The sequence below is a fragment of the Fibrobacter sp. UWB10 genome (assembly GCF_900182935.1).
Lineage (GTDB): Bacteria > Fibrobacterota > Fibrobacteria > Fibrobacterales > Fibrobacteraceae > Fibrobacter > Fibrobacter succinogenes_O.
This window is the reverse complement of the sequence record NZ_FXUE01000007.1, coordinates 1-115,343: the sequence shown is the minus strand read 5'-3', so window position 1 is coordinate 115,343 and position 115,343 is coordinate 1. Positions and strand designations below refer to the sequence as shown.

The 115,343-nt window shown below is 49.2% G+C and carries 97 protein-coding genes and 1 rRNA gene (1 of these 98 running past the window's edge); 53 read left to right on the top strand and 45 right to left on the bottom strand.

Features of this window, described 5'->3' with window-relative positions; translation table 11 throughout:
* Positions 1-2,563, top strand: the 3' portion of a protein-coding gene (gene secA / locus QOL41_RS13780; protein ID WP_283430225.1) for a preprotein translocase subunit SecA. It extends 404 nt beyond the left edge of the window; the window shows 2,563 of its 2,967 coding nt (coding positions 405-2,967); the start codon falls outside the window, past its left edge; it ends in the stop codon at positions 2,561-2,563.
* A 358-nt stretch (positions 2,564-2,921) separates the two neighbouring features.
* On the opposite strand, the gene QOL41_RS13775 is transcribed toward secA, so the two are convergent.
* A complete protein-coding gene (locus QOL41_RS13775; RefSeq protein ID WP_283430224.1) occupies positions 2,922-3,944 on the bottom strand; it encodes a hypothetical protein in 1,023 nt (340 codons plus the stop codon).
* Positions 3,945-4,040: 96 nt separating this feature from the next.
* On the opposite strand from QOL41_RS13775, the gene tmk reads away from it, so the two are divergent.
* Together tmk and rsmA are read left to right on the top strand one after the other, a co-directional pair.
* Positions 4,041-4,670, top strand: coding sequence for a dTMP kinase (tmk, locus tag QOL41_RS13770; RefSeq protein ID WP_283430223.1), 630 nt, complete (start codon positions 4,041-4,043; stop codon positions 4,668-4,670).
* 70 nt (positions 4,671-4,740) lie between these two features.
* On the top strand, positions 4,741-5,529 hold the full coding sequence (rsmA, locus tag QOL41_RS13765; protein WP_283430222.1) for a 16S rRNA (adenine(1518)-N(6)/adenine(1519)-N(6))-dimethyltransferase RsmA: 789 nt from the start codon (positions 4,741-4,743) through the stop codon (positions 5,527-5,529).
* On the opposite strand, the gene QOL41_RS13760 is transcribed toward rsmA, so the two are convergent.
* Positions 5,530-5,664, bottom strand: coding sequence for a hypothetical protein (locus QOL41_RS13760; RefSeq protein ID WP_283430221.1), 135 nt, complete (start codon positions 5,662-5,664; stop codon positions 5,530-5,532). It abuts the gene before it with no gap.
* Positions 5,665-5,680: 16 nt separating this feature from the next.
* Positions 5,681-6,640, bottom strand: coding sequence for a hypothetical protein (locus tag QOL41_RS13755; protein WP_283430220.1), 960 nt, complete (start codon positions 6,638-6,640; stop codon positions 5,681-5,683).
* Between the two features lie 236 nt (positions 6,641-6,876).
* Between QOL41_RS13755 and QOL41_RS13750 the strand changes: the two genes are divergently transcribed.
* A complete protein-coding gene (locus QOL41_RS13750) occupies positions 6,877-8,397 on the top strand; it encodes a T9SS type A sorting domain-containing protein (RefSeq protein WP_283430219.1) in 1,521 nt (506 codons plus the stop codon).
* A gap of 49 nt (positions 8,398-8,446) precedes the next feature.
* On the opposite strand, the gene QOL41_RS13745 is transcribed toward QOL41_RS13750, so the two are convergent.
* A complete protein-coding gene (locus QOL41_RS13745) occupies positions 8,447-8,857 on the bottom strand; it encodes a (deoxy)nucleoside triphosphate pyrophosphohydrolase (RefSeq protein WP_283430218.1) in 411 nt (136 codons plus the stop codon).
* A gap of 12 nt (positions 8,858-8,869) precedes the next feature.
* On the bottom strand, positions 8,870-9,862 hold the full coding sequence (locus QOL41_RS13740; RefSeq protein WP_283430217.1) for a hypothetical protein: 993 nt from the start codon (positions 9,860-9,862) through the stop codon (positions 8,870-8,872).
* Between the two features lie 85 nt (positions 9,863-9,947).
* Between QOL41_RS13740 and QOL41_RS13735 the strand changes: the two genes are divergently transcribed.
* The gene (locus QOL41_RS13735; RefSeq protein WP_173654524.1) at positions 9,948-10,958 is read left to right on the top strand and encodes a hypothetical protein; all 1,011 of its coding nucleotides are present in this window, start codon (positions 9,948-9,950) and stop codon (positions 10,956-10,958) included.
* Between the two features lie 15 nt (positions 10,959-10,973).
* The gene (locus QOL41_RS13730; RefSeq protein WP_283430216.1) at positions 10,974-12,362 is read left to right on the top strand and encodes a sodium:solute symporter family protein; all 1,389 of its coding nucleotides are present in this window, start codon (positions 10,974-10,976) and stop codon (positions 12,360-12,362) included.
* On the opposite strand, the gene QOL41_RS13725 is transcribed toward QOL41_RS13730, so the two are convergent.
* The gene (locus QOL41_RS13725) at positions 12,359-12,937 is read right to left on the bottom strand and encodes a M48 family metalloprotease (protein WP_283430215.1); all 579 of its coding nucleotides are present in this window, start codon (positions 12,935-12,937) and stop codon (positions 12,359-12,361) included. The two genes, QOL41_RS13730 and QOL41_RS13725, sit on opposite strands and share 4 nt — an antisense overlap.
* Positions 12,938-12,942: 5 nt before the next feature.
* Entirely contained in the window at positions 12,943-14,820 is a 1,878-nt protein-coding gene (locus QOL41_RS13720) for a DUF4954 family protein (RefSeq protein WP_283430214.1), read from the bottom strand.
* Positions 14,821-14,848: 28 nt separating this feature from the next.
* Here QOL41_RS13720 and QOL41_RS13715 point away from each other — a divergent pair, with 28 nt between their 5' ends.
* Together QOL41_RS13715 and QOL41_RS13710 are read left to right on the top strand one after the other, a co-directional pair.
* The gene (locus QOL41_RS13715; RefSeq protein ID WP_283430213.1) at positions 14,849-15,301 is read left to right on the top strand and encodes a hypothetical protein; all 453 of its coding nucleotides are present in this window, start codon (positions 14,849-14,851) and stop codon (positions 15,299-15,301) included.
* 2 nt (positions 15,302-15,303) lie between these two features.
* Positions 15,304-16,500, top strand: coding sequence for a glycosyltransferase (locus QOL41_RS13710; RefSeq protein ID WP_283430212.1), 1,197 nt, complete (start codon positions 15,304-15,306; stop codon positions 16,498-16,500).
* 40 nt (positions 16,501-16,540) lie between these two features.
* Here QOL41_RS13710 and QOL41_RS13705 read toward each other — a convergent pair whose 3' ends face one another.
* From QOL41_RS13705 to QOL41_RS13695, 3 genes are all read right to left on the bottom strand, one after another.
* Positions 16,541-16,780, bottom strand: a complete 240-nt coding sequence (locus QOL41_RS13705) for a hypothetical protein (RefSeq protein ID WP_283430211.1) — start codon at positions 16,778-16,780, stop codon at positions 16,541-16,543.
* A 15-nt stretch (positions 16,781-16,795) separates the two neighbouring features.
* Positions 16,796-17,734: a PD-(D/E)XK nuclease family transposase gene (locus tag QOL41_RS13700; RefSeq protein ID WP_283430210.1), complete on the bottom strand. Its 939-nt coding sequence runs from the start codon at positions 17,732-17,734 to the stop codon at positions 16,796-16,798.
* Between the two features lie 262 nt (positions 17,735-17,996).
* Complete coding sequence (locus tag QOL41_RS13695; protein ID WP_283430209.1) at positions 17,997-19,250, bottom strand: metallophosphoesterase; 1,254 nt, start codon at positions 19,248-19,250, stop codon at positions 17,997-17,999.
* 50 nt (positions 19,251-19,300) lie between these two features.
* On the opposite strand from QOL41_RS13695, the gene QOL41_RS13690 reads away from it, so the two are divergent.
* The gene (locus tag QOL41_RS13690) at positions 19,301-19,615 is read left to right on the top strand and encodes a nucleotidyltransferase domain-containing protein (protein ID WP_163438485.1); all 315 of its coding nucleotides are present in this window, start codon (positions 19,301-19,303) and stop codon (positions 19,613-19,615) included.
* A gap of 1 nt (position 19,616) precedes the next feature.
* Positions 19,617-21,410, top strand: coding sequence for a penicillin-binding protein activator (locus QOL41_RS13685; RefSeq protein WP_283430208.1), 1,794 nt, complete (start codon positions 19,617-19,619; stop codon positions 21,408-21,410).
* Between the two features lie 113 nt (positions 21,411-21,523).
* Here QOL41_RS13685 and QOL41_RS13680 read toward each other — a convergent pair whose 3' ends face one another.
* Complete coding sequence (locus tag QOL41_RS13680) at positions 21,524-21,742, bottom strand: hypothetical protein (protein ID WP_173654533.1); 219 nt, start codon at positions 21,740-21,742, stop codon at positions 21,524-21,526.
* Between the two features lie 447 nt (positions 21,743-22,189).
* Here QOL41_RS13680 and QOL41_RS13675 point away from each other — a divergent pair, with 447 nt between their 5' ends.
* Both QOL41_RS13675 and QOL41_RS13670 read left to right on the top strand, forming a co-directional pair.
* Positions 22,190-23,134 carry a tetratricopeptide repeat protein gene (locus QOL41_RS13675; RefSeq protein ID WP_283430207.1) on the top strand — a complete coding sequence of 315 codons (945 nt, stop codon included), beginning with the start codon at positions 22,190-22,192 and terminating at the stop codon, positions 23,132-23,134.
* Between the two features lie 133 nt (positions 23,135-23,267).
* Positions 23,268-23,966 (top strand): NYN domain-containing protein, encoded by a 699-nt coding sequence (locus tag QOL41_RS13670; protein ID WP_173654534.1) that lies wholly within the window; start codon positions 23,268-23,270, stop codon positions 23,964-23,966.
* Positions 23,967-24,201: 235 nt separating this feature from the next.
* Here QOL41_RS13670 and QOL41_RS13665 read toward each other — a convergent pair whose 3' ends face one another.
* Complete coding sequence (locus tag QOL41_RS13665) at positions 24,202-25,092, bottom strand: hypothetical protein (protein WP_283430206.1); 891 nt, start codon at positions 25,090-25,092, stop codon at positions 24,202-24,204.
* Positions 25,093-25,212: 120 nt separating this feature from the next.
* Here QOL41_RS13665 and QOL41_RS13660 point away from each other — a divergent pair, with 120 nt between their 5' ends.
* The 6 genes from QOL41_RS13660 to QOL41_RS13635 all read left to right on the top strand — a co-directional run bounded on the left by QOL41_RS13660 (position 25,213) and on the right by QOL41_RS13635 (position 32,735).
* Positions 25,213-26,394 (top strand): ABC transporter substrate-binding protein, encoded by a 1,182-nt coding sequence (locus tag QOL41_RS13660; protein ID WP_283430205.1) that lies wholly within the window; start codon positions 25,213-25,215, stop codon positions 26,392-26,394.
* Positions 26,395-26,397: 3 nt separating this feature from the next.
* Complete coding sequence (locus QOL41_RS13655) at positions 26,398-27,195, top strand: cyclic nucleotide-binding domain-containing protein (protein WP_173654537.1); 798 nt, start codon at positions 26,398-26,400, stop codon at positions 27,193-27,195.
* A 40-nt stretch (positions 27,196-27,235) separates the two neighbouring features.
* Positions 27,236-28,261, top strand: coding sequence for a phosphoribosylformylglycinamidine cyclo-ligase (purM, locus tag QOL41_RS13650; RefSeq protein WP_163438478.1), 1,026 nt, complete (start codon positions 27,236-27,238; stop codon positions 28,259-28,261).
* Positions 28,262-28,521: 260 nt separating this feature from the next.
* Entirely contained in the window at positions 28,522-30,147 is a 1,626-nt protein-coding gene (locus tag QOL41_RS13645; protein ID WP_283430204.1) for a glycosyl hydrolase family 5, read from the top strand.
* A gap of 23 nt (positions 30,148-30,170) precedes the next feature.
* Positions 30,171-31,598: a glycosyl hydrolase family 5 gene (locus QOL41_RS13640; RefSeq protein ID WP_283430203.1), complete on the top strand. Its 1,428-nt coding sequence runs from the start codon at positions 30,171-30,173 to the stop codon at positions 31,596-31,598.
* Between the two features lie 192 nt (positions 31,599-31,790).
* Positions 31,791-32,735 carry a PorV/PorQ family protein gene (locus tag QOL41_RS13635; protein WP_283430202.1) on the top strand — a complete coding sequence of 315 codons (945 nt, stop codon included), beginning with the start codon at positions 31,791-31,793 and terminating at the stop codon, positions 32,733-32,735.
* Positions 32,736-32,751: 16 nt separating this feature from the next.
* Here the strand turns inward: QOL41_RS13635 and QOL41_RS13630 are convergent, their stop codons facing one another.
* Positions 32,752-33,651: a sigma 54-interacting transcriptional regulator gene (locus tag QOL41_RS13630; protein ID WP_283430201.1), complete on the bottom strand. Its 900-nt coding sequence runs from the start codon at positions 33,649-33,651 to the stop codon at positions 32,752-32,754.
* A gap of 157 nt (positions 33,652-33,808) precedes the next feature.
* On the opposite strand from QOL41_RS13630, the gene QOL41_RS13625 reads away from it, so the two are divergent.
* The 7 genes from QOL41_RS13625 (at position 33,809) to QOL41_RS13595 (ending at position 41,715) form a co-directional block, all read left to right on the top strand.
* On the top strand, positions 33,809-34,168 hold the full coding sequence (locus QOL41_RS13625; protein ID WP_283430200.1) for a hypothetical protein: 360 nt from the start codon (positions 33,809-33,811) through the stop codon (positions 34,166-34,168).
* The gene (locus QOL41_RS13620; protein ID WP_088628924.1) at positions 34,146-35,468 is read left to right on the top strand and encodes an aspartate kinase; all 1,323 of its coding nucleotides are present in this window, start codon (positions 34,146-34,148) and stop codon (positions 35,466-35,468) included. The genes QOL41_RS13625 and QOL41_RS13620 overlap by 23 nt, the downstream gene beginning before the upstream one ends.
* Before the next feature lie 126 nt (positions 35,469-35,594).
* Positions 35,595-37,670 (top strand): FISUMP domain-containing protein, encoded by a 2,076-nt coding sequence (locus QOL41_RS13615; RefSeq protein WP_283430199.1) that lies wholly within the window; start codon positions 35,595-35,597, stop codon positions 37,668-37,670.
* Between the two features lie 129 nt (positions 37,671-37,799).
* Complete coding sequence (locus tag QOL41_RS13610) at positions 37,800-39,623, top strand: hypothetical protein (protein ID WP_283430198.1); 1,824 nt, start codon at positions 37,800-37,802, stop codon at positions 39,621-39,623.
* 60 nt (positions 39,624-39,683) lie between these two features.
* The gene (locus QOL41_RS13605) at positions 39,684-40,307 is read left to right on the top strand and encodes a hypothetical protein (protein WP_283430197.1); all 624 of its coding nucleotides are present in this window, start codon (positions 39,684-39,686) and stop codon (positions 40,305-40,307) included.
* Positions 40,304-41,104, top strand: a complete 801-nt coding sequence (locus QOL41_RS13600) for an FISUMP domain-containing protein (protein WP_283430196.1) — start codon at positions 40,304-40,306, stop codon at positions 41,102-41,104. Before QOL41_RS13605 ends, QOL41_RS13600 begins: the two co-directional genes overlap by 4 nt.
* A 56-nt stretch (positions 41,105-41,160) precedes the next feature.
* Positions 41,161-41,715, top strand: a complete 555-nt coding sequence (locus QOL41_RS13595) for a fibrobacter succinogenes major paralogous domain-containing protein (RefSeq protein ID WP_283430195.1) — start codon at positions 41,161-41,163, stop codon at positions 41,713-41,715.
* 12 nt (positions 41,716-41,727) lie between these two features.
* Here the strand turns inward: QOL41_RS13595 and QOL41_RS13590 are convergent, their stop codons facing one another.
* Positions 41,728-42,444: an NYN domain-containing protein gene (locus QOL41_RS13590; protein ID WP_173654236.1), complete on the bottom strand. Its 717-nt coding sequence runs from the start codon at positions 42,442-42,444 to the stop codon at positions 41,728-41,730.
* Between the two features lie 66 nt (positions 42,445-42,510).
* Here QOL41_RS13590 and QOL41_RS13585 point away from each other — a divergent pair, with 66 nt between their 5' ends.
* Entirely contained in the window at positions 42,511-45,948 is a 3,438-nt protein-coding gene (locus QOL41_RS13585) for an AAA domain-containing protein (protein WP_283430194.1), read from the top strand.
* Positions 45,941-46,936: a hypothetical protein gene (locus tag QOL41_RS13580; RefSeq protein WP_283430193.1), complete on the top strand. Its 996-nt coding sequence runs from the start codon at positions 45,941-45,943 to the stop codon at positions 46,934-46,936. Before QOL41_RS13585 ends, QOL41_RS13580 begins: the two co-directional genes overlap by 8 nt.
* 42 nt (positions 46,937-46,978) lie before the next feature.
* Here the strand turns inward: QOL41_RS13580 and QOL41_RS13575 are convergent, their stop codons facing one another.
* Together QOL41_RS13575 and QOL41_RS13570 are read right to left on the bottom strand one after the other, a co-directional pair.
* Positions 46,979-47,677: a hypothetical protein gene (locus tag QOL41_RS13575; protein ID WP_283430192.1), complete on the bottom strand. Its 699-nt coding sequence runs from the start codon at positions 47,675-47,677 to the stop codon at positions 46,979-46,981.
* Between the two features lie 16 nt (positions 47,678-47,693).
* Positions 47,694-48,131: a hypothetical protein gene (locus QOL41_RS13570; protein ID WP_283430191.1), complete on the bottom strand. Its 438-nt coding sequence runs from the start codon at positions 48,129-48,131 to the stop codon at positions 47,694-47,696.
* Positions 48,132-48,431: 300 nt separating this feature from the next.
* Between QOL41_RS13570 and QOL41_RS13565 the strand changes: the two genes are divergently transcribed.
* The 6 genes from QOL41_RS13565 (at position 48,432) to QOL41_RS13540 (ending at position 53,073) form a co-directional block, all read left to right on the top strand.
* The gene (locus tag QOL41_RS13565) at positions 48,432-51,020 is read left to right on the top strand and encodes a DEAD/DEAH box helicase family protein (RefSeq protein WP_283430190.1); all 2,589 of its coding nucleotides are present in this window, start codon (positions 48,432-48,434) and stop codon (positions 51,018-51,020) included.
* A gap of 18 nt (positions 51,021-51,038) precedes the next feature.
* The gene (locus tag QOL41_RS13560; protein WP_173654230.1) at positions 51,039-51,716 is read left to right on the top strand and encodes a hypothetical protein; all 678 of its coding nucleotides are present in this window, start codon (positions 51,039-51,041) and stop codon (positions 51,714-51,716) included.
* A gap of 20 nt (positions 51,717-51,736) precedes the next feature.
* A complete protein-coding gene (locus tag QOL41_RS13555; RefSeq protein WP_173654229.1) occupies positions 51,737-51,886 on the top strand; it encodes a hypothetical protein in 150 nt (49 codons plus the stop codon).
* A gap of 120 nt (positions 51,887-52,006) precedes the next feature.
* Positions 52,007-52,324: a hypothetical protein gene (locus tag QOL41_RS13550; protein WP_283430189.1), complete on the top strand. Its 318-nt coding sequence runs from the start codon at positions 52,007-52,009 to the stop codon at positions 52,322-52,324.
* A 26-nt stretch (positions 52,325-52,350) separates the two neighbouring features.
* Positions 52,351-52,698, top strand: a complete 348-nt coding sequence (locus QOL41_RS13545) for a hypothetical protein (protein WP_173654227.1) — start codon at positions 52,351-52,353, stop codon at positions 52,696-52,698.
* A 108-nt stretch (positions 52,699-52,806) separates the two neighbouring features.
* Positions 52,807-53,073, top strand: a complete 267-nt coding sequence (locus QOL41_RS13540) for a hypothetical protein (RefSeq protein ID WP_173654226.1) — start codon at positions 52,807-52,809, stop codon at positions 53,071-53,073.
* On the opposite strand, the gene QOL41_RS13535 is transcribed toward QOL41_RS13540, so the two are convergent.
* From QOL41_RS13535 to QOL41_RS13505, 7 genes are all read right to left on the bottom strand, one after another.
* A complete protein-coding gene (locus QOL41_RS13535) occupies positions 53,070-53,519 on the bottom strand; it encodes a hypothetical protein (RefSeq protein ID WP_283430188.1) in 450 nt (149 codons plus the stop codon). The two genes, QOL41_RS13540 and QOL41_RS13535, sit on opposite strands and share 4 nt — an antisense overlap.
* Positions 53,492-53,830: a hypothetical protein gene (locus QOL41_RS13530; protein WP_283430187.1), complete on the bottom strand. Its 339-nt coding sequence runs from the start codon at positions 53,828-53,830 to the stop codon at positions 53,492-53,494. The genes QOL41_RS13535 and QOL41_RS13530 overlap by 28 nt, the downstream gene beginning before the upstream one ends.
* A gap of 18 nt (positions 53,831-53,848) precedes the next feature.
* A complete protein-coding gene (locus QOL41_RS13525) occupies positions 53,849-54,691 on the bottom strand; it encodes a DUF4434 domain-containing protein (protein ID WP_349362411.1) in 843 nt (280 codons plus the stop codon).
* The gene (locus tag QOL41_RS13520) at positions 54,574-54,975 is read right to left on the bottom strand and encodes a hypothetical protein (protein ID WP_283430185.1); all 402 of its coding nucleotides are present in this window, start codon (positions 54,973-54,975) and stop codon (positions 54,574-54,576) included. Before QOL41_RS13520 ends, QOL41_RS13525 begins: the two co-directional genes overlap by 118 nt.
* A 68-nt stretch (positions 54,976-55,043) precedes the next feature.
* Positions 55,044-56,792 (bottom strand): 1-deoxy-D-xylulose-5-phosphate synthase, encoded by a 1,749-nt coding sequence (locus QOL41_RS13515; protein ID WP_349362409.1) that lies wholly within the window; start codon positions 56,790-56,792, stop codon positions 55,044-55,046.
* A 126-nt stretch (positions 56,793-56,918) separates the two neighbouring features.
* Positions 56,919-57,725: a hypothetical protein gene (locus QOL41_RS13510; RefSeq protein WP_283430183.1), complete on the bottom strand. Its 807-nt coding sequence runs from the start codon at positions 57,723-57,725 to the stop codon at positions 56,919-56,921.
* Between the two features lie 120 nt (positions 57,726-57,845).
* Entirely contained in the window at positions 57,846-59,216 is a 1,371-nt protein-coding gene (locus tag QOL41_RS13505) for an anaerobic C4-dicarboxylate transporter (RefSeq protein WP_283430182.1), read from the bottom strand.
* A gap of 130 nt (positions 59,217-59,346) precedes the next feature.
* On the opposite strand from QOL41_RS13505, the gene rbr reads away from it, so the two are divergent.
* The 3 genes from rbr to QOL41_RS13490 all read left to right on the top strand — a co-directional run bounded on the left by rbr (position 59,347) and on the right by QOL41_RS13490 (position 61,141).
* On the top strand, positions 59,347-59,886 hold the full coding sequence (gene rbr, locus QOL41_RS13500; RefSeq protein ID WP_283430181.1) for a rubrerythrin: 540 nt from the start codon (positions 59,347-59,349) through the stop codon (positions 59,884-59,886).
* 335 nt (positions 59,887-60,221) lie between these two features.
* Entirely contained in the window at positions 60,222-60,644 is a 423-nt protein-coding gene (locus QOL41_RS13495) for a hypothetical protein (RefSeq protein WP_283430180.1), read from the top strand.
* Positions 60,641-61,141, top strand: a complete 501-nt coding sequence (locus tag QOL41_RS13490; protein ID WP_283430179.1) for a helix-turn-helix domain-containing protein — start codon at positions 60,641-60,643, stop codon at positions 61,139-61,141. Before QOL41_RS13495 ends, QOL41_RS13490 begins: the two co-directional genes overlap by 4 nt.
* On the opposite strand, the gene QOL41_RS13485 is transcribed toward QOL41_RS13490, so the two are convergent.
* Both QOL41_RS13485 and QOL41_RS13480 read right to left on the bottom strand, forming a co-directional pair.
* Positions 61,138-61,890 (bottom strand): FISUMP domain-containing protein, encoded by a 753-nt coding sequence (locus tag QOL41_RS13485; RefSeq protein WP_283430178.1) that lies wholly within the window; start codon positions 61,888-61,890, stop codon positions 61,138-61,140. The two genes, QOL41_RS13490 and QOL41_RS13485, sit on opposite strands and share 4 nt — an antisense overlap.
* 88 nt (positions 61,891-61,978) lie before the next feature.
* Positions 61,979-63,613 carry an endo-1,4-beta-xylanase gene (locus tag QOL41_RS13480; RefSeq protein ID WP_283430177.1) on the bottom strand — a complete coding sequence of 545 codons (1,635 nt, stop codon included), beginning with the start codon at positions 63,611-63,613 and terminating at the stop codon, positions 61,979-61,981.
* 170 nt (positions 63,614-63,783) lie between these two features.
* Here QOL41_RS13480 and QOL41_RS13475 point away from each other — a divergent pair, with 170 nt between their 5' ends.
* Positions 63,784-65,172, top strand: a complete 1,389-nt coding sequence (locus QOL41_RS13475; RefSeq protein WP_283430176.1) for an FISUMP domain-containing protein — start codon at positions 63,784-63,786, stop codon at positions 65,170-65,172.
* 12 nt (positions 65,173-65,184) lie between these two features.
* The gene (locus tag QOL41_RS13470; protein WP_283430175.1) at positions 65,185-66,723 is read left to right on the top strand and encodes a phosphomannomutase; all 1,539 of its coding nucleotides are present in this window, start codon (positions 65,185-65,187) and stop codon (positions 66,721-66,723) included.
* 1 nt (position 66,724) lies between these two features.
* Here QOL41_RS13470 and murJ read toward each other — a convergent pair whose 3' ends face one another.
* Positions 66,725-68,317 carry a murein biosynthesis integral membrane protein MurJ gene (gene murJ, locus QOL41_RS13465; RefSeq protein ID WP_283430174.1) on the bottom strand — a complete coding sequence of 531 codons (1,593 nt, stop codon included), beginning with the start codon at positions 68,315-68,317 and terminating at the stop codon, positions 66,725-66,727.
* A gap of 73 nt (positions 68,318-68,390) precedes the next feature.
* Here murJ and QOL41_RS13460 point away from each other — a divergent pair, with 73 nt between their 5' ends.
* Positions 68,391-69,389 carry a hypothetical protein gene (locus QOL41_RS13460; RefSeq protein WP_283430173.1) on the top strand — a complete coding sequence of 333 codons (999 nt, stop codon included), beginning with the start codon at positions 68,391-68,393 and terminating at the stop codon, positions 69,387-69,389.
* Positions 69,390-69,440: 51 nt separating this feature from the next.
* Here QOL41_RS13460 and QOL41_RS13455 read toward each other — a convergent pair whose 3' ends face one another.
* From QOL41_RS13455 to QOL41_RS13445, 3 genes are all read right to left on the bottom strand, one after another.
* Positions 69,441-70,511, bottom strand: a complete 1,071-nt coding sequence (locus QOL41_RS13455) for a hypothetical protein (protein ID WP_283430172.1) — start codon at positions 70,509-70,511, stop codon at positions 69,441-69,443.
* A 2-nt stretch (positions 70,512-70,513) separates the two neighbouring features.
* Positions 70,514-70,837 carry a DUF3392 family protein gene (locus tag QOL41_RS13450; RefSeq protein ID WP_173654214.1) on the bottom strand — a complete coding sequence of 108 codons (324 nt, stop codon included), beginning with the start codon at positions 70,835-70,837 and terminating at the stop codon, positions 70,514-70,516.
* Positions 70,838-71,079: 242 nt separating this feature from the next.
* Positions 71,080-72,234, bottom strand: coding sequence for an SGNH/GDSL hydrolase family protein (locus QOL41_RS13445; RefSeq protein ID WP_283430171.1), 1,155 nt, complete (start codon positions 72,232-72,234; stop codon positions 71,080-71,082).
* An 81-nt stretch (positions 72,235-72,315) separates the two neighbouring features.
* Between QOL41_RS13445 and QOL41_RS13440 the strand changes: the two genes are divergently transcribed.
* Positions 72,316-73,215 carry a hypothetical protein gene (locus tag QOL41_RS13440; RefSeq protein ID WP_283430170.1) on the top strand — a complete coding sequence of 300 codons (900 nt, stop codon included), beginning with the start codon at positions 72,316-72,318 and terminating at the stop codon, positions 73,213-73,215.
* 114 nt (positions 73,216-73,329) lie between these two features.
* Here the strand turns inward: QOL41_RS13440 and ahcY are convergent, their stop codons facing one another.
* From ahcY to QOL41_RS13420, 4 genes are all read right to left on the bottom strand, one after another.
* The gene (gene ahcY / locus QOL41_RS13435; RefSeq protein ID WP_163439132.1) at positions 73,330-74,790 is read right to left on the bottom strand and encodes an adenosylhomocysteinase; all 1,461 of its coding nucleotides are present in this window, start codon (positions 74,788-74,790) and stop codon (positions 73,330-73,332) included.
* A 71-nt stretch (positions 74,791-74,861) separates the two neighbouring features.
* Positions 74,862-76,598, bottom strand: coding sequence for a DUF4153 domain-containing protein (locus tag QOL41_RS13430; RefSeq protein WP_283430169.1), 1,737 nt, complete (start codon positions 76,596-76,598; stop codon positions 74,862-74,864).
* Positions 76,599-76,692: 94 nt separating this feature from the next.
* Positions 76,693-76,989 (bottom strand): STAS domain-containing protein, encoded by a 297-nt coding sequence (locus QOL41_RS13425; protein ID WP_173654210.1) that lies wholly within the window; start codon positions 76,987-76,989, stop codon positions 76,693-76,695.
* Between the two features lie 45 nt (positions 76,990-77,034).
* Positions 77,035-79,491, bottom strand: coding sequence for a SpoIIE family protein phosphatase (locus tag QOL41_RS13420; protein ID WP_283430168.1), 2,457 nt, complete (start codon positions 79,489-79,491; stop codon positions 77,035-77,037).
* A gap of 257 nt (positions 79,492-79,748) precedes the next feature.
* On the opposite strand from QOL41_RS13420, the gene QOL41_RS13415 reads away from it, so the two are divergent.
* Positions 79,749-81,284 carry an Rne/Rng family ribonuclease gene (locus QOL41_RS13415; RefSeq protein ID WP_283430167.1) on the top strand — a complete coding sequence of 512 codons (1,536 nt, stop codon included), beginning with the start codon at positions 79,749-79,751 and terminating at the stop codon, positions 81,282-81,284.
* A 93-nt stretch (positions 81,285-81,377) separates the two neighbouring features.
* Entirely contained in the window at positions 81,378-83,945 is a 2,568-nt protein-coding gene (locus QOL41_RS13410; protein WP_283430166.1) for a hypothetical protein, read from the top strand.
* Between the two features lie 267 nt (positions 83,946-84,212).
* On the opposite strand, the gene pta is transcribed toward QOL41_RS13410, so the two are convergent.
* Positions 84,213-85,601, bottom strand: coding sequence for a phosphate acetyltransferase (pta, locus tag QOL41_RS13405; RefSeq protein ID WP_283430165.1), 1,389 nt, complete (start codon positions 85,599-85,601; stop codon positions 84,213-84,215).
* Positions 85,602-85,831: 230 nt separating this feature from the next.
* On the opposite strand from pta, the gene QOL41_RS13400 reads away from it, so the two are divergent.
* The 6 genes from QOL41_RS13400 to QOL41_RS13375 all read left to right on the top strand — a co-directional run bounded on the left by QOL41_RS13400 (position 85,832) and on the right by QOL41_RS13375 (position 100,221).
* A complete protein-coding gene (locus QOL41_RS13400) occupies positions 85,832-89,716 on the top strand; it encodes a fibro-slime domain-containing protein (protein WP_283430164.1) in 3,885 nt (1,294 codons plus the stop codon).
* A gap of 230 nt (positions 89,717-89,946) precedes the next feature.
* Positions 89,947-93,720: a fibro-slime domain-containing protein gene (locus QOL41_RS13395; protein WP_283430163.1), complete on the top strand. Its 3,774-nt coding sequence runs from the start codon at positions 89,947-89,949 to the stop codon at positions 93,718-93,720.
* Positions 93,721-93,907: 187 nt separating this feature from the next.
* A complete protein-coding gene (locus tag QOL41_RS13390) occupies positions 93,908-97,804 on the top strand; it encodes an InlB B-repeat-containing protein (protein ID WP_283430162.1) in 3,897 nt (1,298 codons plus the stop codon).
* A 151-nt stretch (positions 97,805-97,955) separates the two neighbouring features.
* Entirely contained in the window at positions 97,956-98,108 is a 153-nt protein-coding gene (locus QOL41_RS13385; protein WP_173654203.1) for a hypothetical protein, read from the top strand.
* Between the two features lie 575 nt (positions 98,109-98,683).
* A complete protein-coding gene (locus QOL41_RS13380) occupies positions 98,684-100,063 on the top strand; it encodes a hypothetical protein (protein WP_283430161.1) in 1,380 nt (459 codons plus the stop codon).
* Between the two features lie 17 nt (positions 100,064-100,080).
* A complete protein-coding gene (locus QOL41_RS13375; protein WP_283430160.1) occupies positions 100,081-100,221 on the top strand; it encodes a hypothetical protein in 141 nt (46 codons plus the stop codon).
* Between the two features lie 90 nt (positions 100,222-100,311).
* Here the strand turns inward: QOL41_RS13375 and QOL41_RS13370 are convergent, their stop codons facing one another.
* The 8 genes from QOL41_RS13370 to QOL41_RS13335 all read right to left on the bottom strand — a co-directional run bounded on the left by QOL41_RS13370 (position 100,312) and on the right by QOL41_RS13335 (position 108,305).
* Positions 100,312-101,070 (bottom strand): hypothetical protein, encoded by a 759-nt coding sequence (locus tag QOL41_RS13370; protein WP_283430159.1) that lies wholly within the window; start codon positions 101,068-101,070, stop codon positions 100,312-100,314.
* A gap of 18 nt (positions 101,071-101,088) precedes the next feature.
* A complete protein-coding gene (locus QOL41_RS13365) occupies positions 101,089-101,232 on the bottom strand; it encodes a hypothetical protein (RefSeq protein WP_163439142.1) in 144 nt (47 codons plus the stop codon).
* Between the two features lie 31 nt (positions 101,233-101,263).
* A complete protein-coding gene (locus QOL41_RS13360) occupies positions 101,264-102,598 on the bottom strand; it encodes an ATP-dependent 6-phosphofructokinase (protein ID WP_283430158.1) in 1,335 nt (444 codons plus the stop codon).
* A 182-nt stretch (positions 102,599-102,780) separates the two neighbouring features.
* Positions 102,781-104,580 (bottom strand): sensor histidine kinase, encoded by a 1,800-nt coding sequence (locus QOL41_RS13355; RefSeq protein ID WP_283430157.1) that lies wholly within the window; start codon positions 104,578-104,580, stop codon positions 102,781-102,783.
* 65 nt (positions 104,581-104,645) lie between these two features.
* The gene (locus QOL41_RS13350) at positions 104,646-105,371 is read right to left on the bottom strand and encodes a response regulator transcription factor (RefSeq protein ID WP_088629015.1); all 726 of its coding nucleotides are present in this window, start codon (positions 105,369-105,371) and stop codon (positions 104,646-104,648) included.
* A 25-nt stretch (positions 105,372-105,396) separates the two neighbouring features.
* Complete coding sequence (locus QOL41_RS13345; protein WP_173654198.1) at positions 105,397-106,197, bottom strand: hypothetical protein; 801 nt, start codon at positions 106,195-106,197, stop codon at positions 105,397-105,399.
* Between the two features lie 82 nt (positions 106,198-106,279).
* Entirely contained in the window at positions 106,280-107,677 is a 1,398-nt protein-coding gene (locus QOL41_RS13340) for a COG3014 family protein (RefSeq protein ID WP_283430156.1), read from the bottom strand.
* 91 nt (positions 107,678-107,768) lie between these two features.
* Positions 107,769-108,305: a PEGA domain-containing protein gene (locus QOL41_RS13335; protein ID WP_283430155.1), complete on the bottom strand. Its 537-nt coding sequence runs from the start codon at positions 108,303-108,305 to the stop codon at positions 107,769-107,771.
* Between the two features lie 120 nt (positions 108,306-108,425).
* Here QOL41_RS13335 and QOL41_RS13330 point away from each other — a divergent pair, with 120 nt between their 5' ends.
* Positions 108,426-110,117, top strand: coding sequence for an ABC-ATPase domain-containing protein (locus QOL41_RS13330; RefSeq protein WP_283430154.1), 1,692 nt, complete (start codon positions 108,426-108,428; stop codon positions 110,115-110,117).
* Between the two features lie 6 nt (positions 110,118-110,123).
* On the opposite strand, the gene QOL41_RS13325 is transcribed toward QOL41_RS13330, so the two are convergent.
* Together QOL41_RS13325 and QOL41_RS13320 are read right to left on the bottom strand one after the other, a co-directional pair.
* Positions 110,124-111,416: a hypothetical protein gene (locus tag QOL41_RS13325; protein ID WP_173654837.1), complete on the bottom strand. Its 1,293-nt coding sequence runs from the start codon at positions 111,414-111,416 to the stop codon at positions 110,124-110,126.
* Positions 111,409-112,242, bottom strand: a complete 834-nt coding sequence (locus tag QOL41_RS13320; RefSeq protein WP_173654838.1) for a TIGR02147 family protein — start codon at positions 112,240-112,242, stop codon at positions 111,409-111,411. The genes QOL41_RS13325 and QOL41_RS13320 overlap by 8 nt, the downstream gene beginning before the upstream one ends.
* 203 nt (positions 112,243-112,445) lie before the next feature.
* Between QOL41_RS13320 and QOL41_RS13315 the strand changes: the two genes are divergently transcribed.
* From QOL41_RS13315 to QOL41_RS13305, 3 genes are read left to right on the top strand one after another with little or no spacing between them, the layout of a single operon-like run.
* Complete coding sequence (locus QOL41_RS13315) at positions 112,446-113,003, top strand: flavin reductase family protein (RefSeq protein ID WP_283430153.1); 558 nt, start codon at positions 112,446-112,448, stop codon at positions 113,001-113,003.
* Positions 113,004-113,030: 27 nt separating this feature from the next.
* Positions 113,031-113,666 (top strand): hypothetical protein, encoded by a 636-nt coding sequence (locus QOL41_RS13310; RefSeq protein WP_283430152.1) that lies wholly within the window; start codon positions 113,031-113,033, stop codon positions 113,664-113,666.
* A gap of 15 nt (positions 113,667-113,681) precedes the next feature.
* Positions 113,682-114,521 (top strand): MBL fold metallo-hydrolase, encoded by an 840-nt coding sequence (locus tag QOL41_RS13305; protein WP_283430151.1) that lies wholly within the window; start codon positions 113,682-113,684, stop codon positions 114,519-114,521.
* 35 nt (positions 114,522-114,556) lie between these two features.
* Here the strand turns inward: QOL41_RS13305 and QOL41_RS13300 are convergent, their stop codons facing one another.
* Positions 114,557-114,901, bottom strand: coding sequence for a hypothetical protein (locus tag QOL41_RS13300; RefSeq protein WP_283430150.1), 345 nt, complete (start codon positions 114,899-114,901; stop codon positions 114,557-114,559).
* A gap of 351 nt (positions 114,902-115,252) precedes the next feature.
* Between QOL41_RS13300 and QOL41_RS13295 the strand changes: the two genes are divergently transcribed.
* Positions 115,253-115,343: ribosomal RNA gene (locus QOL41_RS13295) — 16S ribosomal RNA — on the top strand; the annotation flags it as partial.

Here is a 115,343-nt window from a genome sequence, read left to right as displayed (position 1 = left end):
TTACCCCGAATCGGTGAAGCCGTTCCGCATGATGCCTTTCGACGTGCAGATGATCGGTGGCTTGGTGCTCCATGAAGGTGCTATCGCTGAAATGGCAACTGGTGAAGGTAAGACGCTTGCCGCCGCCCTCCCGGTTTACTTGAACGGTCTTTCTGGCCACGGTGTGCATGTGGTGACTGTGAACGACTACCTCGCTGGCCGTGACGCCAAGCAGATGGGTATGGTCTATAAGTTCTTGGGACTCACGGTGGGCCTGATTGTGAACGGCCTTTCTCCCGAAGAACGCCGCGTGAGCTACAACAGCGACGTGACCTATGGTACCAACAACGAATTCGGCTTTGACTACCTGCGCGACAACATGGCTGTGGAACCCAACCAGCTGGTGCAGCGCGAACTGAACTTCTGTATTGTTGACGAAGTCGACTCCATTTTGATTGACGAAGCTCGTACGCCGCTTATTATTAGTGGTCCGGCCGAAGACGCTACCGAAAAGTACGCCAAGGCAAACGAAATCGCCAAGCAGCTCATTAAGAACAAGGACTTCTCGGTCGACGAAAAGGACAAGAACATCCAGCTGACTGAAAAGGGCGTGAACCACATTCAGGAACTCATGCACATTACGAACCTGTACGGCGAACATGCCGACTGGGTGCATTTCTTGGATAACGCTCTGAAGGCCTGGTACCTTTACGAAAAGGACGTGGACTACATCGTCCGCGATACCGAAATCATCATCGTCGACGAAAACACGGGCCGTCTTATGGAAGGCCGCCGCTACAGCAACGGTATGCACCAGGCTATCGAAGCCAAGGAAGGCGTGCAGATCCGTCGCGAAAACCAGACGCTTGCAACGATTACGTTCCAGAACTACTTCCGCATGTACAAGAAGCTTTCGGGTATGACGGGTACCGCCGAAACCGAAGCAACGGAATTCATCAAGATTTACAACATGAATACTTGGGTGATTCCGACCAACAAGCCCTGCATTCGTAAGGACCTGCAGGACATGGTGTACAAGTCTGAAGATGCCAAGTGGCGCGCCATTGTGGCTGAAATCAAGGAACGTCACGAAAAGGGCCAGCCGCTCCTCGTTGGTACGGCATCCATTGAAAAGTCCGAACATTTGCATGGCCTCCTTGAAAAGGAAGGCATTCCGCACGAAGTTTTGAACGCTAAGAACCATGGCCGCGAAGCTGAAATCATTCAGTATGCCGGTCATAAGGACAAGGTGACGATTGCAACCAACATGGCTGGTCGTGGTACCGACATTGCCCTTGGCCCGGGAGTTACCGAGCTTGGCGGTTTGCATGTGCTTGGCACCGAACGTCATGAATCTCGCCGTATCGACAACCAGCTGCGTGGTCGTTCCGGCCGTCAGGGCGACCCGGGTTCTAGCCAATATTTCCTCTCCCTCGATGATAACTTGATGCGTATCTTCGGTGGCGACAGCGTCAAGAACTTGATGACCCGTTTTGGCGTGGGCGAAGACGAAGTGATTACCCACCCGATCGTGTCCCGCTCGATTCGTGGTGCCCAGCGCCGCGTGGAAGGCCAGAGCTTCGATATCCGTAAGCACTTGCTCGACTACGATAACGTGATGAATGAACAGCGTAAGGTGATTTACGGCCTGCGCCGCCGCATTCTGAACGGCGAAGACATCAGTGAAGAAATCATGAACCGTATCGAAGATGCCTGCGACATTAAGGTGTCAGCCTACATTCCGGCCAAGACTTACGCCGAAGCCTGGAACTTGGAAGGCCTGCACATTGACTTGCAGCGTAGCCTCGGTATGGAATACAGCCTCACGCTCGAAGAAGCCATGAGCAAGACGCCGGAACAGGTGCTCGATGAAATCATCGCACTCTGCAAGGCCCGCTACGACAAGCTCACGAAGATTATTCCGGAAACTGACTTCCGCCAGATTGAACGCCGCTTCTTGTTGATGACCATTGACCAGGTGTGGAAGGAACACTTGTACGCCATGGACCAGCTGAAGGATTCTATCCGTTTCCACGGATACGCTCAGAAGGACCCGCTGATGGTCTACAAGAACGAAGGCTTCAAGATGTTCGAAGGCTGCATGGAAAAGATTGCAACGCTCACTGCGCTCCGCATTCTGAACATCCGCATTACGCTCCCGAACGGTGTGACTGTTTCTCCGGACCAGTTGCAGCTTAAGAGCCAGGAACAGATTGACGCTGAACGCAAGGCCGCTGAAGAAGCTCAGGCCGCTGCCGCTCAGAACGCCGCAGAATCTGCCGAAGTTCCGGCTGAAGAAAGCGCCGCTGAACCTGCCGAACAGATGAGTGCCGAAGGCGCGAAGCCCGCAGGCCTCGCAGGCCAAGCCGCTACCTCTGAAACGAATGCAATTTCCGAGGAACAGCAGGCTAAGCCGATGCCGCAGTCCGCACTGCCGGGTACTCGCCCGGGTGTGAATCCGGCCATGCTCGCCGCCGCTCGTCGCCGCGCTCAACAGCAGGCTCCGAAGCTCGGCCGCAATGACCTTTGCTGGTGCGGTTCTGGCCTCAAGTACAAGAAGTGCCACGGCAAGGACGCCGAATAATCGCCATTAATCGCGACTAAAAGTTGCCGTAAAAGCGACCGCGTTTAAAAGCAAATAAATCCCGATGTCATACGGCATCGGGACATTTTTTCAGTAAGAAAAAAACAAGAAGTATTTTAATACCTGGGGTGTTGTGATGTTGACAACATCCCCTGCGCCAAGTTATATTTAGTGCCGTTGTGTATAGCAGTAGCTATACGGGGGTGTTTATGTTTTCATGTGAAGTCGATTGCTCGACGATAATCATGTTCGCGGAACTAGCTGGGGCTGTAGTTCTTGAACTTCTGATACTTTTTTATCTAGATCGCGCCATTAAATCTGACGACAATCATTAAAAGCTGTCTTTATTTTTCAGCGATTAGGCTTGCGCAATGAAGTCCAGATAAAGCTTCTGGGCCTTAGCATCGTACATTACCACGTCGTAGAGTTCGCCGTCTTTGCCGGTACGCGATTCCACGAAGAGTCCGCTCATGGAGCCCTTTTCGGTGGGCAGGAATGCGCTGCGGCCTTCGGGCGATGTCTTGAATTCAAGGTAGCCCTGTTCCACGTACCAGTCGCGAATGACTTTGTAGTAGATGCGTTCCATGTTGTCGCTTACAAGTGCGTTCAGGCGGCGTGCGATTTCACTGACGGGCACCGGAGTGTCTTCGGAGGGATATTCGCCCAATTGTTCAGCGGTCAGGTGGAATTTTTCCTTCTGTACGCGCTTCGGGGCGTATTCCTGGTCGTCGTTCAGAGAATCCTGAGCCTGGTTTGCCTTGCGGGCGGCATAGCGTTCGTTTGCGATAGCGACACACTTTTGAATGTTGTCCAAAATGAACTGCTGTGCCTGTTGCCAGCACTGCGTATAAATGTTGTGGTGGCCGCGCAAATCCGATTCGCCCTTTTCGAATCCGTAAGATTCACCCTTTGCGGTGGGTAGGTTTGCTTCGGTGCCGTTTTCGGTAGATTGCCTTTCGAGAATACCTTCTTGCACCAGGAAGTTTGCCACGTCGGCATACAGCAGGTGGTTCATGTTCTTGGGCAAGAGTTCGTTCACGTTGCGCACCACGCGAGAAATAGAAACCGGGTAATCGAAGAAACGGTAACCCTTCAGGGTTTCGGCGTCGATGGCCAAATCTTGCATGACGGGCTTTGCTTTTTTAACCGGGCGCTTTTCGAATTTTTCGCCCTGGAATTTTTCGTTCGGCATGGGAGCCACTTGGTCGTGGTTCAGCTGCTGCTGCAAAAGCGATGCGACGTAAGCCAGGCACTTGCTGATACGTTCCTGCTTGCAGGAGTCACCTTCGGGCAGAATTTCGTCTGTCAGGGGGTTGATTCCGCAAGAAAGCTTGCGCAAGTACATTTCGGCACGTTCAATAATCGCATTTTCAGAAGGCATAAAAACTCCATTAGTTGCAAAAGGCGATGTAAAGATAGTATTTTCTTGGCGCCTCATAAATTTTTTCTACTTTTTTAAAGTACTTGTAAATTGATTATGAAGACAGCGAAGCATTTTTTTAGTTTGGAAGGTATCGACGGGTCGGGTAAAACGACTCAGATCGATATGCTGATTGACGCCCTCACTAAAGAGGGATATTCTGTAGTGAAGTTGCGTGAGCCGGGTGGCGCAAAGATTTCGGAACGCGTGCGCGAGATTTTGCTGGACACGAGTTTCAAGGGAATCATGAGCGACAAAACCGAACTCTTGTTGTACAATGCAGCCCGCGCGCAGGTGATTGCCGAAATTATCCAGCCCGCACTTGATGCCGGCAAGATTGTGATTGCTGACAGATTCGCCTGGAGTACTTTTGCTTACCAGGGTTATGCCCGCGGCTTGGGTGCTGACCTTGTGCAACGCCTGACAGAAATCACTTGCGACGGTTGCTTTCCGGAACTGACTGTGGTGCTTGATATTGATGTACAGCGGGGACGCGCGCGCACCGCGAAGCGGGGCGAGGCTCCCGATCGACTCGAGAGCGAGAAGGCCGAATTTTTCGAGAGGGTGCGCAAGGGGTACCTTGCCGCGGCCCGTGACTACAGCGACTGCGTTGCCGCCATTGATGCCGACCGTACGCCTGATGAAGTTTTCGCTGACTTGTACAAGCTTGTAAAAGCGAGACTCTAGAAAAACTTTAAAGCATAACTTAAATGGCCTGCAATTGAATTGCGGGCTTTTTATTTCTATCTTTGGCGGTATGGATAGAGCAAGACGCCGTAAATTTGGTCAGAACTTTTTGGATGTACCGACCGCCCAAATGATTGCGGGCGATTTGCCGGCGAATGCGGGCGACTGGGTGCTTGAAATCGGCCCTGGGCACGGCGCCCTTACTGAACACTTGCTTGAACGCGCCGTGGAACTCACTGCCGTCGAAATCGACGAGCAGTGCGTGGAATTTTTGCAACAAAAATTCCAGGGCCGCGAAAACTTCCATATCGAAAACATTGACTTTTTGAAGTTTGACTTGCAGGCGTTTCTGGATGCCCATGAAAAGCCCTGGGTTACGGGTAACTTGCCGTACAACGTATCGACTGCGATTATCGCGGGCCTTATGCCCAAATTACACTTGACCAAGGGCTTTATGGGAATGGTGCAGCTCGAAGTCGCCGAGCGCATTTGCGCAAGCCCCTGCAGCAGCAATTACGGCAGCCTCTCTGTTCTGGTGTCCGCTTACGCCGACACGCAGATTCTGCGCAAGATTGGGCCCGAGCATTTTACCCCGCGCCCCAATGTGGACAGCGCTACCATGCTCTTGACGCCCAAGGCAGACGCGCTCCAGGCTCCCGAAGGCTTTTTTGACTTTGTACGCGCCGCCTTCACCCAAAAGCGCAAAACCCTTGCCAATTCGTTCGGCCGCGCCTATGACAAAAAGAAAATCCAGGAAGCTATCGAGCTCCTGGATTATCCGACAACCGTTCGTGCCGAAGAACTTTCGCCTGCACAGTTCCTTGAATTCTACAAGGTGATTGTGGGCGAGCAGGCTTAATTAGCCGAGTTCATCGCAATAGTCACCATCATCGCATGTATCAGAGGGTTCTTCGCCGCTTCCGCTGAGCAGAGCCACTTGATGGTCAAAATCGACGATTTCCATTTTCGGTGCTGTATATTCTTTCTTTTCCATAATCAACCCCTAATAATTACTTCTGAACCTTGGTGTTGCCAATGAACATGCCCTTGTTTTGGGGCTTGCTGTTCAGCTTGCGACCCTTAAGGTCATACCAGCCGTTCACCTTTACGATTTCGCCGGTAGCCATGTTCCAGCGGGCCGTACGCGTGGTGCCTTCTTCTTCGTCGACAAGCGTGACGTCGATGGTTTCGGGCAGTTCGACAATGGATTCAACAGACTTGGCGAGAGGAGTATTGCCTATGTACTTGAGGTAAGCGCGCATCGGCGGGAGGTAGGCGCCTGCACCTATGCGGGTGAAATGACCTGCATCTACCTTGTTCTTGTCCTTGGCGGCGTAACCGTAAACGATTCCCAAATCGGCATTGTCCTTTTCCCAACGGATAAATTTGTAGGTGCCTTCGAGAGCCCAGTCATTGTGGCCAGTCTTGGGGTTGTATACTTCGAGATGTTGCTGAGCTGCAGTGTGTTGGGTGATTGCTTGCAGATTGCTTGCGGTAAATTCAATTTCCTTGATATCCTGGCATGCTTTATTTTTGGTATCGGTAACCATGAGCATGGGCTTGTGCATGTCGCCCTGGCCTTTCATATTCTTTGCGGTGGCATTCCAATTGCCTTCGTCATCGGTGGAGAATTGTACCACTTCGTACAACTGTATGCAAGAATTTTTCGGCGAGTAGTTCATTGGGAGCGAAATGGTCGAATTCGCGGCCAGCTTTGTGCTGCGTTCCACTACAAGGTTAAATTCGCCCTTGTGAGTAAATTCGTCAATGCAATTCTTGGATTCTTCTGCAATTTCGACGCTAGCGTTTTCGTCGTTGATCGATTCCAGATACATGGTGTTGTTGGATTTGTAGTAAGCTCCGCCCGGGAACTTGCAAGTCACATCTTCGTTCGGTCTTTCTGCCCAAGCCGTTGAAACGAAGCACGACAAAACTGCAACAGTGGCGGCAGTAAGAACTTTCTTGTTCATGATTCCTCCAAAAAAATTTGGCGGACGGCAATATAGAAATCAGGTGCTTATTTCAATATTTTTTTTATGTTACTTGTAAAATATGAAAAATGGATAAAATGCGGAGCGTAAACTTATTTTTATAGACAATTCATCCATAATCAGGGCGCTCTGTGGCGAGATTCTTGCCCGCTTATAGTTTATATTCCATCATGGAGTGGTGTGTTGTAAAGGGGCATTTTGAAAAAGGAGTCATCATGCTTATCAAGGCAACCAATTTATTCACGACAGCGTGCGTTCTCGCTTTTTGCGGAATGGCGTCTGCATATTCCATTTCTGGTTCCGTTTCTGACGACCAGGGTAAAGGCCTCAAGGGTGTCGCAGTAGACCTTCTGAAAGAAGGCCGTCAAACCACAACGGATGACCAGGGCAAATTCTCCATTGATGTAGAAGAAACGGGAATTCATGCCGTCAAGAATAGCGTAGGCTATATTGGCGTGAATAATGGCGTTCTTTCGTATTCCCAGAGCAGCACGCAGCCCGTTCAGGTAAAAATTTTCAACTCGCTTGGCAACCAGGTTTTCCAGAAAACACTGCAGGGCGCAGGCTCTTATAACTTGAGCAACGCAGTCAAGGCCCGCGGCACGTACTTTGCGCAGGTTTCTGTCGGATCTGCCAAGCATAATTTCAAGTTTACGACCGATGGCGGCTTTAATAGTGCAATTGGCTCGCAGGCCAGTGGCGCCCTCATGAAAGAGGCTGCTCCGGGTGAAGCAATCCGCTTTGTGCTCGAAGGCTATGACACGCTTACCGTACCGCTCGGCACGCTGGACACCACTCTCAATGTAAAACTCACGGCAACCGCTCCCCAGTTCAAGTTTGGCTATGCTCTCGGCAACGCGCCCACCCCGAGTAAGGGCTGCGGCAGCAATTCCAAGTTGCAAAAGGTCAAGAGCGTTGAAAATGGTGACCAGTTCCAGATTCAGGTAGGCAGCGACAGCCGCAAATACTTTATCACCTTGCCCAAGAATTACGACAACACAAAACCGCACAAGGTTCTGTTTGCATTGCACTGCTATGGTAGCAGTGGCGAAGACTTTGTGCATCACAAAGCAGACTACGACCATCCGACACCGTACTATGGCCAGCAGGTGCTCGACAAGAACGGTGACTACATCTTTGTTTCGCTCGATGCAATCGGTGGTTTATGGAACAAGGGCCAGAGCGATCACGATTTCTTCGCCCAGACGCTCACGACTCTGAACGAAAACTACTGCGTTGACACGAGCCGCGTGTTCATTACTGGCTTCAGCTATGGCGCCATGTTCAGCTATTCTCTGATGCAGGACATGCAGAGCCGCGTGCGTGCTGCCGCCACTTACGCCGTAGCTGATTACAACATCTGGCTCCCCGAAGGCAACAACATGAAGAACCTGCCTATTGCCTGGATGAACGTGCACGGCGTGAACGATGGTCGCTGCGATTATAACCGCGCGAAGAACAGCGCTCTCCCGCGCATCCTAAAGCGTAACGGCAAGGCAGACGCGAATGGCGACTTCACTGACGCAAGTTCCGAAAAGCCCAAGGAAGTGAGCGGCAACACCGGCCACGTGTGCTACGACTTTACGACCGTCGACGAACGCTTCCCCGTAAAATGGTGCAGCTGGCCGGGTGACCACCAGTGGACAGCCCACGATACCGGCAACATGAGCGTGGGTTGGAACTGGGAAAGCACCTGGGTTCCCGAAGAAGTCCACAAGTTCTTCGAACAGTTCTAGAATTTCCTATATACACCTCCTAAGGGCTCGCCGGCAACGGCGGGCTTTTTTATGTAAGGTGCTTTTCTAGAGTTTTAACGACTTCGATGTCGGCGGGGAGCCAGTTCACAGAATGCAGTTCTGTGCGCGAGAGCCAGCGGGCTGCTTCGTGTTCGAGTAGTGTGGGGGTGCTGCCGTCTGCGAGTGTGCAGTAAAAGCAGTGCATGGTTAAGTGGAATGCGGGGTAGTCGTATTCTACCGTGCAAATAAAGTCGCCCACATTCACGTTAATCGCAAGTTCTTCTTTGAGCTCGCGTGCAAGCGCTTGTTCGGGTGTTTCGCCGGGTTCCATTTTGCCGCCCGGGAATTCCCAGCCGTCTTTTTGTTCGCCGTAGCCGCGTTGGGTGGCAAAGAATCGGGCCCCCGCTGAATGCGGAGCCCCGTCGCAAATAATGCCTGCAACAACCTCGATACGTTTCATGGCGTGATGGCGTTATTTCTTCTTTTTCTTTTTGGCCTTGCGGATCGTATCGACGGCGGCTTTCAATTCTTCTTTCTTGGCTTGTTCTTCTTCGGGAGTGGGCTTGGTGTCTTCGAGCAGGCGGTCGGCCCATTCGTCCCAGAAGCGGCAGCGTTCGCCTTCAAGTTTCATTTTTGCAAACTTCACGGGCTCGGTTTCGACGGCAAGCGTTACGACCGATTCCTTGTAGGCCTGCGGAAGGCCTGCTACGTGAGCCATACGCTGCTTGAGTTCGGCTACGGTGGCATCTAGAATATCGACTTCGAAACGGCGCTCGATATAGCGGCGGGTAATGAACCCGAGTGCCATAAAGTAGTCGCCTTGATTGCCTTCGGCAAGGTAATTCTTTTGGCGGAGTTCCTTGAGGGCAAGCACTGCTTCTTCGTACGGCGGGAGCCTGGGGGCTTCGCCATGCTTCGCAAACTTTTTATGCAAGAACCAGCCGAGGAATACGAGGAGGGCGACGCCAATCACAATCAGCACAATGTAGAGCCACTGCGGGAGGCGCGGATCGTCGAGCGGGTCTTCGACTTCAATAATGTCTTCTTCTTCGCCGGTGGTACGGGTAGAAACTTTGACGGCTACGGGGTCGGTGCTTGTCTTGACAGTGTCGCTACCGACGACGGCGCTCACTTGCTGCGGGGCAATCAGAAAGTCGCCGCTCACGAAGGTGTTGAGCGTTGCAAGCCAGGTGAATTTGGCGGTGCCCTTGGGCATGCCTTCGGTCACCTTTTCGTTCTTCATTTCTTTGACTTCGAAACTGCCGAGGTTTCCGACAAAGCTCGGCAAGTCGACGATTGCGTTTTCGGGGGCCACTACCTGGATTTCGTAATTGAACATGTCGCCCACGAACACTTGGGCGTTATCGACGTTTGCCTTGACCGATACATCGAAGGCGAGGGCGCTTGTGGCACAAAATGCGATTGCAGTAAAAAGAATTGCGAGAGAGCTAAAAATTCGAGACATATAAACCTCAGTAGCAAAGAATATACAAATTTTGATGTGTGTGGGGCAACTTTGGCGGGTTGTTTATCTATATTCGCAAGGGCTTATGCTTTGGCGAAGAATTTGCAAATTGGTGATTGTTTCGGTGCTGTTTGGTGCCGCGTTCGCTGTTGCAGATGAACCTGCCGACAGCTCTGCTGTTAAGACGGATTCTGTTGCGGTGGCTGATAGCACAGGGCTCAAGACTTCGCGCGAGGGCACGCTTTCGATAGTTTCTCTTTTGTTGCCGCACAATTCGCTTAAGAATTCGGAGACTTTGCATAACTGGCCTTTTTTTGCGTTTGCGGTGCCTGCGTACACATACCATTTTAAGGTGCAACAGGATTTCGGCAAATTGCTGAGTTTTAAGGGCTTGGCTTCGGGCGATGTGAACTTTGCGGGGGTTGGCGTAAAACTTGATGCTGCAATTGAACTGATGCATTTGTTGGAATTGGGCGCCGAGGCGAATACGGGGACGGCGCTGAACTATGGTCGCACTGCAACTTTTATGGGTGTTTACCGGCCCGAAAAACGAAAGTACAGGCGTGATATTATGTTTACGGAATACGCATACGGCATGCGTTACCACACGGCGCTCACGATTCCGTTGCTTGCTTTTTTGCCCAAGAGTGATTGGACCAAGATTATTTTGAAGGGGACGGCGGAACTCCGGTATTCTGCATATACGGGCGCCGAAGATAAAGAGGTGTGGAAAGCCGGCAACGAAAACATGGTGAACGGCTTTAAGTACAAATATGGCGGTACGCTCATCTATATGATGCCTTTTGAGCGTGTGCCTATGGCGATGCTTGCAGTGAATGCGAGCGGCTTTAAGCATGAATATGATTTTGATGATGCATACAAGGATTACAATCCGAGCTTTGTAACGGTGAGTATAACTCCGATGGCATCGATCAAGGTGAGCCAAAAATGGAACGGCATGCTTATGGCGTCTGTCTCGCGCGACCGCAAATTTGAAAATCATCGATACCCGACAACCGAGGAATTATTGCAAAAGCAGGTGGGGAGCGAATGGGATTTGCGTACGGTCATGTTTATCATGAGCCGGAAATTCTAGATTTTGTTTCACAAAATGGAGATGCCCGCTGTTGCGGGCATGACAGAAAACATGAATATTGCCTTAATTATCTACTTGGTGTTTTTGATTGCGATTGCGGTGCGCAGTGCGCGGCACGTAAAGGACATTCCGGATTTTTTTGTGGCGCGCAAAGGAGCGTCGGCGAAGGCGGTAGCCGGTAGCCTTGTTGCAACGATTTTGGGCGGGTCGGCCGTGATTGGCGCCGTCGATAGCGGCGCTAGGCTCGGCGGGTCCGCGAGCTGGTTCATGCTGGTGGGCGCACTTGGCTTGTTGGCGTTGATTCCGTTTGCGGGTCGTGCCTACAGCCACGGCAAATATGCGCTGCCGGATTTGGTCGAAAACTTGTATGGCAAGGGCCCGCGACTGGTTGCCTCTTTTGTGATTCCGGTTGCATGGACTGGCATTGTGGCGGCGCAAATTATTGCGGCGGCCAAGCTCTTGATGACTTTTACCTCGATGCCCTACACGACGGCGGCGATTGTGTCTGCGGCGGTGTTTACAGGTTACACGCTTGCGGGCGGCCAGGTTTCGATTTTGCGTACCGACTTTTTGCAGGCATGCCTGATTATTGCGGGGCTCTTGCTGCTTGCGGGCTTTGCGAAGTTTGGCGGTGGCGAGCTCGGCAGTATGGTGGCGAGTGCTTCGACGAGTGTGGCGCCCAAGTTCCCGTTCAACACGAACTTCACACCGCTCGATTTGTTCCTTTTGATTCTCACTTACGGCACCACGTATACGGCGGGCCCAGACATTTATAGCCGCATGTTTTGTGCGAAAGATGCCGCAACTGCCAAGAAGGCAATTGGCATGGCAGCATGCGTTTTGATTCCTGTTGCATTTGTAATCGGCTTCTTGGCTGTTTACGGAGTGAGTTTTGTTGGAGAGCAGGGTGCCCGCATTACATCGATTGCAAATGCGGTATTGCCGTCGTGGCTTTTGCCGGTATTTGCGCTTGCGCTTTTGAGCGTGGTGCTGAGCAGTGCCGATACAACGCTTTTAAGCAGTTCCATTATCATTAATGGGTTGTGCCCCAAGCCTTCGCTGCTCCAGGCCCGTATCGTTATCTTGATGAACGGCTTGATTGCCTTGATTCTTGCGCTTGTATTCACCGACATTATTGGCACGCTCTTGCTTGCGCTTGCAGTTTATGCAGGTGCGTTTACGGTGCCGATTCTGTGGGGACTTTTGGGCCTTAAGGCAAAGCCCAAGTTTGTGGGGATTGCCATTGTGGCAGGTGGAATCTTGGCGCTCGCGGGTAAACTGTGTCCGGCGTTACCGGGTTCGCTTGGCTTGCATACCGGGGATATCTTAATGATTGCAGCGTTCGTGGTGAACGCGATTATCCTTGCCCTCGGCCGTGAATCTCGTGCTGTTAAAGAGGCTTAAGCCGCTTTAATTTCTTTGTTCAAAATCTTTTGACTGCGTATAGCAACAGTCGGATGTTCGCGGTAAATCACTGCGAACAATTTTGTATACGGGATTTCGCTTTCGGCGAGGTTTCGCATGGCGGCCTTGGCTACCTTTTTGCCGAGCTTGTCGAAGGCGTAGCGGTCGGCTTCGTATTCCTGGTGCCAGCAGTAAAGGTGGAATAGGGTGCGGAACGGAATTGCCGCCAAATGAAGCCAGAGGATAGATTCTACAAGCGACATGCCGTGGCTTGCAAGCAAGAAGGCGAACAGCCATACGGCCAACAGCAACAGGGCGATTTTCGCGAGGTTACGCAAAATGCCGTGACGCAGGCTTGCATGGCCTTCTTCGTGTTTTTTCACGAATTCGTTTTCGGCAGGATCCTTGCGGTTTTCGGGCAGCGGCACGATGTCATTCAATAGCGGAATCAAGCGCAATACGGCAAAGATGCCGCCGCGCATTTGCGTAAGCCTGCGCTCGCGAATTTCAAGCACGAGGCGTGCCACGAATTCAATGGCAAGCAATAAGGCGAGTATCAGCGTAGCAGAACTCATTAGAGCTATTCGGGCTTGGCTATTTTAACAATGGAATTCAGCCTGCGCAACTTTTCTTCGACACGGGCTTTTTCCCATTCGGTGAATCCCTTATCGATTGGGTGCGCGTCGTCGTAGTCGTCAAAAATCTGGCGGCCGCGTTCGTTGTCCTTGTCGAGTCCGTGCGTCACGCGTTCGTACCAATCCTTTTCGAGCTGGCGGTAACGCTTGAGCAAATCGTCGAACGTTTCGGGCAAGGCTACTACGCGCATCACGTCCTTGTTCGCGTCGTTGGTAGCCATGCGGCGCAGTTCCTTTACGGGTTGCGCCTGCAGGTTTGCATCGTTTACAACCAGGGTGATAATCTGCTCGAGCGCGTAACGTTCCATGTATTCCTGGTACGTCTTAATCGCCTGCTGGCGAATGCGTTCGCGCATAAAGTTTTCGCCGAGACCATCGATGTGTTCCTTGGTGTAAATGTCGCGAATGGCAATCACTTGCAGGCGCTGGTAAGCGTCGAAAACATAGCGCACGGTATCGGGGCTAAAAATGCTGTAGAAGGTGGCGGGTACAATGCCCTTGCCGCGCAGCGAATACTTGTAAAGGTTGCGGTCGAGCGCGTAGGCGTTGCGGGCGTAGTTCCAACCCGGCACGATTTCGTTCAAGCGCGGGGCCACTCCCACGAGTTGCGGGTCGCCCGGGCGAATCAGCGAGAACGGGAACTTCACGCGCTGCGGGAGCGTGGTGAGTCCAGTTGCAATCAGTGTGAATGGAGATTCGCGGTAGTTTGCGGGGAACTTGATGTTTACGCCGAGGCCAAAGAACATTCCCTGGCCGGGCATGACTTCTTGGTCGGGCATACGGCCAGTGTGGTTGCTGCCCACGTTCGCGCCATAGCCGAGGTTTCCGCAACCTTCGGGCCAGAGTGCTGCAATCAAGAGCGAGTGGTGGTGCATTTGGGTCATAGGGCCCACATAAGAGCTGTTGACTTCGCCTTCTTCAATGTGGCAGCACGGTGCAATAATCGAAGACTTGACGATTGCCTTGCAGGCGACGGTCGTGCGGCTCATGAGCACAGAGCCTTGGACTTCGGCACCGGTGTGAATGGTGACCGATTTTTGCACGTTCGAATTTTCGAGAATCACGGAATCGTAAACGTGGCTCGGTTCTTCGAGCGAAGAAAGCACCACGGAATTGCGGATTTTTTCGGCGCCTTCGATGCGTGCGTGTGCGCCAATCCAGCTGTTACGAATGATGTTGGTGTTGCAGACCACGGCGCCCTTGCCGACTACGCCGAACGGGAATGCAGTTTCTTCGCGGTAGGCCTTGAGCTGTTCGTCGAAGGCTGCTGCGACTTCGGGTTCAGGCTTGTGGAACAGTTGGGCTTCGACCAGTTCCATGGTGATTTCGGGGAACACGGCGACTTTGCGGCCACCCATTTCGTTACCCACATGCATGGAATTCCCGATCATGTAGCTGATTTTTCCGCTACTGATAATCGAGCCTACATTCTGCACCACGGCGCTGCTGCGCACCAGAATGTTACTGAGCATGGCCACCTTGTGGACCAATGCGTTTTCGATAAAGCAATTGTGTACAAGGCTGTCGTAAATGCCGGTCGGGAACGACACGTCGCCCGGCAATAAAAGCGTTCCAAAGAATTTGGGCAAGTAGACTTCGCCCATGAACGACGAACGGATAATGCGGTTCGGGTCGAAGTCCGGTTCGACCATGACCTTGTCCCAAGATTCGGAACGGTTGCCGTTCTTTTCAAGAATCTGGATTTCGTCTTCGGTCAGGTGGCGGTATTTTGCAGTTCCGGCCCTGATACCCTTGAAATTTTCGACGGAGGTCGCCAAAATGCTGTTCTTGAGCACTTTTTTCAATTTTAACAATCGCTGCATGTCGTAAAAATAGCCTAAATTTGGGTGAATGATGAAAGAGCTGCTCTATAATTTGATACGAAAACACAAGTATAGTATCTCGATTTATACCGAAGAGATCTTTGAAAGACGTTGTCAAGAAGAAATTATCCGTAGTGATGAGGATAACAGCTCGTTTGTATATCTGGAATTTGACTTTGAAACTCTGAAAAAAGAACTGCCCGACGAAAGCGAATTTATCCAGTTTTGGAATTCCATGTTTGCCGTGCTGAACAGCGGTAGCCGCGGAAGCGATATCGTCGGGTTTTTGGAACACGAATCGGGACTGGGTATGCTTTTGCTCGATTCCAAGCTCGATGGCTGGCAGCGTGTGAAGGGCCGTATTGAACAGAAGACCGACAACAACGGAAAAGTCAAGGCCATTTTGGACAAAGTTGTTAAGCCTATCCTTTATCCGGCCTGTATTCAGAATATTCCCGCGCCGGAAAGCACCGCTGTTTAGTTATGGCTGTTTCTAAAGTACTTGTCATTGGTTCGGTTTATCCGCGTTTCCATGAAGACGCCGAAGTCCCTTGGTTGCGTACCTCGATTGCGCACCTCAAAAAGGCTGGCCTCGATATTCAGGTTTTGGCGCCCGCATACAAGGGCTTAAAGAGCCACGAAATCGATGGCGTCAAGGTTAATCGATTCCGCTATGCGCCTGCAAGTTGGGAATTTTTGACGCATGAAGAAGGCGCTCCCAGCAAGATGGCGAATAAGCCCTGGCTCCAGCTTTTGGCGATTCCCTATATCATCAGCGGGTTCTTCAAGTGCATTAAGATTTGCCGTAAGTTTAAGCCTGATGTGATTCATGCTCATTGGCCGTTCCCGCATGCCTACATCGCGCTCGGTGCCGCTAAGTTGTTCAGAATCCCGCTGGTGCTGAATTTCCACGGGGCTGAACTTCTGCTCATCCGCAAAAAGAAATGGGTTCGCCCGCTCCTTAAATTTGCAATCGGCCAGGCGCAGGCCGTGTTTGCGAACTCGAGCTTTACCGCCAGCAAAATCAAGGCCCTCCGCAATGTCGATGTCGAGTGGAGCCCGTATGGCACAACTTTAGAGACGGGGACGGGGAACGCCGAACCGCATCCCGTCCAGGGCAAGTTCAAAATCTTGTTCGTCGGCCGCCACATTGAACGCAAGGGCATTTGCTACTTGATTGAAGCGGCCAAGTACTTGCCACGTGATCAGTTCGAAATTCGCATTGTCGGTGTCGGCGATTTGACTGAAGAATTGAAGAAACTGGCTTCGGAGTCTGCGACCCCGAATTCCGCTGAAATCATCTTTACCGGCAAACTTTCGCCCGAAGCGCTCGCCAACGAATACAAGACTGCTAATGTCTTCACGCTCCCGGCGATTGTCGACAGCAAGGGCGACACCGAAGGCCTCGGCGTCGTGCTGATTGAGGCCATGGAACTCGGCCTCCCGATTGTGGCAAGCAATGTGGGCGGAATCCCGGACGTTGTTATTGACGGCGAAACGGGAATCCTCGTTCCCGAAAAAGACCCCGAGGCCCTAGCAAACGCCTACAAGCGCCTCGCCGCCGACCCGGAACTTGTAAAGCGACTACTCGCGGGCTCCCAGAAGCGCATCGCCGAATGCTTCACCTGGGACGGAATCATTCAGCGCCAAATCGCCGTCTACAACAAAGTTTTGAAATAATTTGAAAGGCTCCCTCACGGGAGCCTTTTCTGGAATAAAATCACTTTGATTGCGAGGAACTTAACGCGTCAAGCCTAGCTTTGGCCTCGGCAATTTTTTCCGGAGAAACACCCAAGTTTGCAAACACATTGATTGCGTCGGCGTGACCTTTGGTTTCGCCTTCAGCTTTTCCTTCGTCACGAGCTTTTTCTGCTCTTTCTTCGGCGTCGGCAATTTGTTTGCGGAAATAGTCTCCGGCACTTTCAAAGCCGTATTTTTGTCCAATACTTACGAATGCCATGTCCAGCTTCAAAAGCTATTTAATTGCAAGGGCTGCAGCAAGAATTTTAGGTGAAACACCTTTTGAACGGAGAAATTTCTCGATTTTCTTGTCTCGTGCCGCATTTTTATTATTTGCTTTTGCTTCACCTTCTTCGCGGCCTATGCGACGGGCGTAGCTTATGCATGCGTTGTATTCGTCTCTGTCAATCATATTCGTTGCGACCTCCGTGATAAATTCGTCCGTTGACGTGTCGATTCTCATACATTCGTAAACTTCGGCGATGATTTCGTCCTTGCATTTTGGCGCCCGCTTTATGAGCGGCATCGTCTTGAAGAGCCTTATCCATTCGTTTTCGGGCGAATTGTCCTTTTTCGGAATGTACTTGGTCAAGTCAATCACAATATATCTTTTTTTGGGGTAGATGGGCAAGGCTTTGGACTTTCCAACATCAGAGGCCCTGTAAAGGGCAAGCTCTTCGCGATAGTGCTTGCAGAAGTCCACGTTAAATTTGCAAATCCAGATGGAATATACCCTTGGCATTAGGTAAGGGTGTTCTTTCAACTGTTTTTTGGAAGCCTCATTAATGAGGGCAAGTTTGGCGTTGACCGAGAGCATGGCAGAATAAAGTTCGATGCGGTCTAGAAAATCTTCCTGTACCGCACGCTGGATTTCCACGTCGATAAATTCGTTGCCGGCGGTGCGTGCATGAATGTCGAAGCGTACGATCTTAGGCTTCTTTTTGTTGGAGTGGGCCTCCAGCCCAACGGTAGGTTTGAGACGAACGATATGAGCAATTTGCTGCTCGCCTTCCAAATGCAGGACTGCGTTTAGGAAATGGATGAGGTTCTCGGGTTTCTTGAAGATTTTCTTGAACGTTGCATCGAAAGTCGGGTCGAAGAAAGTCTGTTTCATCAACTCGGCCTTTTTAGCCTCAATCGCCTGCTCAATACTCTTTTTACGGTTCTGCACCATGATATTCCTTTCTCGATAGAGAAAATCGGTTTAAGACCGAGTTTTCAAAAAAAACTCAGCCCGGTTGCTGCACTTCCAGTGCTTTTAATTTAAAGGGAAGGGACCGATTTTGCAGTCCATCTAAAAAGCCATATAAAAATCATCAGATTGAAGAACACGCTAGGTTCGACAAAACTGACCAGGCGTAATCTAACAATTTTATTCTAAAAAAACAAGTGGTCAAAATTTTTGACCACTTTTTCTATTAAAATCTAATTCTCGGTTAGTTTTCTTGCGGTTCGCTGGCGTTTTCTTTCGCCTTGAATTTAATCACCCAGATTTCGGAATCGCTTCCTAGGCGTACAGGCGGACCCCAGCAATCAAAGCCGGAACTCACGAGCCAAAGGACTCCGCTGAGTGCGCCCTTGCCGTAGGCGAGTTTCCACACGAAGTCGATAATGACAGTCACGGGGAAGAACTGGCCGTCATGCGTGTGGCCCGAAAGGGCAAAGTCCGGGAGCCTGCCGACATGCGTTTTCTCGATTCCCTTGGGCTGATGGTCCAAGAGAATCCAGGGGCGGTAAAGCGGAATCGTATCGTAAGTAATTGCAGGGGCGGCGGCAACGGTATCCATGGTCGAATCTTGCGCGACAACCGTCCTTGTAGAATCTGCGAGAGAATCCGTAGTATCTTTTACGTGTTCCACGATCTTTATAGAATCGGGAATGAGTTCGCTAAGCGGCTTGCGTTCGGCGTCCCTGCTGCGTGCAACCGTAAAGTCGGTGCGGCCCGTAAAGCAGACGTCGCCCAGGCATGCGGTAGAATCGTCGAGCACCACGAAGCCCACCTTGCGCATCCATTCTTCGGGGTTGTTGCCCGAGCTCGCCATGAACGCTTCGTGATTTCCGTTGATGGCGACTGCCGCCACTTTCGCTCCGGCGGTCAGTTTTTTGAACAAAGTATCGTATCCCATGCGATCCATTTTTTCGGTCGAAATATCGGCCAAGTCTCCACCGAATAATAAGTAATCGGGCTTAATGGAATCGACTTGTGCAATAAAGCGTTCAAGCTTTTGGGCCTTGAACAGCGGGTCTACATGAATGTCGCTAAAGAATATCGCGGTGAAGTTTTCGGTATACTGGCTCGGCAAATCGATAGTGAGCAAGTTCGTTTTGTAATCGTCGTTTTGTTGCATGCCATAGCCAATGAACATGAACGTAAAGGCGCATGTGATTCCAAGCAGGTAACGACCCACGCGGCGTACCAGGTGGCGGCTCAGGTGATGCGGCTGCGTAAAATAATATACAACTCGATAAAGAGTCCAGGGTATATAAAGAATAAGGGAGTTTGGAAGCCAGACTGCAAAAAAAGCGACAATGTAACTTCCTATTAGCGTAGAGCGCAACAACATGCCCAAAAAGAGCACGAACAGCGTAGCACCGCCAATAATTTTACCAGTTTTACCTTTTGCAACGCTACTGACGTTAATATAAACGAGTGCAAGGCCTATAAGCAGTATAAATAGAAAGGCAATCATGTTTCAATAATAGCAAAACTTTTTTTGAGTTTAGCTATATTTGACCCCGTATGGCTTTATGTATTGAATCAGATCATTTGGAAAAGGTCCAGAGGATCTTGGCCCTCCATTTCGAAGGGCTCGAAGTATGGGCGCATGGAGCCCGTGTCACTGGAGTAGACCTTACTCCCGATACAGAACTGGAATTGGTGGTTATTTCAGAAAGTCCCCTTTCTTTCGAGGCGATGACCGCTGTTGAAAAGGCTTTTGTCGATAGCGGACTCCCGTTCCGGGTCGATGTCATGGACTGGGCGAAATTGCCTGAATCTCTCCAAAAACAAATCAAGAAAGAACACGACGTGGTTCAAGCCGCTGCGGAATCCTAGTATGAAACGTCTTTTACCCTTTGCTTTGGTGGCAATGCTTGCCGCTACCGCTTTTGCCCAAGACGAAATTCGTGAGGCAAAGAATTTAATCCAGAACGGCCAGTGTGCCGAGGCAATCGCCCCGCTCCAGAAGGTCTACAAGTCGAGCTTCCGTAAGCCCGCTGGCGAAAAGGCTTCTGTGATGCTTGCCGAATGCTACTTGCGTGAACACAAGCGCGACGAAGCCTTGAAGCTTTCTTCTCGCTTCCTGGAATACTACGTGAACACGGTCTACCGTGAACGCATGGAACTGGCGCATGCCATCGTGATGGTTGAAAAGGGTAGCGTTTACGAAGGTGTCGAATCCATGCTCCGCATTCTGGCCTACTCCAAGAACCCGGCCGCCCGTAGTCGCACCAAGGAAGTCGCCATTCAGACGCTGGCCGCTTCGCTTTTGACGGCTGAACAGTTGCAGGCCCTTTTGGAAAAATACCCGGTCGACAAGGACATTGTGGGCTGGATGCAGCTGCAGATCGGCCGTGAATGCCAGAATTCCAAGCGCTACAAGGCCGCCCGTTACTGGTACAAGAAGGTGGTTGCAGGCGGGGTAGCCGAAAACCTCTCCAACACCGCCGAGAAGGGACTTGAATCCTTGGAAGACCGCGGCGCCGGTATGCCGACGGTCTTGGTGCTCGCCCCCCTTTCGGGCGACTACGCCGAATTTGGTGCGGCGGCTATTCAGGGCGTGATTCTCGCCCACGAAAAGGCCGGACTCCAGGGCAAGGTGAACCTGCGCGTGTCCGACACCCGTGCTGACGCCGCCCAGGCGCTCCTGCGTACCCAGCAGGCCATTAACCAGGATAGCATTGTGGCCATCATCGGCCCCATCATGAGTGCCCCGGCCGCGACCGTAGCCGCCTGGCTCGGCAGCAACTTCCAGAATATCCCGATGCTCACCCCGACGGCTACCGACGACGGTATCGCCAAGATGGGCCCGAACATTTTCCAGGTGAACATCACCATGGATAACTTGGCGAAAAGCATCGCCGATTTCGCGACCAAGTGCCTGAACATCCGCGAATACGCCATCTTAAGCCCGCTCGGTGGCTATGGCGCCTCGATGTCGCAGAGCTTTACCACCGCCGTCGAACGCCGCGGTGCCTCCGTAATCGCCTTCCGCAACTATGAAGAAGGCCGCCCCGACTACAAGACCGAATTCAGCCTGTTGCGTGACGTGCGCTTCAAGCAGCTCAACCGCCGCCAGAACATTGCTCGCGGGGCATCTGACCTCGACGCTGTGAACGCCAAGGAACGCCGCTTCTACATGCAGGACTCCACGTTCAACATTCCGGGCATCTTCATTCCGGCAACCAACCCGGGTGACGCTGGCCTCATGGCTGGCCAGGTGGCCTTCAACAAGATTTCGGGCGTGCTGCTCGGCGCCTCTGGCTGGTATGGCCGCGAACTCTTGATTCAGGGCAAGCGCCAGGTCGACAGTTCCTACTTTAGCGTGCCCGCCATGGATATGGGCGGCAACAATGACGGCCTCAAGAAGTTCGTGAGCGACTTCAAGGAACGTTGGGGGGCAGAACCCGGCGAAGACAGGGTGAGCGGACTCAGCTACGACGCTGCAAACATCGTGTTCAGCTCCATGGCCAAGAACCCCAACAGCCTCACGAACCTGATCAACTACACCGCAAACTTCCAGGGCGTGTACGGCGAAATCAAGTTCAAGCGCGGCATGAACATGAACACCAAGATCGTGACCGTGAACAAGGGCAAGTTCGAAACCGTCGAAGGCTGCCCGGCGAAATAGAGTTTAGTTGGTAGAGCTTAGAACTTAGAATAGATATCAAAAAATTCCCGCAGTAGGCACACTGCGGGAATTTTTTTCATCTAGGAGGGAGAGAGTGAAACGCTTGGGGTGGGCTAGTCTTCTTCGATAGCCGGGTTCCAGAGCGAGGCGGCGACATAATCCGGCGAGTCTCCGTTGCGGTAGTAGGCATGCAGGCTGTCGTCGTCCAAAAGGTCGTCCAGGTTTCCGCCACCGGCTGCGTCGAGTTCTTCTTTGACGCGGGTCTTGAATGCCAAGAAGCCGGAATGGATCATGTAGAATGACAATGCAGATGTTTTATGGAAAAGCTTCATAAGACCTCCGTCGCGTGTTATTCCCGGTTTTACCCTTTTTTATTGTGAAATTGTTGTTTATATGTTGATAAGTTGTTTATCACCTATGCTAGTTATAGATAATTTTGCGTGTTCAGGCAATAGTCAAAAAGGTATGTAAGATTTAAGAAACAATTTCCTAATTTTGGCGAATTTTTCGAAAAAACAGTACATTTGTCCAAAACGGCGGACCTTAAATTGTTGTCTATCAATGGATTAACGGGTGCCTGCTGAGGCCACTTTCACCCCGGAATAGGGGCCAAAACGGATATTCCAATTTGGAGTAAAAAATAAGGAAAATAAGTTTTTGAAATTCGCAAAAATGAACATTTCCCTTGTGGATAAATAGTGAATTGAGTCTTTTTATCCATAGTTTATCAACAGATTTGGGGTGTTTCACGGGTTGCCATATTTTCTAAATTTGCACCAATGCGATTTTTGAACACGATATTTTTTGCCCTTTTTGCTTTGGCCGCCCTCTGTTTTGCCGAAGAACCTCTGACGCTTTCACTCCCCAAGAACCAGGCGGAACTCTGGTCCAAGGCGACTTCTGCGACTATGGCCCTGCGTTATGGCGATGCTTTGGAATATTCCAAGAAACTCCGTGCTGAAAACGATGGTGTGGGCTGCGTGCTTGAAAACATTGTGCGAATCAGCGCTTACGACGACAAGGGCGACACTTCGGCTTTGTTCAGGGCGGGCAAGTACCTGGAAAACTGCAAGACCACGGGACTCTGGGATGCCTTGCGCCGTTTTGAGATGGGTTTCGTGCAGGGCGAGACGGGGCATTCAGTCAAAGGGGCAATGACCACGCGCTCTGCGGCTAAGGCATTCGAAGATTCCAAGGAACTCGAGGCACGCGCCTTCTTTGCCATTTACGCTTATTACATAGACAAGAGCTTTAGCTGGGTGCCGTTCAAGTCGGACAATCGCGAGCTTTATCTGGCTACTCTCGACAGCGCATCGCAAAAGTCCGAACGATTCTGGCCGCTGTTTCTGACTCCGCTCATCTGGATGCATTACGACAAGGAAGACTTTGCGACGGGCCTGAGTCTTGCCGAACGCGGCCTCAAGCGCGCGCCGAATCACCCGGTCATGCTGCAGATCAAGGCCGACATGCTTTACCGCCTCAAGAAGTATACCGAGGCTGCCGACATTTACGAGCGTAGCGCCGCCGACTATTTAAAGCGCACGGGCAAGAGCATTCGTTACTGGTGCTCGGCGCTGAACTTGATTCGCATTTATAGCGACAAGGGCGACAAGGCTAAGGCCGAAGCCTGGCGCAAAACTTTGGATGACCCGAAATTCGAGGAACTCAAGGACTGGATGCCGGGCTCGCTCATGGACGACCTGAAGAAGAAAAAGCTGCTTTAAGGTTTTATCGACGCAAGTTTATCGCGCAAAATGTTGCGTGATACTTTGTATAGAAAATTTAACATCAAAACGGTATACAAAGCCCCTAAAAAAAGCGTGTTAGTAAAAGGCACGTCTTTTTTATGGAGGTATTATGCCGCAACCGCTCCGCATAGGATTTTTCCTAGATGGTTTCACTCTAAAAAAGGTGAACGATTATTACCGCAACGTTCACCGGTTCCATTCGTGCTTGGATTTTCGGAGCCTAAGGCTTTGGGTGGAATCGCAGGCAATCCGCTATTTTGAAGGCGACAAGTTCCGCGAACTGCAAATGGAGTCGCACTATTACCACCCGTACCGCGACCCGCATGTGTTCGCTCGCGATTGCGAAGGCGTGCTCAAGCTAGAACATGTGCTGGAACAGGCCGGCTACAGCGTGCATTTCAACAATCCAGCAGAGGCGGGCTGTGTGGGCCCGAACCTGTTACTCATGGAAGACGCCTTGTTGTTTGCTATGTACCGCAAGCTCGATGCCGTGGTGCTTTTAAGCACGCAGGGCGAGTATGCGCCACTCCCTGACAGACTAAGGCTCATGGGCATTCCCACACTTGTGCTCGGCTGGGATTTTGTCTACCCGAAGGCGAAAAGCTACGTGCGCTGGAAAACAGATTCGTGCCTTAGGCGCAGTTGCGCCCATTACGTGGCCATGGAAAAGATTCTGGATAACGACCTGAATTCAAAGGCGCCTCGCGGATTTTTCTTTCAATGCGAACACCCGTTCAGCAAAGGGCGTAACCCTCGACCAAAGGTGGCGGTGGGGCGCGATCCTCACGCGCCTCGCCGCCTTAATTAACAAAAAAGCCCTCGGCTTTTAACCGAGGGCGATTTTCATAAATGCGATAGAGTCGAGCGGTCTCCGTGAACAACAAACGCCTCGTATTAACGAGGCGTGGTTGACGCTTTCAGCGTCCGCGGCTTCACTCGGTCATAAAATTATGCAAGCATAATTTTGCGACACTCGTTTTGCACGCTTTTGTGAGAGCAAAGTCCAGTCACATTTTCATGTTGACTATAGGGACTTTGCGGTCTTATAACTTATCCGCTTGCTTCTTTTCCCATTTAGACAGGAAGTACCAGGTGGCGCGGACGCCCAGGAAGTACGTGTCGCCGACGTTGTCGGTGCCGTACGGACCGTAGTTGATACCGAAGTCTTCGATAGAAAGGTCGTTGTAGCGCACAAAGCGGTAGCCGAGGTAGGCGCCCAGAGCCAAGCGACCGAGTTCGATACGGAGTTCGATTTCGGAGTTGACTGTGGTGGCGAACGTGCTGTAGAAGCGGTCGCGCATGATATCGTTGTTTTCGATGTTGCCCTTTTCGGAAACAGAGAAGTTAGAGGCGAAGTGGAAGTTGATCAAGTTGAAACCGAAGCCCACAGAAGGAATCAGGTTGATCGGAGCGTTTTCGCCAAAGAGCTTCCAACCGAACATCCAGTCGGCGCCATAGGCGAACCATTCCACGTCATAAAGCGGATAGCTCTTGGGGCTTTCGTTTCCGTTTTCGTCCACCGGCGTATAGCCAGATGCAGGACGCTTGGATACCTGCGGTGCCATGAAGTTGAGGTCGAACCAAGTCAGGAACTGTTTGTATTGGGCACCGATGTTCACGTGCATACCCAAGTACCAGTCGCTGAACTTCTTGTAGCCGGGGTTCCCGTAGTATTCGACCAGCAAGGTGTCGACGCCACCTTCGGAGTTTTCGACGGGAGTTTCGGCCAGGTGGCCGTAGTCGGCAAGCGCCGTGTTGTTCACATAGCGCTGGAATTCCCTACGCATGCCGCGGTAGTCCGCGCCAACCGAAATGAACCCACGGACGTGGTCCTTTTCGTAAAACCCTTCTTCTTCTTCGGCAAAGGAGCCGGTGGCGAGGGTGAGCAAGCTGAGAGCAACAATGCTCAAAAAAGAGGCTATCTTTGTTTTCATAAAAGATTCCGTTGATAATAATATCTAGGCTATAAAATACATTATGTTTACGAAAATTGCATTAGAAATTTTCATAAGACGTTAAAAATCAACGATTTACGTGCTTTTTTAGGAGTTTGAATGTTGAATTTTTGTGGAAAAATGGTCTTGAGTGCCACCTTCGGGCTTTTTATGGCATTTTCGGCCTTTGGGCTGTCGGGGTGCAAAAACGAGGCTGAAAGCGAAAAAAATTTGGCCGATTGCGGTGAACTTCCGGCGCTGGAATTTAGCGAAAACCTTAAAATCGGCAAGCTTTGTGGCGAAGATTACGCCGAAATCCGCTCGATTGTGGGTCGCGATACCCTAATCAAGCGCTTTAAGCTGGGCGAGCCACTCAAGCGCGTGGTGGCGCTTTCGTCGGCACAGGTGGGCTATATGCTGCGCCTCGGGCTCCGTGACCGCATTGTGGCGGTGGGCGAAGGCAAGTACTTGGTCGATAGCGTGGTGTATGCGCGCGTCGCTGCGGGCGAGGTGGCCGAGGTCGGAAACGGGCCTACGCTTTCGCTCGAAAAGCTGATGGCGGCAAAGCCGGACTTGGTGTTCGACTTTGCGACTGGCGGCGGCATGGACGACTACGAGCGTATTGGCGCCATCGGGCTTTCGCTGATGCTTACGTCGGAATGGCAGGAACGGACACCGCTTGCGAAGGCCGAATGGATTAAGCTGTTTGGGCGCCTGTTTGGCGTAGAATCTCTCGCGGATTCTGTTTTTGAACAAAGTAAAAGTTTGTATTTGCAGGCTACCAACGGGGGCGTTGTGGGGGTGTCCCCCGCTAGAGGGGGTAGCGAGCAACAACGTGCGAGCGAGGGGGAGGCTTGCCCCCGCGTGTTAGTAGGCATGAGCTACGGTGGCGTATGGCATGCGCCGGGCGGCAACAGCTTTACTGCGCGCCTTATCAAAGATGCGGGCGGTTGCTACTTGTGGGCCGCGGACACCAATCAGGAATTGCAGTTTAGCCTCGAAGAAATCTTGCAGGTGGCAGACAGTGCCGACGTGTGGGTGAATCCGGGAATGTTCGCGACTCCCGAAGACCTGATTGCGGCAGAACCGCGCGTCAAGTTTATCCGTGCGTTCAAGGAAAAACGCGTGTACCAGAACGACGGTATCAAGGGAGCCGGTGGCGGGAACGATTTTTTCGAGTCTGCAGTCGCGTATCCTGCCGAAACGCTTACAAATTTGCGTTCGTGTATACAAAACTCTACAAATGGGGCTGATTCTAGCCAAAAAGGTTTTGACTGGTACCACAATATTTTTATCTTTTAAGGCATGAAGACTCATACTGGTATTGGTGACTGGATTGCAGCCAACTATGAACTTGGGACGCCTTTTTTGCAGCAGGTGCCCAGAGACTGCGCAGACTATTTGCTTTTGAATGCGCAGATCCGCGAGTACGAGCCGGGGGAAATCATTATTAACGGTGGTTCTGTCGGGGATTCGTTCTGCGTGTTGCAAAGTGGTCGAGCTTTTATTTGCGGTCAGATTTTGGCCGATGGCCATTACAATACGCTGGCCCTGCTTGATGCGGGTGCATGCTTTGGTGAAATGTCCATTATCTGTAACGAACCCACGAGTAATACGGTTATCGCGAGCGAAGATGGTGCCACGGTGCTCCACATTCCGCGCGACGAATTCGTGAAGTTTCTGGACAAGAACCCGAACATTATGGTGTACCTTTACAAGGTGGTCGCTGACCGCCTGCGCGCCAAGAACAAGGCGTTCGATGAATTCGAAAGACTTTCGCTTTTGGCTTCTGCAAAGGTGCTCCCCTTTATTGATTTTGCGCAAACTATGGAAAAGAGCCGCGTGACGGGAACGGTCTTGTTCGAATGCAATGGCGAAAAGGGCTTTATCGCATTCCAGGACGGCCGAATCTGCTGTGCCAAGTGTGGCAAACTGGCAGGCCCAGATGCTCTTGAAAAAATGTTGTCTTGGGGCGACGAAACGCTCTTCAAGCTTGACACGCACTTGATGCCCGATATCGTGAACATCAACCAGATGTCCGATACTACGAGCCTGATTTTGGATGCGCTCAGAAATATTGATGAAAAACAAAATGCCCACTAAGGGCTAACACGTGCCCAAGACTTGGGCAAAAGGATAAAAGATGAATTACGCAGACGCAGGAGTGTCCTTGGCACGTGCCGACGAGGCAATGGTCGGTGTCAAGAAATCCGTACGTACTACATTCAACCAAGGCGTTCTCGGTGACGTGGGCAACTTCGGTGGCCTGTTCACGCTGAACCATCTCGGCATGAAGGACCCCGTCCTCGTGAGTTCCGTTGATGGCGTGGGCACCAAGCTCAAGGTCGACATTGAAATGGGCACGCACGAACTCCCGGGTCAAGACATCGTGAACCACTGCTGCGACGATATTCTCGTTCAGGGTGCACGTCCGCTGTTCTTCTTGGACTACGTGGCTACTGGCCGCCTGGAACCGGGTGTCATGGACAAGCTCGTTGCCGGTATGGCCAAGGCTTGCCGCGAAAACGACCTCGTGTTGATCGGTGGCGAAACGGCTGAAATGCCGGGCTTCTACGGTCCGGGCGACTACGATATTTCCGGCACCATCGTGGGTGTCGTGGAACGCGAAAACATCATTGACGGCAAGAAGATCAAGCCGGGTACCATTATCCTTGGCCTGCCTTCTACCGGTTTGCATACAAATGGTTATTCTTTGGCTCGTAAGGTGCTCTTCGACGTGGCCGGTTACAAGGTTGACACCATGGTCGATGGCATGGACAAGTCCATCGGCGAAGCTCTCGCCGTGCCGCACCGCAGCTACTATCCGAGCCTGATTGACCTTTGCAACAAGAAGATTATCCAGGGCCTCGCCCACATTACCGGTTCTGGCTACCAGGGCAACATCCCGCGAATCCTCCCGGACGATGTCGACGTGATTATCGATCGCACCACGTGGGATCCTCCGATGATCTTCAAGCTGATCCAGCAGGCTGGCTCTGTCGAAAAGGACGAAATGTACTCTACCTTCAACATGGGTATGGGCATGCTCATCTTCATCGACCCGAAGGACAAGGCCGAAGTCACCGCTCATCTCGAAGCCAAGGGCGAAAAGTGGGTGCAGATTGGTGAAGTCGTGAAGGGCACCAAGCAGGTGAAGTTCAGAGACTAGTCCTCCCGCAACAAGAGAAATTTAAAGGCTTGCACGCAAGTGCGGCCTTTTTTTGCGTTATGCGACTATGGAGGGCAGGCTGAAAAACAGCCTGCTCGGAATAGTCGTCAAAGCCCCGAGTAATTTTGCGTGACGCAGTTCTCATATTTCGGGGCTTTGTGTACATTTAGGGAACATATAATGATTTAGTAACTTGATTTTGCTTTGAAAATCGGGCTACAGAATTTATTTTTAGAACTGAAAAAACAATAAGAGGATGTATGAAGCAAAAACTATTCAAGACGATGATCGCGGCCGGTGCGGTCGCCATGATTTGCGCTTGCGGCGACGATTCCGCTTCGAGCAGTCCCGTAACCCCGATTGCCGATAACGCTTGTGCAAAGGCTGTCGTAACGTCTACGGCATGGATCTTTAACACGGGTAGCGCTGATTTGGTCATTTATGCCGATGGCAATGTGACGAATGCGGCTGGCCAGCCGATTGGCTATTTTGACGCCGGTGTCATTATGGATTTGAATGGTGCGCCGATTGCAACGGGTGTTGATATTGCAGCCCTGACCGCTTGCGAAGCAAATGCAACTGTTGACCCGCAAACGGGTACCATCGAAAAGTTCAGCTCGTCTTCTGTTACGACTAATCCGACCGATCCTACCGATCCCACAAATCCGACTTCTTCGGCCGGCACAAACCCGACTGATCCGACGTCGTCTGCGGGCGGTACGAACCCGACCGATCCGACATCTTCTGCAGGTGGCACGAATCCGACCGACCCGACTTCTAGCGCGGGCATTGAACCTGTCGAAAGCAGCTCTAGCAACGCAGAACCGGCCAAGACGACTGGCAACCCCGAAGAAGATATCAAGCTGTATCCTGTGCCTACACTCAAGAACATTCTTGGCAATGGTACTAGCGGCTGGAATACCCGTTATTGGGATGCCTGTAAGCCCCACTGCTCTCAGACGAGTACCGATGGTGAAGAAGGCAAGCCTAAAATTAATACTCAGGCAGAATACGAGGCCAGCCACTACACGGCCCGTGTTTGCAATATTCACGATATTGAAATTCCGACGTTCACTTATAGCAAGGGCCTGGAACGTTATTGGGTAGGTATCCAGAATACCCCGAACGCATGTCAGGAAGCGGACCCCGCATCTGGTGGTGGTTTCACTTGTACCGACATGGCTCCTGTGGCTGTAAATGATACTTTGGCATACGCCTTCGTTGCCGGTAGCGATGCGACAACTTCGTGCGGTAAATGTTTCCATTTGCAGTATGACGGTTCCTTCCATGATGCTAGTGAGAGCAATGGCGCCAAGGCAACACACAAGGCTCTTAAGGGCAAGCATATCATCGTGATGGCATCTAACATTGGTCATGACGTGAAGCCTGGTCAGTTTGACTTGATGGTACCGGGCGGTGGTCCAGGTATCTTTAATGCCTTGCAGCTTCAGATTACCAAGCCCGGCATTGAATGGGGCGCTACTTATGGCGGCTTCTTGACTTACTGCCAGAACAACGACAAGTGCGGTTACGATGGATCGCTGGATTGCTACCAGACCTGCGTCAAGGAAATGTGTGATGCTGCCTTTGGCGACTCCAACTATCCGAACCTGCTTCGTGGTTGCCACTGGTTTGCCGATTGGTTTATGGCTGCCGACAATCCGACCTACCAGTGGGAAGAAGTCGAATGCCCGCAGTACTTGATTGACAAGTATTCTACCACCATCAGCACTTCTATTGAAACCAAGATCTTGTTCCAGTCTGACTGGTCCAAATACCAGGGCGGTGACTTTATCACTACGGATGCTTGCAGCAAAACTCCCAATGCACAGGGCGAATACTGCAATCCGGAACAGTTGGCTGCTGACAAGGCCAAGACTTACTAGTCTTGCGCACTGTAAGAGGTTTTATGAATCGTAAGTTATTCAAGAGTCTGATTGCTGCAAGTGCTGTCGCTATGATTTGCGCTTGCGGTGACGATGCCACTTCGAACAACGCCACCGATCCGATTTTGGACCCGGGTGCAGGTGTCGACAATCCGTATTCTTCGGGTAGCGTGACTGACCCGAGCAATCCGGGCAACACGCAGGATCCTGGCAATGTGCAGAACCCGACATCTTCTGCGGGTGGCACGAACCCGAATTCTAGCGCTGGCATTACGGATCCGACATCGTCTGCAGGCGGCACGAACCCGACTGATCCGACGAATCCGACGTCGAGCACGGGCACTGACCCTGTGGTCAGCAGCAGTTCCGGAAATACGAACCCGGAACTTGGCCCCGACGGGTTCCCGACCCTTGAATCTTACGGTGCGCCTCCGGCCGAATACACCAAGGACATTAGCGCTACGGCAAAGCGCGGCTGGAATACCCGTTATTGGGATGCCTGCAAACCGCATTGCTCTTGGCTTAAGGAAAGCTCTAACGATACAACTCGTGCAGATACGTCTTCCAACGAGGCGTTCCTTGCCGACTTTGGCACTGCGCGTAACTGCAACATCCACGATGTCGAAGTCCCTACCTTTACCTTGGGTGACGTATCGAAGGCCTGGTTCGGTTACAACGGAACCCGAAGCGCTTGCGGCGACGAAAAGGAAAAGGGCGTGTTCACCTGCACCGACATGGCGCCTATTGCCGTGAACGACACGCTTTCTTATGCATACGTTGCGGGCACTGCCGACAGCAAGTGCGGCAAGTGCTATCACCTGCAGTACGATGGCCATTTCGCGAACGAGATGGAAAACAACCCGCCCAGGGAAACCCACAAGGCTCTCAAGGGCAAGCACATGATCGTGATGGCCTCTAACATCGGTATGGATGTGGCTGGCGGCAATCCTAATCTTCCGGCGGGTCAGTTCGACTTGATGGTTCCGGGCGGTGGCGTGGGCGCCTTTGACGCTCTTACAACTCAGGTGAAAAAAGGCAGCGACTTTAACTGGGGTGCAGGCTTTGGCGGATTCTTGACCGAATGTCAGAACCAGCTCGGCTACGACGCTACTCTCGTTGAATACCAGACTTGTATCAAGGGTATGTGCGATGCGGCCTTCGGCGATGCCGGCCTCCCGAACCTGTTGCGCGGTTGCCACTGGTTTGCCGACTGGTACATGGCCGCAGACAATCCGACCTACTACATCGAAGAAGTGGAATGCCCGCAGTACTTGATTGACCATTACATGAGCCGATACAACACCTCTCTAGAAAACAACTTCAAGAAGGTGACGGACTGGTCCACTTTCAAGGAAGGAGACGTGCTCGATACGCTCCATTGCTGGAAGGCGGGCGAAGCTCCTCCGGAAAACGGCTGGCAGAATCCGAGCGCCGGTTGCGATGTGGAATAATCGACCTTAAGTTTAGCTGAAAACCCCGCGAAAGTTCGCGGGGTTTTTACTTTATACAACATGATCCATTGGCGCTATGGCAATACCCGCAGCTGGGATGGCAACAATAAGTACAATATTTTCTAGTGTATGAGAAACCTGTTTAAAGCGATTGATGAATAAATAATCCTGAAATTTTGTATCTTGTAGGGCATGAATAAGAAGATCCTCGCTATAAGTCTTGTTGCATGTTCCCTTGCTTTTGCCGGGGAGCATTGGAATGTAGATGCCGGCGGGGTATCGATGAAGTATCTTTCGATGCATGCTTCGGCTAGGACTGCCGGCCTTTCGGGTGCGGGTGTTGCCGATGCGGCGAATGCTTCTGAAATTTCGCGTAACCCGCTGGCCATGGCAACTGTTCAAGAAGCCGAGGCGGGCATAAACCATGTTATTTTCCCGGAAATGACGGCTGACGATTTTACGACGGCGTATTTCGCGCTTCCGTTTGAGTTCTGGAAATTCCCGCTCACGGTGTCGGCTGGTTTTGAATTTTTGGGTTACGATGGTATTGAAGGCCGCGACGAAGAAGGCTTTAAGACGTCGGATTATGGTGCCTACGCTTGGTCATTGCAGGCGGGCCTCGGTAACCGCAGCAAGGTTTTCAACTGGGCGCTGTCGGCACGCTTGTGCCAGCAGACCATTGATGACGAATCGGCGCTTGCGTTCTTGGGCGACATCGGTGGCGCCTACCATGTGAATGAATACTTTGCCTTTGGCGCGACGCTTACGAATTTTGGCTACATGGGCGACTACGATGGCGAAAGCGAAACCGCCCCGATGGCTTTGCAGGCAGGCATTACAGGAATCTTGCCGATTTCAAAACTCTTTAATTTGGAAAGCCAGTGGAATTTGCATATGTCTGCCGACGCTTACCGCCGCGCCGACATGGCTGACCCCGAGTGGCGATTCGGGGGCGAACTGACTTACGCTGAAATGCTCGCATTCCGTATGGGTTACGCGGCGCGCCCCGACACCGAAGACGGAATCAGTGCGGGCCTTGGTGTTGCCATCGGTATGGCGCATTTCGACTACGCCTACAGCCCCAAGAAGGCCTTTGACGGCGGGTATCATTACCTGACGCTTGGAATTCGATTCTAATTAATCACCAAGTTTTTTAGCTCTGGTGTTTCTTAATATGGTAATTTAGGCAGCCGCGGCTGATGCCTAGTTTTTGTGCGGTGATGCTCCTGTTGCCGTTGTTCTTGGAAAGTTCCGAATAAATTAATTCCCATTCGGGCGTTTCGGTGATGCGTCTGGATTTTACGTTGTAAAGTCTGGTCGGTTCGGCGACGCTGCTGCTGAATATTGGCTCGAAAAATTCTTCGTCGAGTAGCTTAGGCAGGGTGATGTCGTAGGGCTTTAAAAGCGAATAGCGCTGCAGTACATTCTTGAGTTGGCGTACGTTGCCAGGCCATTTGCGCTTGGAAAGCAATGTGATTTCGCTTGCATTAAGCGGATTGTGGTCGGCGATTTCTTTCCAGATTTCTTGAGCGATTGCGGCAAAGTCTTCGCGCTCCCTAAGTGGCGGGATTTTTACGGGGAACACATTTAGTCTAAAGTAAAGGTCTTCGCGGAATCGGCCTGCATGCACCTCGGCGCGCAAGTTGCGGTTGGTGGCGCAAATCAGGCGGAAGTCTACAGGCAGGGGGTCGCAGCTGCCGAGTGGCATTACGGAGCGCTCTTGCAGAATGCGCAACAGCTTGCACTGGGTTTCAAACGGCATCTCGCCAATTTCATCTAGAAACAGCGTGCCGTGTTCCGCTGAGCGGACCACTCCCAGGCGCTCCTCGGAGGCGCCGGTGAATGCCCCCTTGCGGTGGCCTTCTAGAATGCTTTCGGTGAGTCCCTTCGCAATCGCCCCGCAATTGAGGGCGATAAAGGGCCCGCCCGCCCGCTTGCTGTGAGCGTGCACGAAGCGGGCGGCAACCTCTTTGCCGCTGCCCGATTCCCCCAGCAAGAGCACCGAGATGTCGGAGCTTGCCGCGATACGTAACATGGATTCGTGTCTGTTCATAAAGCCTCTTACTATACACGCTTTTTTTGAGGCTTTTGTGAGCGACAGTGCGAATATTTTACATTCGCGCCCAGAATTTTACATAACGGGGCGTTGCGGGTGCTCCCGCAGAGGGGGTAGGTGGCAACAACGTGCCACCGAGGGGGAGACCTCCCCCTTGCAACAAAAATTCAAAATTTTTATCTTTGCGCTCGCAACGGTAAAAAACACCGTCGCAGACATAGACACAAAGGCGACCGCTAAAAATTGCTTTGATGAAGAAAATTTGAGCGAGACCGAGTGCAGGCAGGAACGAGAAGTGGTGAATACTGGAAGTCTTTACCACTTCGAGAGACGAAACTGCACGATGAGTCGCAGCCAAATTTTTGAAAATGAATTTTTAGAGGGCGCCGTAAACCAAAAGTGGCTGGCCAGATGGGTAGGCTTGGGCACGACGGTCGCGAGGAAAGCGATTGCGCTCGAAGCTGAGAGGTTTGGTGGCCCAAAAGGAAAAAATGAGTCAAAGAATCGTATGTAAGTTCGGCGGCAGCTCTGTCGCCGATGCAGGCCAGTTCAAGAAGATCAAGGCCATCGTTGAATCCGACAAGAACCGTAAGGTCATCGTCGTTTCCGCCCCCGGCAAGCGCAATCCTAAGGAAACCAAGCTTACCGACCTCCTCTACAGCACCTATGACCTCGCTAGCAAGGGTCTCGACTTTTCGACCCCGTGGAACCTGATCCGCCAGCGCTACGACGAAATCTGCAAGGACCTGGGCCTCGGCGACAAGCTTTCCGAAGATCTCGACAGCCTCGAAGACAAGCTCAAGAACCATCCTGAAACCATCAGCACCGACTTCTTGGTGAGCCGCGGCGAATTCCTTTGCGCCCGCCTCATGGCCAAGTACCTGGGTGCAAACTTCGTGGACACCTTCCCGCTGATCACCTTCGACGACAAGTATCGCATTACGCCGAAGACTTACGAAGACATCGCGAAGACCTTGTCCGACGAAAACCAGCTTTACGTGCTGCCGGGCTTTTATGGTAGCAACCTCCGTGGCGAAGTCAAGACCTTCAGCCGTGGCGGTTCCGACATCACGGGCGCTATCCTTGCCAATGGCATTGATGCTGCCAAGTATGAAAACTGGACCGACGTTTCGGGCATGCTCATGGCTGACCCGCGCATCGTCGAAAATCCGCTGCCGATTGAATACGTGAGCTACCGCGAAATCCGCGAACTCGCTTATTCCGGCGCTTCTGTGCTCCACGACGAATCTATCGCTCCGTGCCGCGCCAAGAAGATTCCTATCAATATCCGCAACACGAACCGCCCGCAGGATCCGGGTACCATCATCGGCCCCACTCCGGAAGAAGCAAAGCTCCCGATTACGGGCGTTGCCGGCCGTAAGGGCTTCTCGATGATCTACATCGAAAAGTCCATGATGAACAAGGAAGTCGGTTTCGGTCGCCGTGTGCTCGCCGTGCTCGAAAGTGAAGGCCTCTCCTACGAACTGTGCCCGAGCGCCATCGACTCCATGAGCATCGTGGTGGATAGCAAGGCTCTCGACGCCGTGCAGGACGTGGTTCTCGAAGACATCACGCAGCAGATGCGCCCCGACCGTATCAAGGTGTTCCCGGGTATCGCACTCATCGCTACCGTGGGTCATGGCATGACGAACAAGATCGGTGTGGCTGCAAAGCTCTTCACGGCTCTCGCAGACAACAAGGTCAACGTCCGCATTATTGACCAGGGTTCTTCGCAGATCAACATCATCACCGGTGTTGACGAAGCCGATACCGAGAAGGCCATCAAGGCCATCTACGGCGCGTTCGTGAAGTGACGCCTCCGGCGTCATCCTGAGCCCTGAACGGGCGAAGGATCTCAAACCAGAATATAAATCGCGACCCGGAATTATCCGGGCCGTTTTTTATATATTTTTATACAAATTCAATATGTTAGGGGAAAAATGAAGAATCATTCTTTTTTATTTGATTGCATGCTGACCATTGCGTTTTGTGTTGGCTTGTGCGCATGCGGAGACGATAACAGCTCCAGCGCACCGGAAGAATCGAGCAGCAGCGAATCCAGTTCGAGCAGCAGTGCGTTGGTGTACGAGACTCCTTGTAGTGTGCCTCCTGTATTGAGTCTGATTTGGCCCTTGAACGATTCCTATATCGCGGATCTTGATTTTGATTTTACGGCAAAAGTCAACACCATTAGCTGTGACAAGAAAATTGAGCTTGAAACGGGGACCTTGTATTACGATGAATCCGTTGAAGGAAAATACAGGACACTCGGTGTTCCTGCATCGTACAAGGAAGTCGGCTCGTTTAAAGTGAAGGTGGTGCAGGATACGGTTAATTCGCGCGTATGGCACCTGAGTTATAACCTGGCAGAACTGGACAAAAAGTTTAAACTGGCTGATGGCTATTATAAGGCAGTGTTGGAATTATACGGCAAGCCTTACGATGTTGTATTTTTATTGACTCGCACGTTTGACAAGATTGCTTGGAATCTTGACTTTACCGAAGAACATAAGAATGTAGAGGTGTTTTGCGATGGTTGCCGTTTCCGCGAGCATATCTACAAGATGATGTTGATGAATTCTAAAGGCGATACCGTAAAGCAATTCTACAAGCCCGATACTTTTACCCCGTGGCTTTTGTATTCCGTGGATTCGCTTTGGGGTGTGTTGCCTGAAGGCCGGTACACCTTGCGCTTTATGGCGGTTTCCGGTATTGTGGCGCCTGACACGAGCATGTATCTGAAATTGTTGATGACCGATGGTGCAGATAGCACGATTGATCAAAAACTGGCTTGGGCCATCGATGAAAATTTGAATGTCCGAAAGGGGCTTATTGGAGCGGTCAAAGATACTACATTCGTTGTCGACCACAGTGCTCCAGAAATTGTGAATGTGCCGAAGGATTACAAGGCTTCGATTTATAGGGTCAGCGACAAATACATGACCCAGTTCAAATTCTCTTTTGACTTGATTCAGCCCGTGTACGGTGCAGAAAGGATTGCGAAGGTTTATTTGGAGGCCGCCGAATATGATAAAGATAAATACGAGACGATTTATTCTGATTCCGTTATCTTGAAAAGCGATACGACTAATTACTTGCTGAATGTCTTGGATACAACTCTTAAAGATTTTGACTGGGGCGATACGGATTATTACCAGATTCGCATGAGGGTGGAAGATGAATATCAGAATGTCAATATCGTAGAATTGACAAAGCTGTATATAGGAAAGGATTCTGTTTCTGATTATACTTTGTCTGAATTTTTTGTACCGGCAAAGATTCCCTCTAAGCTGTATGATTGCACAAAGTACAAGTGCCAGGATGTGAGCCTGTTGAATCCGGATGTGGAATACGGTGAATTGCTTGATGAACGCGACAATCACGTGTACCGCACCTTGAAATTGGGTAGTCAAGTTTGGATGGCGCAAAACTTGAACTATGCCACAGATTCAAGCTATTGTTTAAACAACGATTCTTTGAATTGCGATGTGTACGGAAGGCTTTATCCGTGGCATGTGGCGGTGGGCAAAACCTTGGAAGAATGCCCGCAGGATTCTTCGGCTTGCGATTTGTCGGCAGACTACATTGATAACAAGAACCATGTGAGGGGAATTTGCCCCGCGGGTTATCACATGCCTACTGATTCCGACTATGTTGAATTGGAACGTTACTTTGCCGAAAAATACAGTGCTGAAGTAGATGGCAATTTGATTTACGTGGCAAAGTATCTTTTGAGTCCGTATAAGTGGGATAATATGGAAGAGCGTGGGCTGAGGAAAGCCAAAAGGGATTTTACGAATGAGTCGGGATTTACCGTGCTTCCTTCTGGCGGCGCGGTACGTGACGATACTGGCTCTTGGATTTTCTCTGTACAAAGTTGGGGCGCTCGTTATTGGACCTCTTCAAGAAATTCGAATTACATGTCTTGTTGGGAAGGCTCCGGAATAGACGATTACGTACTCCTTTGGATTTGTGATTTGTACGGTATCTATAGTATTCGGTGCTTGAAGGATTGATGCGCTTGAATTCAAGTTATCCCTCAAAATAAACGCTTCATCATCTATTTCCATTTTTATGTTGTTTGAATAGGGTAAATAAATTATCTTATTCTACAAAGATGAATGGAATCACAAAAAAGGGTTAGGATGGAGCATTTTAGTCGTAAATGGTTTGCGGTATCGGTTGTTTTAACCGCACTGTTTGTTGCGGGCTGTTATGACCATACCTATGACTATTCCGATTACGAGGACCACGATTCAAGCAGGGGGAGCGTCCCCTGCGATTCGTCGGGAGTTTTCACCGCCCTGTCGGGAAAATTCTCGCTAGAGGCGCCGCTCATTCCGAAATCGCTCACCATTACCGCTCTCAAGCAGAACCTCGAAGAAGCCGAGGTCATTGAGGCCACCATCAGCAAGAACGGCTCACTTGGTTACACCTTTACCTCCGATTCCTGCGAGTACCCCACCACCTTTGCAAAACTTACATTCACCTGCACGCGCAGCGACTCGCCCGATGCAAAGGAGCTGACATTCGAGGAATATGTCGATTTTGGTCGTTATCCCACTCCCGCTGTTAACCTGCTCGGTGCGCTAGAAAGCAACCGCGTCAAGGACCTAGTTCAAAACGAAGGTTTTTATCTAGGCAACGCAAAGAAAAAGGCCTCGCGCGAAATTTTCAGGATGTTCGGCATGGTGTGGCAAGAGGGAATAGATTTTGAATCCGACAGCATTAAGTTTGATGCGTTGCGCCTTATGCCCTATTTACTCGCGAGTTTCGGCAATTCCGACTCGGCGTTTGCCGGAGCATTCAAAAAGATGTCGGAGTCATTGGAACGCAATACGTTCGGCAGCGAATTCTTTGACAGCCTCATGATTGTCGACGAGGTACTCGTTAATCGCTATGCAGATGTCATCAAGACAGACAGCACGAGTTTCGTCTTCTTTTCAAACTTATGGAAAGACGGCTACGGCCTTTCGGCATGCGACAGCCTCGGAAAACGAGCTAAGGTTGCAACGGAACAAAGCAAACTGAAGCAGCAACAATTTGTCTGCGACATGCGCAAAGATTCCATCATGTTCTGGAAACCGATGGACTCCCTGGATTTAGCTTTTGGCCCCTGTTATCACGGCTACACGGATATAGCGCAAGCAGGAGACACCGTATACGCTTGCTCCGACAAAGCCATGAACTGGATTCCGGCTGATGACAAAACAGCAATCAAGTTCCTGTTCGGCGAATGCAACGACTCCATGCGCAACAAATCCCGCGTCTATCATGATCATTTGTTCAAGTGCCACGGCTATGGTATTTCTATCCGCTGGACAGATACCATCCCCCTCGTCACCCAAAAGCAGGATGATTTCGAGGCTTATTTCTACCACGAACACGGTGACTGCATCGAGGAAAATGAAAAGGAAAAAGTCATTTTCAGGGACGGGTATTACCAATGCCAAGACGGCCGTTGGGAAGGCATCTCTGAAATTGATTACTTCGGGGGCGATTCCTGCACAACGGGGGATTCGCTCAGGATTTCTTCGCATTACTACCTCTGCGAAGAAAACAAGTGGCACTCTGTAGGGCGCCTTGAATACTACGGGCTTTCCTGCGACAAGGACAACAAAAACGAAGTCATTCAGGTAGACGGGGAGTATTTCTGGTGCACATTCTCCGAGGAATTCCTTTCATTTGGCGTTGCGTCCAGTTGGGAATGGAAATTCGTGCCAGCCGAAAGGCTTACCGAATACACTTCAGAGACTCCCCCCTGCATGGACATCCAATTTATAAGCTATAAAGGCGTTCAGTATATCTGCAAAAACAATAGTCGAGTTCTGGCCAATGACGAGGAATATCGCCCCTGGTATATTAGGACTCGATGTGCAGAATATTCCGACTCCTCTTACGAAATTTATGATGACGGCTCCAAACTTTGCGTCGGGTATCCGGATTTGCCACCATTGAATGATGACTAGGAGAAATCAATGATTTTTTGGCGATTCATTTTTACGATGATATGCGCAATACCCTGTGTAGTGCTAGTTGGGTGCGGCATCGACACCTACGAGGTGACTGACAAGGGCTACACATGGCGCTATAAGGGTTTGATAGATGACACGACCATGGTTGTTGAAGTTCGCCACTGGGAAAGTGGAGTAATTCACTGCAGTCATTTTATGAATTACGATGATGGAGAGACGTTTAGCAATATCATCTCGACTTACTATTATTCTGCAAGCCTACGTTCCCAAAAGGTTGGCAAGAAAAACTCAATACCCGAAGATCTTTTGCCTGAGGAGTTGTCTTTCAAGGGACTTCCTCGCTGGACCGAAAGCTGCCTTGCTATGGATTCTATTGATGGAAACTTCTATTGCGTGAATGCACTACGGCTCGATGAATACTCGTACGCTTGTGCCCTTGCCATCGTAAACGGCGAAAAACAGGACTTGGATACCTTGGAATTTGAAAACTGCAATTTTGACTTGCACAAGGACATCTCCTTTGCGGCGCACTATCTCAAGATTTCGGAGGACTTTTACGCGATACATGATGGCATGCTGAAATCGCAACTACCGACTTACAGAATAAAGGATGTGGGGAATTCGGTAATTGTCGTAAACCAGCGGGGCGATTCGCTATTTTTCGAGGGGGAACCATGATGTTCTTTGTCATTGTATTCGCCCTTGCCGTTTTGTGCGGCTGCAGCAATAATGACTATTACCGGTCAAGTTCCACCGCTGAGGAAGAATCTGAAGAGATATTTGACTCTGCAAATATTGAATATGATTCCATCGTAGATGTCCGTGACGGGAAAACGTACAGAACCGTAAAAATCGGTAACCGCTGGTGGTTTGCAGAGAACCTGAACTTCGCCGCGGATTCAAGCTACTGCTACAACGACGAGCCTGACTCCTGCGCTATTTACGGCAGACTTTACCCATGGACTGTTGCTATGCAACTTGATACTGCCTATAACAAATTGAGCGCCATCTATAGCGAGAAAATCAAGAAGAAACATCAGGGAATATGTCCCAAAGGTTGGCACATCCCCAGTGAAAAAGAATGGAACGAGATGATCGACTATGCCGATTTGCACAACGGTAATGAAGGTGCAAGCGCAAGCCTGAGGGCAAGATACAGCTGGATCCCAAACGAAGAATACGATATCAAATATGTTGACAGGTTTGGCTTTGCGGGGCTCGCCGCCGGCGCAAGGGCCGAAAAAGAAATGAGAGACTTTGACTGCAGTTACCATACAGGGAACGAAGACAACATTTATTGCGGCATCGGCAACGAAGCTTTCTTCTGGACATCGACAGAGCTAACGGACTATCGAAATTCCTCCGAGCACGCCCTCTATTTCTTTTTGCACGGACTGCAAAACGGAGACTTCAGAACGAGCGACTGGGGCGAATTTACAAAACGCGCAGCACTATCTGTCCGATGCGTAGAGTGATTCTTTTCAAGGGACGTTCATAAATGCATTTGCCAATTCTATATATTTCGATTCTTTTGACAACCCTGCTTTCTGCCTGCTCCGAGTCTTTCACCGACCCGCGTGACGGACAAAGTTACGACATCGTACAAATCGGTCCGCAGACCTGGATGGCCGAAAACCTGAATTACGAAATCGAAGGGAGCGCCTGCCCCGAAGGCGACAACCGCAACTGCTCCAAGTACGGACGACTTTATACGTGGGATATGGCACGTGCCGTGTGCCCTGAAGGCTGGCACTTGCCCGACAGCGCGGACTTTGAAAAACTTATTTCAGCAGCGGGTGGCGCAGAAGTTGCTGGCTATGCTCTCAAATCGACAAGTGGCTGGTTCAAGAAAGGAAACGGCTCGGACGCTTACGGCTTTAATGCATTGCCTGCAGGTTACCGCCTTGCCGGAAACGGTACTACGGGCGGCAAGTTCGATGGCATCGGCGGCTATGCGCACATTTGGTGCGCTGTCGAAACACCCGATGGCCTCGCTTACTACATGCTCCTGGATTTCAGCATCAAGGCCGCCAAGCTCAGCGCCTTCGGCAAAGATGAAGCGCGATCGGTTAGGTGTGTGAAGTAGTGCGTTGAGTGGTTACTTCTTCTTGATGCGGAAGACTTGCTGCCCCTTGGAATTTTTGCCTTCCTCAAAGTATTCCGTGGCACGGATAAGGGCAGGCCACTTGGCATAGCCGAAGTTCTTGGGGCTCAGCGAAATCTGACGGTTGATTTGTTGTGAAACCTTGGATGCGACTGCCCAGCCTGATTCATCGGCCTCTTCGCTGATTGCCTTGCGGATGGCGTTCATAATTTTTGAATTGCCGCGCAGCTTGTTGCGGTCGAGCGGTTCGATGTTGTTCGTCGCCTCGTCCGACTCGGTCGGCTTCTTGAACTTGTCGATATAGATGAAGGAATTGCACGAATCAATGAACGGTTGCGGCGTCTTTTCTTCACCGAACCCGATTACCTGTTTTGACTTGGCCCTAAGTTTCATGGCAAGCGGAGTGAAATCCGAATCACTGCTCACGATGGCGAAAATGTCGATGCTCTCCGTGAACAGGAGTTCCATTACGTCGATAGTCATCGCAAGGTCGGTCGCGTTCTTCCCCTTCGTGTAGGGGAACTGCTGTATCGGCTGAATCGCGAACGGATGCAGAACCTCTTCCCAGGGGTTGCTACCTTTCCAGTTGCCATACGCCCTGCGGATGCTCGTCTCCCCGAACTTGGAGAGTTCTTCCATGATGCCATAGATGGCGTCCGCCTTGGCGTTGTCGCAGTCAATAATCAGGGCTATTTTCTTTTCCGTGTCCATGCTAGGGAATATATGAAAAAAATGGAGGGGGTGACGCTTTGTGGCTAGAAAAATGTTTTTTCAAGTATGGTAATCTTTATATTTTGGGAAAAAAAAGAATTTAGAGCGCGTTATGTATATATATTAAATGGAAGAAATCGTGAAAAGCGGGATGAAATATCGAATATGCAAATATTGGACACTATAGAAAAATATACAGTCACATCTGAACCAAAAATATTAAGTGAACATCTTCACTTCTATGAAAATTGTGAAGATGCTGCAGGAGATGTATTCGATATTTTGGTTTTACAGGAAACCATCGAAAATAGACGCGCACTCAATCGACAGATTGAAAATGAAATCAAGCCTTTAATAGGTTGTGATGTTCAGGGATTCGTAAAAACAATTGATGTCAGCTATAATGCGGACGAAAATTTTTATTACATCGTGTATGAACATTTTTCGGATGATTATTTAAAGGATTTTCCAAACAATATTGATATCCCTGCTATTTTGGGTATAGCAAAGGGGTTGGACTACTTTAAAAAAAATGGAAATAATCAGGGGTTTATCATATCTCCCAAGTTCATACTAGTAAATGAAGAAAATGAAGCAAAACTCCTTTTTCCAAAACTCTATGAAATCTTTCTACGTGAGAAATTGCTAGACGAAGACTATTTGTCTCCACAAGCCATAAAGCATAATAAAGGAGATTCTCAATTATCGCCGAATCATCAAGATGACATGTTTTCTTTGGTCAAGACCTTTGAGGCCTTTTTGCGAGACAACTATAGCGATATCGAAAGTGAAAAGCTGGTACTAGATGAGCTTGTCAAAAAGACCCTTGATCCCGACAGAAAGAAGAGGTTTTCCAAATATTACGAATTAATAGATTTGTTACAAAAATTGACGCCGATAAAGCGGTTTCAATTACCCTCGTTGGCTGTAATAACACAACCAGAATATGAAGATGATATTGATGAAGTCATATCGTCAATGAACGAAAATACATGGATGGTGGTTAATCCAGAATTATCCGAACGTGATCAAGTTACAGGACGATTTACAACCAATGAATGGACGGGAAGATTCTTTGTAGATGACGATGGCTATCTCTTTATTCCTTATACTAACTGCAGAAATAATTGTAACAATGCCATTATTCAAGATGAAGATGCGTTTTTGTTAGAAGCTCATGTTGAGTATGACGCAAATACATCTGATTATTGGATAGATTTTTTATGGGAAAAATATCAGGAAAAAAATAAACTTGCAAAATTGTCTCGCCAAAAGCATAATGAACTTGAGGTATGGCAAAAATTGCCCGAGACAGAAAAGAAATTTATTGAAATGCGCGCCCTTAAAATTCCATATAAAAAAGTGGAAGAAGGAAAGGATGGGTCTAAGTTACTATTCTATTTAGATGACGAACAAGAAAACGCCCCCAAAATTAGTTGGGGAAAAATAAAGAATATGAAAAACGAAAAGAAGATTCTTTTCGTTGGAGAGCAAATTGTTGGTAAAATTGGGGATTGGCGTTCAGAATCTAAAATTATTACGATTCCGAATCCTGTTTGCACCATTCAGGAAATACCACATCAAGGGATTCTTTCTGAGGATATTAGACAAGAAACAAGTCAATACAAGAAACAAGTAGAAGCGTGCCAAAAGTTTATCAAATCTAGCATAGCTAATAAGGAATTAGGAGATATAATAGCTACTCCAGAAGAATCTATAGAATGCAATATACATGATTTGGATTATGACGGATTCAAAAGTAAATTATTCAATTCAAATATTGCAAAAGACGATTCTCAGCTTGAAGCGGTTTTGGAAGCCGTTAATTACAAACCAATATACATAATTCAGGGGCCTCCAGGAACCGGTAAAACGACTGTTATAGTAGAAACCATACGGCAAATTGTGAATGAAAACCCAAATGCAAAAATTTTGTTGACCTCGCAATCCAATTTGGCCGTAGATAATGTGCTTGAAAAATTAGTTGGCGAAACGGAGATTCGTTTTATCCGTTTGGCAAGTGACAATGCTCTTGAAAATGACAATGTCTCTGAAAGTATGAAATCACATTGTTATGAAGAAAAATTGAAAAGTTGGGTTGGCGAAACGGAGCAGAAGTCAAAAAAATATATGGAAGAAAATTTTCCTTCGCAAGAAGGAAATAGAAACCTGTATGAAATTTTCAAAGCCTTTGAAGATGCCAGAAGTAAAAAAGACATCAAGTTATTTAAAAAGGCTCTAGCAAAGGGTAATGATTATCTAAAACAGCTATTTGAAAACGCAGAGGATTTTGCTGATATTGAAACTGTTTTTAAAGAGACGTTTGGAGAGAAATACTTTAAGTTAAAGAAAATTCAAAAAGACTGGATAGCGTTTATTAGCAATTCTTCCGTAAATTACGACTCCGATAGAAAGGTGTCCATGCTTAACAATGGTAGTGAGGAAATCAATTTTTTAACGGCAATGCTTTTAAAAATGAATATTCTCGGGGCTACTTGTATCCATATTGCCAGCAGTAGATATAGTAGAGTAAACTTCAATTTTGACTATGTCATTATGGATGAGTCAAGCAAGGCGACGCCTGCAGAATCCTTAGTCCCTATAAGCATGGGAAGAAACATTATTCTGATTGGCGATGACAAGCAATTACCCCCAGTTGTTACACGAGATGATGCTGTTAAACAAGATATCAAAGAACAAGTTGAGGATGAGGGACTTGATATTGAAAAAACATATGGTGTATCGTTGTTCGAGAAAATAAAAAAGGAATTTGAATCGTCAAATAATAAGCGATATGTCAAGATGCTGGATATTCAATATCGAATGCCTAAACAAATAGGTTCATTGATATCCAAGTATTTCTATGATGGCAAACTAAAGAATCCTGATATTGAAGGGTACGATGAAAAAAAATCCCATAAATTGAGCTTGAAGAAAGAAACCTCTATTGTCTTTTTGAATACATCGAATAGGGAGAATCACTATGATAATGGCGACAAGTTTAATAGGCAAAATCAGTGTAACGTCGATACAATTAAGGAACTACTCTCAAAATTGAACAGCCTTTACCCAGATAATGCATCTAACGACAACCCATTTGATATAGGAGTGATCGCTGGCTACCGAGGGCAAGTAGAACTTTTGAAAAAACAAGTAGATGCTAAAGCATATGGTAATTTTATCAAAGACAATGAGCCTTTGGTGCAAATAAATACCGTTGATAAATTCCAGGGCGCCGAAAGAGATATTATCATCTATGACATAGTGCGCAGTAGTCATGGGCATGACAATATCGGTTTTCTAGCCGATTATAGGCGCATCAATGTGGCGTTTTCTCGTGCAAAGCGGCTGCTATTTATTATAGGCGATAGTAATTATCTGTTAAATAGGGCTGTATTTACGAAATCGGAGAATTTTACTGAATTTAAATTAAAACAAATTGTCGAAGAGCTCCAAAAGGAAGGACTTGTCTTCAATAGTATGGAGGAAATTTTCAATGCATGATAGCATAAAACAAAATACCTGGCGTATTCATAAAGATGATTATCGAACTGAAAACTTTTTTCTTGCTGAAATTCTTGAGATTGACTTGCCTTTTTGGGAATGTAAACAGAATGTCATTGTAGAAAAAGATGTTGAAGTCGATAGATTTAGTCACGTTCTCCTAGAATTAATTGATAGTGGGATTAATACATACTCCGAAATATTCAATTTTCTTGGAATAGAAGAGGATTGCTTTGTCAATATTCAATTTCATTATCTCTTAAAAAACAGATTCATTAAAGAAACAGCCAATGATACATTGGAAGTCACTTTGGATGGAAAAAATTTTATGAATAAAAAGTCCAAAGCGAAAAAGACTGAAACAGAAGAATTCGAATTTTTAATGCTTGACCGATTTGACTTTATCAAAAATGACATGAATAATGAATTTTTTGATCCAAGCAAACCCATAGATAAAGCTAGTGAAGGGAAAACTAACGCTTTTTCTGGTTATAAATTAATTCAGACGCATAAAAAAGAAAAGACAGAAAAAGATGTCATAACTATAGAACATCAAAACAATCCCTCTTATGGTGCGCTAGTCAGCAAACGAAGTGATTTTAGTATATTCTTCAATAGCCAATTTAAAGAGAAAACATTTTATGATTTTGCCGATAATAAACTTAAACAATACAAAAGAAACATTCGCTTTTTAGCACTCATTTTCATTAGTGATACTAATAAGAGTGATATCAAAGTCGATATTCGACAATTAAGTTTTTCTGTGAAAAAATTTGATAAAAAATTTGCCCTTGAAGAAAAATTATCTAAAATTGTAACTAACTACTATCAGAAAAATCGCGGTGATTTGGAAGAATATTTGCCAAAAATGGAATCCAATATTTTAAGTGATCCCACAACAAAGACCTCGTTAAAAAGCCTTTTTAAGCCTGATGCCGCGATTTTGGCGAGAATGCAAAAAATGAGAAAAAAGACTAGAAAATTTTAAAGCCTTTACTTTTTTGAACTAGATGTCCCAAAAAAGCACTTCTTAACGCCTGATATCACAAGAACGAGCGCGTTGTTCGATTTCGTCTTCCTCTAGTTTTTCTTTGCAGAGCATATTCATGATGGCATCGCTACATTTTCTTTCTGTATTGTAGCCGCAACTATTAATGCATACCTGCATTAATTTGTATTCGATAAGAACTTCAAGCCTTTTGCAGCCCATTTTTTGGGCGGCCATAAATCCGCCTGCTGCTCCGAGAACAGCACCGATTGTTCCTGATATAGCTTGTTCTTCGAAATTACTCTTCTTTTCTCTGATTTCAGGAATTTTGTCGTCGTAAGTTTCTTCTGCATCTGCGAAGGGTGTTTGTTCTGGCATCGGTTCTGGCGCCGGTTCGGCCACTTGCGTCTCGCTGTTGATATGGGGCATGTCTGTGGGGGCTTCTTGTGTTACGCAGTTGCTATTGGGCGTTGTAGAGTCTTGTTGTTTGTTTGCTGAGGCAAGTTCCGCTCCTAAAATATTCAAAATAGAATCTTGCTTACCCATGCCTCTAAGAATAAGATTCAGTTTTTCGTCTATAATAGATTGTTCTTCATTGTTGTTTTGGGCAAAATTTTGGCCGTGTTCTTTGGCGAGGAGACATTGTGCGAAACAGACCGTGTTTTCCTTGGCATCTTCTTTAGAACACGATGCGAATACAAAAATCATTAGGGCCATTAATGCATAGAAAATCTTTTTCATAGTTATTCCTTGGATTTTAGAAATCGAATTCGTCCATTCCGTTTTCATCTTTTTTTAGCTGATACTGTTCATCTTCCATTTGTTTCTTGACATTAGGAATGACTTCTTTTCTGACTTTATCTAAAAAATATTGATAATCGTTTTCTACTAGCCATTGTTCTGGTTTCTGGCATTCTAGGGAGAGAATAAATTTTTTCAGTTTTTCAAAGAAGATGATTGCTGGGATAATTCGATTATCTGCGGGTTTGTCGTTGGCAAGGTCAGTTTCATTTTTAGGGCGGTTTTTCCAGTATTTTTTTTCGACGCTGTTGTCATACGAGAATTCGTCTTCTCTTGACATATTTTTGCTGATGATTTTTTTGCGAGATGACTTTTTTTCGCTAGCGTCTTTCGGGTTTTTGCTGTAGTATTTCCTAACGGCGTCGGCGTACTTCATTTCGCGAGCTTTCAACATGTCGTCGAGCTCGTTGCGCAACTTTCGCCATTCGGTAACGTCGTCGGTCATTTATAGGCCCTTTGTCTTTATATCAGACTCTAATGTAAAAAATAGTTGTAAAAAATTCAAGCTATTGCATAAAATGGCGATTTTAGCCTAAAAACGGCAATTTTTGAGAAGCGCTTTTTGTCCCGGTTTGTCCCGAAACCAAAATCTAAATCTGTAATCGTTAAGGGGAAACGCCCCGAACGCTAAAAACTTCCGCAGTCGCGGTACGAAAAAACAGTTTGCCTTTCATTTGACTAGGAGGACTATACTATGTGTACTACTAAGAATTATCTCCATGCCATCGAGAAGGAAATCGAACTCCGACTCAATGGCTTTCAGACCACCCTTTTCGAAGGAAAATTCCTGGGAAAAGATGATAGTGGTCTTAAGTACGTGATGACCGAATCGAAGCGTACCAATGCCAAGTTCGAGGACATTCAGAATACCTTCATTCAGGCTGTCAAGAAGGGCGTTTCTTCCGCCCGTGTGTATATGGTGCCCGAAAACAAAGTGCCTAGGGTGGATCTTGAGCCTAAGAACTTGATTGTGCTGACGAACCTTACCTTTGAAGTGGATAAGGATACTGGAAAGAAGACGGTCTACTTCTGGATGAAGGAGCACATCAAGGAGGGGCACATCTTATGCATTCCGCCTTCCACTATCCCGATGGCTGCTGAAATCGCAGCAATGGAGCATGTCAGTGGTGTGCATGGAGACTTAGGAGTGGCTGCCCGCAGTGAGGTGAATAATTTCGAATCGTTCTATAACATTCCCGCAATTATTCCCCAGGCCCTCAATAGTATTATGCAGAAGGAAGAATTGGATCTCCCGAGCTATACGCCTGTTGAACTAGCCGATGACGATTACTACATCCTTAAGGATAACAATCGTCCGGGCAATAGTGAACAACGTAAGTTTGTATGCAATGCGCTCTCTACTCCGGATTTCACCATCAAGGTTGGGCCTCCTGGTTCTGGCAAAACTACCGCCATTATCGAGCTTATTATCCAGCTGGTAAAGCGAGGCAAGCGCATTTTGCTTGTTGCCTCTACCAATGTGGCTGTCGACAATATCTTGGAAAAACTGAAGGACCACTTGGACCTTGCCTGCGTCAAACGTTATGGTTGCGAAGACAATCCCAACATTAGCAATGATGCCAAGAAGTTTATTAACGGCAAGCCTTTTATGAAGACGGAGGCTAAGGCTCTTCAGGAACGCTTGAAGAGGATTCCCGAAGACAAGCGTACCGCAGTCCAGCAGGAACTTTTGGAACATAGCGATGTCAAGGATAACCTGCTGTTGTATGAATTCCTTCAGGAGAACACGCCCATTGTTGCGGGCACCACTTTTGGGGCGTCTCTTGAAGTGATGAGGCAGTTGAGTTTGAAGGGTTCTGACGAGCCGCCGTTCGACTACCTGATTCTCGATGAGGCTTCCAAGACCACTATTCAGGAATTCCTGGTTCCGGCGTGCCTGTGCAATCATTGGATTATCGTGGGTGATATCCAGCAGTTGCCGCCATACGTGAGTGATGATGACTTGGCGGAGAACCTGCAGATTTGTTACCCAGATGATTCTGATAAGGAACGTGAATACACTGTGGCTTCGGATTCGTTACTGATGTCTGCCGGCAAGCAGATGCGTCAGACTGTGGTGCTGGTGGAGAAGGAATCTGAAATGGATGCTTATTGGTACAAGCGGTATGCAAAGAAGTATGATATCCTCTTTGCCGATGCCGACAAGTCCGAGTATGATGATGTCTTGCCCTATGCCACCGTTATTGTGGGGACCCTGCCATCGCTCAAGGAAAAACGCGACCTGATTGCACCCCGCGTTACCACCATACGTGTGGCTCGTGATAAGAATACTGGGCGTATTCTTCACGAAGAAGGTATGCAGGAATGGGTGGCGGCTGCACGTTACAATCGCGAGAAGCTCTTTGAACGCTTTGATGAGAACGATCCCAAGGAATGGCACGACGAAATTTCGTGGAGATTGATTCGCATGTTCGAACAACGCGACAATGACGTGAACGCCGACAAGAGTACGCTCACCCGCTTGAAAGAAGAAGTGGACCAACTGATTCCCGAAGGGGACAAGGAAGCTTGCAAGAAGCGCATCCGCATCTTTGAACAGATTTACCTGCCTTCGTGTATGGAACTCCTTAGCAGAGGTTACGGTGAATATAGGGATCTTGCTCTTTTCCGTGGAATTCCTGAGAAGATGCTCGATGAGCGCTGTGTCAAGCTTTCTTACCAGCACCGCAGTCATCAGCAGATTGCGCAACTCGCTTCCGACGAGTTCTATGATGGTATGGCGATGCGTTCCGAGCATATGGAAGGTAAACGCGAATGGTCGTACCGCCGTTTTGGTAAGCAGCATGTGCATTGGGAGAACATCAAGGGACGCTGTGACCACAAGAACCGCAACAAGAAGGAGCAGGCATGGATTGAAAAGGAACTAGAAAAGTTCCGCGATTTCGCGAAGGCAAAGCCCAAGAAGGATGAGAAAAGTGGGAAGGTCGAAAAGTGGTCTGTCGCGGTCCTTTCGTTCTACAAGGAACAGGCCGAGGAATTGAAGGCCGTTTGCCTGCGCGTGTTCAAGGATAGTTCGAAGTTCGTGACGTTCAGCGTGGGTTCCGTAGACTCCTTCCAGGGGCACGAAGCGGACATCGTATTCCTCAGCTACAGCAACCAGGTTGCGACCTGCTTCATCAGTGCCCCGAACCGCCTGAACGTTGCTATCACTCGCGCCCGCTACATGATGGTGCATGTTGGCAATTGGCGTGCTATGAGCAAGGGCCAGGGGGCACTTGGCCGCATTGTCCAAAAACTCAAGAATGTAACCCATAACCTTTAATTCATCAAAGGACTAACTATGAAACTCAATCTCGAGAGCAACCTCTCTTTCCGCATCATGAAGGGCGAAATCAGCGCCCTCAGGAAGAACTTGTGGATCTGCCCGTTCCTCAAGTACATCGTAGAACACCCGCACGCCAACGAGGTGGATATTTGTCGCGACCTCTTCTGCGACAACGGCGAGGCCCGTAGGGCCGCCGTCAAGAACATCCTCTTCTTTTTCAAAGCGCAGGGCTTACTTGCTTACGATAAGCAGAACGGCTATGAACTGACATCCACTGGCTTAAAAACCATGGAATCGGGGAATGTTTGGCAGGGGCTGAAAGGTGCCTTCCTTCTGACCCTATGGAATCCGATGGGGGATATGCCTTATATCCTTGATGTCCAGCCTGTTCCTGACTCTTGGTATGATAACGCCAAGAATGACCCCGAGGAAATTCCGGAGGAATATGGCAAGAACATGGAGAACCTGACGGTCTGTTCCGATAAGACCAAACTTGTGTCTACTGGCAAGACGTTCTGCTCCACCTATACCAAGATGGAGTTCAAGGCAGACTTGAAGTCGAATGGTATGGTCAAGGTTTTTGGAACGCCTGCTTTGAGATCGCTTGCGTCCTTCGAAGTGACCTTCCAAATTGATGATGAACTCAAGTCGTACCTCATGGACGATGATGATGACGAAGACAACGGATTTTAAACCTTAACAAGGAGACTTCTATGTCCAAACTCTCGCCGCGTGACAATCACGCAAACCAGAAGAACGCTAACAAGGGTACTAGTGGTTTTAACAAGCAGTACCTTGCGGTTCAAAAGAATCGATCGATTCAGAAGAATCCGACAAGCAGGCTCTTCAAGGGGGCAAAATAACCCCCTTCTTTTTGTCCCGTTTTGTCCCTGAACCAAAATCTAAATCTGTAATCGTAAGGGGGAAACCCCTTACCTTTAAAACTTCCGCAGTCGCGGTCACAACAAAAAAAGGACAGAATTATGAGAAATCTCGGCAGTACACTCACCCGTCATTCTTACAGCGCCAATTTTGGCCGCATTAGCATGACTGCTAGCAACAAGATGGTTGCGGTCTTGACGAATGTTATGGACGAACAGGGCAATTCGCTGACGGACCATGTATGGATTCAGGATAGCAATTTTAGTCTGAACGGAGTTTCGTTCAAAAGGGGCGAAAGGGTCTTTTTCTCGGCAGAGCCCTATCGCTATATCAAGGGCGTTTACCGTCACCAGGCCGTCAAGCAGCTTAGAGCTGATATTGGCCTCAGGAACGTTGTCTTTTTGGGGCATGAATGCTAATAACGAGCTATAAAGGAGAAATGGTTATGAATGATTATTTGAAGGATAGCATTGATATCATCTTAGTTGGCGGCAATGCTTCGAAAAAGAAAGCGCTTGAAAAAGAATTGGGGTATGTAGTCCGGCAAATTCTTGTTGAACGTAATGCTAAATCGTGTTCAAAATTACGTGCGTTATGGAATGGCACACACATGAGAGATTTTGGTGTTATCGTGTGCCTTTGTAAGCATTTGGCGCATCGCGCAACAGGAATTGTTGATACGTGTTTTAAGGGACCAACGGATTGGATTGTTTTTAAAGCTCACAATGATAATTGTAAGATAATTGCGGAATCCGTAAGAGCTGAGATTCGAAAAAGCGGAAGAAGCATATAAGGCAATCTTTTGTTATATTGAACTAGAGAAGACCTTTAACAGAGTGTTTCAAACATGAATGACTACTTCGTCCCTTCGACAATCTCTGCAGAAGCTATTTTTGTGTTTTTGCTTTTTATTGCATTGACTGCGACAGCAACGTGGTTTGCAGCTCGGTATTATTTGCTGAAAAGAGATTTCGATTCTGCGCTTCAAAAGATGAATCATGAATATGGACGGAAGGTTGAACGGGAACGCAAAAAGATTCGTCGGATTCCGCACCAGTTAGATCAGATTGATTTGCTGATTACCGAAATCCGAAACTGCTATTATGATGTCCACGTGGCACGGCCCAATACGTCTGAAAGCGAAACCTCTAACTCTGACGAAGCTTAGGAATCGTCTTCTGATAAGTCCTTTGGAATTTGAATCATTGCAGATTTTTTTCTCAAGAAACTGACAAGCGTCTCCGAACCCAGGGGATGCTTTTCTTTTGGAATTCTTTTTGACGGCGGAATGATATCGCCTTTGAACGAAAGCAAGAAATTGTAGAAATCAGTAAGTTGCGCAATAGAATTTTCGCTAGGCCTCTTACGGTATTTCTTGAAGTTTTCTAGTGTCTTGTCTTCCCTGTGCCATTCTTTATTGTTTTTGGAAACGGTCGATTTTTTTGAGCGATTTTGTTCATACTCCTTGACGAGCGACCCGAATGAGGTTAGCTTTGCAGAATTTGTTCTAAAATTCAGATCTTTATTTTCAGCAATGAAATCGTCAATTTTCTTAACGATTTCGGCATGCTGTTTTTTAATGTCATTTATTGCTTTATCATCTTCAGGTAGCATTTGTCGGCCAATTTTGTTGCTTTTTCATCTGCTTTTTTTAGTTCTTCGGAGTTTGCTTTTTTAAGTTTTTCGATGTCTTTCCCAAAATAGCAGGCTAGGGCGCCTGTGTAGCAGGAACACCAGTAAACTTTATGTGTGAAATCGGGCAAGCTAATTTCTGTAGATTGTCCTTTGGCGCATTCATCTATGATGAAATAGTCTTGTGCTTTTCCAAAACTGTCTTGACGTGCGTCTCCAATATCGCATACGCCTGGAATCCAAGCGAATGCAGACATGGAACAGATAAGACTTGTGAGAAGAATTTTTTTCATATTAATATGCTCCTGTGGTTAAAATAGGAAAAATTTTTTCACTCTCTGGCCGGGCTGGGCTCTTGCTCCGTCCGGCTTGTAGTATTTGAGCGGAGCTTGCTTGCGGTCGCTGGGACGCGGGCTTGTTTTAGCATTGCGGCGTTTGATGATGCTTGATGCGTTGCTTTCGGAACTGAGGTTCCATTTTTCAAGCGAGTCTAGGCCTGCGTTTCCGAGGACGGCGAGGTCGTAGGCAATGACTTTTGCGGCACCTGCAGCGTATGCGGTGTCAAGCTGTGCGGAGATTCTTGCGCTGTCGGCGAGCGCGTGCGAATCGTCGGTGCGGAACAGTTCCATGTCGACCCAGAATTCGATTCCGTATTTTTTGCAGGCTTGTGCTACGGCACGTTCGTAGTTGCCTACGGTTGCAATTTCGGCGTGGAGTTTGCCTGCATCGTTTGCGCCGATGCCGTCTTGCATGGCGATAATGTCGGGCTTGAATCCGGCGGCAAAGAGTTTCTCGAAAAATGATTGCAACTTCTCGGGTGTTTCCAGATTCTGGTTGTAGAACGGGGCGGCCATGACTTTCCAGCCCTTCGCCTGTGCGGCTTCGGTGACTAGCTTCAAGAAATGTTCTGTGAGCATTTCCGGCGTTGCGTCATTGCGAAGGCCATCCCAGTAGTAGCGCGCGATTTCTTGCGGAATGTAAACGCCTTCGATAACGCTCTCGCTGCCGTATAGCGAATGGATTTCTTCGAGGACTTTCAGGTTTCTTGATGTAAGCGTATCGAGCTGCTCAGCGTTCGGTGGGGTGTACCAGTTTTCGCCATTGTAATAGAGTCCAAGCCAAAGTTTGGTTCCGGCTGTATTGGCGGCCTCGATGCTTTTCGGGAACAGTTGATTGTTTTGTACTGCGTGTCTTGCAGAAAGTCCAGTTGCGAGGGGTAATACAAATGTGTTGCTTCGACGGCGGCGTATTGCAAAACGACTTGCTCCATGCCGAGCGCATGCAGGCGTTGGTGCATGTGCGTAATGGAATCTTGCGACTGGTAGGCGGTTGTCCAACCAGCATCGAACACGCCTGCGATTCCAGCCGCGTTTGCGCCGACAGCTCCCCACAAGAGTGCGGGGAGCATAAGTCGGAATATGTGCTGCGAGATGGACATACCCGAAATATATACTTATTTCAGGCGAAAGGCACGATTCTGGTTTCGGCGATGTTATTTCGGTGACGTTATTTCAGCACCGCCATCACATCTTCCACAATCTGCTTGGGCGTGAGGCGGTTTCTTTCCATGAGTTCGCCGTAAGGCACCTTGTCGTAGAATTCCTTTTTGAGGCCCTTCACGAGCACACGCATGTCGGTGTTGCCGTAGAAACGTGCAATCTTTTCGCCAAAGCCACCATCGATGACGCCGTTTTCGAGCGACACGACAACCTGGTGGTCGGCGCGCAGGCCTTCCAACACTTCGCAGTCGATGCCTGTTGCGAATCGCGGGTTGATGATGGTGGCGTCGATTCCCTGCTTGGCAAGTTCCGCTGCGGCTTCTTCGGCGAGAGCGTAGTAGCTGCCAAGACCGATTAGGGCGACTTTACTTCCGCGCTTATCTACTTTATATGTATTCAGCTTGGAGTAGTCGGTGTCGAATTTCACGCTGCGGTGTGCGACTCCGTTTGGGATGCGGATGGCCATCGGGTGTGACCTCTGATCAATTGCGTAATCCATCATGGCAATGGCTTCTTCTACGCAGGTGGGGCAGAGGTACACCAGGTTCGGGATGTTGCTCATCATCGCGATGTCGAAAATGCAGAGGTGCGTGGTATCGTTCATGCCATCGGCGCCCGACATGGTCACAAGAATCGTTGCCGGGTTGTTGTTCGCGCAAAGGTCTTGCGAAAGCTGGTCGTAAGTGCGCTGGATAAACGTGCCGTGCGTGCTGTACACGGGCTTTGCGCCGCCCTTCGCGAGCCCGGATGCGAGTGCGACAGCGTGCTCTTCGGCGATGCCCACGTCAATGAATTGCTTGCCCGCCGCTTTACGCTGCTCGGCAAAGAAGCCGATACCTGCGGGCACCGCGGAATGGATTACGACGACTTTCGGGTCTGCCTTGATTTTTTTCATCAGGTATTCGCCGAGAATGTTGCCGTACGATTCTCCGTTACCCCAGTTCACGACACCGGTCGGAATGTCAAAGGGTGCTGCCCAGTGGAAACCTTCTTTGGAATTTTCGGCGAAGCTGTAGCCTTTGCCCTTGAGCGTGTGAATGTGTACGACCACGGGCTTTGTGGAATCTTTCACTTGCTTGAATGCGGCGATGAGCGATTCGATGTCGTTACCCTGTTCTACATATAGGTAGTCAAAGCCGAGGCTCTTGAAGTAATTGTTTTCGCTCTTGCCCTGCGTTTTGCGGAGTTCCGCGAGGCTCCCGTAAAGGCCGCCGTGGTTTTCGGCGATGGACATTTCGTTATCGTTCACGACCACGATAAAGTTGGTGGCGTATTCGCCGGCGTTGTCGAGGCCTTCGAACGCTTCGCCGCCGCTGAGCGAACCGTCGCCGATGACGGCGATGACGTTGCCCTTTTCGCCCTTGATATCGCGGGCGGTTGCAAGCCCGAGTGCAAGGCTCACGGAAGTCGAGGTGTGGCCAATCATAAAATGGTCATGCTCGCTTTCGCAAGGTTCAGTGTAGCCTGTAACGCTCCAATACTTGTCCGGATTTAGGAATGCTTCGGCGCGGCCTGTCAAAATCTTGTGGGTGTAACTCTGGTGGCTAACGTCGTAGACAATCTTGTCTTTGGGCGATTCAAATACATAGTGCAGTGCGATGGTCGGCTCCACGAATCCGAGGTTCGGGCCCAGGTGTCCGCCGCATTTTGAAATTTTGTTCAAAAGCGCCGTGCGGATTTCGCCCGCGAGCGCCTTCAGGCTTTCTGTGTCCATCTTCTTCACATCGGCAGGGGATGCAATCTTTTCCATCAGCATAAAATACCGCCTTTAAGGTAGGAGATTTTTCTACAAATATACAACAAAAGGACGATTGCTCGTCCTTTAAAAAGAGTTTTTTGGGTTCTCGCAGGAAACAGGAAGCCTTCGCATTGGTCCAACTGTTTACAGGTAAAGGCTTATGCCACTAGTAACGCCTACATTAGTACCGGCAGGAGCGTCAACAATGGTGGCGATGCCTCCTATGCTGAATTCAAACTGTTGAGTAAACCTGTAGCCTATGGTGAGGTAGGCGGTTGCAATGCCTGGAACATTTAGATCGGAATCTTCTATTTTGGGGTTTGGTTCGTAAGAACTGACGCTCAAATTAAAGAATAGATTGTCAAAATAAAGCCCCGCGTACATTCCTGCAAAAATACTCAAGTAGGTATGGTAACTGTGGTCGCTGAAGAAGCTGCATTCACTATCAGAATCTCCGCATTCTTCTCCAGTTTCTCCCCAATATTCAACATTGCTGTATAGAGCGTACGTTCCGAAGAAACCGCCGAATTCAAAATGCGAAAAATTGGCGCCTAATGTAACATGTGTAAAGAGCCCGTCTTTATAACCTAGGCCACCTCCGAATACGAAACCTCTTGTTTTACGGAGGTATTCCACTTTCCCGCTGAAGTCGTTGCCGCCCATTTCGTAACTAGCAGATTTGAACTCTGCTTTTTTATCAAAAAGCTTATCGAGACTTGCTGATTCTGAAGTGTTGTCGGTGATGTCTACGTTCTTTTTGGCGTTGTGATAGACCTTCCCCGTGAATCTCCACGAACCGGAATGGGCTTTTTGTTCAGTGTTTGCTCCATGGACTTCTGGGGCTTCGGAAACAGTCATTCGAAACTTATGAACATTTGTTGTAACGCACCCTGTGGAAAGCAGGGCGAATATAATACAGAATGCAAATGATGCCGCATGTTTAAACTTCATATCAAAAAAAATAAGTTTTTGGTCAAAAAGTTCAATACGTCGCAAATAGGTTTGCGACGAACGGCAAAATGTGCGGATAAAACATCGTTTATCCGACATTTGTTGCAAATGAGTGATTTTTTAGTAGAAAATTTTCACCAAGATGGTGCCCACGATGGTCGAGACGATAACGCTCACCATGCCTGGGCGCATAAAGCTGTGGTTTAATAGGTACTTGCCAATGACGGTGGTGCCCGAACGGTCGAAGTTCACGGTTGCAATATCCGAGGGGTAATTCGGAATAAAGAAGTAGCCGTATACGCTCGGGAGCACGCCTAGGAGTACGGGGCCTTCGATGCCGAGGCTGTAGGCAAGCGGGAGCATGGCAACCACCACGGCACCTTGCGAGTTAATCAGCACGCTCACCGCAAAGAAGGCGAATGCGATGGCCCACGGATAATGCTGCACAATGTCCTTGAGACCACCTTGCATTACATCCATGTAGTTTGCAAAGTAAGTGTCGGCAAGCCAGGCGATTCCGTAAATGGCGACCACGGCGACCATGCCGCTTTGCCACACGGCCCCTGCCACAGCTTTTTTGGGATTTGCTTTGCAACAAAGAATCATGAATGCGGCGGCCGAAATCATCACAATTTGAATGATGATATTCATGGCGAGCGGTTTCATTTGGGCGACACCATCGATAACCTTGCCGGTGGGGAATTGGGGGCGGATGTCGTGGCCGATAATCTGGAATACGGAGAAGAGCACGATGACGGCGAGGGCGCCGAGGAAGATGAACACGGCGCGCTTTGCTTCTTTCGGGACTTCTTTGTCGAGTACCGAGGCGGTGCTTCCGTACATGTATTCCTTCATTTGCGGGTCTTTGAGGCGCGCCTGGAAGGCGGGATCTTTGTCGAGGTCGAGCCCACGCTTGTAAGAGACGGCGGCTGCGGCCATAATACCGCAAACGCAGGCGGGAATGGTAATTGCAATCACCTGCAGGTTGTTAATATCAAATCCGTTTGCATTCGAAATGACAACGAACGATGCCACTGCGGCAGCAATCGGTGAACAGGTAATACCCACCTGCGAAGCAATGGATGCTACACCGCAGGGGCGTTCCGGTCGAATACCCTTCTTGAGGGCGATGTCGCAGATGATCGGCATCAAGGTGTAGACCACGTGACCGGTACCCACGAGCACTGTCAGGAAGAACGTGCAGAGCGGAGCGAGAATCGTGATGTGGTTCGGGTGTTTGCGCAACAGGCGTTCCGCAATTTGAATCAGCCAATCCATACCGCCCGAAGCCTGCATAATGCCCGCGCAGGTGACTGCCGCGATAATGATGTAAATGACGTCGGTAGGCGGTTTGCCGGGTTGCATGCCGAACCCGAGCACCAGAATGGCAAGACCAATTCCTGAAATGGCGCCGAGGGCGAGGCTCCCGTATCGCGAGCCCACGTAAAGTGCCAATAGTACAATCAAAAGCTGAATAATCATGAGGGTCATAAAAGGCCTCCTTTTTTATTTAGATATATATTATTTTGCAGAAAAAGGCTCCAATTAGATTTATTTTTGCCTAGGCCGACCTAAAAAAGTGTATATTCTTTCCGAGACACTTCAACCAAGAGAGGAATTTATGGCAAACAAGTATGCCGGAACCCAAACCGAAAAGAACCTCCAGGCCGCCTTCGCTGGCGAATCCCAGGCTCGCAACAAGTACACCTACTTTGCAAGCTGCGCCAAGAAAGAAGGCTTCGAACAGATCGCAGAAATCTTCTTGAAGACTGCTGAAAACGAAAAGGAACACGCCAAGCTGTGGTTCAAGGAACTCGATGGTCTCGGCGATACTGCTGCAAACCTCAAGGCTGCTGCCGACGGCGAAAACTACGAATGGACCGACATGTACGAAGACTTTGCAAAGACCGCCGAAGCCGAAGGCTTTGCCGCTCTCGCCAAGAAGTTCCGCATGGTCGCCGCAATCGAAAAGCGCCACGAAGAACGCTACCGCGCACTCCTCAAGAACGTGGAAACTGCAGCCGTGTTCGAAAAGAGCGAAGTCAAGGTGTGGGAATGCCGCAACTGCGGTCACATTGTCGTTGGCACCAAGGCTCCGGCCGCATGCCCCGTGTGCGCTCACCCGCAGTCCTTCTTCGAAGTCACTGCTGAAAATTACTAAGAGCCGAATGCCGCAAAGACGTGCTTGCATGTCTTTATGGCTGAGGCGAAAAGTAATGCGCTTTGCGCAACTACTAATCAATAATTAATCGATTATGACAAGTGCTCCAGGTTGAACCTGGGGCATTTATTTTTTTGAAGGGGCAAGCCTTCCCCTCGCTCGCACAACGCACGCGTTGTTGCTCGCTACCCTTTCGCCTAGGGGCGTACCCCTAAAACCCCCGTTTACCCCGCCCACCCGTCCCAAATCAAACCTGATGATTATTTCCGCAAGTTGCGGAAAAATTGCCTAAAATCCCTATTGACTAAATATAGCATATATGCTATATTTAAAATATGAAGTTAAAGTTCTTTCCTGATACAGAATTCTTTGATCCGCAAAAGGCGAAATTCGAAGACTTAGCAGGCGATGTCGGGAAAGAACAGAAAGGTTTATCTAAGCGGCGACCAGATTTGTATTTGCGCGTAAAATCCTTCTTGATGGCATTGTTGAATGTTGTAGATATTTTGCCTTATTTGAAAAATGAACAGATGTATAAATTCCAGAAGGATAAAGAGGGGCTTTATGAAATGCGCATTCCAAAGCAGGCGCATGCTGGTGTCTTTAGGATTTACTTTTGTTTTTCGATAACTGAATTACAGACACTTATTTTGCTTTGTGCAGAGTTGAAGCATAAAAAAGAGCCTATGAAACTTGGCAATGCCGTTGAAAAGCTAAAGCAATATAAAGAACTCGTTAAACAAGGAGTCATGCTATGAAAAAAGATCAAGTCTTGGATTACATGGATTCGCTTGAAAAAGAAGACGAAGGTCTGGAATCGTACGTGAAGATGTACGAGGCATTGTCTTCGTTCTTGACAGATTTTGATTTCTTGAAAGAGTCTTTGGGGCTCACGCAAAAGGATGTTGCCGACAAGATGGGAACAACGCAGAGTGCTATTTCGCGAATAGAGTCGTTAAAGACGAATCCGTCTTACAAGCAGTTGCTCAAGATGTCGGAAGCTGTTGGGGGAAACTTACTTGTCACGCCGATGAAGGACATGACTGTTCAGGTGCCAACGGATTTGCAGGAAACCGTGCGTAAATTGGCTGCATCCGAACACAAGTCTACGAATGAATACTTGGATAGAATCATTCGCGATGCAATAGAACTAGAACGCGCGAATTACTTAAATCGCGCGCTAGTTTTGAATAATGTCAGTGAGCCGAGAGCTAAATATTTGAGCGGGGCGAAGGGACCTAAGAAAAAATCTTAGTCCTTTATGCAGCGGACGGAGACGCCTTCATCCTTCATGATGGAGCCGCCGCCGAAGCCGAACATGCTTGTTACGGTCCAGATGCCGACATTGCGCGGGCCGCCAAGCGGTTCACTATAGTCTTCGTCTGCCGACCAGAAAAGAGCCTCTTCGTCAAGTTTCGTATAGCCAGTAAAGGATTTTCTACCAGCAGGCAGCATCGCAAATCCGAAATCGTCTGTTGCCGGGAAATACGAATCGTTGGGCCACATACCCTTGGCGCGGACGACAGCGCCTTCGTCGTTGCCCTGTTCGACGGCGTATTCCCGTACATAGTCGTAGAAGTCGCTCCATTCTCCTTCCGACGGCATGTGGAATCCTTCGGGACAGTTGCCGCGCTGCACTCCGGTCAGGTTTGTATACTGCGTCTGGTAGGATTTGTCAACTCCCATTGCAGCGGTCCAGCTATAAAGACGGCCGTACTTGTCGCAGTTTGCAGCCTTGTCATCGTAGCACCAGCTGTCATCCTTGATGCTGCAGGAATAGTAGTTCAAATTTTCGGCCATCCAAACCTGCGATCCGACCGTCGTAATCTTGTAGACATGTCCGTCGCGGCTGTCACAGATGGTACCTGCAGCAAGCGTTGCTGGGCATTCTGCCTTCACGGCATCGTTACAGGCCGTAGAATCATCATTGGCCGATGTGGAGTCGTCGCAGGCGGTGAATGCCAGGGCGAAAGATGCGATTGCGATTTTATAGAGATTCTTCATAGTCTCCCCGCTGAGGTTTATTTTCATATAATAGAAAAAGTACTCCCTTTTTGGGGAGTACTTGAAAAAGGAGATTGTCAATCGGGTGTTACTTCAGTTCAACCATTTCAGATTTGCCGTCGATGGTTACTTTGTACTTGCCGGGGTAGCCGCGGAATTTCACGACACCGTTTTCGTCGGCCTTGAACGTTCCGTTGGTGGTCCACACCTTGTGCCACAAGTCATAGATGAGCTTGGCGGCGGGCTTTTCGCGGCCGTCGGCAGCGATGATACCGCCGTTTTTAACCCAGTGGCGGTTATCCCAGAAGCCCCACAGTACAATACCTTCGACAGCCGGGTGGCTGAAGGCGATACGCAGGAACATTTCGTAGCGGCGGGCCTGTTCTTCTTCGCCAAAGTACATGCCCTTCTGCCAGTCGCCAAAGTCGAGTTCGGTCACCTTGATGGGGAGCCCGAGGGAGCCGAGCTTGTCAAGGCGGGCCTTGATGAATGCCGGGTTCAGCTGGCGATCGCCGAAATGGCACTGCACACCGATTCCGTGTACGGGCACCTTGCGGTCGAGCATTCCCTTCACGATGTCGTAGAGGCGGTCGGTTTCGCCGGCGACGACGACGTTGTATTCGTTGATGAAGAGTCGCGCTTCTGGGTCAGCCTTGTGAGCCCAAATGTGGGCGCTATCCAGCAGGTCCCAGCCGCACTTGTTGAATACGAAGGGTTCGTGGAAGACTTCGTTCCATACGTCGTATTCCTTGATGCGGCCCTTGTATTCTGTCATGTCGCGGGTAATGCGTGCCTTGAGCTTTTCGCCGATATCCTTGCAGCTACCCTTGAAACTGAAATGCTTGTCGTAGCCGTAACCCTGGATACCCCACATGAGGGCGTGTGCGCGGAATCCCCAGTTGTAGTCCTTCACGTAGTCAAGGTACTGCTTGAATTCGTCGCGGCGGATTTTGCCCTTCTTGGGTTCGTATTCCGGCCACTTGAATTGGTTTTCGGGAACGCCGTACCAGAAGTACTTATTGGCGGTTTTGCGGTACCAGGTTTCAACGCTATCCTTGCTGGGGTAGAGTGCGAGGGCTGTGCCGAAGGGGAATGCGTGGCGCATGAGTTCCACCTTCACTTGGGCGCCGGGGGTAGCCTTCACGGTCAATTCCTTTTTGCGCAGGCTGTCGATGCGTGCGGCGGAATTGTTGTACCAGGTCATGTCATCCATGCCTTCGACTTTTTCGACGGCAACATCGTCCATCTGGAGCCAACCCTTGGCAAGTCCCACATGGAAGGTGATGTTATTGACGCCGTAGCCCTTTTGGTCGGCAAGGAAGATCATGGAATATTCCTTCCAGTCCTTGGTCAGCATGAACGAGGCGCTTTCTTTCTGGCGCCAGTCCGGAGCGCCACCTTGGACAATTGCGTTGATGGGTACGTTACCCTTGGCCTTGAAAGTGAGCTTGTAGTAGGCGGAGTCAGCGAGCCACTTGGGCGGCTGCAGCTGCAGGCCCCAGGAGGGGTTCGGAAGTTCGGTCACCGTGAGCTTTACGCCTTCGCTGCCGTTTACGCCGAGGCCTTCGACGCCAATCTTGCTTTCGTACTTGGCGGGGCCATCGGGGTTGTTCCAAACATACCAGCCCCCATCACCGTAAGACAAGTCGCCGTTGGTGAGGAGCGGGGCTGCGCTGAGTGCTACGGCGCTGAAAACGCCTGCGGTCAAGATCTTTTTGAGCATAATCATCCCTTATTTTAACATCCAAAGTAGAAAATATCCTCTTTTTTTAGGGGATGTTAGCTCTAAAATAGTGATTTTGTATACGGCTGTATCAAGTGTTACTCTGATTCGGATTTCAGTTTTCGGAATTCGGAATGTTTGATGTCGATATCTTTTCTACCTTTATTTTTATGAAGAGGAACATTGTGAAATTTCTGCTTTTGGCCATGGTAGCACTGTTTATTTATGGTTGCGGAGATGATTCCAGCGTCAGGGTTATCATGGTGATTGAGCCGATTGAGTCCAGTTCCTCTATAAAGAAAGTCTCAAGTTCATCTATTGATTATTTCGCAAGATCTTCTTCGTCGAAAACGAATAGTTCTAGCAGCCGAGACTTTGTGCTTGAAACTGGGGAATTTGTCAAGATTGGAAATCAAGAATGGATGACCAAGAATCTGAATACTCCTGTGGAAGGAAGTCGCTGCTACGACGATGAACTTGGAAATTGTACCCGATATGGAAGGATTTATACGTGGTCTCAGGCTATGGCCATTGACCCGAAATACGACCACCAAGAACTTGGTTTCTTGATAACGCCGTATCGTGGAATTTGCCCCGAAGGTTCGCACTTGCCGACGGATGGTGAATGGACGGAGCTTAAAGAGTATATCGATGAGAATCCTGAATACAAGGCCTATTTTACGAACCAGATTGGCGGTGCGTATGATTGGATGGCTTTCTATAGGGACGAAGGTGTAGAAACGGTTTTCTGGACTGCGACGGAGTACGATGCGACAGGATCGTACTATGAACCTGAATTCGCCTGGATTTGGGCGTATCGCAAGAACGGTTCTATTGCAAGGAGCAACCCGCACAAGTACATGGGAGCGTACGTTCGTTGCGTCAAGGGTGATGGAATGGTTTTGATTATTTCTGAACCGGAATCTTCTAGTTCGGAATCTGAATCCTCAAGCTCAGAATCGTCTTCCAGTGCCGAGTCTTCGTCTAGCGTTGAATCTTCTTCTAGCGAAGAGGTTGTAGACGATTCGTGGAAGGACTATGAGTATCCCGACTTGGGGCGCGTAGAGATTGGTGACCAGGTATGGACCACCAAGAATTTGGAAGTTCCCATGAAGAACAGCCACTGCTATGCAGATGAAGAAGAGAATTGCGAAAAATACGGCAGGCTGTATACTTGGGCGACGGCGATGGCGGTGAGTACGAAGTATGACCGCGAACAGTTGGGCGAAATTGAATTGCCGTACCGTGGAATTTGCCCTGAAGGAACGCACATTCCGAGTCAGGATGAATGGCTTGCCCTTTATAATTATGTTTTGGAAAACCCCGATGCAGCAGCCAACTTTACAAATCAGCTTGGGGGCGAGTACGAGTATTACGGCCAGTATGTCAAGATTGGAGAACAGGCGCTTTTCTGGAGTTCGACAGAATACGATGTGACGGGTTCGTCTCACAAATTTGAATATGCGTATCTTTGGGCGTACCGTAAGGATCTTTCCGTGGGCAGAGATAATGCGCACAAATATACGGCAGCCTATATTCGATGCATTTACAACAACTAGCTTGAGGTTTTTATGAGCGTTTCGATGCAAGAAGTAATGAAACAGTCCGGCGTGGCATTCGGTACTAGCGGTGCCCGCGGCTTGGTGACAGCGATGACGGATCGCGTGTGCTATGTGTATGCGCGCTCGTTTATCAAGTACTGCGAGGCTAGCTACAAGTGCGATCATACGATTGCAATTGCTGGCGACTTGCGCCCCAGTACCGAACGCATTTTGAAGGCTTTGGTAAAGGCTGGTGAAGATTCCTCTTGGAAAGTGATTTATTGCGGCCGCATTCCGAGCCCGGCAATCGCATTGTACGGTATCGATAAAGCGCTCCCGACCATCATGGTGACGGGTAGCCACATTCCGGCTGACCGCAACGGCATTAAGTTTAACCACCCGCAGGGCGAAATCACCAAGAAAGACGAACAGGGAATTGTTTCGCAGTCGGTGGATTTCGACGAATCGATTTTCGATGCGAAGGGCATGCTGAAGAATGCCCCCGCGCTCCCGGCTGTTGAAGCGGAAGCCGAAGAAAATTACGTGAAGCGTTATCCGGCTTTCTTTGGCACCAAGGCTCTTTCGGGCCTGACCATTGGCGTGTACCAGCATTCCGCCGTGGGCCGCGACATTGTGGTGAAGGTGCTCGAAAGCTTGGGCGCAACAGTCAAGCCTTTCGCCCGCAGCGAAACCTTTATTCCGGTGGATACCGAAGCAATCCGTAAAGAAGACGAAGACTTGGCCCGCGAATTTGCGCACAAGGATTTCGTGGATGCAATCTTCAGTACCGATGGCGATAGCGACCGCCCGCTTTTGGCAGACGATGTAGGCATGTGGCTCCGTGGCGACGTGCTGGGCATCTTGGCTGCCCAGGCGCTTGGTATCAAGCGCATTGCAACTCCGGTGAGTTGCAACACGTCGCTCGAAAAATCTGGCAGCTTCGAGAAAATCTGCCGCACGCGAATCGGAAGCCCGTATGTAATCGCCGGCATGGAAAGCTTGGTAGATGCAAACGACGCAAGCGTCTCTGTTGCAGGCTACGAAGCAAACGGTGGATTCCTGCTGCAGACAAACCTCACGCGTTCTTTTGAAGACGGCGCGACTCGCACGCTTCCGGCGCTGCCGACCCGCGATGCATTGCTCCCGATGATTGCCGTGATGGTTATGGTCCGCGAACAGAAAATGTGCGTGGTCGACTTGCTCAAGAAACTCCCGAAGCGCTTTACGCTTAGCGACCGCCTCAAGGAATTCCCGACCGAAGTGTCGAAGGCAAAGCTCGCCGAAATCCGCGAAAAGAAACTTGGTGCCAAATTGTTCGGTGCGCTCACCGCAAAGCCTTCCAAGTTCAAGCCCAAGGATGGCCCGGCTCCGAAGCCGTTCCACGGCGAAGTCGTTTCGATCGATGAAACTGACGGCTATCGCATGGAATTCGATTCCGGCGATATCGTGCACTTGCGCCCGAGCGGCAACGCTCCGGAATTCCGCTGCTACGTGGAAACCGAAGCCAAGGACCGCTCCGCCGAGCTACTCGCTGGTTGCATGAAAATTATGGAAGGCTGGCGCAAGTAAATTAGTGAGCGAGATGTAGCTTACGCAAAACTTTGCCAAGGAGTTCGTTGAGAATATCCTTGGCATCTTTGCTTCCGAGGTAACGCTGGATAATCAGCGTGAGCGTGAAGAGTAAAATGCCAGCGGCGCAGGCGTATACAACGAGTACGACGAAGTTTGCTTCGCGCACGAATGCGCCGGAGACGCGGTCAAGTCCGACAGCGGCTGCAATCATGATACCGAAGGCGACCAAGGCGCGGGCCATATTCAAGAGGGCGTCTTTCATGCCGTCTGTGCCGTTCTTTTTAGCCCACATGAAAATCATCGAAATCACTTGCAACAAGGCGCCGGTGGCGCCGATAATCGGCACACTCTTGATGCCGAGACCCACTTCAGGCGCGCCTAGCAGAATGTAGGCAGGAATGGTCGCGGCAAAAATGCCCGTATTCAAAAGCGTCGGCACCCACATGCGTTCGCAGGCATAGAAGCTACGCACAAGCACGGCTTGCAAGCAAAGGCCAAGGCTCACCGGCAAATACCAGCGCAGAATTTCGGAAATTGCTTCGGTGGTTTCACGCTGGAAGGCTCCGCGTTCAAACAGGATTCGCACCGCCGGAAAACTCAAAGCCCACACAGCAACTACGGCCGGAATCAAGATGCAGAACATGCGCGAAAGGCTCTTCCAAATCTTGCGATTCAGCTGGCCGAAATCGCCTTCCTTAACAAGGCGGGCCATGTCAGGGTAGCTCGTGACAGAAACCGAGAATCCAAAGACTGCGACCAGCGTGTACATCACGCGGTATGCATAGTTCAAGCTCGAAATGCCGCTGGTGCCGAAGTTTGCGCCAAAGCTTCTGATAATAAATTCAAGGCCGAACATGGAACCCACGCCAAGCGACATCGGAAGCATCATCTTGAAGTAGCGAACGATATCGGGGTGAGTGGGCTGCACCAAAAGTTCGTAATGCACGCCGCCACGCCGGGCGCCTAAAATTTGCAAGGCAAAGAATCCGATGAAGGCGCCTACCGGCACGCCCCAGGCAAAACCTTCCAAGCCGTATTCCGTGCCGGTGAACTTTTCGAGCGCGAGTCCCAAAGCGCCGCCGCCCACAATTGCCACGTTGTAAATCAGGCCCGTCAGTGACGGAATCAAGAACTGCTTACGTGTGTGCTGCACCGCGACCAAAATACTTCCGACAAAAATGAAAACCTGGCCCGGCAAAATGATGCGGCCATAGTAAGCGGCGCGCTCAATCAGTTCCGGCGTGGCTCCCTCGACTGTCAAGAGCTGCAAAAGTTCCTTCATCCAAATAAATGCGGGCACCACCAAAATCAGGAGAGCAATTCCGAAAGTATTCAGCACATTGCTGAAGAATTTCCAACCGCCTTTCTCGTCGCCGGCTACCTTGTAACCCGTAAAAATCGGGATAAAAATGATGGACAAAAATCCGGTACTCACCACGTGATTCAAAATGTCTGGAATCATGAACGCAAGGTCAAGCGCGTTTTTTTCGAGTGACACGCCCGCGGCATGCGCCAAAAGCATTTCGCGGAAAATTCCGAGTACGCGGCTCAGGAGCATTGAAACGGCAACGATAATAGCGGCTTTGTTCATAGGTTTGTAGACAGTATTAAATGAATAGTGGTTAGGATTGGTTTGAATTTAGCATTTTTGTTATCTTTATGGCATGAAAAAGATTTTCTCTACTATCCTTTCTATGGCGGCCTTCTCGCTGGCGGCAAATATTCAAGTCCTTGCTCCCACGGGTGCCGAATTTTCGCCTGATGCTCCGAATATGGTGCAGTCCCTTGTGCGCGCCTCTGTGAGCGAAACGGGCAATACCCCGGTCGAAAATGATGCGAACATTCAGTTGCGTACCAACGTGATTGCCATGGGCTCAAGCTTCGTGGTGGTTTGCGAACAGGTCAAGGACGGTGCTGTGGTTGGTAGTGGCAAGCAAAAAGCCGGTTCAATCGATGATTTGGATGTGGCTATTGAAGGCGCTGTAAAGTCGGCCCTTTCCAATGTGGAGGGCGATTATGGAAATTATGGTCCGTATGCCTCTTCGGCAAGCAGTTTTTCAGATGCTGATGTCGTGATGGTTGTGTCTACTGAAAAGAACGAAGGCGACCCGAACGACAACTTTGCCCACAAGCGCCCCACCCGTAATTACAGGAGCATTGGCGTGGGAGCCGCTCTTTGGCACGATTACGACTACAAAGATGAATCTTGCAAGAATGCAGAAAAGCCTTCCGCCTGTCATGCAGAATACGATGTCGATAGAGATTGGGACAAGGCCTTCGTATTCCATTACGCGCGTATATTCGAAGTAGTTCCGCAGGCAGCCATTACTCTTACGTACAATACGAATATGTCTTTTAGCGGTGATTGGCAGTGGCATAATGTCCTTTTGCTGGGCGGTCGATACTTCCCGAGTACAGGAGTCATCACTCCGTTCGTGGGAGCCGGTGCAGGTTTGGGATTGCAGCTTGACGCTCACTATAATGACGACGACGAAGCTTTTGCTTTCGGTCTTACTGCAGGTGTAGAACTGGGTGTCATTTTCTTCCGCAATTCTTCGGCTCAGCTTGAAGTGGGCTTGGCTTGGGATGCCTTGTGGGATGAATTTAACGGTTTTGACCGTCGCTTTGGTGCCGGCAGCCTTTACATTGCAATCAACTATTAATTGCTCTTTGTGAGTGAAATTAAGAATGGCGCGGCAATCCCGCGCTATTTTTTATACTGCGATTTTAAAAGCGTTCAGCGAACTGTTGCCACGCAATTTATTTTGCTGTTGCAAGCGTGACACAATCACGCCCGGGCGCACTTGGAATTTGCGCGAAAAGAATTCAATGCATTTTTTCTCGGCAAAGTGTCCGCAGCAAATAATTTCGCATTCCTCAGCTTCGCTCAAAAGCAGACTTTCGGCAATGCGAGTTGCTTCTTTGCAGTGTTCGTCTGTGGCACTGTGATACAGGCCCGGAATTTTTCGGGGTGCAAGCAGGCAAGGGCGCTTGCTGTGCGGCTGCAAAATGTGGCCCATTGCATGGTATACCGATTCCAAGAATTCGCTGTCGCTTACCTTTGTTGTTGGCAGTTGAATGACGGGCCTTAAACCGCGCCAGTAGCTTGCTACCTTAGGTGCGGGCGCTGTAATGAATGCGGGCACCTGCAGAATGGTAATGTCGCATTTCTGGAGCGTGTCGATAACGATTTGCCGCAAGTTGTATTTGAGCGGCACGGCGTTCCTTCTCAAGAACATCAGATTATTTGCAATCACTTCGCGGAACAGGGGAATTTCTTCGGCAGAACGTTCTGTCTGCAATTCTCCCAAGCGAATCCATGCAGAATAAACTTGCGGATTCTGCGTACCGAGAGCTGTAGCGTATGTCTTTTTCCAGCCGTCAATCGAAACCACGTTCATGAACTTCATGATTTCTCGCGGGATAAAGCCCGACTTGAAACGCTTATTGAAAGATATGCCCTCGGTGCTTTGAATGTGGCCCAGTCGCTGCAAATCGCGAATTGGGAATTGCTTTGCCCAAGCAATCACCTCGTCGGAGCAAAAGCGCTGCTCAAAATTCATGATGGCGCAGTCGTAATCGCGCTTGTCTTGGTCACCGCTCAGGTCCCAGAGCGTGTCTGCCGGCGTGTCAAGCAAGAATGCTATTTCGCACATCTTGGTTGTCGAAAAATGATCGAAAAGCGAACGGCGAGAATACCCGAGACGCGCAAAAAGATCTTCTTGCGAAAGTCCTGCGCGGCTCATTGCCTTGCGGACGGCGGAATTAAAAATTTCGACAGCCATAATCAGATGTCTTTCCCGCTGCGGGCACAAAATGCAAGAATAAGAAATGCGGTGGCGACAATGCCGATAAGCGGCAAGTCGGGCTGCCCGCGCAAAAACATTTTCAAGAGTTTCACCAATTGCGATGTCAAGAATGCATAGCCTGCGCTACACAGAATTACAAATAAGACAAAGCGCCCCAAAAAGGGAATGCTACGGGTGATTTTTTTGAAGTAGTTGTTGATGTAGCCGCCGTAAATAATCAAAAGTGTGGCGACAAGCCCCACAGAAATCGAATCCATGTGAAAGCGTAGATAATTCGCAAACTGATGAATATAAGGCTGCATGCCGTAAATATATAAAATCGTCTGCGATTAGCCGTAAATGAAGCCGAGTGTAACGGCCACAGCAACCAACAGCACGATCTGCTTTACGATTTGTAGTTCTTTCGAATTCATGTCCATAAAATACAATTATCGAATACTGAAGGCTATAATGTAAGGAACGAATAATGTTACAGTTGTAAACGGTGTGATATCGCTTACATACGAAAAACTTATTTCGGCGAAAAACGCCAAATTAGATAAAATTACTTTAACAATTCTTCGGGAACGCATTCCGCCATGGCTTCGTAAGCCTTGGCGCTTGGGTGCAAATGGTCGCCCGAATCAAAATTGTTTGCGAATGCCTTCGGGTTGTCGTAACCGCGCACGGCCTTGTCAAAATCAACGCAGCCATCGAAATCCGGGGCGGTGCGCAGCCATTCATTGAATGCCATGCGAATAATGTCGCGGTTTTCGTTGTAAGTGCGCCAGCCTAAAATCGGGAGCAGCGTTCCGCTGTAAATCTTGAGCCCGAGTTTACGTGCATGCGACACGTAAAGCGTACGCACACCGTTAATCAAGTCGTCTGCGGTGGGCATGTCGCTCCACGGGCGGAACTTGTTGACCTCGACACCGACCGGGTGAATGATGTCGTTAATGCCGTGCTGAATAATGACGCTTTTGGCGCCTGCCACATTCATTTCAATCGGGAATCGCGTAGCGCCCTTGAGTCCATAAGCGGCGTAAGTAATGCAACTGTATTCGCGCAAAATGCGGGTGCCACTTACAGCGCGGCGAATGATGGATACATTGTTGAATCCATCGCGTGCGCAACGCAGCGTCAGGTAGTCGGGCCAGTCTTGCGCCGTAATCGAATCGCCAAAACACACCAAAGCAAAATTCTTTTCTTCGGTGAAAATGTCGATGGTGTTCAGGAAATAAATCCAGTTTGTATTGCGCGTTAAATCATCGGGGAGTGCGACCGACTTCGCAAAATTGCCGTAGCTATACTTGCCGCCCGAAAGCGGGCCCGTGATTGCCGTGCCTGCGTTCATCTGCGTAAAGCCTGCGAAGTACAGGCTGACATCGAGCGTGTCGCCTGCGCATACATTGAATGCGATTTCGTCGCTCAAGATTTCTTCGCCAGCGGGGATGGTGCCAGAAGTGTTGCCGCAGAACGTGATTGCAACCGGAGAATAATCCGGCGAATTCGAAGCGGCGTGTGCGACATACGCTTCGCTGATGGTCACGGGTTCTGTGCCGGTGAGGTTCGAAAAATGAAACCGCAACTTGTTGCCCGAAAAGCATGCGCGAATCGGGTAGCGAAGCGTTAAGTCTTTTGCGTAAGTGGCTTCTTTGCGGTCGGTAATAGAGGTAGCGTTGCCCCAGCAAGCCACCCATTTCGAATAGTTCTCTGGCATATGCCAAAGATAGCTAATTCAGTACTGTTTTTCTAGAGGGCGATGAATGTTTAAAATTTGATTAAGTTATTATTGGCCAATATGAATAATTCATTTGAAAACGGCAATAGCAAGATCCATCAGAATAAAAGAAAGTTGCTTTTCTTTTCACCATTGATTTTTATTCTTTTAGTTTTAGGTCTATTCATTTTGATCTATATGACAGACCTTCCCTTTGATGCGTCCGTTGTCATATTTCTTCTTTGTTCCTTTGTTTTATTTATGGTTTTGCTGAGCCCATTTTTTTCAGAACCTCTTAAAATTGAGGAAAATGAAAATTCTTTGATATGCCATCTTTTTTATGGGAAAAAGGTTGTTTCTCTTACAGAGAATTGTGCTTATAATATTCAACTTTATACTGATGGTGGGTGGGTAATTTCTTTTAGTACAGGCTTATTACCAGTAAGATTTTCAAATGAAGCGTTTGCGGATCTTTCGAAAATGGTTGATAAATTAAAGGATTATCCGAACAGTCAAAAGAGGAATGCCTTTATCATTACTATGAATGCTGTAATCGGTATTGTAGCCGTGATGGGTGGTGTGGCAATGCTTGTGTCGGGGAATAAGGGAGGAATTTTTTGTGTTATAGGTGGTCTGGCGTCTTTATTTGAAATTGCAAATGAAATGTTCGGAGGCAAGAAACAATCTGAACCGTCCGTAAAACCTGTTCTTCCGACATTTATGGAAGGGGTGGTGGGAATATCGACTCTTTTTCCTCTGCTGTTTGCTTTTATGATTTTTGCAAGTGAGGGATTTTCTGTAATGCCTGCGTTTGCATTGGTTGCAGGCGAGGTATGTATTTGCGTATATCTTCTAAACTATCAGAAAAAAGTAAAAAAGGGAATGGGAATATTGTACTCATTCCTGGATTCTGCAAAATATTTAATCCTTTTCTTTCTTGCTTTGGGATATCTTGTTTATCACTTTGTAGTCTCGCAGTAAATGCCAGAGTTGATCTTGAGCCTCTTTTTAAAAAGTGTATGAAAAAAATCCCTCGGTTTTGAACCGGGGGATTTTGATATTCGGGGTTTCGCGGCTTGCCGCGCGCGATACCTATTAATAACGGTAGTGATCAGCTTTGTACGGGCCTTCAACAGGCACGCCGATGTAGTCGGCCTGGGCCTTGGTGAGGGTCGTCAGGTGAACGCCGAGCTTTTCGAGGTGCAGACGTGCGACCTTTTCGTCGAGAATCTTCGGGAGCGTGTACACGACACCGCTTTCGTACTTGATTCCAGCGACAGTCTGCTTGCCCTGAGCGTTGAGCCACAGGTCAATCTGAGCGATGGTCTGGTTCGTGAAGCTTGCGCTCATCACGAAGCTCGGGTGACCAGTAGCGCAGCCGAGGTTCAGCAAGCGGCCTTCAGCGAGGATAAGGATGCTGTGACCGTCGGCGAAAATCCATTCGTCGTACTGCGGCTTGATTTCGTTGCGCTTGATGCCCGGAATTTTCTTGAGGCCGGCCATGTCAATTTCGTTGTCGAAGTGACCGATGTTGCCCACGATAGCGCGGTTCTTCATCTTTTCCATCTGGGCGGCGCTAATGATGCCGGTGTTACCGGTGGTGGTCACGAAGATGTCGGCGTAGCTAACGACTTCGTCGAGGGTCTTGACTTCGTAGCCTTCCATGGCAGCCTGCAGAGCGCAAATCGGGTCGATTTCGGTGATGATCACGCGAGCGCCCTGACCACGCAGAGACTGGGCGCAGCCCTTACCCACGTCGCCGTAGCCGCAAACCACAGCAATCTTACCAGCCATCATCACGTCAGTGGCGCGGTTGATACCGTCGATCAAGGAGTGGCGGCAGCCGTAGAGGTTGTCGAACTTGGACTTGGTCACGGAATCGTTCACGTTGATTGCCGGGAACTTCAGACGGCCAGCCTGAGCCATCTGGTAAAGGCGATGCACGCCGGTAGTGGTTTCTTCGGAAACGCCCTTCAAAGCTTCGCGAGCGCGGGTCCACTGCTTCGGATCCTTTTCGAAAATCTTACGGCAAGTAGCGAGGAACACGCCCCATTCTTCGCTGTCGGTAGCCGGGTTGAATTCAGGCACCTTGCCGGCGTCTTCGAATTCGGCACCGCAGGTCACGAGCATGGTAGCGTCGCCACCGTCGTCCACGATCAGGTCCGGGGTCTTGCCGTCGGGCCACACGAGGGCGCGGGCGGTGTTTTCCCAGTAGTCTTCCAAGGATTCACCCTTCCAGGCGAACACAGGCACGCCCTGCGGATTTTCCACAGTGCCCTTCTTGCCCACCACCACGGCGGCGGCAGCGTTGTCCTGCGTACTGAAGATGTTGCAGCTCACCCAGCGCACGTCGGCACCGAGGTCCACGAGCGTTTCGATGAGGATAGCGGTCTGCACGGTCATGTGGAGGCTACCCATAATACGGGCACCAGCGAGCGGCTTCTTGCCTGCATATTCCTTGCGGAGAGCCATCAGGCCCGGCATTTCAGTTTCAGCGAGGTCGAGTTCCTTGCGGCCTTCAATCGCAAGGTTAATGTCCTTAATTTTGTATTCCATATTAATATATCCTTTTCAAAAATTCTTATTTATGCATAAATATAGTTATATGCATAAAAAGCGTCAAGGCCTTATTTTAGGAACAGAATTCCACGCATCTGGAGCGAACGGTTGTCTTTGGACCATTCTTCGGTAGCCAGATATTGTAGCTCCAAGGTCGCTTCGTTGGATTCGATGGTCGTTTTTTCGGCTTTTTTCAGTTCTTCTCGGCTGATTTTGAAGCTGTAGACAGTGGTATCGGCGTCTTCTTCCTCGTGTTCCGGCTTGTAACGGAAGAATAACGAGTCTTCACTGAATTCAAATTCATCATGATTATAAAAATGGTCTACAATTAGCGCCTTTTTTGCCCATGTAGGTACCGTGAGCGGCGTATTGTCGGGCAGGTTGATGTATGCCCTGAATGGATCGAATGAATCATCATCTTCCGGATCGGACACCAATTGGTAGGAGTGATCGAGGTCTTTTAGAGATTTTTTGGTAGTCGTAAAGAACTCTTGCAATTCTTTAGTCGTTGATTCCTCTATCGAGAACAGCTCTCCTAAGATTTGTTCCGATTCTTTGTCTTTGCGGCCTTTGAGTGTATAAATGAAGTTCTTAGTGTCTTCTTCGTTTAGCGGGAACTTGTTGTAGCCTTGATTGGCAAGTTCCTTCTTGATGTTGTTCATCCAGACGTGGTGGGTAATCTTGAAAGCATTGATGGGCGAATTTGTTGAAACAAAGAACAGCGCGCAGAAAATGATTGCGATGAATCGGGACTTGCGTTTGATTTTGTCAATCAAGAAGACTGCGATAATGGCGTAAAAGAAAATGTTAATGGCGATGGCGTAAACGTATTCTATTTCAATGCCGAATAGCTCTATCATGTTATAGATGTCAATAGACATCAGGACAACAAGAGGAATGCAGGCGGCAGGGAATATTTTCAGGAGCCTAGTTTCAATAGTCGGCTTTGGAACGAGGCGCGCAGGGTACATGACGGTGATAAGTACCAGCAGGTAAATCATGAATCCCGTGACAAAGTAAGACGCTGTGGTGAGCGGCAAGTCCCACAAGGCAATGAACTTGAAAATGTAGCCGTAAAAGAGTAGCGTTCCAATAGAAAGCACCGGAATAAAAAGGAATCGGATGGTGCTCGATGCAAACTTGCTCAGAGCAGGCGGTTCTTCAAGGCATTCATCGATAGAAGGAATTCCAGAAAAGAACAAGATGGGGGCAACAATGCTTGAACAGAAATAGAAGATGTAAAGGTAAATGTCTTCGTCAGGGTCTGCGTCGAACAGTTCTGAAAATCCAAAGACAAGACCTTCGATGGCGCCAAGCAATATGGCCGATACGACAATGGCTGCGAGGAGGGCTTTGATGTTCTTTTGCAGGAACACCCAGAATCCGTTTTCGTTTTTCTGTTTCCAGAAGGGGGCAAGCAAAAATCCAAAAGACGAGACTATATAGACAAGAGAAATGGTGCTTACAAAAGTGATAGCACTATTTGTATTTTCTTCTAAGTTGGCAAAAACGAGTATGATAGAAAGCGCAAACCATGAGCCGCTTGCAATGGCTTGGGGCGCCTGGCTTGTATTTTTTCGAGATTCCTGCACCAGCGCTGTTGTGAGGGCAATGATTGTAGCAGCAATGGGGTAAATGCCCAGCCACAAGAACAGTCGAGCAAAACTGGTGCTAAAGAAATTCGCGAATTCGGTGTCAATAACGAGCGCAAGGAACGTGAGAACGGTGAATGACGATGCCAGCGGAAACCGCTTGAACGCACTCGAAATTTGGCTCGGATATTTTTTGATTGCTGATAAATTCATTCCCTAAATATAATAAGGCTATTTCGGGTTATAAAAAATCCCCGACCTGAATGTGCCAAAGGTCGGGGAATATAGCTTAAATTGTGTAAATCGGTTATTCGATGGTCAGAATGTCGCAGAAACCGGTCACTTCGAAAATTTCCTTGATTTCGGAGCTTGCGTTCTTTACGACCATGGAGCCCTGCTTGTTCATAATCTTCTGGGCCATGAGCAGAATGCGCAGGCCTGCAGAAGAAATGTAAGCGAGTTTCTTGAAGTCGAACACCAGCGACTTCACGCCGTCGAGCTTGCCCTGGATTTCAGCGTCGAGCTGCGGGGCGGTCAGGGTGTCCAGGCGACCTTCGAGTGCAATGGTCAGCTTATCGTTTTCGGTAGTCTTGTTGATTTGCATAATTTTTTCCCTCTTTCTCTTAAATTTATAAAAGTTTACAGGACCTTACAAGGTCTTGGTGATTGCCAATTCGTTGTGGTCCCCGTTTCTGCGGTAACATACGCTGTCCATGGTTTTCTTCACAATGAATATTCCAAGACCGCCGACTTCACGTTCTTCGGCAGACAGCGTAATATCGGGGTCGGCCTGCTTGATCGGGTCGTAAGGTTTACCGTTGTCAATAAAGGTGAGTCTTGCCGAAAGCGTTGCCTTGCGGATTTCCACAATCAGTGTCACTTCGGTTGCTCCCGAGAACTTCACAATGTTACTATAGATTTCGTCAATCGCAATGTTAATTTGCATCTGCGATTTCATGGATCCTTCCATAGGAGCCAAGATTCCTTCGACGAATGCCGTTAAGATGTCTTGGTTTTCGGGAATCACATCCACAATTTTTTCATAGCGCTCCCAGGCGTCTTGCATTTGCATTTTCTTTGCTCCATCCATTGGTGTAAGGATGTCTTCGACAAACGTCTTGAGCGCATGGCTCTTGCCGTTGTCGGAAACATCGATAGTCTTTTCGTAGCGTTCCCAAACGGGTTCGTCAATTCCGTTGAACTTGACGGCGAGCATGGTGATGTCGTCGAATTGCGGAACGTCTTGTACAAAGTTGTCGATTTCTTTCTTGACCAACGCACAGGTGTCGGCGGGGCTTTGTTCGCCACCCTTTCTTATAATTTCAAGGAGCCTGTTGTCGCCGAACAGTACATTGTTGTTGTTGGTCGCCTCGGTGACGCCGTCGGTGTAAAGGAACAGGGTGTCACCCGGCTTAAGGTCGTAACTCTGTTGCTTGTAGATTGTATCATCCATGGCGGCCATGACAATGCCCGACTTGCTCGGAATAAATTCGGCGGTGCCGTCGTTGTGTCGTACAACAGGCGGATTGTGTCCAGCCGATGCAAAGTCAATGTGTCCCGTGCGCAAGTCGATAATGCCTGCCCACACGGTTACGAACATGTTCAAGCGGTTGCGCTTTGCAAGAGCGTAGTTCGTCTTGTTGAACGCTTCGTTGATCGACTTCAAGTTCTTGGTCATGGTGCGCAAGATAATGCGCGATACCATCATGAATAGTGCTGCGGGCACGCCCTTGCCAGACACGTCTGCAATCACGACGCACAAATGATCGTTGTCGATTTTAAAGAAGTCGTAGAAGTCGCCGCCCACTTCCTTGGCAGGGAGCAGGAACGGAGCGAGCTCGTGGCGGTCGTCGTCGGAATTTTCTTCGCGTTCTTCGCCGGGCAGCATCGAAAGTTGAATGTTTCGGGCGAGGTCCAGTTCGCGCTCGATACGCTTCATGTCCTTCTGCTTTTCAATGTTGTCCTTGAGTTCGGTCAACATGTTCGAGAATGCCCATGCAAATTCAGCCACCTCGTCGTGGCCTGTAATATGCGGAATTGCAACATCAAAGTTTCCGTGTCCAAGTTTGCGGGCGGCAATGGCCAAGTCCTTGAGCGGCTTTGCTACACGGAACGAAATCAGCAAGAGAATGATGAGTATAATGACATAGCCACCGAGAGCCATCATCAGGAACAGCTTGCGCATGGCGCTTTGGTCTTCCAAGTATTTTTGAATGGGCCACACGACCATGAATGTCCAGTTGGTCGAATGAATCGTGGTGTAGTAAATAGCTGATTCTTCGCCGCCGGCAACCGAGCCTATAAACAGTCCGCTGCTATCACGGCCATTGCGGTCAAAATTAACTTGCTTTTGTCCCCGTTTTTCTCTGACAACGATATCGCGGTTCCTTTTGCCCTGCGCAATGCTTTTCGGGTAGGCGACAGCCACGTTTTTGGTTGTGGTGATCATGGCGTATCCCGAGTTCGAAACAGGAATAGACCCGACTTCGTCTTTAAGGAATTCAATTGACATGTCTACGGCAAGCACACCAATCAGCACGTCTTCGCCATTATTGCCTTTCTTGAAAATAGGCGCTGTATAGACTGCAATCGGTTCCGGGACAAATTCGCCAATGAAGGGTTCCTGCCAGCGGCTCTTTTTGCCGTCCCTTACGCTGTAGTACCATTCCTTGTCCTGGTAGTTCGCGCCAGATACAAGCTTGGTATCAACGTGGTCAAAGCGGGCGAGTCGCATGTATTCGCCTTCCGGGGTTTCGGGGCCCATTCCCGGTTCGTAGGCGACCACCACGGCAACCACTTGGGGAATCAGGTTGCGGGCATTAAAGAGCGATTGCATCAAAAAGTCATCCATGTCCGCCTTGGTCATGGGGTGCTCGCTCACTTTTTTGGAAAGGTCTTCGCCAATGACCTTGCCCGCGTTAAAGAGCTTGTCGATGTAGTTGACGTTGGCGCGGCTGATTTCTTCGCCGTTTTCGGTGGTCATTTTGTTCAGCATGTCCTGAGTCTTGTAGCTCATGATGCCAAAGATCAGACCGAATACGACCGTAATGGCTGCAAGAATCATCATGGACTGCTTAAAAGCGAGCCCGCGGAAATTAAATCCCATATATTCCTCTCTTCTTATTGATTTTAAATATATGTAATTATTTGTCTTTTTTGCCTTTTTTTCTCTAAATTACGCCTTATTTCATTTTTTGAAAGCCGGAATTGCAATACGGACTTATTATATTTATGTTCCCTAGACTTTACGCTGTGGAAATGCGGTACTTTCCGTAAGAGAAGCACGTGGGTTCGGAAGCGTCCATACTTTTGGAAAGCTTCTTAGGGACGTCCAACAAGTTTTGCTTACTTTTAGGAGCTTTAATGGCAAATAAGTGCAAGCGCGGAATTTTGATTAGTAAGACCCCTTACGAAAAACGTATCGCCATCATGGAAGACGGCGAACTCGTTGAACTTGTCGTCGAGGGTGTATCTTCTAATCGAGTTCTGGGCAATATTTATAAGGGCGTGGTCCAGAAGGTGCTTCCGGCACTCAAGGCTGCGTTCATTGATATTGGCCTCGAAAAGGCAGGCTTTTTGCATCAAGAAGACGCCATGGACCGAAACGAACTCCTCCGTCGCGAATATGGCGACGACGATGATGAAGGCGGTTCTTCCAAGGAAGTCTCGATTGACGAAATTCTGCAAGAAGGCCAGGAAATCATGGTTCAGGTGGTCAAGGAACCGATTAGCACCAAGGGTGCCCGTCTGACCACGCACCTGAGCTTTGCAGGTCGTTTCCTCGTGTGCATGCCGGGCACCAACTTCATTGGGGTGTCCAAGCGTGAACGCGACCCGGCCAAGCGCCGCGAATTCAAGAAGGTGGTCCGCCGCCTCAAGGGTCGCGACGTGGGCTATATCGTTCGTACCAACGGTTTGAACGAATCCGAATTCGAAATCAACAAGCAGATGCGTGAACTCGAAAGCAAGTGGGAACAGACGAAGTACAACTTCGAAAACCAGCCTGCCGAAACCTGCATCTACGAAGAATCCGATTCGATTGAACAGACTGTCCGCGAATACTTCAGCGATAACACCGACTACGTGTATATCGATAACCGCGACGAATACTTTGCTCTGCGCGAATACCTCAAGGTGCTCTCGCCGGACAAGCTCGACAAGGTGAAGCTCTGGAGTTCCAACGAAAGCCTGTTCGAATACTTCAAGATCGAAAACGACTACGCACGTTCCCTGCAGCGTCAGGTACCGCTTCCGCGTGGTGGTAACCTCGTGATCGAACAGACCGAAGCATTGGTGTCTATCGACGTGAACACCGGTCCGAAGGTGCATGGCAAGGACCAGGGCAAGATTATCCTCGAAACCAACATTGACGCCTGCTACGAAATCGCAAAGCAGCTGCGTCTGCGTGACGTGGGCGGCCTGATTATTATCGACTTTATCGATATGGAAACCGAAGAAGACAACGAAAAGGTCTTCCAGGAATTCCGCAAGGCAATCCGCCGCGACAAGGCCCCGATTAGCCCCGCTCCCATCAGCCAGTTTGGCCTCATGGAAGTCACCCGTAAGCGCGTCCGCGTGAACCTGATGACCGAAAAGACCGAACGCTGCCCGGTGTGCGACGGCGACGGCCGCATTGCAACGCTCGAATCCACGCTCGGCATGATCGACCGCTGGATGGCACGCGCCAAGGCCAAGGGCAAGCTCCGCGAAGTCACTCTCGTGGTAAGCGCTCAGGTGATCGACGTGCTCTGCAAGGACCACAACCGCATGTTCAACTACTTGGAATACAAGCATGGCATGAGCATCAGCCTGGTCGAAGACGAGCACGCCCACATCAACCAGTTCTGGTTCTACGACAAGAACAACGAAGACATTACCGACCTCTACAAGTTCGTGTAATTTGTTCGTCATACAATTGAACAGGGCCGCTCAACCGAGCGGCCTTGCTTTTTTGTAAATGGGATTTTATATTTGAGAGAAAAGGAGGAAATGATGTTTAAGTGGTTGTTCTTCACTATTGCTACGCTTGTAACGCTAGCCAATGCATATACCATCACATACAATTATACAGGAGCCGAAGGCGGTTCTTGCACCGCGTCTGGAGTTAAGGATTCTGTTAGCGTCAAGTGTTCTGCGCCTAGCGGATATACTTGGGCGAGCGCCTCTTTAAAAGGTGAAGGTTCTTCAATCAGGTATTGCGTTCCTGACAGTTGCGTGGCAGACATCAAGGGCGACGTAACATTCAATGCCGAATATGCAAAATCCGAAAACGTCCGCAAAATTTCATGGCTTGAAACGGGATTCGGACTTCAGAATATTGTTCATGGTTATGCCATTGTAACCGATCCGGAGCAGACCAAGTTTCTGCTTGCGGCGGCCGTTGGCGACTCCGTTAAAATGACTCCTATGCCGGTAGAACGTTACCATTGGAAAAAATGGTACGACCGCAGCGGTTCTTCAAGAACTGAAATTAAAACAGAAGACAGCGTGTACGTGTTTGAAATGCCCGACATGAACCTTTCATTGGAAGCGGAATTCGATTATAACACTTACCGTGTTGTTGCAGACATGAATGGTGGCCCCGACGTATACTTCGACAGAGTCTGTTCAACTTTCGATTTCTGTTATCTTTGGAAAGATTCGACACATTGGGACGGCCATATTTTCCAGGGTTGGATGTTGGAAAAAGACGCTCAAGACACCTTCTTTATTCCGTTTGCCATGTTTACGGAACCGCTTTCGATACTACAATGGGACAGTGTCACGATGTATGCAAAATGGTTCGAGGCGAAGGTTCCCCAAAAGGTTAACGGATGCTACCAGATTGGCAGTGCAAACGAACTCTATGGATTCTCCTACCTTGTTAGCGGCAAGGACGGCTATGAAATAGAACAGGATGCCTGTGGCGAACTCTCTGCCGACATTGTCGTGAACAAAAACGTGTTGACTGCAACCGATTCACTCCGTAAGGATGCCGACCATTTGCTGTACTGGGTACCGATTGGAACGGCTGCCAAGCCCTTCATGGGAAAGTTCAACGGCAAGGGACATACGATTAGCGGACTTTACCTGAAGAATTCTGCTGGAAACGACGTCGGTTTGTTTGGCAAAGTACAAAGCGAAGAAAATAAGGTTGTTTCTATTGACAGTGTGGGCGTTATTGATTCTTACATTGAAGGAAAGGAACATGTAGGAGGCTTTGTTGGTGCAGTCGTAGAAAAGACGAATTTGTCTATAACTCACTCGTATGTTAACATGACCATTGTTGGACGCGAAATTGGCGGGCTTGTAGGCGGAAATAATGATTCCGTGAAAATCTCTATTGACCATTCTTATCATTCAGGGAAAATGTATCCTAACTCATCAATTCGTGACAAAGCCATTATGGGTGGCTTGATGGCACGTGCCGGAAGCGAATCATCCATTGCCATATCCAATTCCAATAACAAGGGAACTATAGATATCGCGGATTATATATTGGTCGATGCAGGCGGGTTGATAGGAACTGCGGAAAAAATGACTGCATTTACTATAGACAAAAGCTACAATGCGGCAAGAATAACTGGAAACAAATATAACGAATATTCCGCCGGAAGAGAGGTCGGAGGATTAATTGGTCGAATAGCTTCCAGGCATGTAGTAATATCGAATTCGTACAACGCGGGAGATATCGACTTGAGCTCTGGGGGATATTGCAATAATATGGCTGGAGGTTTATTAGGTCTCTCTTTTGTCGATTCACTGGAAGTATCTGGTTCTTATAACCGTGCTTCAATTACCGCCGACATTGCATCGGGCCTTATTGCTGAAGCAAGTGGCTACAAACTGACTATATCGACTTCTCATAATGATGGAAAAATTCAAACTCAGTCTGATTCACACAGTATGGCATCTAGGTGCAATGCTAGTGGTTTAATTGGTATTAATGAAAATACTTCGATAATCAATTCGTACAATATAGGCCAGATTGAAATCTACGACTCATACAATAAGAAAACCATACAGGGTGGTGGATTCTCAACAAAAACGGAAAGTCTTTCCATCATCAATTCTTACAATATGAGCGAAAATGCTTTCGACGTTTGCCAAGCGCTTCCCAAAGTGATGGCTAATGTCTTTTTCCGCAACCAATCGACTTGCGAAGGTTCAGTTAGCAAGAATTCGCCCGAAGAATTCGCTGACGGTTCTGTTGCCTGGGCGTTGTACAATTATAGCGCCGAAGGCGTAGACGGCCACGTATGGGGCCAGAAGGTCGGCACCGATCCGTATCCGCTCCTGAATGGTGCCGGTGTTGAAGGCTACGATGGCGGACGTACCTCGGTTGCGTTCAAGCCGAGCGTCAATTCCTTTACGATTGCAACTCAGGGTAGAAAGGTTCAGATCACGGGCGCTGCCGTAGGTGCGCCGTTCCACGTATTCGATATTCAGGGCAGAAATATTCCTGTCGCAGGATTTGCAAACTCGCGAATCAATACGCCCGATTTTGAAATAAGCTTGCCGAACAAGGGCCGCTACCTGATTTCTATCGGCGGAATCACAAGAACCATTTCCGTAAAGTAAAAACTGTTTGAAAAAGAAAAGGCGCCTCGTTAGACGAGGCGCTTCTTGTATATAGTTTCGAATTTAGACTCGAGCGGTTTTACCGTGAGCAACAAACGCCTCGTATTAACGAGGCGTGGTTGCGAGAGTGAGGCGATATCACGTTCTTGTAGATGCAATAGAGCCGCGCGGTCTTACCGTGAGCCGTAAGCGACTCGTATTAACGAGTCGTGTCGGCGAGAGCGAGGCGATATCACATTCTTGTTAATGCGATAGAGCCGCGCGGTCTTAATTAGCCTGTACCGCTGTGAGGGCAATCGTGTAAACGATGTCTTCCACGAGGGCGCCGCGGCTAAGGTCGTTCACCGGCTTAGCCAAGCCCTGCAACATCGGGCCAATAGCAATCGTGCCATGGGCACTGCGCTGCACAGCCTTGTAGCCAATGTTACCGGCAGAAAGACTCGGGAACACGAACACAGTAGCCTTGCCGGCGACGGTGCTGCCCGGGGCCTTCAGGGAACCAACGCTCGGCACGGTCGCGGCGTCGTACTGCAGCGGGCCATCCACCAGCATTTCGGGGCGGGCTTCCTTCACAATCTTGGTAGCTTCGCGAACCAGGTCTGCATCCGGGCCCTTGCCGCTGTTCATGGTGCTGTAGCTGAGCAAGGCGACACGGCTGGGGAGGCCGAAGGCCTTAGCGGTGTCGTCGCACTGCTGAGCGATGCCAGCGAGTTCTTCGGCGGTCGGGTTCAGGTTAATGGCGCAGTCGCCGTAAATGTAAGTCTTGTCCGGCATGCACATAAAGAACACAGAGCTCACGGACTTCACGCCCGGAGCGCACTTGATCACCTGCAAAGCGGGGCGCAAGGTGTCGGCGGTAGAGTGGATAGCGCCAGAAACAAGGCCATCGACTTCGCCCATCTTCAGCATCATGGTGCCAAGCATTACGTTGTCGGCGAGTGCTGCGCGTGCCTGGTCTTCGGTCATGCCCTTCGACTTGCGGAGTTCCACGAGAGTCGGCACATACTTTTCAGCAAGTTCTGCAGACGGTTCAATAATTTCAATGTCAGCCGGGAGAGCAACGCCCTGTTCCTTTGCCACAGCAAAGATTTCGTCCTTCTTGCCGATGAGTACCGGCACTGCGATCTTGCGGTCAATCACGAGCTTTGCGGCCTGCACGGTACGCGGTTCAGAACCTTCAGGGAGCACGATGCGCTTTTTAGCCTTAGAAGCCTTCAAGAGCAATCCAGCGCGGAACATGGCCTGGCTGGTCTTGCGTTCGGCCGGGGCTTCAGCCAAATCCTTGGCGAGGCACTTGCAGCAAGCGAGCAGGCGCTTGGGGCAGAACAAGTCAGCGTCTTCGCCGTCAGAATAAATCTTAGCATCGAGGGCGGTTGCCAAAGAGTCATTGTACTTCTGGGCCATCACGTCGCTCATGCCCTGTGCACCTTCGACCACCACGGCGTCTACGGAATCAAAGTCCTGCGAAAGGAAGTCGGCTGCAATCTTTTCCATGAGCACGGCGGAATTGTGGGCCTTCAGTTCCTTGACAGCTTCGGCACCATTCACGCAGGGCTTGTAGGTCGCGCCAATCAGGCCGGCGGCGGCTACAGCGTCCATGACTTCTTTGACTTTGGCTTCCATATTGGCGGAGGCGACCAAATACACTCGATTCATAAAAAACTCCTGTTGATTTGTAAATTCCTCCTAAAAATTAGGATTTTGATACCCCGCAGGCCTCGCTTTTTGTATTTATTTAGGGGTTTTTATTGAAATTCTCTCCATAAGTCTCCTTTTTCTTATAAAAACCCTACATAGTAAAGGAATGTTTGCTTTAAGATAGCGCAAAATAAACTATTATTTACTCCGGTTGTGTCTTGTGTGTGGGACATTTATGGAGAGAACGGATGAAGTGCAAAAACTTTTTCCGGGGTTTGGCATTATGCTTGACCCTTTTAGTTGTTAACACATTTGCGCAGGACTGTGTTGCCATAGCCCATGTTATTTACGATGGCAATAACCTTTTCTACGCCGATAACGAAGCCAATTTCAAGTATAAACAACTGAGCAAAGAAGACGACGGTACGTTTAAAGTCTGCTTCACTCAGGAACGTCTTGAAGGTTCCGACCGACAGGGTAGAGAAGACGTGCGCCAACTGCGTTTCGGTTCTTTCTGCGTCGAAGGCAAGGATTCCTGCACCACGTACTTGAACGAAGGCCATGAACCTTTCCTCGCCGAGCTGTTCCCCGAATACAAGAACGGTGTCGACAGCCAGCAGGTCTACCAGGTCTGGATTCAGATCAATCCCGACGGTACGCTTACCACCACGACGACCAAACCGGTAATCGTGGAACCCGCAAAAAAGACGATTCGCTTCTTGGCTCCGTGGAGCAACACGGGCGTGGTCATTATGCTGAACGGCAAGGCCGACTATACCACTCCGGTGGGTAGCCCCTACTGCGGTTGGTTCGAATATCGCGCCGTACTGACACCCAAGGACGCCTTCGTTTCGTTCAAGCAAACGATTGGTGATTTGCATATCGGCGCCGAAGGTGCCTCCAAGGAAGAAATCCCTGTGGAACAGGAAATCCGACTGGATTCCTTGCTCCAGATTTCTGACACCGTTTGGATTGTCGGCTCCAAGTACAACGAACCCGAACTTTATACGGCATTCCCCGGCGAACTCGGCGACTGCCCCATCAAAAAGCTCCCGGTCATGATGTTCGACTGGTTGCATGGCGATGGTTCTGACGAAGAAAACACAATTGCCCAGGCCGGCACTACAAGCCAGGACTTCGGTACGGGCGGATGCAAGAACGACAATGGCCACCAGATTATGAAGGGCATGGTCGAACGCGAACTGGGCCCCAACGGCGTTCCCGTTCCGGCGTCCAATTTCCCGAGCAACTGCAAGGTGACAGAACACCTCGGCAACTGGTTCTTGCCCGAAGCTATTCAAGGTAGCGACGGCAACATGTACACCAACGCCACTTGCCGCGACTTGGAACTTTCCTTGACCGACGATGGTTTCTGGTTCGGTCAGAAGAATACCGAAAGCCCCGAAAGAGGTTTGTTCTTCTTGGACGACTTCCAGTACCTCGATGAAGCTGGCACCATCCCGAACCCCATGTACGACAACATCACCTCTGACTATGGTACGCACAACTACGGCTTCACCATGAAGATCCAGGCTACCTTCGAATACGTGCCTGGTCAGTACTTTGAATTCTTGGGTGACGACGACGTTTGGGTGTTCATCAACAACAAACTGGTGGTGGACATCGGTGGTCAGCATACGCAGATTGAAGGTAAAGTCAAGCTTGATACCATTGGCAAGAACAATCCTGCAGACAAGCTAATTCCTGGCGAAACATACTCCTTCCACATTTTCTACGCGGAACGTCACCGCAACGAATCGAACTTCAAGATGCGCACTTCTATGGACTTGAAGGCCGAAGCAAGCATGTTCCTTACGGACCTGTCTGATGACCCGAAGTTGATTATCAAGGAAGTGTGGCAACTGGTGCGCGAAACGGTTCTCGCTTGCGACTTCTCTGCAAGCCCCGAAAAGCAGCACACGGAACGCGGCCCGTCTAACTTTACGCTTTACGGCAAGAGCCTCGACAAGAACGGTGTCGCTCTCAAGACGCTCGATTCCGCCTACTACAGCGGCATTACGGTAAGCAACGATTTCACGATGATTACCATCGACACCAAGGCTATCACGAAGGCTCAAGCTCTGCCGCCGGGAAACTACTACGTTCGCGTGCGCCTCAAGAGCAACCCGGATGACTACAAGGATATTCCGTTCACCATTGAACCTTACGAACTGCCGAACATTGCATTTGCAAGCGTCAAGGATTCGACCTACTTTATCGTAGACTTCGATACGCAGGATACAATACACTTCGACAAGTACTGGAACGCATTTGGTGACGAACTCAGTCGCGATATTTCGAGCGATACCCTGCCCATCAACCTCGACAAAACCGAAAAGCTCTGGGCCGGTCGTTCTTATCCTGTTCACGTGATGTACGCCGAAGAATGGGCCTCCATTTACAGCGGCATTGCAGTCAAGATTACGACCTCGACTCCGAACCTTGTCGTATGCGATTCTATGGGTAACCCCGTTAGCGAAGTGGTGCTCATGGAAGGCCGCGCTTCGTTCTTTGTCAAGGCAACCGACGAAGTTGTTAACGCAACGCTTACTCTTAATTGCTACGGTGCAAAGAACAAAGAAGTTCATTGGACAAACATCAACATTGCTGTGCCGCCGGTACCGCAGGTTGAAACCGCCTATATCTTTGACCGCACGGGCGAAGGCCGCGCCGACAGTATTTGGATCAAGTTCAACAAGCCGCTTGGTGGCCAGAGTGTTCTGGACTCGCTCACGTTCACGTTCGGTCCCGAAGATTTCGGCTCTTACAAGGCAACCTACAAGGATGGCGAACTGACCGCAACGGTGACGGCAACTGGAGTTGGCTTTGGCTCTATCATTTATACTGGTAAGGAAACTGCCGACGCCCAGTACTTGGGCAAGATCGATACCATCTGGTACACCTATACCGACGAAGAAGGCAAAAAGTCTCCGTTCTGGGTCGAAGGCGCCTTGACCGATAAGGTGGGCCCGGTAATCACCTCTGCCGAAGTCAAGTACCTCAAAGACGGTAACACCCAGCTGACCATGAAGTTCAGCGAAGGCGTTAGCGGCACCGATGCTACTACCGACTTGTTCCGATTCCATTGCTGGAAAAACAACGTGCAGGATAGCGCTGTCAAGAGTGCAAGCGACATTCTGACAACGCCTGAAAACGAATGGAAGCTGATTTTCCCGAAGGGTCTCGATACCGACGTGATTCCGGCTGTGGGTGACTCCGTGCGCTTTATGCCGCCGTCTCAGTTGGGCTTGGCTCTTGACCTTGTGGGTGTAGGCCCGCACGAATTGAACCCCTGGGTTCGCGTGACTGGCGAACAGAAGGTGACTGTCACGAGCCCGAAGGTGGTAAGCCTTTCTACGGAATCTCCCGCTTTCGAAACGGCCCGCGAAATCATCAGAAACGAAGTGGCAACCGTTCCCAAGTTGGTAGGTGGCGAAACCGTGCTCACGGCTGAACAGGTGGCCGCTGAATACGGCACGCAGGGGCACTACTTGGGCGACCTCGACATGGCCGAACTCGTGGAAAACGAAATCGCCGAAATTTCGAAGGTCGTAAAAGAATCCAACATGCTTGTGGATAAGGACGAAGCCGAGGCTGCTGAAGAAGCTGGCACCACTCCGAAAACCTACACCTTGGAAGAGGTCATTGCTAAGGTCGATAACGGTCAAATGTCCATCAAGGAAGCTAAAAAGCAATATGGCTTGAGCGAAGTCATTGTTGACGCTTACGAAAATGGCCTGCTGACCAGTCATAACCTGAAAAACTACCAGAGCGGCACTCCGGCTGATATCCAGCAGATTGTGAGCTCTGTGGCCGACAAGACCGAACTGCGCTACGAAGCGATTTACTATTCGAGCCTCGGTCATTACGTGAACAGCCATTCGGGCATCATCACCTGTAACGCCGACATCTTCAAGGAAGGTGGCAAGCAGAACTGCCTCGACAACGACGGCAAACTCTTCTTGGCTTGGAACATGCGTTCCAATAGCGGTCGCCTTGCATCGACAGGTGTCTACATTGCCCGCCTCAAGTTCCGTATCAAGGTGAACACCAAGGTCATTACCGACCGCACCCAGGACTTCCTCTGGGGTGTGCGTCGCGGTCAGGTGAACGCCATCGACCTCGGAATTTAAACAAAAAACACGCTTTTTTGCACGGCGCCCATAAGGGCGCCTTTCTGTTTTAGGGGGAAAATAGCCGGTTTTTCGGGAATTTTACCCCCAAAAAGCGCGATTTACACGATTGTTACGCAGAATTAACGGATTTCGGGTAGGGCCTAGTTGATTTTTGTGCAAAAAAAATTTATTTCTACTATATACGTTATAAAGTTAGGTAAGTTGGGCTTAAAACCCAGGAGATGTGGATGAGGTGTAATTTGATCAAGAGAGCAACTCAGTTGCTCGCTTTACTAGTTCCCGCGACTTTCGCGGCGACGTATACGCTTACAGCTACTCACGAAGGCGAACTCTACTACGCTATTTACAACAATGCCAAAGATGAATGGGCTACGGGCTGCTCTAGCATTCCGAACCGTAGCGTGAGTTTCAACATCGAAAGTCGTAGGGTCTTGCCCAATTACGACTTGTACGTCTTTACTGACGCTAGCTGCCAGAACCTCCTGACTTCGGAAGGCATTTCGTTTAGCGATTTGTACCCGACTTCGCAGCAGGCAAGAATCACCATTTCTAACGATGGTACTTGGAAATTCACATCTCAAGGTGGATTCCCCGGTGGCCCGACAAATCCGGGTGGCCCAGGTGCTGGTGACAATCCCGGTGACCCTGGTAAAGACAATCCGGGTAAGCTTGCTGAGGGCATGAAGGTTATCAGCTTCTTTACGCCTTGGACCAATACCAACGCACAGGTATTTGTAGATGGTACCCCCACCGCCATGATTCCGCTGGACAATTACTGCGGATGGTTCATTGCTGCAGTCAAGGCCCCCACTGAAAACTTCACTGTTTACTTTAAGCAGACCATTGGCGAAAACTTTGTGGGCGCACAAGGTCTTACCTCTTCTCAGCCCGACATTACCGCCGAAATCAAGCTTGACTCCGTGGCCGCCCTTAGCGACACCGTTTGGGTCAAGGGCAACCAAGAAGGCGAACCTGGCGTTTATGCAGAACACCCTGCTGGCGTTTTGGGTGAATGCCCCTTGAAAAAGCTTCCGGTCATGATGTTCGACTGGCTGCATGGTAACAAGGGTGATGGCGTAAACGGTAACGGTAACCCCGAATATGGTGTTAGCGCAGACTTCGGTTCTGGCGGCTGTAGCGGTAGCCCCATGCGCGGCATGGTCGAAACCCAGTTGGGGGCAAACGGTGTGCCGGTTCCTGCGACTCCGTTCCCCGAAAACTGCAAGATTACTGAACACTTGAGTTCTTGGTTTCTCCCGGAATCCTTGGCTGTCGATGCCCAGGGCAACAAGCTTACCAACATGACTTGCCGCGACCTGTACATCTCTATGGATAGTGCAGGTTTCTGGCTGGCCGAAATTTCGAAGGATGCTATTTCTACGGGTAACGAAGCCAACCGTGGCGGTATGTTCCTGTTGGACGATTTCAAGTATCTTGACGAAGCAGGTACTATTCCGAACCCGTATTATGATCAGCAGAGAGGTGGTAAAGATAACGCAAACCATAATTTCGGCTTTACCATGAAGGTGCAGGCCACGTTCGAATACATTCCGGGCCAGTACTTCGACTTCTTGGGTGACGACGACGTGTGGGTGTTCATCAATAACAAACTGGTGGTAGACATCGGTGGCCAGCACGCTCAGGTCGCGGGTGCCGTAGACCTGGACACCCTCGGCCTTACTCCGGGCGAAACCTACAACTTCCACATTTTCTATGCCGAACGCCATACGAGTTCTTCGAACTTCCGTATGCATACTTCGATCGACTTGAAGACCGAAGCTAGCATCTTGCTCAAGAACCCGAATAACGACCCGAGCATGATCGACAGAGAAGTCTGGCAGAAGATTCGTAAGAACAAGCTTGCCTGCGACTTCACCGAAGGCGAAAAGGAACTTTCGCTTGAACGCGGTCCTTCTATCTTCACGCTGTTTGGTGGTAACCTGCCCTCTAACGGTGTGGTACTCGATACGGCCGGCATGTGGTTCGGTGGCATTACCGTGAACAGTGATTTTGACTCCTTCAGAATCGACAAGGAATCGATCAAGGACAATCGCGGCCTCGCTCCGGGTGTGTACTACCTGCGCGTAACGCTCCGCTCCGACAATTCCCAGTACAAGGATGTGTACTTTGTGGTGGGCGCCTACGAACTGCCGAACATTGTGTTTGCCGATTCTACTGGCAAGAACCTCGGTTCTACCGTTCGCAGCGACACCTTGCCGCTCAACATGAACAAAGACGTTACCATGTGGGTGGGCCAGTCTTATAAGGTTTACGTGCAGTATGCCGAAGACTGGGCTAGCGACGAAGTGGTTTATCCCTCGACAAACTTCGAAGATTTGATTCCTTGCGACTCGCTCGGCAACCCGATTACCGAAGTCAAGCTCGTGAACGGCAAGGGTTCGTTCTACGTGAAGGCTGTTGGCGAACTTTGGGGCGGCACGCTGTATGTAAAGGGCCAGGCTTCGGGCAATACCGCTGTCTGGAACGGCATCAACTTTGCCTTGCCGCCTGTACCGCAAATCAAACTTGCTGAAATCTTTGACCGCGATGGCGATGGCCGTGGCGACAGTATTTGGATTGAATTTGATGGAACGCTTGGTGGCAAGAACAGACTCGATTCTGCCAAGTTCACCTTTGGCACCAAATTCCAGGATGCTTACAAGCTGACCTATAGGGACGGCGGTACGCATGCAACGATCGTTGCCTCGGGCAGTGGCTTTGGCGGCGCCGTGTTTACCGGCGGAGTCGATAAAGTCTATACCGGTCAGATTACGGTGTGGTACACTTATTCTGATAATGGCAAGACTTCGTTCTTCCCGGCTCAGGGCCAGTTGCAAGACCAGATTGGTCCGGTCATTACCGCAGCTGAAGTGTCTTACATGAGCGACGGTAACACGCAGCTCTTGCTCACCTTCAGTGAAGGCCTCCAGAATGGCGAAAAGACCTCTGACATGTTCCAGTTCCATGTCTGGAAAAATGGAATCATGAGCACCGATGTCAAGCAGGCAAGCGATATCTCGGCAGCTGCTACCAACCAGTGGAAACTGATTTTCCCGAAGGGTACCGATACCGACATAATTCCGGCCGTGGGCGACTCCGTGCGCTTTACGGCACCGCCGCAAGTTTCGCTTGTGAACGACTTGATGTACGTGCCTCCGCATGCAAACAACCCCTGGATTCGCATTACCGGCGAACAGCGCGTGACCATTACCAGCCCGGGCGTTGTGACGCTCAATCCGGGAACGCCTGCATACGACAGCGCAAAGACGATTATTACGAGCGAATCTGCCACTGTGCCGAAAATCGTTCAGGATCCTTCTATCTTGACGGCAGAACAGGCTGCAGCCGCATACGGCACGCAGGGCCATTTCTTGGGCGACCTGAATATGGCTGAACTTGTCGAAAACGAAATCGCAGACATCATGAAGGCTATACAGGGTAACCCCGTGTATACCGACAAGAAGGCTGACGCTTCGAAGGGTGAAAAGACCACCTACACCATCGAAGAAATTATCGCTCAGGTAAGTTCTGGTCAAATGTCGATCAACGAGGCCAAGAAAAAGTTCGACCTCGACCCGATTATCGTAGACGCATACAAGAACAACGTGCTTACCAACGAAAACGTCAGCAACTTCTCGCGCGGCACCGAAGCCGATGTCCAGAAGATTGTAGAAGCGGTCGCCCAGAGCACGGAACTGCGCTACGAGGCCACCTACTACTCTAGCCTCGGTGAATTCGTGAACAGCTACTCGAACGTGATTACCTGTAACGACGATGTGTTCAAGGAACATGGCCAGGGCACCTGCCTCGAAAACAACGGCAAGCTGTTCCTCGCCTGGAACATGCGCGCAAATAACGGTCGCCTGGTCTCGACCGGCGTGTACATCGCAAGACTTGCATACCGCATCAAGGTCGGCAGCAAGACCATGGTGAACCGCACTCAGGACTTCTTGTGGGGCGTGCGCCGCGGCAAGGCCAACGCACTTGATTTAGGTCTCTAGGTCCTGGTTCTAGAATAAAGAGTCTCTCTCGGCAAAAAGAAGACCGCACCTTTGGGGGTGCGGCCTTCTTGCTTTATGGCGCCTTTTGCAGCCGGACTTGTTGACAAATTAAGCTATTCTATGTAAGTTTATCGTATGTATGCGGTAAGCTATTATCGTACACCTATCAAATAGAAGGGAATGGGATATGAAACTCAAAAGCAAATTTTTGAGCATTTTCGCCATGTTCGCACTGAGCATGGCTGCAACATCCGCTTGGGCAGGAGAAGTGGAACTGACTTCTGATGGAAATGGTGGCTATTATGTCAATATGCCCGCGACAGGAACAAATACCCTGGTAAACATCCCGGAAGGGGTGACGACCTTCAAGGTGTACGATGATGGTGGCCTTAATAAAAATTTTTCGTTAAATTGCGACGGAAATCTTGTTCTTGTTGCGCCCGAAAACCATTTTGTCAGATTGAATGGTACGATGGTGGCTGTTCAGCTTAATGGCATGTCAAGTGGCAGCCTCGCTTTGTACAATAGTGAGATATCTCAAAGCAATAAGGTATTCGAAGAATATGGAAATGCCACAATCAAATGGCTTAGCGACGGGAATACTTTGATTCTTGGTTTCAAGAATTTCGATAGCAGAACACCCTCTGCGGGGTTGGACTTGACTGTATCCTTTGTGAGTTCGAGTGATCCGTTCTTGGTCGATATAGTTCCTGTTGATGGCGGAAATGCCGTGAGCTCAGTGACGAATGTTTTGCAGGGAGCATTGGTCTCTGTGACGGCTACTCCGGCAGAAGGCTATGCGTTTGATCATATTGAGGTTTATGATGAGAGAGGAAATCCGATTGCGGTAACTGGTGGCACTTGGCTTACTAGTGCAACAGGCTCGTTTGTTATGCCCGCAACGAATGCTGTTGTCACGCCTGTATTTGTAGCAGAAAATGTTGGACCACGTGTAGATATGCCTTGGAATGGTATAGCTAGGTATACGATATCCGGTGGATTGACAGTATTTGGCGTCTATGATTATCAGTTCTCGGAAGATTTTGACTGTGGAGATTTTAGCAGTCCTTTGGTATTGACAGCTCCCGAGGGATATGTTTTTTTATTGCGTGAAAAAATAGGTGGTCAGTATTATGGGTCAAATTCTGGTTTTTATGCATTCGATGGCGATTTTGAAGATCCTATAGGAACCTTTGCTGAACAGATGGATGAAAGGGGGATTACTTCGGGAAGAAAACTGACGCTAGTTCATAGACCGACATGTGAAGCGTATGGCAAAATGGGGATTAGACTTCTCGATGCGAGTGTTACGCACAGTGTTGAAGTGAGTTACAAAGGGGATGGATATGTCGAAGATGGCTTGTCCTCGGCATCAGCTGGGAATACGATTAAGCTGACCGCGACTCCGGACGATGGTTACATGATTGGTCGAATTTCTGCGAATGCTATATCAGAATATGGTAGTTGGTGGCCTGTCCCTATAACTGGCGGTACATGGTATACGAGCAATGATTACTCCTTCACCATGCCCTATGCGAATGTCGAGGTAGATGTCGAGTTTGTTGAGAAGATGACTACTGCTGAAGAAGGTCTCTTCATAGAGATGCCGAAACGGGATTCCGTGATTGCCACTATTCCTGAAGATGTTGAATCGTTTAATGTTACGGGCGGTTGTGATGGGGGGAATTGCAAGGGAACGCTTGTATTGGCGGCGCCCGAAGGGCTAAGGTTCCAACTGTCCGGTTCCATAGAATTTGACGGCGAGGATGCTGCCATAACTATCTATGATGGTGCGGATAAAGAAATTACTGAAATTTTGAAGATGAGTCAAGGTGGAGATGTTCATTTAAATAGTTCCGGGAACATTCTTACGATAAAAAATGTGTCTAGAAAAACTTACGAATCGCTCAATTTAATTGTGACGGTTGTAAATCCTAATAAAAAATATAATGTAAGGGTTGTCAATCATCTGTATGGCGGAACAATTGTTGCAAGTACAGAAAGCGCAGCTCCAGGAGAAGTTGTTTCTGTGATAGCATCTCCAGCTATTGGATATATCTTTAGTAGCCTTGAAGTTATTAATGATGATAATGGTTATAGTTTATTTTATGCAGAAAATGATTCATCATGGTATACTAATAAAACTCAGTTTATAATGCCGAATAAAGATATTTATGTTGAGGCTTATTTTAATAGAACAAATGAAATTGGTAGCGAGATTCCCAAGGAAGGTGAACGTGTAATTAATATTCCTGTAGGAATAAAAAAAATCAATATCTTTAATAGTGCTTATGGTGATGATTGGTTGTATTATAACAATAGCCATGGAACTCTTGTTCTGACTGCGCCCGAAGGTTATAAATTCCATGTTATCGGAGGCGAAGTAGCGATTTCTGATAACGGAGATTCCTTAGTTGTTTATGATGGGAATGATGCCAATTCTTCAAAAATTGCAGGGATTTCTTCTGGGGATGAAATAGAGGAATTGCGTAGTACAGGAAGAAGCTTGGCATTCCGTTTTACGACTGATGACGTGGGAAATGATTATGGTGTTTATTTAGAACTAGAACTTGTTAATGAGAGTGGAGAGTATCCTGTTATTTTAGATTATTCGTATTGTGGTAGTTTAGTGTCTAATACAGAACTTGCTGTGCCAGGAGAAAAAATTGTATTGACGGCGTATCCAGAGGATGGTTGTTCGCTTAATAAAATTACGGGTATATGGAAAGATGAAGACCATAACGAACACAAAATTGATATGATTGATGGTTCGTGGTATACTAGTAATGAAGCCCTATTTGAGATGCCTGCAGGGGATGTTGTATTGACTGCAGATTTTGTTAGAGAAAGTGGCAGATTTGATGTATTTATTCCGAATACTGATGAATTAAAGATAAATATTCAAAATGAAAAGGCCTCTATAGGTGTTTTTGCTAAGAAAGATGATCAAGATTATTATTTCAATAATAATGATGGAACGCTTGTGCTAACAGCTCCTGAGGGATATTCGCTCCGCGTAGAAGGTTGGCTTTCGATGGCGGATGAGGGCGATTCTCTGTATATTTATGATGGTGAAAATACAGATGCGCAATCAATTGTAAAAATGTCCGTTGACGGTGAAATTGGTCAAATGTTTAGCTCGGGAAGAAGTCTTACATTCCGATTCAAAACTAACGAAGATGGAAGTAATGATGAAGGAATCAACTTGTATGTTTCTGTTATAAAAAATTACGGATCGCCCGCTGTTGTTGTTTATGACAATGAATATGGAGATAGAATTGCTTACATTAATGGTGATTATAATGGTGCGGAGACAGTAAGCATTCCTGAACCATTGCAAGTGGAGGGAATTCTATATGCGCGTGAATTTACCCCATATACGCCAGCAACAGTTGTGTTGCCGTTCAGTTTGCCAGAAGGGGCTTCGGTCAATGCGAAGTTCTATAAACTTTCAGAGGTTAAACAAGAAGGAAATTCTTGGAAAGCGTATATGACCTGGATTGGTGAAGGAAATCTTCCTGAAGCAAACAAACCTTATGCGGTGGTGACTAGTGGTGATGATCATCAGTTAATGTTTGATTGGAATTATGGTAAGAAAGCAACTGTTCAGACAACTGAAATTGTTAAGCAGGACGATTTGAGCGGAAATTGGGAATTTGTTGGTACGTATTCATATAAGGTTTGGAATGAAAATGATTCTGAACTTGGGCTTGCATACGCATTTGCTGGAAACCATGAAAAGACAATTGCAAAAGGTAAATTTGGAAAAATTGGCGCAGGCTCGTCTGCGAATCCGATGCGAGCGTATCTCAAGAAAAAGAGTGCTGATGTGCGTCTTCAACCGCTTAGCCGTCCAGTTGCCAAGAGTGAAAATCACTACTTAAGTTCTATGGGAAATATGCCCGAAACGATTGATGTGGAATTCCTTGATGACGGAAAAACGACTGCTGTTGGGCGGATGAACATCGTGACAGGTGAATTTAAAATTGACCGTTGGTATGACCTCAAGGGCCGCCGTCTTAATCACAAGCCTACGACGAAAGGAATGTATATTAACAATTTTAAAAGGGTGATTGTCAAATGATACAACGAAAAATAATGGTATATTGTGAAAAGAAGGTGTATTGCAAGCCCGAGATGGATGTGATTGTGATGAATCGACAGGAGGAATTATTATGCCAAAGTGGCTGTAATCCTGACGATGAAGTTGAAGCTGTTTTTGGAGATACTTACCCATGATGAAAAAAGAATATAATGCCCCTGAAATGAAGGTGTTCCGTTTGGAACAGCGTTCTACCCTTTTGCAGAGTAGCGATGGCGATAAAACGCCAGTGATCCACGGGCCCATTGGCGAAAATCTGGTTGACGGACCTGACCCGCTGGTCTAACTCTAAGATTGGCATGAAAATAGCTGTATTGTAAACGGAAGTTTACTTGACGGATTGTATAGTAAAAATTAAGTTTACTATATGATTACGGTAAGTTTATTTTCATGTTGTACGGGTATGATCTTCCTGACCATGCTTAAAACTTGCCATATGGCAAATTTTTCGACACACTCTCATAACGGGGTGTGCCTTTTTAATCTAGAAGGGAAAATACTATGAATCTCAAAAGCCAATTTTTGAGCCTTCCTGCCTTGCTTGCAATGGGCATGGCAACAACCTCTGCCTGGGCCGCCAATACAGAGAAAACAATTTTAGTTGAACTTCAAGGGGATGATATTAATGGTTATTATGTGAATCTGCCGAAACCATCGGAGACAAGCACAACTGAAAAGATAACTGCTAATTTGACGATTCCTGTAGGAGTGAAATCTTTCAAGGTGTACGATGATGGTGGGGTAACTGGATCTGCTTCTGAATTTCCTTGCGATGATAATAGAAACTGTAGTGTAAGACTTATTGTGACGCCCCAGAATGGAGATTTTCTCCATTTGTCGGGATTTGTTACTGGAAACAATATGCGTCTCATTGTTGATCCAGGAACTGAACGTGTCAATCTTAGTAGTAAGCATTCGATATATGTAGAAACAACATCATCAGATCTCAAGGCATGGACTTATAATCAACCGATGCAAATTGAGTTTTGGGAAAAGCGTCCGTCTGGCGGCAAAGACATTGAATTGACTATAGACGTTGCTATGGATATCGGTACTGACGGGCCGGGGGCTTATTCGTTTACTGATGGCGTAGACTACCTTGAAATGCATGCATCTCCTTCAGCAAGCAAGGTTAATAAAACGACAACTTTGACATCTCCCGCAGGAACCATGATGTATGTTACATTCGATGATGTGCTTGCAGAAGGTGATACAGTGGCCGTTTTGAATGGAGAAAGCAACAGCACCGATACGCTTTTAAAGGTGACGAAAGCAACCAATAATGATGTTGTGTATGTTTCAAGCAATAAGGCGACCATTTGCGTCAATACAAATGACAATGGCTTGGACGATATTTTGAGAGCGTATGCACGAGTCTTAACGAAGAATTCTACACTGCCCACTGCGGGAGTTGATTTCTATAAAAATGAAGCCACTGGCTATACTGTTGCTAAGATCAGTGATGCTCAAGAAGACGCTATTAGCATTTCGAACCCCATTGAAGTGGATGCGGTTGTATACGATCGCGTGTTTACCGCAAGAACTCCGGCTACCATCGTGTTGCCGTTCCAGCTGCCTGAAGGTGCTACGACAAACGGTAAGTTCTACTACCTTAAGGAAGTTGTTAAGATTGATAACAATTGCAAATGGAAGGCTATTTTCAGAAATATTAAGTTGAAGGAACCGAATCCGAATGCACTCCCGGATGCTAATACTCCTTATGCAGTTATCGTTGAGGATGGAAGCGAACTTACGTTCAATCTGAATGGTGGTAAGGCTGAATTCCAGACTGCCACTATTGCAGAACAAGAAGATGATAGTCATAAGTGGATTTTCAAGGGAACCTATGAATATAAGACTTGGAATTCTAATGATGAAGAAATTGGGCTTGCCTACGCTCTTGCTAGCGAAAATAGCGCCAATTACACTGCTGGCCAATATGTCAAGGTTGGCGCAGGCGCTTATGCCTATCCGATGCGCGCTTATGTGCGCAAGGTAAATGCGGATGTTCGTCTTAGCCGTCCGTTAGCCAAGGGTGAAGTAAGTTCCATTGAAGATATGCCCGAAGTTATCGATGTCGAATTTGTTGACGAAGGCGAAAAGCCGATGGCCATTGGCCGTATGAACACGGTCACGGGTGCAATTAAGATTAACCGCTGGATTGACCTCAAGGGCCGCAGCACAAACCACAAGCCTACCACCAAGGGCGTATTCTTTAACAAGAAGGGGATTGCCAAATGATGCAGCAGGAGTTTAAAATGAATAACGAAAAGAAAGTGTATCGCAAGCCCGTCATGGAAGTCGTTGAAATGGATTATGGCCCGAGCATTTTGGAAGCCAGTTGCTGTACAGATACAGCAGATGAAGAATCTTTTGGCTCGGAATATCAAGACGAGTAATAATTCTCCAACTTTAGAAACCATAAAACCATAAAAAGGCACCGCTCAACGCGGTGCTTTTTTATATCCCAAAAATTTTTAGGCTAAAGACTATTTCTTGTCGAGCTTGGCGTTGATTTTCTTTTGCAGTTCCTTGAGCTGCCAACGGCCACGCTTGTCTTCCAAGAAGAAGTTGGTGCGGATTCCGCGAGAAAGGCCGCGGTCGATAATGTTCAAGGCGTCGGCATAGCGTTTCTGGTCAAAGCGCAGTTCCGCTAAAAAGAAGTAGTTGTAAAGGTCGCGCGGATTCTTTTCGAGCGCAAGGCTCAAGTATTTGTCGGCAAGCTTTTTGTCGGGCCACGACAGCACCAGCGGCACGTAGGGCAACACAAAGTGGGCACGGCCAAGCACCTGGTAGTCTTCGGCCATAATGGCCACGTCGCGCACGGTGGTGGCAACGCCTTCCTTGACCGAGGTAAGGGCGCCGCGTTCGTTACCCCACATAGAAAGGGCGCTCGCGTACACGTGCGCAATTTCCCGGTTTTTCGGGAACTTCTGGTAGGCGGACTCGCTGATAGTCTTTAGGCTGTCCAGTTTGGCCTTGCGCTGGTGCTTTTCAAAGTGCACAAAGCGGAAAGAGAAAAACAAACTCTTCACGTAGCCTTCGGTGGCCTTCTCTTCGACAGAGGGGTCCTTCATTGCCTTGCGGTAGCTATCGATCATGAGCGTTGCGTTCTTGGCGTTTGCCTTGTCGCCAATGGCACGCTCGGCGCGTGCTGTATAGCAGGAATCTGCAATACGCAAGTCTTCGTTTGCCAATGCAGTTCCGCTAAATGCAAACACCAGCAATGTTGCCAAGAATCGTTTCATTTTCCCCTTTTTGCCAAACTACACTTTCCAGTTCTGCAAGACTTTATTCAACTGGGCGATGCGTACCTTTTCGTCGTCGGTACCGTGGTAAGTCTTGAATAAAAGATAGCGATATTCCATGAGTGCAGTGCGAATAAGGACTTTATCTTCTTGTTTTAGCATTGCTTTTTGTTTCCTCTTTTGAGTTTAAGGGTTACTTCCCCTTCCCCTTACCGGAGAAGTAATCCTGCTGGCGCGTGATACCGAGAACGGCGTGCCAGAGCGCACCGTTCGGGTTAATCTTCTTACGTTCGCTGACGGCGTATTCGATAGGCACGTGCGAGAAAGCGTTGTTCATGCTGCCCACGACCATGTCGGTCTTGCCGGCCATACCTGCATGTACGGCGGCTTCGGCGAGCTGAAAACAGAAAATAGCGTCGGTACCTTGAGCCGGAATGCTACGCACCATGTAGCTCGGGTCAAAGTACTTGATATTGATTTCTTTGCCGACCTTGTCGAAGTGTTCCTTGATCTTACGCGTCAGGAATTCGCCAATGTCGTTCTTCAAGATGTTTCCGCTAGCATCCCTGCGTTCGGGCTGGTCCTTGAACAGTTCCTGACCGGCACCTTCGGCAACGGTCACCACGGCATGCGTCTTACCGCTGCTGTAGCGGCTTTCCAGGGCCTTGAAGAGCCCGTCGAGCGTAAAGGGTACTTCGGGTACCAGGCAAATGTTCACGACCGTCGTGGCGAGCGCTGCGTAGGCGGCAATAAAGCCGGAATCGCGACCCATGAGCTTCACCAGGCCAAGGCCGTTAAAGGCGCCGTTAGCTTCGTTGTGGGCGCTGGTAATCACGTCGGTGGCGCTGAGCACGGCAGTTTCGAAACCGAAGGTGCGGTCAATCAGGTTCAAGTCGTTGTCGATTGTCTTCGGAATGCCAATCACCGAAATAGGCTGCTTGCGCTTCTTGATTTCTTGGGCAATGTCGTGGGCGCCTCGGAGCGTGCCGTCGCCGCCAATGCAGAACAGCACGTTAATGTTCAGGCGCATCAAGGTGTCGACCATGATCTTGGCGTCCTGGTTTCCGCGGGAGCTTCCGAGAATGGTACCGCCGTCTTCCTGGATGGCGTCCACCACGTCGGGGTTCAAGATCATCGGGGAATAACCGTAGGCCGGGTTCAAACCACGGTAGCCGTACGGAATACCAAAGATGTTGCGCACGCCGTAGTCAAACCACAGCACCTGCACAAGACCCTTGATTACGTTGTTCAAGCCCGGGCAAAGACCGCCGCAAGTCACAATACCTGCACGCGTCCAGGCGGGGTCGTGGAAAATCGTTTCGCGGGGGCCGGCTGCTTCGAGCGACGGAATTTCAAGCCCGCGCTTGCAAAAATCTTGAATGCGGCTAACGTCGGCCGTAAGGCTCACTCGGTCAGCTTCCGATACGAACGGGACTCCCTTCATGGGCGATTTTAAAGTCCCCTTTCCAACCGTCTCAATAGAGAGGTCGTATTTTTCCGGATTATTCAAGATGTCTTCTTGCGTCATGACATGCTCCTCGTATTACCTTTAGAATACATCTAAGCGACCTAAAAATACTAAAAAATGGACCGCCGCGATGAAACATTTTCTTTAGATAATTGTTACTTAAAACGCCCCGGACTTAAATCCGGGGCGAATTTTACAAAGGTTGTTAAATATTATTTGGATTTGTTCAAATTCCGTAATTACTAAATGTCGAGCGGCGGGAAGTGAATCTTGGTTCTGAGACCAGGGCCTGCATTTTCGATATCGATTTTCATGTTGGTGAGCGTACAGAGTTTTTTCACCATCGAAAGACCGATACCCGTTCCGCTTGTAGAACGCGTCATTTCGTTTTCGACACGGTAGAATTCCTGGAACACTTTTTTCATTTCAGATGCCGGAATGCCTGGGCCGTAGTCGCGCACGGCAAGGTACATGTCGCCGTTGTTCACGCGCAGCTCGATGCTAATCATCTTGTAGCTTGCGTTTTTCGAGAACTTAAGCGAGTTGTCCACCAGGTTCATCAGAATCTGCATCACGGCGTCGCGGTCGATCAGGAGTGCCACGTTATCGGCATCGGTGTCGGTAGACACAGTGAGCTCGAATCCTTGCTTTTCGATGTTCTTGCTGTAGGTCGCTACAAAGTCGTCAAGCACAGCCTTCGGGCGTTCCTTGCGCAACTGTACGTTCCAGCGGTTTCCATCGAGTTTGGACAAGTTAAGCACGTTCTGGATCAGGCGCGAAAGTCGGTCGGCTTCGCTTGCAATCTGGCCGTAGTAACGCTGTTTCTTTTCTTCGCTTGCCACCCAAGAATTCTGCAACAGTTCTGCATACATCTTGATGGCGGTCAGCGGCGTTTTAAGTTCATGCGTAATGGCAGACACAAAGTCCTGACGCTTGGCGGCAAGTGCCACCTTGCTCTGCGTAAAACGGTAAATCGTAATCAGGCATACCGCAATCACAATCAACAGAATCAAGCCGCTAAACAGAATGGTCAAGTCTGCAGATCCGCTGATTTCGCTGGAGTACATCTTGAAGACAATCTTGTCGTAGGGCGGCGGCAGCGGGCGCTTGGTCCTAAGCTCGTATTCGGCGTTGTTCTTGCCGATAGTCAAGAGCACTGTGTCTTCGTACACCAATTCAATCGCGTAAGGCAACTTGGCGTAGGCGAGCTGTTCTTCCTGAGTCATGTAGTTCAGGTAGATATTCTTGTCGACGACAAAGCCCTGCACAATCGGGAGCATGCCGATATAAATCGTACGGAAGAACACGATGTAGTCCGTCGTCATGCGAATCTTGAGGTCCGTAATGTTGACGTTCGTGTTGCTACCGGTGAAAATCGGAATGTCGGGCGTAACGGTCGTATCGTTCTTGGCCGTTTCAGCCATGTAGGTCAAAGCTTCTTCTTCAGAGGTGAGTTCCACGCGGGTGGGAATCTGCAGGTCTGGAATTTCGTCGTACAGTTGGTCAATCGCTTCGGTCGAGTCGACCGTCTGCACCGTGCGCTTGGGGAGTCCGTTTCGAATGTCGAGCTTTATGAGCAGGTACTGAATCAGGTCGCGGGTTTTTTTGCGCTGTTCCTGGTCGTCAAACGAGAAGTTGTCCCACATGGATTTACCGATGCCGGTACTCGTGTCGGGGTAGAAAGGCGTCAAAAGTTCGCCGCTATGCGAAATCTGGAAATGCCCGAGCAAACCCTTGCGACACTGGCGGAACAGCGAGTCGAAGTCGCAGTACGGTCCGCTAGAATCCGGGAACGAGAAGAATTCCGAGAAGAGTCGGCTGTTACCGCCAATCACGGTAATCGAGTTCAGAATGCCGTAGTCCTTATAGGAACGGCTGTTTTCCAGATTAAAGTCCGAAGAGAGTCTGAGTTTGAGACTTTCGTAGGCGGCGTCGATGCGTTCTTCAACTTTCTTTTCTTCGAGCGCCGTGGATTGCTCGTATGTCTTGACGAACAAGATGGTCAAGGGAATTGCGATGACCAAGAAAATGGAAATAAACACCAGGCGCTCCATGATGATTGCCTGGTGTTTTTTGAAGTACGTTAAAGCCGCAGCTAGTTTGACTTTTACTTGTCGCATTCAGGTGCAGAACGCATCTGGTAGCCTTCTCCACGGAAGGTGACCAAGAGTTTCGGGTGCGACGGATCGTCTTCGATTTTCTTGCGGAGCTTGGTAATGTGGATGTCCACGGTACGGGTGTCCACAGAATCAGCATTTTCGTAACCCCAGACCTTGCGGAGCAGTTCGGAACGGGGAACGGCGTGGTCGCGGTTGCGCCACAGGTATTCAAGAATTTCGATTTCCTTACGGGTAAAGGCGAGTTCTTCGGTGCCGCGGGTGCCGGTGTATTCGCGGAAGTTCACGCGCAGGCTGCCAGCAACGAGCTTGCCTTCGTTTTCCATGGTCTGACGGCTGCGACGGAGCACGGCATCGATACGGGCCAAGAGCATCGGAACGGAGAACGGCTTCGGAATGTAGTCGTCGGCGCCGTACTTGAGACCGTTGATGATGTCGTCGTCTGCGTTCTTTGCAGAAAGAATGATAATCGGGAGGCTCTTGTCCTGTTCGCGAATCTTGTCGCAAACGGTAAAGCCGTCCATGCCCGGGAGCATCAAGTCCAAAAGAACGAGGTTGTACTGCTTGGTGAGGGCTTCGGCAAGACCGCTTTCGCCGTCGGCGCAGTGCTTGACATTGTAACCATTCAACTTGCAGAGGTCGATCAGGCCTTCAGCAATGGCGATTTCATCTTCGATGATAAGAATCTTTGTGGTGCTAGTATTTTCAGTCGTCATTTATTTTACCTAGGATTTTTTTTGATTAAAGAGCAAAGCCGATACCGAGTTCAGCAGTCATGTTGCCGGCATCGATTTCTTCCGGATAGTCGCCGCCAATGTAGTACTTGAAGTTTGCGTATGCGGCAATCGGGATAACCGGGAGCTTGGCGCGGGCACCAATAAGAATGTGGCCACCAACGCTCTTTTCCAAGCCTTCCTTAACAGCCTTGTCCTGAATCTGCTTCTTCATATCCTGGCCCTTCTTGTTGAGAGCTTCGGACTTGGCCTTGTCGTCCATGGTCTGGTCGAGTACGATTTCGGCTACTTCGTCGAGGGTGCTCTCTTCGACAAAGCTAGAGGCGAACTCCTGGTTCAGGACGAAGCTGTTCATGTGGACCGAAAGACCGCCACCAATGTAGGGGCGAATGATCGGCAAGAACGTAATGGGGTAAGTGACAGAGAAGTCAAGCGTCATGGCAACAAACTTGGGATTTGCCTTGCCAAACGGAGTACCGCCCAATTCGATTTCCATGGGAATTTCGGTCTTAGTGTCGTTGAGCGGGTCTTCAACCCAGAGAGAAGCGTCGTAGGAGCCGAACTGGATGTTCATGGTCGCTTCGATGTCGACGATGGGGAGCAGGTCAACCCATGCCTTGAAACCGAAACCTTGCATAACGCCGTCAAAGCCTTCGTGGCTCAGTTCAATCTTGTTGGCGATGCTTGCCGGTTCGGCGGACTTCATCGAGGTGCCGAGGCCGGGTGCATAATGGAAACCGACGCCCACGATAGCGAAGGATTGGGTGGCGAGCAGTGCGCCAGCAGCGACTAATGCTTTTAAGTTCATGAGTAGTGCTCCTTAAAGTTTGCCTTTGAAACTACATTATTATTTCAAAAAGCGGATACTATTTTTTCATAAAATACTAAAATCACTCAATAGATGGAACGAGAACAATTTTTTTCTGCCCCTTAGCGACTTTAACTTTGCCCAATTTGTATTCTCCGACCACTCTTCCTTGGCTGTCCAGGGCCGAAATGACCAGTTCGTGGGTGCCAGCGTCGACCGGAATGCGGGTCACGTTGATTGAATTGGGCATAAAGAGACCGACTCGAAGGTCTGCCTGTTCCAGCTGGGTTTGACCCACGTCTACGGCAATGTTTTTCACCAAGTCAAAGATTCCGTTGCCCGTGTTGGTTGCCTTTTTGGCCTGCTGGGCGGCAATGGTGCGAATCACGACGCGGGTGGCGGTACGAATCATGGTCGATGCGTTTTCGTCTTTCATGTTCTTATCGAGTTCGGCATCGATGTTGGCCACCTTTTCGATCTGGGTGTGCTTGCTGCCATCGAGGCTTACGGTGAACATGTTCGTGTGCTGGGGCAATTTCTTCTTTTGCGGGAGCGCGAACCCGATATGGAAGGTGTTGCTGCCGGCGCCTGCCACCGGGGGAGCAACGAGCGTGAAGGATTCAATTTTGCCGGTTTCGCCGTCTTTGTAGGTCAGGTTGATGGCGCCTGCGCTTACGAAGGTACCCGACAGGTACATTTCGCCGAGAATGGGGCTGTGGCCTGCATAGCCCACCACAATGATTTCCTGGCCTTTTTCGCGGGATTGCGTGGCCTTAGGGGTTTGGGCAAGCATCGGGGTCTTTAAGGCCTTCAGGTCGTCTGCACGGTCCATTTTGCGGAGGCTTTCGTTAATGTATTCCCAGACTTCCTTGGGCATTTTCACGTTGCCTTCTTCGAATGCCTTGGCGGCTTTTAGGTAGGCGATGGCGGCGTCATCTTCTTCGCCGGACATTTCGTAAACGAGTGCGCTCAGGTAGCGCAGCCAGCCGTTGTCGTTCACCTTGTCCTTGTCTTTCTGGTAAAGGGCTTCGGATGCGATTTGCGCCCTGCGGACTTCGACCAGTGCCCCGTCCAAATCCCCGACGGCGAGATAGTTCAAAATCTGGTACTGATACATCAGCAGCAATTCAAAGGGGCGGGCCCTGTAGGGGCGCATGTTGTCGTTGGTGGCAAGGGCCGCGGCTTCGTTAGTCACGGACTTGGTGTACAAGTCTTCGTAAATCTGTTCGGCCTGTTCAAAGTGCTTGATACTTTCCTTGTTCTTGCCGGCATAGTGGTAAAGCATGCCTTCGTCGAAGTGGTAAAGGAAGGCGCTCTTTTCACCGTAAATGTCGTCCTTTTCTTTTTCGATTTTCTTGATGGTGCCTTCGAAGCCCTCTTCTTTGAGCACGGGGGCGAGAGTCTCGTAGCGGGTAAGAGACTTGTTGGCGCAGGAGCAAAGTAGCAGTGCAGATAAGGCAAGCAATATGAGGCGTTTCATGAGTGTTCCCTTCTTAAGTATGTTTTAAATATAAATAAAAAGGCCTCCGACTTATGTCGGAGGCTTATGGTATAAACCACTGAGAGAGAAATTACTTTTTCTTCTTCTTGCCAGAAGCGTCGAGGGTCACTTCGACCGTTTCTTCGCCCTTCACGGTCACGAGAGCTTCAGCAGACTTGCGGTTGGAGCATTCTGCGCGAATCACGTGGTCACCGGCATCGAGGTTGTTGATGGTGAGAGCTGCGCCGTCGGTCTTGTCGGCATTGTCGCCGTCAATGTAGATAAGGCACTTGCCCGGAATGGTGGTCACCTTGATAGCACCCTTAGGAATCTTGGTGCCGAAGTCGAACACGTTGCGCTTATCGTTACCCGGCCAAATGTTCACGCGCTGGTTCACCAGTTCGTAACCCTGGTCGATCACCACGAGGGTCTGGCGGCCAGACTTCACGTTCATGTTTTCGATCGGGCTCTTGCCGAGAGGTTCGCCACCGAGGAACACATCACTGTTAGGCGGGTTGGTAATGATGGTAATAGTTGCAGCCTTACCGCGCGGAGGTGGATCGTCGTCAGCGACGGCGGCGGTAAAGAGGAATGCGACCAAAAGCGCAAAAACGTAAAGCTTTTTCATGGATTTCTCCTGTTTGTTTGTTCTAAAAATATAAAGTTTTTATGGAATTTAATTTTTTTTTGTGCAAAAGTTTGGAAACGCGTGCTAAAAAAGCGCCCTTAAAAAACTACTTTTCAACGCATGAAAGCCCTTTACCAGAAAATTCGCACTTTAAATGGCAAAAATTATGGTCTCTACAAGTCTCTTGCAGACAAACCATGGGATTTTGGCGACTTTGCGTTGGAATTCCTGCATGTGCAAGGCGACCCGTATGCGCCGGCTTCTAGAGTCGTAATCAAGGCGAATCTTTCGATGCTCGGTTACGCGGGCGAATGGGGTGGCTCTTTTGAACGCCGCTTGGCGTTAAGCGATTTCTTGCACCGCAAACTTTCGCGACTGGTTAAAGAAAAGTATCCCGATAAGGATGCCGCCATTGTATTCGATACGGCTGGACCCGAGATGCTGGTGCGAAATTCCCTGTGGATTGATAACGGCGAGCTCCGGGCCTGCCTGCAGGTAAGGCTCCCAGGCGAAGGCCGCAAGATTCAGGCCGAAGTCGCTGCCGAAATTTTGACGATGGTGTTGCCGGACCTGGTGTCGGCAGGGCTTTATTACAGCAAGTCCGACGAGGCCGCGTTGCAGGAACATTTCCGCGTGCTCGCCGAACGCAAGGAGATTTTGGCCCAGCTCGAAAGTCGCGGGCTGTGTGCATTCGTGCCCGATGGCGCAGTGCTTCCGCGAGCCTCTGGCTTGAGCGAATTGCCGCTGGAAGGTGCGGTGCCGTTTACCGCTCCCGAACAGATGGCGGTGACTTTGAATGTGTGCGGTCGCGAAATTCGCGGCATGGGAATCCCGAAGGGAATCACCGTGATTACGGGTGGCGCCTTCCATGGAAAGTCGACTTTGCTGCAGGCCTTGACCCGCGCGGTCTACCCGCATATTCCGGGCGACGGCCGCGAAGGAATCGTGATTGACGAATCGGCACTCCGCGTGGGCGTCGAAGACGGCCGCAGCGTGCGCGGCACAGACTTGTCGCAGTTCGTGCGCGACTTGCCGGGCGGCGTTTCGACTAAGAATTTCAATACGCTTTCGGCGTCGGGCTCAACAAGCGAAGCTGCAAACTTGCTCGAGGCTATGGAAGCGGGGGCCAGCACCTTCTTGATCGACGAGGATTCTTCGGCGGTGAACTTCTTGATTCGCGACATTCGCGTGCGCAAGCTCTTGGGCGATGACCGCGAACCGCTAATTCCCTTGACCGACCGCATCCGCGAAATCTCGGCTCAGGGCTACAGCTTTATTCTGGTGGCAGGCGCTTGCGGCGACTATCTCGACCTTGCCGACAACATCGTGATCATGGCAAACTACAAGGCTGAATGTGCAAAGTCTTCGCAGTCGCCGGAATCGCAACAGTCTACAGCCGCGGCCTCAAGCGCGCGCCCGTTTGTAGCCTACATGCAACCTTTGCAAAAATCGGTGCGCCCCACCTCTGCGGTCGAGCGCCAAGTCAAGGTAAAACTTTCCGGCGATACTTTGTTGCAAATCGGGTTCCTAGTGTCCGACACATCGCGCCTCAATACGCTTGTCGACAAGCAGCAGCGCCTGGGGGCGGGCTTTGTGCTTTTGAACTTGTTGCAGAACGCCGCCAGCAATTCGGAATCGTCCGATACCTCTGCTGCCGGTGATTCTGTCGCCGCGACTATCCAGAAGCTTCACGAAAAAATCCAGAACGTAGGCTTCCGTAACCTGCCGCAGGGCATGAGCCGCGAAATGAGCCTCCCGCGTGTCGTCGACATCGCCTGCGTGGCGTTCAGACTGAGGGAAGGCTCTAGGTAGGTTTCGCTAATTAGCGAACGTCCTTGGAGTGAATTCTGGAAGAATATCGAAATTGTTTCTGCTCATGGATTCCTGTTCGCTGACGATGGTTGCGAATGGGATTTCCGTGAAGTTCTTTACGGCGCATCCAAATGCCTTCTCGATATATTCATAGTAAGAACCGTTTGTCGCTTCGCATTCCGCTTGGAAAACTTCCTTGGCGGAACCGGTACCGTCATTGACCAAATACACGATTGCGTTGTTAGATACAAGAACTGTCGTGTGTGTGGAACGCCAATCTCCGTACTTTGAAATATAACGCGTTACGCCGGATTCTTCTTGATAGATGTTTCCGGTACAGGTGTTGTCATCTTCGTTAAGGATGAACTTCTTGCCTGCTGTCATAAAACGGTATTCGGCATCGTAGTTGAGGAATAAGGTCATGCCGTCGATTTCATCTATTCTGTATTTTTCAGGGAACGCCGCAGCAAGACTATCTAGAACTGCGCGTTCTTCATCGGTAACATCTAGTTTATCTGTATTAGGTTCAAGGATGAATACCCTGCCGGAATTTGCCTTGGTGCTGCTATCGGGTTCCGATTTGGGAATGTCGTATTCTGTCGTGTCTACACCGTCTGCGATGGTGCCGCAGATGTCGTTGGATTCCTTGGTGAAACTTTCAAGAAGCGTGTCGAAGTTGATTGTGGAATCCGGCCCTGCTGTGATGCATTCGCCTCTTGCATTGCATGTCCTAACGGAATCAGTTTTGGAAGCGTAGCAGAAAGCCTTTAAGTCTCCGTTCCCGCTACATACTGCATCTGGTGCGACATCTACCAAGCCGGAATTGCACGATTCCTGGAAAGCCTTGTAGATATCGTTGCAGGCACTTCCGAAGTTGTATAACCCGATTGTCCGTTCCATGGTTTCACCGTCGGCAATGCTGATTCTCGCCAGGTATTTCTTCGTGCTGGCGTACTTGCCTGCGGAACAACTTGCTTCCGCTCCATTTTCATTACCGTAAACAACGACCTCGCCTTGGGAGATTGCTTTTTTTGCTGTGGGCGTAGTGGTGAAAATGATATCCTGTTTTCCAATGGTTTCGTTGTTCGAGGAACTGCTATTTATTTCTTCGCCTGCTGAACTAGTAATTGCGTTGTCCGAGGAACTTGTTGTCACCTCGTCCGAAGAACTGCTGATTTCGGCAGTCGCATTCGGAATAGTCGTGGAGCCAGCCGTGGTAGGGCTGTCCGAGGAGCAGGCTGCAAGCGTAATAAGGGCAATTGCTCCCGCCATGTAGAAATTCTGTTTAATGTTAAGCATGGCTTTCTCCTTCAATCTTATTTGTGAAAGGGAAAAGTTGAAAATTCAATCCGTAGACTTGATTTGGGTTGTCGCTTTCGTTTGCAATGGCGGCAATCTTCTTGGCGCAAATGTTGATTTCGTCGATAATTCGTGAATAGGTTTCTTCGTTAACACCGATAGTCATTCCTGTAAAGTAGCGCTCGCTTGCGTTGTATCGGTCTACTGCACGCACGGCCATGCTGCCCATTTCCTTGTGCATTTCGCGAATGGCGATCGGGAGGGCTTCTGGCGAACCGACGACTGCTTTTTCAGTTTGCGAATAGACTTTATCGCCGTCTTTCTTGAGGAATCCTGCTTTCACTAAGAAAGCGAGAATGTCGCGGACCTCTTCAGCCGAAACATACTCTTTGCATTCGTCGGCGATTTTTCGTGGCTGAGCGTCGGGCATCATTGGGGCAAGTTCGCGAATGACGGGGTATTTCCAGGATTCGTAGTACTGGAATGCATCGCTGTCGATAACGCGAACCTTGTGCTCTTGGGCAATCCTTGACATTTCCAAGAAAGCTGTTTTTTTGACGCTATCCTTTATGGCATTTCCGAAAATAACGAGTTGTTCAAAGTATTCGGCTTCGTGACCAATCAACCCCATGGCTTTGGCAACTTGGGCTGTTTTGACCTTGCTCAGTTTGCTTTTGCCCATGCAAACCAGTTTCAGGTAGTTTGAAGACGAAAAACCGGCATTCTTGCTGAATTCACGCCATGAAAACGCTCCGCTTTTTTTGCGGGAGTCGTAGTAATCCTGCATAAATGCGTGGTAATTTCTGTATTCGAGGACCGACTTCATATTTATAAAACTAGATTCTGCAATTACAAAAGTCAATGTTCTTATAACACAAAAATCGCTGAATTTTACGAAAATCGCCGAATTTTAGCCGGTTAGTTCAAGTTTTTAATTCTAAATAACACGCTTTGTGTTATAGAGAAAATTAGCGATGAAATCGGAAAATTTTTATATCTTGTAAATCAAGAACTTAAAAGGAGCAAACAATGCGCAAAGATCTCGGTGTTAAAGCTTACTTGTACCCGCAGCCTACATTGGTGATTGCGACGTATAACGAAGACGGTTCTACGAATGCCATGGTAGCCGCTTGGGGCTCTATCAGCGACACGAACCAGGTCGCCATTTACGTGGCTCACAGCCATAAGACCATGCCGAATATTCTTGCGCGCAAGGCTTTTACCGTCAGCATGGCGACGGCCAAGAACATCAAGGCGATTGATTACCTGGGCGTGACCTCAGGCAACAAGGTCGCCGACAAGTTTGCTCATTCCGGCTTGACCTCTGTCAAGAGCGCTCATGTGGATGCTCCGCTGATTGCTGAACTCCCGCTCGCATTGGAATGCAAGTTCGTAAGCTACAATGAAGATTCGGAACTTTTGCTCGGCGAAATCGTGAATGTGTCTGTCGACGATTCCGTACTCGATGAATCCGGCAAACTTTCTGTAGAAAAGCTCGCTCCCGTGTGCTACGACTCTGCGGGTCATGGCTATTATGTCATGGAGCGCCGTGTGGGTAACGCCTTTAGCGACGGAAAATTGCTTTAAAAAGTATTTGGGCAAAAAGGAGGCTCTATGAAATTCTATTTGTGTGGTGCAATTCTTGCGATTGCATTGCTCGCCGCATGCAGTGACGATAATTCTAGTTCGCCGGCACCGGAAAGTTCGTCTGCTCAGGAACTCAGCAGTTCCGAAGTCGCATCTAGTAGCTCAGAAGAAGCTGTTTTGAGTAGCTCCGAAACTGTTCTAGAATCGAGTAGCGCAGAAACTGCGCCAGAGTCAAGTGCCGAAATTGAATCTAGCGAATCTTCTACCGATACCGTATGGAATAGGGCCGCTCTTACATGGTATACTTCTTGGCCGGAACCCGGCAGCGAAGAATGTGAAGACTATAATGGCTGCACTTGGGCGGGCTGGTTTGCGGGCCTCGAAGATCAGCAGACCGAAGAATGGGTTAGCGAACATAACATTATCGCCATCCATGAAAAAGATTGGGATACGTACAAACTAAAGACCTTTAGGCTTCGCAAGGGCGGCTACACGATTGATGCCGTTGTTTACGACAAGTGCGCCGATAGCGATTGCGATGGCTGCTGCACTAAAAATGCTGGCAAAATCGGATTCTTAATCGATATTGAAAGCTACACTCGTGCTCGTTTCAATAACTACGGTTCCGGTATCGTAGAATGGACTTGCCTTGACTGCAAATAATCCGGCTTTTGTAATATGAAGATTCAGGTCCTGATAGATAATATCGCTAGTTGCTGTGGCTCCCGCAAGCTCTTTGGCGAATGGGGCTTGTCGGTGTATGTGGAATTCGAGGGCAAGCGTTACCTGCTCGATACGGGAGCGTCGCATTTGTTCGCGAAAAACGCGGGCGTGATGGGCGTGGACCTTTCGAAGGTTGATGTGGGCATTTTGAGTCATGCGCATTTTGACCATAGCGATGGCATGGCCAAGTTCTTTCATGCGAACAAGATTGCGCCTTTTTACTTGCGCAAGGGCGCGGGCGAAAACTGCTATCATACACACAAATTGCTGGGCCGATTTACTTACCACGAATACATCGGAATTCACAAGGGCTTTTTAAAGCGCTTTGCAGACCGCATCCGCTTTGCCGAAGGCGACATGCAGATAGCGCCGAATGTGTATCTGGTGCCGCACAAGACTCCGGGCCTCTCTGCGATTGGCGAACGTGCGCATCTTTCGGTCAAAGAAAACGGCAAGTACCACTATGATAGTTTTGATCACGAACAAAGTCTCGTATTCGATACGCCTAAGGGCTTGTTTGTCATGAACAGTTGCAGCCACGGCGGCGCAGACAACATCGTAAAAGAAATCGAGGCTACGTTCCCCGGCAAAAAGATTTATGCGATTCTCGGCGGATTCCATTTGTTCCGCTATAAAGACGAAGTGGTACGCGCCTTTGCCGAACGCCTGCGCGAACTAGATGTCCAAAAGATTTATACCGGGCACTGCACCGGAAATCGCGCGTTTGAAATTCTGCACGAAGTTTTGGGCGACCGCGCCGAACAAATGCGCTGCGGTATGACTATAGAGCTTTAGCTCAATAAGGGAATTTGTTTGCAATTTGTCTGCGGCTAGTGTGTTCCGTAATGGGTGTAGTCGCAGTTAACGGATTCTGCGGAGCCTGTAGCGGATTTGATTATAGATGCTGCTAAGCATAATCCTATTTGTGCAACAGAAACTTGACGATTGCTGAGATTTAATTGAGATCCCTTATTTATGGCAGAAATTTCGCTGTCCTTGTGTTCTTCGCGGGATTCCTGGGCTTCTGCGTCTGCTTTTGAGCCTTTATAAAGCAAGAATTCCTTGTTAATGACGGGAATTTTCTCGTTTTGACTCTTTTTTAGAGCCATCTGCGCTTGGCAAAAAGCTGCGGCCGTCAAAATTGTTGCTATAAAGACTTGAATTTTCCTAACCATAAACAGTTTTCCTCTCCCTCCGAAATATAAAAAATGATTTTTGCTTGTGGCAAAAGTTGATAATGTGTTGATAGAATGGCGGGCAATCGGGCGGAATACCGTTATTTCAAAAAAATCGAAAAAAAAGTGAAATTTTTTGCCTTAACCCCTTGACGGACACGGCGTAAAGTTCTATAATTGGCCTCACCCGCGAACGAGAGGGCTGAAGAGCTCAAACGAACGCGAAACGGAGGCCCGCGAGGCCGCCGGGAAGATTGAAGGAATCGGAGATGTGCTTAGTGACGGGTCCAAGAAATTTCTTGGAATAGTCAATGATACGAACGTGATTAACGGGACCAAGACTTTAGAAAATTAATGAAGAGTTTGATCCTGGCTCAGAACGAACGCTGGTGGCGTGTCTTATACATGCAAGTCGAGCGGTGTAGCAATACATAGCGGCGAA

What these genes read in the sequence shown, in the direction of transcription:
- QOL41_RS13580 (WP_283430193.1), top strand. Translation starts at nt 45,941, where the DNA reads ATGCATGATAGCATAAAACAAAATACCTGGCGTATTCATAAAGATGAT.
- QOL41_RS13510 (WP_283430183.1), bottom strand. Translation starts at nt 57,725, where the DNA reads ATGAAGTTTAAACATGCGGCATCATTTGCATTCTGTATTATATTCGCC.
- QOL41_RS13565 (WP_283430190.1), top strand. Translation starts at nt 48,432, where the DNA reads ATGTGTACTACTAAGAATTATCTCCATGCCATCGAGAAGGAAATCGAA.
- QOL41_RS13345 (WP_173654198.1), bottom strand. Translation starts at nt 106,197, where the DNA reads ATGAACTTAAAAGCATTAGTCGCTGCTGGCGCACTGCTCGCCACCCAA.
- QOL41_RS13655 (WP_173654537.1), top strand. Translation starts at nt 26,398, where the DNA reads ATGAAGACTCATACTGGTATTGGTGACTGGATTGCAGCCAACTATGAA.
- QOL41_RS13720 (WP_283430214.1), bottom strand. Translation starts at nt 14,820, where the DNA reads ATGCAGCGATTGTTAAAATTGAAAAAAGTGCTCAAGAACAGCATTTTG.
- QOL41_RS13585 (WP_283430194.1), top strand. Translation starts at nt 42,511, where the DNA reads ATGGTAATCTTTATATTTTGGGAAAAAAAAGAATTTAGAGCGCGTTAT.
- QOL41_RS13610 (WP_283430198.1), top strand. Translation starts at nt 37,800, where the DNA reads ATGGAGCATTTTAGTCGTAAATGGTTTGCGGTATCGGTTGTTTTAACC.
- QOL41_RS13390 (WP_283430162.1), top strand. Translation starts at nt 93,908, where the DNA reads ATGAAACTCAAAAGCAAATTTTTGAGCATTTTCGCCATGTTCGCACTG.
- QOL41_RS13425 (WP_173654210.1), bottom strand. Translation starts at nt 76,989, where the DNA reads ATGCAAATCAACAAGACTACCGAAAACGATAAGCTGACCATTGCACTC.
- QOL41_RS13395 (WP_283430163.1), top strand. Translation starts at nt 89,947, where the DNA reads ATGAGGTGTAATTTGATCAAGAGAGCAACTCAGTTGCTCGCTTTACTA.
- QOL41_RS13330 (WP_283430154.1), top strand. Translation starts at nt 108,426, where the DNA reads ATGAAAGCCCTTTACCAGAAAATTCGCACTTTAAATGGCAAAAATTAT.
- QOL41_RS13530 (WP_283430187.1), bottom strand. Translation starts at nt 53,830, where the DNA reads ATGAAAAAAATTCTTCTCACAAGTCTTATCTGTTCCATGTCTGCATTC.
- QOL41_RS13715 (WP_283430213.1), top strand. Translation starts at nt 14,849, where the DNA reads ATGATGAAAGAGCTGCTCTATAATTTGATACGAAAACACAAGTATAGT.
- QOL41_RS13630 (WP_283430201.1), bottom strand. Translation starts at nt 33,651, where the DNA reads ATGAACAGACACGAATCCATGTTACGTATCGCGGCAAGCTCCGACATC.
- QOL41_RS13320 (WP_173654838.1), bottom strand. Translation starts at nt 112,242, where the DNA reads ATGAAGTCGGTCCTCGAATACAGAAATTACCACGCATTTATGCAGGAT.
- QOL41_RS13740 (WP_283430217.1), bottom strand. Translation starts at nt 9,862, where the DNA reads ATGTCTCGAATTTTTAGCTCTCTCGCAATTCTTTTTACTGCAATCGCA.
- QOL41_RS13670 (WP_173654534.1), top strand. Translation starts at nt 23,268, where the DNA reads ATGCCGCAACCGCTCCGCATAGGATTTTTCCTAGATGGTTTCACTCTA.
- QOL41_RS13305 (WP_283430151.1), top strand. Translation starts at nt 113,682, where the DNA reads ATGAAGATTCAGGTCCTGATAGATAATATCGCTAGTTGCTGTGGCTCC.
- QOL41_RS13590 (WP_173654236.1), bottom strand. Translation starts at nt 42,444, where the DNA reads ATGGACACGGAAAAGAAAATAGCCCTGATTATTGACTGCGACAACGCC.
- QOL41_RS13415 (WP_283430167.1), top strand. Translation starts at nt 79,749, where the DNA reads ATGGCAAATAAGTGCAAGCGCGGAATTTTGATTAGTAAGACCCCTTAC.
- QOL41_RS13450 (WP_173654214.1), bottom strand. Translation starts at nt 70,837, where the DNA reads ATGCAGCCTTATATTCATCAGTTTGCGAATTATCTACGCTTTCACATG.
- QOL41_RS13445 (WP_283430171.1), bottom strand. Translation starts at nt 72,234, where the DNA reads ATGCCAGAGAACTATTCGAAATGGGTGGCTTGCTGGGGCAACGCTACC.
- QOL41_RS13375 (WP_283430160.1), top strand. Translation starts at nt 100,081, where the DNA reads ATGAATAACGAAAAGAAAGTGTATCGCAAGCCCGTCATGGAAGTCGTT.
- QOL41_RS13760 (WP_283430221.1), bottom strand. Translation starts at nt 5,664, where the DNA reads ATGGAAAAGAAAGAATATACAGCACCGAAAATGGAAATCGTCGATTTT.
- QOL41_RS13490 (WP_283430179.1), top strand. Translation starts at nt 60,641, where the DNA reads ATGAAAAAAGATCAAGTCTTGGATTACATGGATTCGCTTGAAAAAGAA.
- QOL41_RS13360 (WP_283430158.1), bottom strand. Translation starts at nt 102,598, where the DNA reads ATGACGCAAGAAGACATCTTGAATAATCCGGAAAAATACGACCTCTCT.
- QOL41_RS13400 (WP_283430164.1), top strand. Translation starts at nt 85,832, where the DNA reads ATGAAGTGCAAAAACTTTTTCCGGGGTTTGGCATTATGCTTGACCCTT.
- rbr (WP_283430181.1), top strand. Translation starts at nt 59,347, where the DNA reads ATGGCAAACAAGTATGCCGGAACCCAAACCGAAAAGAACCTCCAGGCC.
- ahcY (WP_163439132.1), bottom strand. Translation starts at nt 74,790, where the DNA reads ATGGAATACAAAATTAAGGACATTAACCTTGCGATTGAAGGCCGCAAG.
- QOL41_RS13440 (WP_283430170.1), top strand. Translation starts at nt 72,316, where the DNA reads ATGAATAATTCATTTGAAAACGGCAATAGCAAGATCCATCAGAATAAA.
- QOL41_RS13420 (WP_283430168.1), bottom strand. Translation starts at nt 79,491, where the DNA reads ATGGGATTTAATTTCCGCGGGCTCGCTTTTAAGCAGTCCATGATGATT.
- QOL41_RS13550 (WP_283430189.1), top strand. Translation starts at nt 52,007, where the DNA reads ATGAGAAATCTCGGCAGTACACTCACCCGTCATTCTTACAGCGCCAAT.
- QOL41_RS13410 (WP_283430166.1), top strand. Translation starts at nt 81,378, where the DNA reads ATGTTTAAGTGGTTGTTCTTCACTATTGCTACGCTTGTAACGCTAGCC.
- QOL41_RS13705 (WP_283430211.1), bottom strand. Translation starts at nt 16,780, where the DNA reads ATGGCATTCGTAAGTATTGGACAAAAATACGGCTTTGAAAGTGCCGGA.
- QOL41_RS13335 (WP_283430155.1), bottom strand. Translation starts at nt 108,305, where the DNA reads ATGAAAAAGCTTTACGTTTTTGCGCTTTTGGTCGCATTCCTCTTTACC.
- QOL41_RS13475 (WP_283430176.1), top strand. Translation starts at nt 63,784, where the DNA reads ATGAAGAGGAACATTGTGAAATTTCTGCTTTTGGCCATGGTAGCACTG.
- QOL41_RS13730 (WP_283430216.1), top strand. Translation starts at nt 10,974, where the DNA reads ATGGAGATGCCCGCTGTTGCGGGCATGACAGAAAACATGAATATTGCC.
- QOL41_RS13675 (WP_283430207.1), top strand. Translation starts at nt 22,190, where the DNA reads ATGCGATTTTTGAACACGATATTTTTTGCCCTTTTTGCTTTGGCCGCC.
- QOL41_RS13480 (WP_283430177.1), bottom strand. Translation starts at nt 63,613, where the DNA reads ATGCTCAAAAAGATCTTGACCGCAGGCGTTTTCAGCGCCGTAGCACTC.
- QOL41_RS13515 (WP_349362409.1), bottom strand. Translation starts at nt 56,792, where the DNA reads ATGCTGATGGAAAAGATTGCATCCCCTGCCGATGTGAAGAAGATGGAC.
- QOL41_RS13380 (WP_283430161.1), top strand. Translation starts at nt 98,684, where the DNA reads ATGCGTCTCATTGTTGATCCAGGAACTGAACGTGTCAATCTTAGTAGT.
- QOL41_RS13570 (WP_283430191.1), bottom strand. Translation starts at nt 48,131, where the DNA reads ATGTTGAAAGCTCGCGAAATGAAGTACGCCGACGCCGTTAGGAAATAC.
- purM (WP_163438478.1), top strand. Translation starts at nt 27,236, where the DNA reads ATGAATTACGCAGACGCAGGAGTGTCCTTGGCACGTGCCGACGAGGCA.
- QOL41_RS13365 (WP_163439142.1), bottom strand. Translation starts at nt 101,232, where the DNA reads ATGCTAAAACAAGAAGATAAAGTCCTTATTCGCACTGCACTCATGGAA.
- QOL41_RS13455 (WP_283430172.1), bottom strand. Translation starts at nt 70,511, where the DNA reads ATGGCTGTCGAAATTTTTAATTCCGCCGTCCGCAAGGCAATGAGCCGC.
- QOL41_RS13430 (WP_283430169.1), bottom strand. Translation starts at nt 76,598, where the DNA reads ATGAATTTATCAGCAATCAAAAAATATCCGAGCCAAATTTCGAGTGCG.
- QOL41_RS13555 (WP_173654229.1), top strand. Translation starts at nt 51,737, where the DNA reads ATGTCCAAACTCTCGCCGCGTGACAATCACGCAAACCAGAAGAACGCT.
- QOL41_RS13750 (WP_283430219.1), top strand. Translation starts at nt 6,877, where the DNA reads ATGCTTATCAAGGCAACCAATTTATTCACGACAGCGTGCGTTCTCGCT.
- QOL41_RS13695 (WP_283430209.1), bottom strand. Translation starts at nt 19,250, where the DNA reads ATGATTGCCTTTCTATTTATACTGCTTATAGGCCTTGCACTCGTTTAT.
- QOL41_RS13560 (WP_173654230.1), top strand. Translation starts at nt 51,039, where the DNA reads ATGAAACTCAATCTCGAGAGCAACCTCTCTTTCCGCATCATGAAGGGC.
- tmk (WP_283430223.1), top strand. Translation starts at nt 4,041, where the DNA reads ATGAAGACAGCGAAGCATTTTTTTAGTTTGGAAGGTATCGACGGGTCG.
- QOL41_RS13680 (WP_173654533.1), bottom strand. Translation starts at nt 21,742, where the DNA reads ATGAAGCTTTTCCATAAAACATCTGCATTGTCATTCTACATGATCCAT.
- QOL41_RS13370 (WP_283430159.1), bottom strand. Translation starts at nt 101,070, where the DNA reads ATGAAACGATTCTTGGCAACATTGCTGGTGTTTGCATTTAGCGGAACT.
- QOL41_RS13615 (WP_283430199.1), top strand. Translation starts at nt 35,595, where the DNA reads ATGAAGAATCATTCTTTTTTATTTGATTGCATGCTGACCATTGCGTTT.
- QOL41_RS13755 (WP_283430220.1), bottom strand. Translation starts at nt 6,640, where the DNA reads ATGAACAAGAAAGTTCTTACTGCCGCCACTGTTGCAGTTTTGTCGTGC.
- QOL41_RS13535 (WP_283430188.1), bottom strand. Translation starts at nt 53,519, where the DNA reads ATGCTACCTGAAGATGATAAAGCAATAAATGACATTAAAAAACAGCAT.
- QOL41_RS13495 (WP_283430180.1), top strand. Translation starts at nt 60,222, where the DNA reads ATGAAGTTAAAGTTCTTTCCTGATACAGAATTCTTTGATCCGCAAAAG.
- QOL41_RS13325 (WP_173654837.1), bottom strand. Translation starts at nt 111,416, where the DNA reads ATGCTTAACATTAAACAGAATTTCTACATGGCGGGAGCAATTGCCCTT.
- murJ (WP_283430174.1), bottom strand. Translation starts at nt 68,317, where the DNA reads ATGAACAAAGCCGCTATTATCGTTGCCGTTTCAATGCTCCTGAGCCGC.
- QOL41_RS13575 (WP_283430192.1), bottom strand. Translation starts at nt 47,677, where the DNA reads ATGAAAAAGATTTTCTATGCATTAATGGCCCTAATGATTTTTGTATTC.
- rsmA (WP_283430222.1), top strand. Translation starts at nt 4,741, where the DNA reads ATGGATAGAGCAAGACGCCGTAAATTTGGTCAGAACTTTTTGGATGTA.
- QOL41_RS13645 (WP_283430204.1), top strand. Translation starts at nt 28,522, where the DNA reads ATGAAGCAAAAACTATTCAAGACGATGATCGCGGCCGGTGCGGTCGCC.
- QOL41_RS13660 (WP_283430205.1), top strand. Translation starts at nt 25,213, where the DNA reads ATGTTGAATTTTTGTGGAAAAATGGTCTTGAGTGCCACCTTCGGGCTT.
- QOL41_RS13520 (WP_283430185.1), bottom strand. Translation starts at nt 54,975, where the DNA reads ATGTCCATCTCGCAGCACATATTCCGACTTATGCTCCCCGCACTCTTG.
- QOL41_RS13700 (WP_283430210.1), bottom strand. Translation starts at nt 17,734, where the DNA reads ATGGTGCAGAACCGTAAAAAGAGTATTGAGCAGGCGATTGAGGCTAAA.
- QOL41_RS13640 (WP_283430203.1), top strand. Translation starts at nt 30,171, where the DNA reads ATGAATCGTAAGTTATTCAAGAGTCTGATTGCTGCAAGTGCTGTCGCT.
- QOL41_RS13685 (WP_283430208.1), top strand. Translation starts at nt 19,617, where the DNA reads ATGAAACGTCTTTTACCCTTTGCTTTGGTGGCAATGCTTGCCGCTACC.
- QOL41_RS13315 (WP_283430153.1), top strand. Translation starts at nt 112,446, where the DNA reads ATGCGCAAAGATCTCGGTGTTAAAGCTTACTTGTACCCGCAGCCTACA.
- QOL41_RS13505 (WP_283430182.1), bottom strand. Translation starts at nt 59,216, where the DNA reads ATGACCCTCATGATTATTCAGCTTTTGATTGTACTATTGGCACTTTAC.
- QOL41_RS13710 (WP_283430212.1), top strand. Translation starts at nt 15,304, where the DNA reads ATGGCTGTTTCTAAAGTACTTGTCATTGGTTCGGTTTATCCGCGTTTC.
- QOL41_RS13310 (WP_283430152.1), top strand. Translation starts at nt 113,031, where the DNA reads ATGAAATTCTATTTGTGTGGTGCAATTCTTGCGATTGCATTGCTCGCC.
- QOL41_RS13485 (WP_283430178.1), bottom strand. Translation starts at nt 61,890, where the DNA reads ATGAAGAATCTCTATAAAATCGCAATCGCATCTTTCGCCCTGGCATTC.
- QOL41_RS13620 (WP_088628924.1), top strand. Translation starts at nt 34,146, where the DNA reads ATGAGTCAAAGAATCGTATGTAAGTTCGGCGGCAGCTCTGTCGCCGAT.
- QOL41_RS13350 (WP_088629015.1), bottom strand. Translation starts at nt 105,371, where the DNA reads ATGACGACTGAAAATACTAGCACCACAAAGATTCTTATCATCGAAGAT.
- QOL41_RS13635 (WP_283430202.1), top strand. Translation starts at nt 31,791, where the DNA reads ATGAATAAGAAGATCCTCGCTATAAGTCTTGTTGCATGTTCCCTTGCT.
- QOL41_RS13735 (WP_173654524.1), top strand. Translation starts at nt 9,948, where the DNA reads ATGCTTTGGCGAAGAATTTGCAAATTGGTGATTGTTTCGGTGCTGTTT.
- QOL41_RS13460 (WP_283430173.1), top strand. Translation starts at nt 68,391, where the DNA reads ATGAAAAAGATTTTCTCTACTATCCTTTCTATGGCGGCCTTCTCGCTG.
- QOL41_RS13745 (WP_283430218.1), bottom strand. Translation starts at nt 8,857, where the DNA reads ATGAAACGTATCGAGGTTGTTGCAGGCATTATTTGCGACGGGGCTCCG.
- QOL41_RS13470 (WP_283430175.1), top strand. Translation starts at nt 65,185, where the DNA reads ATGAGCGTTTCGATGCAAGAAGTAATGAAACAGTCCGGCGTGGCATTC.
- QOL41_RS13340 (WP_283430156.1), bottom strand. Translation starts at nt 107,677, where the DNA reads ATGAAACGCCTCATATTGCTTGCCTTATCTGCACTGCTACTTTGCTCC.
- QOL41_RS13665 (WP_283430206.1), bottom strand. Translation starts at nt 25,092, where the DNA reads ATGAAAACAAAGATAGCCTCTTTTTTGAGCATTGTTGCTCTCAGCTTG.
- QOL41_RS13775 (WP_283430224.1), bottom strand. Translation starts at nt 3,944, where the DNA reads ATGCCTTCTGAAAATGCGATTATTGAACGTGCCGAAATGTACTTGCGC.
- QOL41_RS13545 (WP_173654227.1), top strand. Translation starts at nt 52,351, where the DNA reads ATGAATGATTATTTGAAGGATAGCATTGATATCATCTTAGTTGGCGGC.
- QOL41_RS13690 (WP_163438485.1), top strand. Translation starts at nt 19,301, where the DNA reads ATGGCTTTATGTATTGAATCAGATCATTTGGAAAAGGTCCAGAGGATC.
- QOL41_RS13300 (WP_283430150.1), bottom strand. Translation starts at nt 114,901, where the DNA reads ATGGTTAGGAAAATTCAAGTCTTTATAGCAACAATTTTGACGGCCGCA.
- pta (WP_283430165.1), bottom strand. Translation starts at nt 85,601, where the DNA reads ATGAATCGAGTGTATTTGGTCGCCTCCGCCAATATGGAAGCCAAAGTC.
- QOL41_RS13385 (WP_173654203.1), top strand. Translation starts at nt 97,956, where the DNA reads ATGATGAAAAAAGAATATAATGCCCCTGAAATGAAGGTGTTCCGTTTG.
- QOL41_RS13600 (WP_283430196.1), top strand. Translation starts at nt 40,304, where the DNA reads ATGATGTTCTTTGTCATTGTATTCGCCCTTGCCGTTTTGTGCGGCTGC.
- QOL41_RS13725 (WP_283430215.1), bottom strand. Translation starts at nt 12,937, where the DNA reads ATGAGTTCTGCTACGCTGATACTCGCCTTATTGCTTGCCATTGAATTC.